Annotated in this window: 109 protein-coding genes, 1 tRNA gene and 1 pseudogene (2 of these 111 only partly in view); 47 read left to right on the forward strand and 64 right to left on the reverse strand. The window is 42.0% G+C overall.

Going from position 1 to position 115,343, the window contains the following annotated elements:
* From C8D97_RS10775 to C8D97_RS10785, 3 genes are all read right to left on the reverse strand, one after another.
* Positions 1 to 186 carry the 5' end (the start) of an IscS subfamily cysteine desulfurase gene (locus C8D97_RS10775; protein WP_109763781.1) on the reverse strand. The gene continues 966 nt to the left of window position 1, outside the view, so 186 of the gene's 1,152 nt are visible here — the first part of the coding sequence; it begins with the start codon at positions 184 to 186; its stop codon lies off the left edge, out of view.
* Between the two features lie 91 nt (positions 187 to 277).
* On the reverse strand, positions 278 to 1,108 hold the full coding sequence (cysE, locus tag C8D97_RS10780) for a serine O-acetyltransferase (RefSeq protein ID WP_109763782.1): 831 nt from the start codon (positions 1,106 to 1,108) through the stop codon (positions 278 to 280).
* A gap of 3 nt (positions 1,109 to 1,111) precedes the next feature.
* Entirely contained in the window at positions 1,112 to 1,855 is a 744-nt protein-coding gene (locus C8D97_RS10785) for an RNA methyltransferase (protein WP_109763783.1), read from the reverse strand.
* A 239-nt stretch (positions 1,856 to 2,094) separates the two neighbouring features.
* Here C8D97_RS10785 and suhB point away from each other — a divergent pair, with 239 nt between their 5' ends.
* From suhB to C8D97_RS10830, 9 genes are all read left to right on the forward strand, one after another.
* On the forward strand, positions 2,095 to 2,874 hold the full coding sequence (gene suhB, locus C8D97_RS10790; RefSeq protein ID WP_109763784.1) for an inositol-1-monophosphatase: 780 nt from the start codon (positions 2,095 to 2,097) through the stop codon (positions 2,872 to 2,874).
* Positions 2,875 to 3,166: 292 nt separating this feature from the next.
* On the forward strand, positions 3,167 to 3,640 hold the full coding sequence (gene iscR / locus C8D97_RS10795) for a Fe-S cluster assembly transcriptional regulator IscR (RefSeq protein ID WP_109763785.1): 474 nt from the start codon (positions 3,167 to 3,169) through the stop codon (positions 3,638 to 3,640).
* A 169-nt stretch (positions 3,641 to 3,809) separates the two neighbouring features.
* The gene (gene sufB, locus C8D97_RS10800) at positions 3,810 to 5,246 is read left to right on the forward strand and encodes a Fe-S cluster assembly protein SufB (RefSeq protein WP_109763786.1); all 1,437 of its coding nucleotides are present in this window, start codon (positions 3,810 to 3,812) and stop codon (positions 5,244 to 5,246) included.
* 79 nt (positions 5,247 to 5,325) lie between these two features.
* Positions 5,326 to 6,075, forward strand: a complete 750-nt coding sequence (sufC, locus tag C8D97_RS10805; protein ID WP_109763787.1) for a Fe-S cluster assembly ATPase SufC — start codon at positions 5,326 to 5,328, stop codon at positions 6,073 to 6,075.
* A complete protein-coding gene (gene sufD, locus C8D97_RS10810; RefSeq protein WP_109763788.1) occupies positions 6,075 to 7,376 on the forward strand; it encodes a Fe-S cluster assembly protein SufD in 1,302 nt (433 codons plus the stop codon). The genes sufC and sufD overlap by 1 nt, the downstream gene beginning before the upstream one ends.
* A 41-nt stretch (positions 7,377 to 7,417) precedes the next feature.
* On the forward strand, positions 7,418 to 8,665 hold the full coding sequence (locus tag C8D97_RS10815) for an aminotransferase class V-fold PLP-dependent enzyme (protein WP_109763789.1): 1,248 nt from the start codon (positions 7,418 to 7,420) through the stop codon (positions 8,663 to 8,665).
* 11 nt (positions 8,666 to 8,676) lie between these two features.
* Entirely contained in the window at positions 8,677 to 9,027 is a 351-nt protein-coding gene (locus tag C8D97_RS10820; RefSeq protein WP_109763790.1) for a HesB/IscA family protein, read from the forward strand.
* 26 nt (positions 9,028 to 9,053) lie between these two features.
* Positions 9,054 to 9,587, forward strand: a complete 534-nt coding sequence (gene sufT / locus C8D97_RS10825) for a putative Fe-S cluster assembly protein SufT (RefSeq protein ID WP_109763791.1) — start codon at positions 9,054 to 9,056, stop codon at positions 9,585 to 9,587.
* 25 nt (positions 9,588 to 9,612) lie between these two features.
* The gene (locus tag C8D97_RS10830) at positions 9,613 to 10,044 is read left to right on the forward strand and encodes a SufE family protein (protein ID WP_109763792.1); all 432 of its coding nucleotides are present in this window, start codon (positions 9,613 to 9,615) and stop codon (positions 10,042 to 10,044) included.
* An 83-nt stretch (positions 10,045 to 10,127) separates the two neighbouring features.
* On the opposite strand, the gene C8D97_RS10835 is transcribed toward C8D97_RS10830, so the two are convergent.
* From C8D97_RS10835 to C8D97_RS10890, 12 genes are all read right to left on the reverse strand, one after another.
* Positions 10,128 to 10,811 carry an alpha/beta hydrolase gene (locus C8D97_RS10835; RefSeq protein WP_109763793.1) on the reverse strand — a complete coding sequence of 228 codons (684 nt, stop codon included), beginning with the start codon at positions 10,809 to 10,811 and terminating at the stop codon, positions 10,128 to 10,130.
* Positions 10,812 to 11,020: 209 nt separating this feature from the next.
* Positions 11,021 to 11,587: a DUF3833 domain-containing protein gene (locus C8D97_RS10840; RefSeq protein WP_109763794.1), complete on the reverse strand. Its 567-nt coding sequence runs from the start codon at positions 11,585 to 11,587 to the stop codon at positions 11,021 to 11,023.
* Between the two features lie 5 nt (positions 11,588 to 11,592).
* A complete protein-coding gene (locus tag C8D97_RS10845; protein ID WP_170115215.1) occupies positions 11,593 to 12,126 on the reverse strand; it encodes a chalcone isomerase family protein in 534 nt (177 codons plus the stop codon).
* A gap of 53 nt (positions 12,127 to 12,179) precedes the next feature.
* A complete protein-coding gene (locus C8D97_RS10850) occupies positions 12,180 to 12,731 on the reverse strand; it encodes a DUF2878 domain-containing protein (RefSeq protein WP_109763796.1) in 552 nt (183 codons plus the stop codon).
* A gap of 8 nt (positions 12,732 to 12,739) precedes the next feature.
* Positions 12,740 to 14,002 carry an SAM-dependent methyltransferase gene (locus C8D97_RS10855; protein WP_146196134.1) on the reverse strand — a complete coding sequence of 421 codons (1,263 nt, stop codon included), beginning with the start codon at positions 14,000 to 14,002 and terminating at the stop codon, positions 12,740 to 12,742.
* 12 nt (positions 14,003 to 14,014) lie between these two features.
* Complete coding sequence (locus C8D97_RS10860; RefSeq protein ID WP_170115216.1) at positions 14,015 to 14,800, reverse strand: DUF1365 domain-containing protein; 786 nt, start codon at positions 14,798 to 14,800, stop codon at positions 14,015 to 14,017.
* Positions 14,769 to 16,028, reverse strand: a complete 1,260-nt coding sequence (locus tag C8D97_RS10865) for an NAD(P)/FAD-dependent oxidoreductase (RefSeq protein WP_109763799.1) — start codon at positions 16,026 to 16,028, stop codon at positions 14,769 to 14,771. Before C8D97_RS10865 ends, C8D97_RS10860 begins: the two co-directional genes overlap by 32 nt.
* Positions 16,025 to 16,795: an SDR family NAD(P)-dependent oxidoreductase gene (locus tag C8D97_RS10870; protein ID WP_109763800.1), complete on the reverse strand. Its 771-nt coding sequence runs from the start codon at positions 16,793 to 16,795 to the stop codon at positions 16,025 to 16,027. The genes C8D97_RS10865 and C8D97_RS10870 overlap by 4 nt, the downstream gene beginning before the upstream one ends.
* Positions 16,792 to 17,256, reverse strand: coding sequence for a nuclear transport factor 2 family protein (locus C8D97_RS10875; protein WP_109763801.1), 465 nt, complete (start codon positions 17,254 to 17,256; stop codon positions 16,792 to 16,794). The genes C8D97_RS10870 and C8D97_RS10875 overlap by 4 nt, the downstream gene beginning before the upstream one ends.
* 100 nt (positions 17,257 to 17,356) lie before the next feature.
* Complete coding sequence (locus C8D97_RS10880) at positions 17,357 to 18,757, reverse strand: cryptochrome/photolyase family protein (RefSeq protein ID WP_109763802.1); 1,401 nt, start codon at positions 18,755 to 18,757, stop codon at positions 17,357 to 17,359.
* A 12-nt stretch (positions 18,758 to 18,769) separates the two neighbouring features.
* The gene (locus C8D97_RS10885; RefSeq protein ID WP_109763803.1) at positions 18,770 to 19,711 is read right to left on the reverse strand and encodes a YbgA family protein; all 942 of its coding nucleotides are present in this window, start codon (positions 19,709 to 19,711) and stop codon (positions 18,770 to 18,772) included.
* 202 nt (positions 19,712 to 19,913) lie between these two features.
* Entirely contained in the window at positions 19,914 to 21,686 is a 1,773-nt protein-coding gene (locus C8D97_RS10890) for a DUF885 domain-containing protein (protein ID WP_109763804.1), read from the reverse strand.
* A gap of 66 nt (positions 21,687 to 21,752) precedes the next feature.
* Here C8D97_RS10890 and C8D97_RS10895 point away from each other — a divergent pair, with 66 nt between their 5' ends.
* Positions 21,753 to 22,631, forward strand: coding sequence for a phytanoyl-CoA dioxygenase family protein (locus tag C8D97_RS10895; protein ID WP_109763805.1), 879 nt, complete (start codon positions 21,753 to 21,755; stop codon positions 22,629 to 22,631).
* Positions 22,632 to 22,754: 123 nt separating this feature from the next.
* Here C8D97_RS10895 and cysK read toward each other — a convergent pair whose 3' ends face one another.
* Entirely contained in the window at positions 22,755 to 23,717 is a 963-nt protein-coding gene (gene cysK / locus C8D97_RS10900) for a cysteine synthase A (RefSeq protein WP_109763806.1), read from the reverse strand.
* Positions 23,718 to 24,543: 826 nt separating this feature from the next.
* On the opposite strand from cysK, the gene C8D97_RS10905 reads away from it, so the two are divergent.
* Positions 24,544 to 25,557, forward strand: a complete 1,014-nt coding sequence (locus C8D97_RS10905) for a LysR substrate-binding domain-containing protein (protein ID WP_109763807.1) — start codon at positions 24,544 to 24,546, stop codon at positions 25,555 to 25,557.
* Positions 25,558 to 25,709: 152 nt separating this feature from the next.
* Here the strand turns inward: C8D97_RS10905 and C8D97_RS10910 are convergent, their stop codons facing one another.
* Positions 25,710 to 26,141 carry an Hsp20 family protein gene (locus C8D97_RS10910; protein ID WP_109763808.1) on the reverse strand — a complete coding sequence of 144 codons (432 nt, stop codon included), beginning with the start codon at positions 26,139 to 26,141 and terminating at the stop codon, positions 25,710 to 25,712.
* Between the two features lie 204 nt (positions 26,142 to 26,345).
* Complete coding sequence (locus C8D97_RS10915) at positions 26,346 to 27,680, reverse strand: KamA family radical SAM protein (RefSeq protein ID WP_109763809.1); 1,335 nt, start codon at positions 27,678 to 27,680, stop codon at positions 26,346 to 26,348.
* 231 nt (positions 27,681 to 27,911) lie between these two features.
* Between C8D97_RS10915 and C8D97_RS10920 the strand changes: the two genes are divergently transcribed.
* Positions 27,912 to 29,441, forward strand: a complete 1,530-nt coding sequence (locus C8D97_RS10920; RefSeq protein WP_109763810.1) for a B12-binding domain-containing radical SAM protein — start codon at positions 27,912 to 27,914, stop codon at positions 29,439 to 29,441.
* Positions 29,442 to 29,444: 3 nt separating this feature from the next.
* Positions 29,445 to 30,920, forward strand: a complete 1,476-nt coding sequence (locus C8D97_RS10925) for an FMN-binding glutamate synthase family protein (protein ID WP_109763811.1) — start codon at positions 29,445 to 29,447, stop codon at positions 30,918 to 30,920.
* 110 nt (positions 30,921 to 31,030) lie between these two features.
* Here the strand turns inward: C8D97_RS10925 and C8D97_RS10930 are convergent, their stop codons facing one another.
* Entirely contained in the window at positions 31,031 to 31,273 is a 243-nt protein-coding gene (locus tag C8D97_RS10930; RefSeq protein WP_109763812.1) for a glutaredoxin family protein, read from the reverse strand.
* 187 nt (positions 31,274 to 31,460) lie between these two features.
* A complete protein-coding gene (locus tag C8D97_RS10935; protein ID WP_109763813.1) occupies positions 31,461 to 32,087 on the reverse strand; it encodes a SprT-like domain-containing protein in 627 nt (208 codons plus the stop codon).
* Between the two features lie 139 nt (positions 32,088 to 32,226).
* Between C8D97_RS10935 and C8D97_RS10940 the strand changes: the two genes are divergently transcribed.
* A complete protein-coding gene (locus tag C8D97_RS10940; RefSeq protein ID WP_170115217.1) occupies positions 32,227 to 32,595 on the forward strand; it encodes a group I truncated hemoglobin in 369 nt (122 codons plus the stop codon).
* 457 nt (positions 32,596 to 33,052) lie between these two features.
* Here C8D97_RS10940 and C8D97_RS10950 read toward each other — a convergent pair.
* Positions 33,053 to 33,143 (reverse strand) — tRNA-Ser (locus C8D97_RS10950).
* Positions 33,144 to 33,355: 212 nt separating this feature from the next.
* Between C8D97_RS10950 and C8D97_RS10955 the strand changes: the two genes are divergently transcribed.
* Positions 33,356 to 34,483: a PilT/PilU family type 4a pilus ATPase gene (locus C8D97_RS10955; RefSeq protein ID WP_109763816.1), complete on the forward strand. Its 1,128-nt coding sequence runs from the start codon at positions 33,356 to 33,358 to the stop codon at positions 34,481 to 34,483.
* 93 nt (positions 34,484 to 34,576) lie between these two features.
* On the opposite strand, the gene C8D97_RS10960 is transcribed toward C8D97_RS10955, so the two are convergent.
* From C8D97_RS10960 to rmf, 3 genes are all read right to left on the reverse strand, one after another.
* Positions 34,577 to 35,506, reverse strand: coding sequence for a class I SAM-dependent methyltransferase (locus C8D97_RS10960; RefSeq protein ID WP_245411436.1), 930 nt, complete (start codon positions 35,504 to 35,506; stop codon positions 34,577 to 34,579).
* Positions 35,507 to 35,531: 25 nt separating this feature from the next.
* On the reverse strand, positions 35,532 to 36,560 hold the full coding sequence (gene nadA / locus C8D97_RS10965; RefSeq protein ID WP_109763817.1) for a quinolinate synthase NadA: 1,029 nt from the start codon (positions 36,558 to 36,560) through the stop codon (positions 35,532 to 35,534).
* A 161-nt stretch (positions 36,561 to 36,721) separates the two neighbouring features.
* The gene (rmf, locus tag C8D97_RS10970; protein WP_109763818.1) at positions 36,722 to 36,895 is read right to left on the reverse strand and encodes a ribosome modulation factor; all 174 of its coding nucleotides are present in this window, start codon (positions 36,893 to 36,895) and stop codon (positions 36,722 to 36,724) included.
* A 591-nt stretch (positions 36,896 to 37,486) separates the two neighbouring features.
* Between rmf and C8D97_RS10975 the strand changes: the two genes are divergently transcribed.
* From C8D97_RS10975 to C8D97_RS11040, 14 genes are all read left to right on the forward strand, one after another.
* Positions 37,487 to 37,873 (forward strand): MerR family transcriptional regulator, encoded by a 387-nt coding sequence (locus tag C8D97_RS10975; RefSeq protein WP_109763819.1) that lies wholly within the window; start codon positions 37,487 to 37,489, stop codon positions 37,871 to 37,873.
* 74 nt (positions 37,874 to 37,947) lie between these two features.
* A complete protein-coding gene (locus tag C8D97_RS10980) occupies positions 37,948 to 39,108 on the forward strand; it encodes an isovaleryl-CoA dehydrogenase (protein ID WP_109763820.1) in 1,161 nt (386 codons plus the stop codon).
* A 236-nt stretch (positions 39,109 to 39,344) separates the two neighbouring features.
* Complete coding sequence (locus C8D97_RS10985) at positions 39,345 to 40,529, forward strand: acetyl-CoA C-acyltransferase (protein WP_109763821.1); 1,185 nt, start codon at positions 39,345 to 39,347, stop codon at positions 40,527 to 40,529.
* 97 nt (positions 40,530 to 40,626) lie between these two features.
* Positions 40,627 to 41,763, forward strand: a complete 1,137-nt coding sequence (locus tag C8D97_RS10990; protein ID WP_109763822.1) for an acyl-CoA dehydrogenase — start codon at positions 40,627 to 40,629, stop codon at positions 41,761 to 41,763.
* A 96-nt stretch (positions 41,764 to 41,859) separates the two neighbouring features.
* Positions 41,860 to 43,467, forward strand: a complete 1,608-nt coding sequence (locus tag C8D97_RS10995; protein WP_109763823.1) for a carboxyl transferase domain-containing protein — start codon at positions 41,860 to 41,862, stop codon at positions 43,465 to 43,467.
* Between the two features lie 85 nt (positions 43,468 to 43,552).
* Complete coding sequence (locus tag C8D97_RS11000; RefSeq protein ID WP_109763824.1) at positions 43,553 to 44,356, forward strand: enoyl-CoA hydratase/isomerase family protein; 804 nt, start codon at positions 43,553 to 43,555, stop codon at positions 44,354 to 44,356.
* 15 nt (positions 44,357 to 44,371) lie between these two features.
* Positions 44,372 to 46,369, forward strand: a complete 1,998-nt coding sequence (locus C8D97_RS11005; protein ID WP_109763825.1) for an acetyl-CoA carboxylase biotin carboxylase subunit — start codon at positions 44,372 to 44,374, stop codon at positions 46,367 to 46,369.
* A 39-nt stretch (positions 46,370 to 46,408) separates the two neighbouring features.
* Positions 46,409 to 47,350 carry a hydroxymethylglutaryl-CoA lyase gene (locus C8D97_RS11010; protein WP_109763826.1) on the forward strand — a complete coding sequence of 314 codons (942 nt, stop codon included), beginning with the start codon at positions 46,409 to 46,411 and terminating at the stop codon, positions 47,348 to 47,350.
* A gap of 66 nt (positions 47,351 to 47,416) precedes the next feature.
* Positions 47,417 to 48,118, forward strand: coding sequence for a CoA transferase subunit A (locus C8D97_RS11015; protein WP_109763827.1), 702 nt, complete (start codon positions 47,417 to 47,419; stop codon positions 48,116 to 48,118).
* 11 nt (positions 48,119 to 48,129) lie between these two features.
* Positions 48,130 to 48,786, forward strand: coding sequence for a 3-oxoacid CoA-transferase subunit B (locus C8D97_RS11020; protein WP_109763828.1), 657 nt, complete (start codon positions 48,130 to 48,132; stop codon positions 48,784 to 48,786).
* A 97-nt stretch (positions 48,787 to 48,883) separates the two neighbouring features.
* A complete protein-coding gene (locus C8D97_RS11025; RefSeq protein ID WP_109763829.1) occupies positions 48,884 to 51,046 on the forward strand; it encodes a S46 family peptidase in 2,163 nt (720 codons plus the stop codon).
* A gap of 349 nt (positions 51,047 to 51,395) precedes the next feature.
* Positions 51,396 to 53,267 (forward strand): DUF885 domain-containing protein, encoded by a 1,872-nt coding sequence (locus C8D97_RS11030; RefSeq protein ID WP_109763830.1) that lies wholly within the window; start codon positions 51,396 to 51,398, stop codon positions 53,265 to 53,267.
* 287 nt (positions 53,268 to 53,554) lie between these two features.
* A complete protein-coding gene (locus tag C8D97_RS11035; RefSeq protein ID WP_109763831.1) occupies positions 53,555 to 54,001 on the forward strand; it encodes a hypothetical protein in 447 nt (148 codons plus the stop codon).
* 39 nt (positions 54,002 to 54,040) lie between these two features.
* The gene (locus C8D97_RS11040; protein WP_109763832.1) at positions 54,041 to 54,358 is read left to right on the forward strand and encodes a helix-turn-helix domain-containing protein; all 318 of its coding nucleotides are present in this window, start codon (positions 54,041 to 54,043) and stop codon (positions 54,356 to 54,358) included.
* A 46-nt stretch (positions 54,359 to 54,404) separates the two neighbouring features.
* Here the strand turns inward: C8D97_RS11040 and C8D97_RS11045 are convergent, their stop codons facing one another.
* Together C8D97_RS11045 and rluC are read right to left on the reverse strand one after the other, a co-directional pair.
* A complete protein-coding gene (locus tag C8D97_RS11045; RefSeq protein ID WP_109763833.1) occupies positions 54,405 to 55,067 on the reverse strand; it encodes an HAD family hydrolase in 663 nt (220 codons plus the stop codon).
* Complete coding sequence (gene rluC, locus C8D97_RS11050; RefSeq protein WP_245411437.1) at positions 55,054 to 56,001, reverse strand: 23S rRNA pseudouridine(955/2504/2580) synthase RluC; 948 nt, start codon at positions 55,999 to 56,001, stop codon at positions 55,054 to 55,056. Before rluC ends, C8D97_RS11045 begins: the two co-directional genes overlap by 14 nt.
* 564 nt (positions 56,002 to 56,565) lie before the next feature.
* Here rluC and rne point away from each other — a divergent pair.
* Entirely contained in the window at positions 56,566 to 59,607 is a 3,042-nt protein-coding gene (gene rne / locus C8D97_RS11055; RefSeq protein WP_109763835.1) for a ribonuclease E, read from the forward strand.
* A gap of 126 nt (positions 59,608 to 59,733) precedes the next feature.
* Here rne and map read toward each other — a convergent pair whose 3' ends face one another.
* The 6 genes from map to C8D97_RS11085 form a co-directional block, all read right to left on the reverse strand.
* On the reverse strand, positions 59,734 to 60,480 hold the full coding sequence (gene map / locus C8D97_RS11060; protein ID WP_109763836.1) for a type I methionyl aminopeptidase: 747 nt from the start codon (positions 60,478 to 60,480) through the stop codon (positions 59,734 to 59,736).
* Between the two features lie 20 nt (positions 60,481 to 60,500).
* The gene (locus C8D97_RS11065) at positions 60,501 to 61,586 is read right to left on the reverse strand and encodes an isoaspartyl peptidase/L-asparaginase family protein (RefSeq protein WP_109763837.1); all 1,086 of its coding nucleotides are present in this window, start codon (positions 61,584 to 61,586) and stop codon (positions 60,501 to 60,503) included.
* Positions 61,587 to 61,678: 92 nt separating this feature from the next.
* Positions 61,679 to 62,068 carry an MAPEG family protein gene (locus tag C8D97_RS11070; protein ID WP_109763838.1) on the reverse strand — a complete coding sequence of 130 codons (390 nt, stop codon included), beginning with the start codon at positions 62,066 to 62,068 and terminating at the stop codon, positions 61,679 to 61,681.
* A 115-nt stretch (positions 62,069 to 62,183) separates the two neighbouring features.
* Positions 62,184 to 62,786, reverse strand: coding sequence for a peptidylprolyl isomerase (locus tag C8D97_RS11075; protein WP_109763839.1), 603 nt, complete (start codon positions 62,784 to 62,786; stop codon positions 62,184 to 62,186).
* Positions 62,787 to 62,887: 101 nt separating this feature from the next.
* On the reverse strand, positions 62,888 to 64,111 hold the full coding sequence (gene fabF / locus C8D97_RS11080) for a beta-ketoacyl-ACP synthase II (RefSeq protein WP_109763898.1): 1,224 nt from the start codon (positions 64,109 to 64,111) through the stop codon (positions 62,888 to 62,890).
* 164 nt (positions 64,112 to 64,275) lie between these two features.
* Positions 64,276 to 66,435, reverse strand: coding sequence for a carboxy terminal-processing peptidase (locus C8D97_RS11085; protein WP_170115218.1), 2,160 nt, complete (start codon positions 66,433 to 66,435; stop codon positions 64,276 to 64,278).
* 359 nt (positions 66,436 to 66,794) lie between these two features.
* Between C8D97_RS11085 and C8D97_RS11090 the strand changes: the two genes are divergently transcribed.
* The gene (locus C8D97_RS11090; RefSeq protein WP_146196135.1) at positions 66,795 to 67,598 is read left to right on the forward strand and encodes a YiiX/YebB-like N1pC/P60 family cysteine hydrolase; all 804 of its coding nucleotides are present in this window, start codon (positions 66,795 to 66,797) and stop codon (positions 67,596 to 67,598) included.
* A gap of 220 nt (positions 67,599 to 67,818) precedes the next feature.
* Here C8D97_RS11090 and C8D97_RS11095 read toward each other — a convergent pair whose 3' ends face one another.
* Complete coding sequence (locus tag C8D97_RS11095; RefSeq protein WP_170115219.1) at positions 67,819 to 70,575, reverse strand: choice-of-anchor B family protein; 2,757 nt, start codon at positions 70,573 to 70,575, stop codon at positions 67,819 to 67,821.
* A gap of 252 nt (positions 70,576 to 70,827) precedes the next feature.
* Between C8D97_RS11095 and C8D97_RS11100 the strand changes: the two genes are divergently transcribed.
* From C8D97_RS11100 to C8D97_RS11110, 3 genes are all read left to right on the forward strand, one after another.
* Positions 70,828 to 71,595, forward strand: a complete 768-nt coding sequence (locus C8D97_RS11100) for an MbnP family copper-binding protein (protein WP_170115220.1) — start codon at positions 70,828 to 70,830, stop codon at positions 71,593 to 71,595.
* Positions 71,596 to 71,616: 21 nt separating this feature from the next.
* Positions 71,617 to 72,732, forward strand: a complete 1,116-nt coding sequence (locus tag C8D97_RS11105; protein ID WP_109763844.1) for an MbnH family di-heme enzyme — start codon at positions 71,617 to 71,619, stop codon at positions 72,730 to 72,732.
* 124 nt (positions 72,733 to 72,856) lie between these two features.
* A complete protein-coding gene (locus tag C8D97_RS11110; protein ID WP_210204922.1) occupies positions 72,857 to 73,774 on the forward strand; it encodes an MBL fold metallo-hydrolase in 918 nt (305 codons plus the stop codon).
* 250 nt (positions 73,775 to 74,024) lie between these two features.
* Here the strand turns inward: C8D97_RS11110 and phhA are convergent, their stop codons facing one another.
* Both phhA and C8D97_RS11120 read right to left on the reverse strand, forming a co-directional pair.
* Positions 74,025 to 74,849: a phenylalanine 4-monooxygenase gene (gene phhA / locus C8D97_RS11115; protein WP_342587790.1), complete on the reverse strand. Its 825-nt coding sequence runs from the start codon at positions 74,847 to 74,849 to the stop codon at positions 74,025 to 74,027.
* 188 nt (positions 74,850 to 75,037) lie between these two features.
* Positions 75,038 to 77,056, reverse strand: a complete 2,019-nt coding sequence (locus C8D97_RS11120; RefSeq protein ID WP_109763846.1) for an ATP-binding cassette domain-containing protein — start codon at positions 77,054 to 77,056, stop codon at positions 75,038 to 75,040.
* A gap of 400 nt (positions 77,057 to 77,456) precedes the next feature.
* Between C8D97_RS11120 and C8D97_RS11125 the strand changes: the two genes are divergently transcribed.
* A complete protein-coding gene (locus C8D97_RS11125) occupies positions 77,457 to 79,541 on the forward strand; it encodes a transglycosylase SLT domain-containing protein (protein WP_170115221.1) in 2,085 nt (694 codons plus the stop codon).
* Positions 79,542 to 79,746: 205 nt separating this feature from the next.
* Here C8D97_RS11125 and C8D97_RS11130 read toward each other — a convergent pair whose 3' ends face one another.
* Positions 79,747 to 80,967, reverse strand: coding sequence for a hypothetical protein (locus tag C8D97_RS11130; RefSeq protein ID WP_109763848.1), 1,221 nt, complete (start codon positions 80,965 to 80,967; stop codon positions 79,747 to 79,749).
* 149 nt (positions 80,968 to 81,116) lie between these two features.
* Here C8D97_RS11130 and C8D97_RS11135 point away from each other — a divergent pair, with 149 nt between their 5' ends.
* The 4 genes from C8D97_RS11135 (at position 81,117) to C8D97_RS11150 (ending at position 85,354) form a co-directional block, all read left to right on the forward strand.
* Positions 81,117 to 81,398 (forward strand): DUF6763 family protein, encoded by a 282-nt coding sequence (locus tag C8D97_RS11135; RefSeq protein ID WP_109763849.1) that lies wholly within the window; start codon positions 81,117 to 81,119, stop codon positions 81,396 to 81,398.
* Between the two features lie 181 nt (positions 81,399 to 81,579).
* On the forward strand, positions 81,580 to 82,239 hold the full coding sequence (ung, locus tag C8D97_RS11140; RefSeq protein WP_109763850.1) for a uracil-DNA glycosylase: 660 nt from the start codon (positions 81,580 to 81,582) through the stop codon (positions 82,237 to 82,239).
* Between the two features lie 144 nt (positions 82,240 to 82,383).
* Complete coding sequence (locus tag C8D97_RS11145; RefSeq protein WP_109763851.1) at positions 82,384 to 83,457, forward strand: ABC transporter substrate-binding protein; 1,074 nt, start codon at positions 82,384 to 82,386, stop codon at positions 83,455 to 83,457.
* Positions 83,450 to 85,354 (forward strand): ATP-binding protein, encoded by a 1,905-nt coding sequence (locus tag C8D97_RS11150; protein ID WP_109763852.1) that lies wholly within the window; start codon positions 83,450 to 83,452, stop codon positions 85,352 to 85,354. Before C8D97_RS11145 ends, C8D97_RS11150 begins: the two co-directional genes overlap by 8 nt.
* Before the next feature lie 387 nt (positions 85,355 to 85,741).
* On the opposite strand, the gene C8D97_RS11155 is transcribed toward C8D97_RS11150, so the two are convergent.
* Positions 85,742 to 87,193, reverse strand: coding sequence for a formimidoylglutamate deiminase (locus C8D97_RS11155; RefSeq protein ID WP_109763853.1), 1,452 nt, complete (start codon positions 87,191 to 87,193; stop codon positions 85,742 to 85,744).
* Positions 87,194 to 87,301: 108 nt separating this feature from the next.
* Between C8D97_RS11155 and hutI the strand changes: the two genes are divergently transcribed.
* From hutI to C8D97_RS11170, 3 genes are all read left to right on the forward strand, one after another.
* Entirely contained in the window at positions 87,302 to 88,582 is a 1,281-nt protein-coding gene (hutI, locus tag C8D97_RS11160; protein ID WP_109763854.1) for an imidazolonepropionase, read from the forward strand.
* 161 nt (positions 88,583 to 88,743) lie between these two features.
* Positions 88,744 to 89,379 carry an endonuclease III gene (nth, locus tag C8D97_RS11165; RefSeq protein WP_109763855.1) on the forward strand — a complete coding sequence of 212 codons (636 nt, stop codon included), beginning with the start codon at positions 88,744 to 88,746 and terminating at the stop codon, positions 89,377 to 89,379.
* A gap of 4 nt (positions 89,380 to 89,383) precedes the next feature.
* Positions 89,384 to 89,812, forward strand: a complete 429-nt coding sequence (locus C8D97_RS11170; RefSeq protein WP_109763856.1) for a DUF1841 family protein — start codon at positions 89,384 to 89,386, stop codon at positions 89,810 to 89,812.
* A 106-nt stretch (positions 89,813 to 89,918) separates the two neighbouring features.
* On the opposite strand, the gene C8D97_RS11175 is transcribed toward C8D97_RS11170, so the two are convergent.
* The 7 genes from C8D97_RS11175 to C8D97_RS18160 form a co-directional block, all read right to left on the reverse strand.
* Positions 89,919 to 90,347 (reverse strand): hypothetical protein, encoded by a 429-nt coding sequence (locus C8D97_RS11175; RefSeq protein WP_109763857.1) that lies wholly within the window; start codon positions 90,345 to 90,347, stop codon positions 89,919 to 89,921.
* Between the two features lie 90 nt (positions 90,348 to 90,437).
* The gene (locus C8D97_RS11180) at positions 90,438 to 90,851 is read right to left on the reverse strand and encodes a hypothetical protein (RefSeq protein WP_109763858.1); all 414 of its coding nucleotides are present in this window, start codon (positions 90,849 to 90,851) and stop codon (positions 90,438 to 90,440) included.
* Between the two features lie 6 nt (positions 90,852 to 90,857).
* Complete coding sequence (locus C8D97_RS11185; protein WP_109763859.1) at positions 90,858 to 91,205, reverse strand: hypothetical protein; 348 nt, start codon at positions 91,203 to 91,205, stop codon at positions 90,858 to 90,860.
* Positions 91,206 to 91,310: 105 nt separating this feature from the next.
* Positions 91,311 to 91,826 (reverse strand): hypothetical protein, encoded by a 516-nt coding sequence (locus C8D97_RS11190; RefSeq protein WP_109763860.1) that lies wholly within the window; start codon positions 91,824 to 91,826, stop codon positions 91,311 to 91,313.
* 111 nt (positions 91,827 to 91,937) lie between these two features.
* A complete protein-coding gene (locus C8D97_RS11195; protein ID WP_109763861.1) occupies positions 91,938 to 92,417 on the reverse strand; it encodes a DMP19 family protein in 480 nt (159 codons plus the stop codon).
* Positions 92,418 to 92,534: 117 nt separating this feature from the next.
* Positions 92,535 to 92,816 carry a DUF7710 domain-containing protein gene (locus tag C8D97_RS11200; RefSeq protein ID WP_109763862.1) on the reverse strand — a complete coding sequence of 94 codons (282 nt, stop codon included), beginning with the start codon at positions 92,814 to 92,816 and terminating at the stop codon, positions 92,535 to 92,537.
* A 98-nt stretch (positions 92,817 to 92,914) separates the two neighbouring features.
* Positions 92,915 to 93,079, reverse strand: a complete 165-nt coding sequence (locus tag C8D97_RS18160; RefSeq protein WP_170115222.1) for a hypothetical protein — start codon at positions 93,077 to 93,079, stop codon at positions 92,915 to 92,917.
* Positions 93,080 to 93,565: 486 nt separating this feature from the next.
* Between C8D97_RS18160 and C8D97_RS11210 the strand changes: the two are divergent.
* Positions 93,566 to 94,482, forward strand: a pseudogene (locus C8D97_RS11210) (integron integrase).
* 42 nt (positions 94,483 to 94,524) lie between these two features.
* Here the strand turns inward: C8D97_RS11210 and C8D97_RS11215 are convergent.
* Positions 94,525 to 95,427: a flagellar protein MotY gene (locus tag C8D97_RS11215; RefSeq protein ID WP_109763864.1), complete on the reverse strand. Its 903-nt coding sequence runs from the start codon at positions 95,425 to 95,427 to the stop codon at positions 94,525 to 94,527.
* A 223-nt stretch (positions 95,428 to 95,650) separates the two neighbouring features.
* Between C8D97_RS11215 and rnt the strand changes: the two genes are divergently transcribed.
* On the forward strand, positions 95,651 to 96,265 hold the full coding sequence (rnt, locus tag C8D97_RS11220) for a ribonuclease T (RefSeq protein WP_109763865.1): 615 nt from the start codon (positions 95,651 to 95,653) through the stop codon (positions 96,263 to 96,265).
* A 63-nt stretch (positions 96,266 to 96,328) separates the two neighbouring features.
* Here the strand turns inward: rnt and C8D97_RS11225 are convergent, their stop codons facing one another.
* The 3 genes from C8D97_RS11225 to C8D97_RS11235 form a co-directional block, all read right to left on the reverse strand.
* Entirely contained in the window at positions 96,329 to 97,678 is a 1,350-nt protein-coding gene (locus tag C8D97_RS11225; RefSeq protein WP_109763866.1) for a winged helix-turn-helix domain-containing protein, read from the reverse strand.
* A gap of 275 nt (positions 97,679 to 97,953) precedes the next feature.
* Positions 97,954 to 98,604 (reverse strand): hypothetical protein, encoded by a 651-nt coding sequence (locus tag C8D97_RS11230; RefSeq protein WP_109763867.1) that lies wholly within the window; start codon positions 98,602 to 98,604, stop codon positions 97,954 to 97,956.
* A 273-nt stretch (positions 98,605 to 98,877) separates the two neighbouring features.
* Positions 98,878 to 99,483: a peroxiredoxin gene (locus C8D97_RS11235; RefSeq protein WP_109763868.1), complete on the reverse strand. Its 606-nt coding sequence runs from the start codon at positions 99,481 to 99,483 to the stop codon at positions 98,878 to 98,880.
* 314 nt (positions 99,484 to 99,797) lie between these two features.
* On the opposite strand from C8D97_RS11235, the gene C8D97_RS11240 reads away from it, so the two are divergent.
* The gene (locus C8D97_RS11240; RefSeq protein ID WP_109763869.1) at positions 99,798 to 99,992 is read left to right on the forward strand and encodes a (2Fe-2S)-binding protein; all 195 of its coding nucleotides are present in this window, start codon (positions 99,798 to 99,800) and stop codon (positions 99,990 to 99,992) included.
* A gap of 236 nt (positions 99,993 to 100,228) precedes the next feature.
* Here the strand turns inward: C8D97_RS11240 and C8D97_RS11245 are convergent, their stop codons facing one another.
* On the reverse strand, positions 100,229 to 100,840 hold the full coding sequence (locus tag C8D97_RS11245; protein ID WP_109763870.1) for a hypothetical protein: 612 nt from the start codon (positions 100,838 to 100,840) through the stop codon (positions 100,229 to 100,231).
* Positions 100,841 to 100,998: 158 nt separating this feature from the next.
* Positions 100,999 to 101,325 carry a Grx4 family monothiol glutaredoxin gene (gene grxD / locus C8D97_RS11250; protein WP_109763871.1) on the reverse strand — a complete coding sequence of 109 codons (327 nt, stop codon included), beginning with the start codon at positions 101,323 to 101,325 and terminating at the stop codon, positions 100,999 to 101,001.
* 252 nt (positions 101,326 to 101,577) lie between these two features.
* Between grxD and C8D97_RS11255 the strand changes: the two genes are divergently transcribed.
* The gene (locus C8D97_RS11255; protein ID WP_109763872.1) at positions 101,578 to 102,156 is read left to right on the forward strand and encodes a superoxide dismutase; all 579 of its coding nucleotides are present in this window, start codon (positions 101,578 to 101,580) and stop codon (positions 102,154 to 102,156) included.
* 159 nt (positions 102,157 to 102,315) lie between these two features.
* Here the strand turns inward: C8D97_RS11255 and C8D97_RS11260 are convergent, their stop codons facing one another.
* The 4 genes from C8D97_RS11260 to C8D97_RS11275 form a co-directional block, all read right to left on the reverse strand.
* Entirely contained in the window at positions 102,316 to 102,672 is a 357-nt protein-coding gene (locus C8D97_RS11260; protein WP_146196136.1) for a hypothetical protein, read from the reverse strand.
* Positions 102,673 to 102,695: 23 nt separating this feature from the next.
* Complete coding sequence (locus C8D97_RS11265; RefSeq protein WP_109763874.1) at positions 102,696 to 104,033, reverse strand: type II toxin-antitoxin system HipA family toxin; 1,338 nt, start codon at positions 104,031 to 104,033, stop codon at positions 102,696 to 102,698.
* Positions 104,027 to 104,368: a helix-turn-helix transcriptional regulator gene (locus C8D97_RS11270; RefSeq protein WP_109763875.1), complete on the reverse strand. Its 342-nt coding sequence runs from the start codon at positions 104,366 to 104,368 to the stop codon at positions 104,027 to 104,029. The genes C8D97_RS11265 and C8D97_RS11270 overlap by 7 nt, the downstream gene beginning before the upstream one ends.
* Positions 104,369 to 104,690: 322 nt before the next feature.
* Entirely contained in the window at positions 104,691 to 104,933 is a 243-nt protein-coding gene (locus tag C8D97_RS11275) for a hypothetical protein (RefSeq protein WP_109763876.1), read from the reverse strand.
* Positions 104,934 to 105,019: 86 nt separating this feature from the next.
* Between C8D97_RS11275 and C8D97_RS11280 the strand changes: the two genes are divergently transcribed.
* On the forward strand, positions 105,020 to 105,283 hold the full coding sequence (locus C8D97_RS11280) for a hypothetical protein (protein WP_109763877.1): 264 nt from the start codon (positions 105,020 to 105,022) through the stop codon (positions 105,281 to 105,283).
* 49 nt (positions 105,284 to 105,332) lie between these two features.
* Here C8D97_RS11280 and trpA read toward each other — a convergent pair whose 3' ends face one another.
* The 10 genes from trpA to C8D97_RS11330 form a co-directional block, all read right to left on the reverse strand.
* On the reverse strand, positions 105,333 to 106,133 hold the full coding sequence (trpA, locus tag C8D97_RS11285) for a tryptophan synthase subunit alpha (RefSeq protein ID WP_109763878.1): 801 nt from the start codon (positions 106,131 to 106,133) through the stop codon (positions 105,333 to 105,335).
* 5 nt (positions 106,134 to 106,138) lie between these two features.
* Positions 106,139 to 107,455, reverse strand: a complete 1,317-nt coding sequence (gene trpB, locus C8D97_RS11290) for a tryptophan synthase subunit beta (protein ID WP_109763879.1) — start codon at positions 107,453 to 107,455, stop codon at positions 106,139 to 106,141.
* Positions 107,456 to 107,491: 36 nt separating this feature from the next.
* The gene (gene trpCF / locus C8D97_RS11295) at positions 107,492 to 108,946 is read right to left on the reverse strand and encodes a bifunctional indole-3-glycerol-phosphate synthase TrpC/phosphoribosylanthranilate isomerase TrpF (RefSeq protein ID WP_109763880.1); all 1,455 of its coding nucleotides are present in this window, start codon (positions 108,944 to 108,946) and stop codon (positions 107,492 to 107,494) included.
* On the reverse strand, positions 108,936 to 109,946 hold the full coding sequence (trpD, locus tag C8D97_RS11300) for an anthranilate phosphoribosyltransferase (RefSeq protein WP_170115223.1): 1,011 nt from the start codon (positions 109,944 to 109,946) through the stop codon (positions 108,936 to 108,938). The genes trpCF and trpD overlap by 11 nt, the downstream gene beginning before the upstream one ends.
* A gap of 24 nt (positions 109,947 to 109,970) precedes the next feature.
* Positions 109,971 to 110,546: an aminodeoxychorismate/anthranilate synthase component II gene (locus tag C8D97_RS11305; protein ID WP_109763882.1), complete on the reverse strand. Its 576-nt coding sequence runs from the start codon at positions 110,544 to 110,546 to the stop codon at positions 109,971 to 109,973.
* Positions 110,539 to 112,230 carry an anthranilate synthase component 1 gene (locus C8D97_RS11310; RefSeq protein WP_109763883.1) on the reverse strand — a complete coding sequence of 564 codons (1,692 nt, stop codon included), beginning with the start codon at positions 112,228 to 112,230 and terminating at the stop codon, positions 110,539 to 110,541. The genes C8D97_RS11305 and C8D97_RS11310 overlap by 8 nt, the downstream gene beginning before the upstream one ends.
* The gene (aroF, locus tag C8D97_RS11315) at positions 112,230 to 113,261 is read right to left on the reverse strand and encodes a 3-deoxy-7-phosphoheptulonate synthase (RefSeq protein WP_109763884.1); all 1,032 of its coding nucleotides are present in this window, start codon (positions 113,259 to 113,261) and stop codon (positions 112,230 to 112,232) included. The genes C8D97_RS11310 and aroF overlap by 1 nt, the downstream gene beginning before the upstream one ends.
* A gap of 425 nt (positions 113,262 to 113,686) precedes the next feature.
* A complete protein-coding gene (locus C8D97_RS11320) occupies positions 113,687 to 114,124 on the reverse strand; it encodes a hypothetical protein (protein WP_146196137.1) in 438 nt (145 codons plus the stop codon).
* Between the two features lie 240 nt (positions 114,125 to 114,364).
* Entirely contained in the window at positions 114,365 to 114,757 is a 393-nt protein-coding gene (locus C8D97_RS11325) for a hypothetical protein (RefSeq protein ID WP_109763886.1), read from the reverse strand.
* A 324-nt stretch (positions 114,758 to 115,081) separates the two neighbouring features.
* Positions 115,082 to 115,343: the end of a YchJ family protein gene (locus C8D97_RS11330; RefSeq protein ID WP_109763887.1), read on the reverse strand. The gene runs 263 nt beyond the window's last position; 262 of the gene's 525 nt are visible here — the last part of the coding sequence; its start codon lies beyond the right edge, outside the window — the gene reads right to left on this strand; it ends in the stop codon at positions 115,082 to 115,084.

The following is a 115,343-nucleotide window of genomic DNA, read 5'->3' on the forward strand; positions in this document are numbered from 1 at the left end:
AATCAATTCAGCCACCTGATTCCGCGCAATATCGACCGCCTCTTCCGCTTGCCAGCCATATCGGTGTGAACGTGATGCAGGATTTCCAAACTCACCATCCAGAGTCAGAAATTGCATCATTTTTTCAGCCACCTCAGGATCAACTGGGGTAGTTGCGGCATAATCAAGGTAAATTGGTCGTTTCATAGATTTACAACGGTTTGTTTATAGACAGTCTGAATAACGTTTATCAACATAGTTAATCTGGGTGAACGTAATTCACCCAGATTAAAGTTCTCTAATCCTGTGCACTCTTTTCTACAGCTTGTGTCTGATGATGGGCATCACTTTTATTATTAACATACTCTTTAGCATCACCATTACCATCAAGAAAATCATCGGCATTTATTCCCGGAATAGGCACAGCCTCGACTTTAATATTGGCTTTTTCCAATGCCTCACGGCAAATTTTTAATTGCTGATCGACCGCTCGGGAATGTTGCAGCATATTCGAAATTACCTGCGCTACAGGATCATAGCTTAGAGAGCTTTCGCCGTAGGCTTCAAATCCAATCAATTGCTCTATACGTTTACGATGCTCAGGGTTTTCGCCGCTGCGATCTCGAACCACATGCCCCGGAATACCAATAACCGTCGCACACTCGGGGACATCTTTAATCACTACTGAATTAGAACCAACTCGGGCGCCTTTACCCACAGTAATCGGCCCGAGTATTTTAGCGCCGGCACCTATGACCACATCGTCTTCCAGAGTTGGGTGACGTTTACCCGGATTCCAGGTTGTTCCGCCCAGTGTTACCCCATGATACAAGGTACAGTCATCGCCAATTACAGCGGTTTCACCAATTACGATTCCAGTTGCGTGATCAATAAAAAAGCGTCTGCCAATGGTGGCTCCGGGATGAATTTCTACACCGGTAAACCAGCGTCCCAACATACCTAAAAAACGCGCCAGCCACTTAAAATTTCGCTGCCATAACCAATGCGTCATTCGATAATTCCAGATAGCCTGCATACCTGGATAACAGGTTAAAACCTCAAACCAGTTACGTGCAGCAGGATCACGCTCAAAAACACTGTTGATGTCTTCTTTGATTCGACTAAACACAAACTATCCTTCTTCTGAATTGAATTTTTTAATCGACGCCAGAAAGCCGCGCATTAATCGCACTTCACTGTCGGTGAGAGCGGCTTTATTAAACAGGCGCCTGAATCGCATTTGAATCATTTTTGGTTTAATGGGTTTAAAAAAGCCGGTAGAGGTCATTACTTGCTGCCAATGTTCAAACATCTGTTCCACCTGCTCACCACTGGCCGGAAGCTCCCCTTCATCATCAATAACAGGGTGATCGGTTTTTAACAGGTTTTCATCCAACGCTGCCAGCCGTAATTCATAGGCAATCAACTGGATAGCGGATGCCACATTAAGTGATGAGTAATCTGGGTTTGTCGGTATACACACATGGTAATGGCAAAGCGATAATTCTTCATTGGTTAACCCGGAGTTCTCAGTACCAAATAAAATAGCCACCGGTCTCTGGGTGGGATCTTTCGCTATTTTTTGCGCCAACTCGCGAGGCTCTAACATTGGCCATGGCAAGGTACGAGAACGCGCGCTGGTACCAACAATCAACTTATGCTCCGCAATTGCAGGCTGAATAGCATCGAACACCTCGGTTCGCTGCAAAATATCATCCGCTCGCGAAGCTCGTCGCGTAGCCTCGGCGCTCGGAAAATGCTTCGGATTAACCAGTCGCAAATGCTCAAGCCCCATCGTTTTTAGAGCACGAGCCGCCGCCCCAATATTACCGGGATGAGTGGTGTGAGATAACACAAAATGAACATCGTCTAACATCAATTTAAACCATTTTATCGATCAGCGAGCGCATTTTAGCAGAAGACATTGGCAATGCGGCAATTCTCTGACTCTATTACCCCATAAAAAACGGTTCTGAGATAACAAAAGATTTAAATTGGCCGTATCTTTTATTCAAATTAACAGTATCTTCTGCTAGACTCGCGCAAAATTTACAGATCAGTTATTTCTGGTCTGCGCTAAAATTAGCAAACGTTCTTATACAAGGTGGTCTCAACATGCATCCATTGCAAACAATTGCAGTCCGTGCTGCGCGCGCGGCTAGCGATACGATTATGCGCGCAACTGAAAACTTAGATAAAGTAAAAGCCGATGTGAAAGGACGTAACGATTTCGTTACCGATGTCGATCAAGCTGCAGAGCGTCGAATTATTGAGACCATTCAAAAAACCCACCCTGATCATGCCTTTCTGGCCGAAGAAAGCGGCGAATCATCCAATAACAGTGATGTTCAATGGATTATCGATCCTCTGGACGGCACCACTAACTTTTTACGTGGTATGCCACACTTTTCAGTATCCATCGCTGCGCAGGTAAAAGGAAAGTTGGAAGTTGCGGTTGTTTACGATCCGGTACGTGAAGAACTGTTTACAGCTTCTCGCGGCAGTGGCGCACAGCTTAACGGCAAGCGCATTCGTGTCAGCCAGGCCAGAAATCTCGAGCAAACGTTATTGGCAACCGGATTTCCTTTTCGCAGCGAAAAACAATTTGATGAATATATGACATTGTTCGGTCGCCTGTACCCGAAATGCGGTGATATGCGACGAGCCGGTTCTGCCGCGCTTGATCTAGCCTACGTAGCAGCCGGACGCTTTGATGGTTTCTGGGAGTTTGGTCTTAAATGGTGGGATATTGCAGCAGGAAGTCTGCTGGTATCAGAAGCAGGCGGTATGATCAGTGACTTTAAAGGCAACCCCAGCTTCCGAACGTCGGATTCACTACTAGCCGCCAACCCTAAAATATTTAAAGCCATGCTGAGTCATATGCGGTCCAAATAGACCTGCTTAGCTGGCAGTAAACGCAAAAGATGTAACATTTAACTGTTAACCTCGCTACATACCTACCAGAGAAAGCACCAATTGTTATAGATAAATAATTGGTGCTTTTTATAACTTTTAGTAATCAATCAACATAATCCCTCATTTTAGAGTGTGTTTAACCCCCTTCTACCGCTTATTTACCACAAATCTAATGACAATAGGTTTGTTATAACCAACTAATTTAGTCAGTTATTTACCCTAGTAATTTAGTCGGTTATAATAGGAGCCATTAAGTTGACGAGGTAACACTATGAAACTTACAACCAAAGGCCGCTATGCGGTAACCGCCATGTTGGATTTGGCCATACACGCCAAAGACAAGCCGGTTACATTACAGGACATTTCTGGCCGCCAGGGCATCTCGCTGTCTTATCTGGAGCAGCTGTTTGCGAAGTTACGTCGCAATGAGCTGGTAAAAAGCAGCCGTGGCCCGGGTGGTGGCTATCAATTACAAGAACCCGCCAGTGATATTGCAATATCGCGGGTCATTGATGCCGTCAATGAGTCCACCGATGTTACCGCCTGTGGCAGTAAAGGTAACTGCCATAACGGTCAGCAATGCATTACTCACGACTTGTGGTGCGAATTAAGCGAGCAGATTCACAGCTTTTTGTCGAGCATTACGCTGCAAACCGTTATCAACAAACAGCAAGCCAAAGAACAGGTCGAGCTGCTTGATAACCGCGAACAAAATAATACTTTTATCTTGTCGCAAGTAAGCTAAACGCTTTGCCATCTGATATAATTTGCGCCCCCAGAAATCAGGGCGCCCTAAATTAGCGTTAATAAATAACGTTGATAAAGAAATGTAACGGTAAAGTTAGAAAATTTGGCACTTTTAAAGAACGTTCTGACTAACCTGGGTTGGTTCAGAAATCAGGAGCAATGGTTAAATGTCTGAAGTCATTAACGAACGCATTGAAAAAGAATACAAAGCAGGCTTTGTAACCGAGGTAGACGCAGAAACAATGCCGCCCGGTCTCAATGAAGATGTTGTGCGTGCGATATCCGCCAAAAAAGGTGAGCCAGAGTGGATGCTGGAATGGCGCTTAAAAGCGTTTGAGATATGGAAAACCATGGAAGAGCCTGATTGGGCGCACGTTAACTTTCCAAAAATTGATTACGAAGAAATTTCATACTTTTCTTCGCCGAAAAGTATGGAAGATAAACCACAAAGCCTCGATGAAGTGGATCCTAAACTGCTCGAGACTTATGAAAAACTTGGGATCCCATTGCACGAGCAAGAAATACTTGCCGGTGTTGCCGTGGACGCCGTATTCGACTCGGTATCCGTTGCCACTACATTTCGTGCAAAACTGGAAGAAGCTGGCGTTATCTTCTGCCCTATTTCCGAAGCGGTTCATAAATACCCTGAACTGATTAAAAAACATTTAGGCACCGTTGTTCCCGTAAGAGATAACTTTTTCGCCGCATTAAACTGCGCCGTATTCAGCGATGGCTCTTTTGTGTATATCCCAAAAGGCGTGCGTTGCCCTATGGAGTTATCCACGTACTTCCGTATCAACGAAGCCAAAACCGGTCAGTTTGAACGTACCTTAATAGTTGCCGAAGAAGGCAGCCATGTTAGTTACCTTGAAGGTTGTACGGCACCCATGCGTGATGAAAATCAGTTGCATGCTGCAGTGGTAGAATTAGTGGCTATGGACAATGCCGAAATTAAATATTCAACGGTACAAAACTGGTACCCAGGTGATGAAAATGGCAAAGGCGGCATTTATAACTTTGTTACCAAGCGCGGTATTTGTCATACCAATGCCAAAATCAGTTGGACACAGGTAGAAACTGGTTCAGCAGTAACCTGGAAATACCCCAGCTGCATTTTAAAAGGCGACAACAGTATTGGTGAGTTTTACTCGGTTGCACTGACCAACAATTACCAACAAGCCGATACAGGTACCAAAATGATCCACCTTGGCAAAAACACCAAGTCGACCATTATTGCCAAAGGTATCTCTGCCGGTAAAAGCCAAAGTTCTTACCGTGGTTTAGTGCGCATGAGCCCAATGGCTGAAGGCGCCAGAAACTACACCCAGTGTGACTCGTTACTTATTGGCGATAAATGCGGCGCACACACCTTCCCTTATATTGAAAGTAAACACCCTTCTGCGGTTATTGAGCATGAAGCAACAACGTCAAAAGTCAGTGACGATCAAATGTTTTTATGCCAACAACGCGGAATCGATCCAGAAAAAGCCGTGTCTATGATTGTTAATGGTTTTTGTAAAGAGGTGTTTAAAGAATTACCTATGGAGTTTGCGGTAGAAGCCGGCAAACTGCTTGAAGTGAGCCTTGAAGGTTCCGTCGGTTAATTAACATTATTCAAATATCCACGATTCACACGCAAATATTACCAATTGCGTTGGGAAACTATCGGAGTAATAAAACGATATGCTGAGCATAAATAATTTAATTGCAGAAGTTGAAGGCAAAACCATTTTAAAAGGCTTAAACCTTGAAGTTAAGCCAGGTGAAGTTCACGCCATTATGGGACCTAACGGTGCCGGAAAAAGTACTTTAGGTAATGTACTTGCGGGACGTGAGCAATATAAGCACACCGATGGTACAGCAACACTGGATGGCAAAGATATTTTTGAACTTGAACCCGAAGAGCGTGCCGCAGAAGGTATGTTCCTGGCGTTTCAGTATCCGGTAGAAATACCCGGTGTCAGCAACCTGGAATTTTTAAAAGCATCAATGGACGCCATTGCCAAATACCACAAAGAGCCAGAAATGGATTCGGTTTCTTTTATGAAGCTAGCCCGTGAAGCCTGTAAAGCAGTAGATCTTGATCAAAACTTTTTAAAGCGTGGTGTCAACGAAGGCTTTTCCGGTGGTGAAAAAAAGCGTAATGAAATTATGCAAATGATGTTATTAAAACCTAAGCTTTGCATCCTTGATGAAACGGATTCCGGACTTGATATCGACGCCCTTCAAGTTGTCGCTAAAGGCGTTAATGAATTACGTTCGCGTGATAGAGCCTTTGTTGTCGTAACCCACTACCAGCGATTACTGGATTATATTATTCCTGATTACGTTCATGTATTGGCCGACGGTAAAATTGTTAAATCAGGTGGAAAAGAACTGGCCGTAGAACTTGAGAAAAAAGGTTACAGCTGGTTAGAACAAGAGGTTGCATAATGTCTGATAATTTAGATTTTATACAGGATGCAAAACAACTTGCTCAGTCGCTAGAAAAGCAGACAGCTACGAGCTGGTTATCGGATTTCAGAAAACAACAGTTAGCCCTGTTTTCTGAAAAACCATGGCCAAGCCGTAAAACAGAACACTTTAAATACAATAACCTGACAAGTCTGGTTAAAGAGTCGTTTAATCAATCCGTTGATAAAACAACCACTATTGATTCACTGGATCAAGCGGCAAAACTATCCGAGTTAAATGCTGATACTTTAGTATTCATTGATGGTCATTATTCGAAGCAACACTCTTCGATTCAAGAAAACAAGATTACTTTTTACAGTGAAGCGAATGATGAACAACAAGAGTTTATAATTAACCAGCTTGGCCAGGCAAATAGCGCAAAAAATTTATTCAGTCTGCTCAACGGTGGGTTAACTCAAGATGGTGTTTTATTAGAGTTTAATAAACAGTCATCGGACAAACCTGTGCATATCATTCATATTGGCAGTGCTGCAGCGGAAAACAAAACGGTTGCATCTAACTTGATAGTTAAACTGGATGAGTTAGCAGAAGCCACGGTTATAGAGCAATTTTTAAGCCATGATAATAATGCTACGACTGCATTATATAACCAGATGACGCAATGCGTTATTGGCAATGGCGCAAAATTAAACCATTATCGACTGCATCTTGAAGAAGAACATACCATTCATATGGGACAGCTTGATTTTTGGCTTAACCGCGATTCTCAATTGAACAGCTTCCACGTAGGCCTTGGCGGTAAAATAAAACGGCTGGATATTAATGTTTATCATCAACAGTCTGGTTCTCATGCTGATTTAAACGGTATATATCTGGCAAAAAACAATCAACAAGTTGATTACCACACCAATGTTGAACATCGAGTGGCTAATTGCACCTCACAAGAAGTATTTCGAGGTTTAATTGGTGGTTCCGCTAAAGCTGTATTTAATGGACGCATTCACATATATCAGGATGCTCAAAAAACTCTGGCTGAACTCAGTAATAAAAATTTATTGCTGTCGAATAAAGCCGAGATTAATACCAAGCCAGAACTTGAAATTTACGCTGATGACGTTCGTTGTGCCCACGGTGCAACCGTTGCTCAAATGGATGAAACAGCGTTATTTTATTTACTCTCTCGTGGCATTCCTAAACACAAAGCAGAACTTATGTTGAGCTTTGGTTTTATAAACGAACTGTTAGGTAACTTAAAACATGCCTCTGTCGCAGATTATCTGCGCCCTATTCTGGCCAAACTTTTTGAGCAGTCGGTTTAATGACTGCTCTATTTAATGACTGAAAGCTTCTGGACTTAACTATGAATGATGCACTTGCCAAAAATATCAACGCCATAGATTTCGCGTCAATAAGAAAAGACTTTCCTATTCTTGATCAGGACGTGAATGGCTACCCGCTGGTTTATCTTGATAATGCGGCAACCACACAAAAGCCTCAGTCAGTAATTCAGTCATTGAAAAATTATTACTCGCGTAATAACTCTAATGTTCATCGTGGTGCTCACACTTTGAGTGATCGGGCAACGGCAGACTTTGAAAACGCGCGTGTCGAGGTTCAACATTTTGTTAATGCGTCAAAGCGTGAAGAAATTATCTGGACTCGTGGTACCACCGAAAGTATCAATCTGGTTGCTCAAAGCTACGCACGGCCACGATTAACAAACAAAGATATAATTATAGTTTCCGCGATGGAACACCATTCCAATATTGTTCCCTGGCAAATGGTTTGTGAACAAACTGGTGCGACGCTTAAAGTCATTCCTGTTAATGATCAAGGCGAGTTAGACTTAAGTGCATTTCAGGATATGCTTAGCGAACAGGTAAAAATGGTTTCCGTTGGTCATGTATCCAATGCACTTGGCAGCATTAATCCTGTTAAAGAAATTATTGAAGCGGCTCACGCCGTTGGTGCTAAAGTAATGATCGACGGCGCACAGGCGGCTCCTCATTTTGCAATTGATGTTGTCGATCTGGACTGTGATTTTTATGCCTTTTCGGGTCATAAATTGTTTGGTCCAACCGGCATCGGTGTTCTTTATGGTAAAGAATCGCTACTTGAATCCATGCAACCATATCAGGGCGGTGGTGAAATGATCGAAGTGGTGAGTTTCGATAAAACCACATTTAATCAATTACCCTACAAGTTTGAAGCCGGAACACCCAATATTGCCGGAGCAATAGGACTGGGTGCCGCCATTCAATATCTGAATCAATTTGATCGCCTTGAGTTACAACGCTATGAAGACGGTTTACTTGAATTAGCCACAGAACAGGCGCTTGCCACTGACGATATAAAACTGGTTGGCACAGCAAAAAATAAAACTGGCGTTCTAAGCTTTCTAATTGAAGGTACACATCCGCACGATGTGGGCACACTACTCGATCAACAAGGTATCGCAGTTCGAACGGGTCATCATTGCGCTATGCCTATTATGAAACAATTTAATATACCAGGAACCATAAGAGCATCGTTTTCGTTTTATAACAATCAGCAAGATGTTGAACGATTATTTGCAGCCATTAACAAGGTTAAAACATTTCTGGTTTAGGAGAGGTTATTATGTCAGTAGAAACTTTTTCACTTCAAAATATCGACCTTTCGATGACGGAAAAAGCGATTCGACACTTCCATCGTCAGTTACAAAGTCGCGATGAATCGGCCGTTAGATTGACCGTAAAAGAAAGTGGTTGTTCCGGCTTCATGTATGAAATGGACTTTGTTAATCAGGCAGAGCCCGATGATCAAGTGTTCACATTTGACGATATTAATTTATTCGTATCAAAACAGGCACTACCGATTTTACAAGGTACAGAAATAGACTTTGTTACCGAAGGGGTTAACAGTAATATTCAGTTTAATAATCCCAACGCTAAAGCCATGTGTGGTTGCGGCGAAAGCTTTACTCTTTAAACCGATCCATTTTTGAGGCGTATTTAATGGAACGACAAATGGTAGTAACCCAGCAAGACTGTCCTGCAAGACTGGTTCCCGCTGGTACCAAAATATCCATACCGAAAGACACTTTTGTAACCATCACGCAGGCGCTTGGTGGAAATTATACAGTTTCTGTTAATGGTAATCTGGCAAGAATTGATGGCACAGATGCCGGTGCAATCGGAATGAAAGCGCAAGCCTTCGATTTTAAAGCACCAGAAGATGGCAGCATCGATGATGATCAAGTATGGCAAGCATTAAAAACAATTTTTGATCCTGAAATACCCGTTAACCTCGTTGATTTGGGACTGATTTATTCAGTCAAAATCGATCAATCAACCCATGTTGTGGATATCGATATGACATTAACAGCACCCGGCTGTGGCATGGGTCCTGTATTACTCAGTGATGTTAAATATCGAGTTGCCAAAGTACCTAATGTTAAACAGGTGAATGTTGAACTGGTGTTTGATCCGCCATGGGATCGCGATAAAATGTCCGATGAAGCCAAGCTTGAAACAGGCCTGTTCTTTTAATTATTGACTAAAGACTTTCTCCGTTATGACAAATCCTTTTGGCACAACCATTACAAGCTCCGATATTGTTGAGGACTTAAGCTTTTTTGATAGCTGGGAAGATCGCTATCGCTACATTATTGACCTTGGTAAACAGTTACCCGCTATTGATGAGTCACTAAAAACCGATGATCGATTAATTCAAGGCTGCCAAAGTCAGGTATGGCTGGAACCCTACTACCACAATGGCGTATTAAGCTTTGATGTGGACAGTGACGCGCACATCGTAAGGGGATTATTGGCCATGGTAATGAGTGCATATAATAATAAGCCTCCCGCCGAAATTCAGGCGTTTGATATTGACTCATTTTTTAATGATATAGATTTAGTGAAACATCTGAGTCCAACACGAGGCAATGGCTTAAGAGCCATGGTGCAAAAAATTAAAACCATCGCACAAAGTAACGGCCCTTCTTAATATTAATGCCCAGAATACTTATGCCCGGCTATAAACCGGGCATTTTTTATCTTATCATCCACTTCAAACTCACATTGCAAGTATCATTTAATCAAACTGTATTGCTTTGAATAAGTATATTCTTGCAAACCAAAATGGCCATAGTTATAACTGTAGGTTGCATTCTCACCATCAATGCGGCTGCTGTGGCGACCACCTACGGTGCAAGTTCCCGTTGAACAAATGATTTGATCCACCCAACTTTTAATTGAATAAACACGTCTCGCAATTTTTTTACCGGCTAACCAGTCTAAAAAAGGACTGCTAACCGATAAACCATGTTTACCACAGGTCGAATTCCAGACATTGTAAGGATAACGTCCACAACTCCATAAACCACGATAGGCTCCAGCAACACCTACAAAGGTGTCCACTTTATTACTAATGTTTAACTTAATAATTTGCTGAGCCGCCAAAGTTACGCCCATGGAATGACCAATTACATCTATTTTGCCGGTGCAGGATCGATTAATGGCATCTAATAATGCATTTTTAACCGGCGTTTCTTCCGAACCTGAATGATTGTTACAAGACGCGCACGACTTACTACCCCAGCTAGGCCTTAAGATATCGGACGATTTATAACCTTTATTGCGTAAATGATTATAGGTGTTAGCCCAGTCGGATGGATAACCAGTATTACCATGTACCAGTACTACCGAATCTCGACATGCCGAGTGAGCCAATGGAACAACTAAAAAAACTAACAATATCCCCAACAGACGCATAATTTTTCTCCTGTTTTATGGTTGCACCATCAGCATTAGAGAAAAAATTAAGTTGTGACTACTGTACTTTGGTATTAATTTATCAGACAGGTCATCTAGACTTTGGTATCAGCCAGAATGAAGCAAACCATGTTTGTATAATTCGTTACAGACAAGTTAATTATGTTGCATCTGCACGTCTTTAATTCGAACTCAGGGTTCAGTAAGAGTTATGATTGCTTGTTGATAACCAAGGTTACTTCGCCAACTGTAAAGCCAAACTTAGTTACCCTGGCTTTATTAATAACCGTGTTTTCATCAATCATGTACATCCAGTCATCAAATGCCACATCGTATGTATCACCATCCACTTCTAAGCGCATGGTGTACTGCCAGTTTAACGCATAACCTGAAACACGACCTATCGCCTTCCCCACTACATCATCGGCAGTACCTGTGTATCGATTATTACCAAGATTGATAATGGTCCAGATTCTTTTTTCTGTTTCCCCATCGGCATAATAGAAGGTTTCATCCAATATACCTTTATCATTTTCCCAGTGCCCTGTCATTTCCACGTTAAAACGACGAACAACTTTGTCGCTGTAATTTTGAAACATGCCCGTCGCTGTTAACTCACCTGTAAAAAATGTTTGTAGATCAAATTCTGGCTTTGTTGAAGAATAATCACTTAGAGATGTACTGCAACCAGCTAGTAAGCTTATGCTGAAAGCTACTAAAATTAAACGTAATTGTATGAAGTTGCTGAGGGTTGTATTCGTCAAACTTATATTCATAAGTATCACCTTTTAATGTTCAATAACTTCTTACGTAAGCTTTTGGCAGATGTATCTTCGGCCAGCCAGATTGATAAAAAGCAGTTAGCAAACCTGGGGTCTTCAATATTGCCAATTGCCTTTCCATTATATGAAAAAGCGGAACGATTAGTTTCTGCTACATGAACCGTTAAGCTATCGCCCTGTTTTAAGTTCGGCCAGATAGACAGCAGCTGTCTCGACCAATCCTTTTTATTAGAACAATATTCTGACTGCCCTATTTTTAATGATGCCCATTCATCCATGGTGGTTTCCATTAAATCATCTTTATCAATATCAATATCGTAGGTTATGGTTAGCTCAATTGGCCTGTGGGATTTATAATCACCGTTAAATGAATCCGTTGATCTGAGCTTGGCATCATAAATTTTAATTCCCCACCATGTATAGATACCCTGACCAATGGTGTTTAATCCTGAATCAGAGGCTACCGCATTACTCGATAGAAAACTGACTACAAATAAAGTTACAACAAATAAACTTGCCGTTAGTATTTTCAAGAAGCCTCTATCAGTTGTATAGTCCTGTTTAGAGTTAAGAGAACATATTATATTCATTTGGATTTCTCTCTGTGCAAAGTAACCAGATTATTTGGCTGCTTTTTATAAAGACTGCTAAATGACCACATCATAAACAACCAGCTTAACGATAAAATAATGTAGGCGTATGTATCCACAAACATAATCGCCTCAAATTGCTGTCCTGACCAATAAGCAACTGGGCCGAATATAGCCCCTCCAATCATGGCATAGTACTTATTTTCCATTAACCAGCTTAAACTTACCGTCAATGATGCAGAAAAAATCACCCACAAACTGATAAGCCACAAGGGTATTGATATCGAAGCGCCACTAAAATATAAAATTCCCAGATAATAAAGAATACTATCGACAATCAGTCCTATAGCAACAAATTGGAGTGTTAACTTAATACGCCGTTTACTCCAGGGCTCAACCAGATACAACCAAAAAATAATACCAATATTAATTAAAAGAGCCCTATAGTCATGAAAGTAGGCGCTGCATAGCCATCCCAACTGAAATACCACAAAGTTATTAATAACCTTTGAGGTTGGTAGTTTATAAGGAACACCATGACTAATCATACAATCCACTATGCGTTGGTGGTTTTTTTAAATACAAAATGAGCAACGTCAATTTTATTTTGTAAAAAACCACCTTCACAGTAATGAAAATAAAAATTCCAAAGCCGCTTAAACTTATCATCGTAGCCAAACGGCTTTATTTTTTGCCAATTATTATTAAAAGACACTCGCCATGCGTTTAATGTTTTTGCGTAATCATGACCAAAAGCTTGAAAATCAATTGGCAACAAGGTCGTATTGTTTTTTACCGATTCATAAACAACTTGCTTACTGGGTAAAGCCCCACCCGGAAAAATGTATTTCTGGATGAAGTCGGTGCTATTTTTGTAACTATCATAACGTTCATCTTCAATTAAAATAGATTGAATCAACATACGACCACCGGGATTCAGACGTTCAGCGCAAATTGAAAAATATTCGTCAAAATACCGATGACCAACGGCTTCAATCATTTCAACAGATACTAATTTATCAAATTTTCCTGTTAAATCACGGTAATCACTTTTTAATAAGGTGATTTTACTGGTTAATCCAGAAGCTTCTACCAAGTCACTGACATATCTGTATTGTTCCTCGGAAATGGTAGTTGTTGTGACATAACAGTCATAATGTTTTGCAGCGTAAATAGCCAGTGCGCCCCATCCGGTGCCAATCTCAAGCAAATGCTCTCCAGGTTTTAACTGTAGATTGTCGCAAATCACCTTCAGCTTATTTAATGAAGCCTCATGCAATGTTGACTGCTCACTAGGATAAATAGCTGATGAATACAGCATGGTAGGATCTAAAAATCGGGAGTAAAGCTCATTACCCAAGTCATAATGCGCAACAATATTCTTTTTTGCCTTTTTTCGGGTATTAGTGTTTAAGAGATTAATAATTGGCTGCAACGGCTTTTTCAACCAGTTAAGCTTATCTTCTATATCATTAATAAGATCAAGATTTATTGAAAAAAACTCGATGACTTTTGTCACATCAGGGGAATCCCACCAGCCTTCAATATAAGATTCACCAGCACCAATACTACCGCCAAGAATAAGGCGCGAGTAAAACCGTGTATCATGAATAAATATCGTTGCTTCAAATTCATTATTGTTACCAAACAGGAATTCTTTATGCTCGGAATTCCTGACAGTTTCAACAACTTTAACTTGGCCATGGCGAATGCGGTTAAAGAAAGCAAACACCAGTTGACGAGACAGCCGAGTTAAGGTCATGTCTATGAAAGAGCTTTTCTTGTTAATTTTATCTGTAATCAACCGAGATTCTGCCACGGTTACTCTCCACTACTTGTTATATTTAGGATGACTGTAAAAAGGTATACGTTTAAAAATCAATTTTAGAGCTTGCCAGTAGATACCGATTAACCCATGTAAAGATAAAAAGGGCTGACGCCTAATCCCTCGATTAAACTGCTTTGAGGTAAATGGAAGGCAAGAATAATTATAGGACGCTGTAAAGACGGTTTTAGTATCACGCAATAGCGTTAACCCAAAGGTCAAATTAGAGCGGCTGACCTGTGAATGCCATTGATAAGCCATATCCAAGTTATTAAATGGTGACACATGGAAGGACTTATCACTGCTCCATTTTTCCAGTGCACCATTCTCAGTGAGCTTTCGAGTATAAATATGCCGCTCATTCCAGGGAGTATTACTGACTTCTGAAACCAGATAGCTGAGTTTCCCATCGATATAAACATAATATTGCGACAAAGGATTAAATAGCATGCCAAGACATCGCCAGTGAGCCAGCAAACACACATTAACCGATTGTTCACTTGTCACGTCAAAATTTTCTTTCGATTTAAGGACTTCTATTACCTTTTGTTTCAAGGTTAAACTTTTCGGCTTAACTTCTTTTAAATAATCGGCAGGATAAAAAGAGTAGAGCCAGAACTTATTTACTTTTAACAATTTAGAAAAAGAATGAAGTTGCTCAATATCATCCAGATCAAGCAATGGCATGAACATCTTGTACTTAAAGCCATGTGGCTTAGGTACAAAACGCTGATGGAAGACATTGCCATTGCAAAATGAACTAAAGGATTTCAATATTAACCCCCAGTCCATTAACAACATCCAGCGCACTTCGTATACCATCTTCATGAAAGCCGGCATACCAATAGGCGCCACAAAACCACATATTGTTGACGCCATTAATCGTGCTTCGTAGTTGTTGTGCTTCAATGGTTCCACGAGTGTATACAGGGTGAGAATATTGATAACGACCTAAAATTTTATCCGGGTTTATACGATCAGTATCATTCAAAGTGACGACAAATTCAGTATCTGTTGTCAACTGCTGCAAAATATTCATACTATAGGATAATGTGGGAGACTGAGATGCATCATTCCTGATTTTATAATTCCAGCTTGACCAGGTACTTTTAAGCTTTGGTAATAAAGTGGTGTCGGTATGCAAAACAACTTCATTATCACTGTAATTTAATCTACCCAAAACATTTTTTTGATGTTCACTGGCTTGGTTTAATAGCGCTAGAGCTTCATCACTGTGACAAGCAAAGATCACTTCATCAAATATTTGTGATGACCCATTTTGTTGAACAGCAATACCATCAGATTGAGATACTACTGATTCAATATTTGAATTAAGCTGCAAATGGAAATTTTTGCGATTAAGAATCTCATCAACATATTGTTTAGAGCCACCTTTTACCACAGACCATTGTGGTCGATCATTAATATTTAACAGCCCATGATTTTTAAAGAAACGAAGAAAATAAAGCGCTGGAAAATCTTCCATTTGTGCCAGACCACTTGACCAGATAGCTGCACCCATTGGTATTAAATATTTTTCTGAAAAGTGCTTTGATAATCCAATCTGCTTTAAATACTGCCCCAGGGTAACCGACTCATCAAGACTTTGCTCCAGCAACACCTGCTTGGATCGTTTATTAAACGTTAGTATGTCTCGAATAAGTCGCCAGTGCTTTATACTCAACAAATTCTTCTTCTGGGCAAATAATGTCATCAGCGAGCCACCGCTGTACTCTAAGCCAGACTCATCACAACTTACTGAAAACCCCATTTCCGTATCAATTGAGTCAACAGACAATTGTTTTAGCAACCGATTAAAATTTGGGTAAGTCCAGTCATTAAATACAATAAATCCTGTATCTATATCAAACTCACCTTCATCAACGACCACTCTTTTTGTTGCTGTGTGCCCGCCAACATAATTATTCTTTTCAAATAAAGTTATATCGTAATCGTGTTGCAAATAATGCGCACAGGCCAACCCGGAAATACCACTGCCAATTATCGCTAGACGTTTCATTTTTCAACCATTCCTTTACCTAACTTATAACGCAGACTTGATGGCAACTTACCTAGTGTTTTTAATATAAACATAAATAGCCAAGGAAAATTGATTTGCTTTTTCTTTTTCATTAAGCCTTTTACAATGATGTCAGCAGCCTTATCACTGGTTATTTTAAATGGCATATCAAAATCATTTTTATCGGTTAGTGGTGTTTCCACAAAACCGGGATGGACAATTGAAAACGCAATATCTGGATGGCTGAGCTGTAAAGATTCATAAAAATAACTTAATGCCGCTTTACTGGCGCCATAAGCTTCTCCTCTGGGCATGGCAAAAAAGTGGGCAGAGCTACTGACCACGCAGTATTGCTTAACTGACCACTTATTCTCATTCAAAAATAACTTCGCAGCACTAATGTTTGCGAAAAAATTAATATCGAATACACGCTTGATTAAATCAACATCTACCAATCCGTTTTCCATGTACTCACAGGTTCCAGCATTAAGTATCACAGTATCAATGGAGTCAGATAACTTATTAGCAACGTCATCCCAGCCTGAATCGTCACTTAAGTCCGCTTCTACAGGTATAAAGTTGTCTGGGTATTTCGTTTTAATGTCATTCAGCTTATCTTGATTACGAGCAATCCCATATACTATTGCTCCCTGCTTTAATAATAAGTGGGTTATCGACAAACCAATACCCGATGTTACTCCGGTTATCACTATGTTTTTATTAGCAAAGTAGCATGCTTTTACATCATTTTTATTTAAGTCACTCATTGGCCTGCCTTTGCTTTAGTAAACTTAATCACCTTGCCAATAAGTGGAAGATGTTCGTATAACATAGCACCCAGATCGTAATAATCTTGATGATGGGTAATTTTTTGATCAAATATTAAACGAGACACGCCATCAAAGGATATCAATTTCCCCTTGTTTAGACGGCTATGTGAGAACTGCATACTCCATTGTAAATACGCTTGATCATTCGCTACCATGGCATCATTAATGGTTATTGAGTAATTGTTTATATTTTGATACATATGAGCCATATAAGACTTTACCCTCTCTAGCGACTCTAACTTATGCAGCGGATCAGAAAACACGATAGAGTCACTGTAAACATCATCAAGCAGATGCAAGTTACCACTGTTTAATTGGCTATAAATATCAATAAATCGATTAATTAATATTGATGAATCATCATTTTGCAGCGAGTTGTCTATACTTGAAATATTCATAATTCAAATCTATCGTTAATTGTCATTGTAAGTTCAATCCAATAATTCATTACTCTATTCCCATATTCTTTCTAATCAATATGTTTACATCACCAATGACTTATTGTGGTTCGTTAGCAGCTGATTTAGCGGACTTAAAACTGTCTATGGCCAGTTTACGAGTAAATTTCAGATCCACCATTGGCTTTTCATAATTTTGTAAAGCTTTCTTTTCAAATTTATGAATATCCGAAGTTTCAAAGCCTTGAAGTTCTGTAACCCACTTACGTATAAACTCAGCTTTTGGATCAAATTTTTGTTGTTGACTGGCAGGGTTAAACACTCGAAAATATGGCGCAGCATCGGTTCCTACAGAAGCACTCCACTGCCAACCACCATTATTACTGGCAAAGTCATAATCAAACAGCATTTGCGTAAAATAAGCTTCACCTTCGCGCCAGTCGATCCACAGGTTTTTAGTCAGAAAACTAGCAACAACCATTCTTAACCTGTTGTGCATCCACCCAGTTTCATTCAACTGCCGCATTGCCGCGTCTACAATTGGAATGCCTGTATTACCTTGTTGCCAGCGTTTTAATTGAGCATCATCTTTGTTCCAGTTGATATACTTATCAACTGAGTTAAATGCTTTTCCCTGACAAACATGAGGAAAATGCCACATAACTGAACGATAAAAATCGCGCCATAAAAGTTCATTAAGCCATGGTTTTGAATACTCTTTATCGCTGTTTGAAGCAACTTCAAAACATCGCCTAACCGAGAGCGCTCCCACCGCCAATGCAGCTGACAACTTAGAGGTTCCGGGTACATAAGGATAATCCCTATCATCCTTATAATCTTCAAGTTTTGACTCTAAAAAACCATCCAGCTGATTCGCTAAAAAATTTTCATCAATATTGGGTATATTCAAAGACGTTTTAATGTCTGGTATTGGATCTGAGCCAGTATTTATAACGTTAAAATTTTGAGCATCACGTTTATCAGGGATCGAGTAGCAATGAACGGGGTTACTATCAAGGTATGTATAGCAAGCTTTAGAAAACGGCGTAAAAACTTTAAAAGCTGAATTAGACTGGGTTGTTATTTGCCAGGGTGCAGTAACTGAATCCCCCACATATCGATGACATTTAACTTGACTTAAATGCTCGACAACCAGCTTATCACGTCGGCGTTCATTAATTGGGTACTCAATATTAAAATGAATCTCATCCACACCTTGGGACTTACAAACTTCAGAAAGAGCGTTTGCTGAATTATCAAACTGACCTATCGACTTAACGATCAATGGAATATTTAACTGCTTAAGGCTTTTTTTAAGTTGCAGTAAAGCTTTTATGATTAATGACCGCTGGTTGTTTCCTACTCCATGATTATCCCATTGCTGTTCACTAAGCAAATAAAGAGCAATAACCTGATCATCCTTGCGGTTGCATGCATGGTGTAATGCTGGATTATCATCCAGTCTTAAATCATTACGAAACCAAACCAACTGAACGCTCATTACAAATCACCTTTAGTGGGTATCAACACGGATGGCCAATTCTTTAGGATAAGGGCTCAAAAATGATTGGTTTGAAATATAATCATCGGGGAACTTCTTAAAATGATGATTGAGTAAGGTTAGAGGCGCCATAATAGGTTCAATAGACTTTCTATAATCTATGATGCATTTAGCCAACTCCTGACGATCGCTTTTATCAAGCTTGTTCTTTAAATAACCCTGCAAATGCATCAATACATTTGTATTATTTTTGCGAGATGCGACTTTCTTAAAACCCATCATCAAGTGCGAAAAATAACGACTCGCTTCCTTTTCTATATTCGTCTTATTGATTGAAGCGACAATTGGACCAAGATGCCGATACGTTGGCTGACAGTGCGCCAGTAAGTTGAGTTTATGACGAGCATGAAACGCTTGAAGTTTAGATACAGTTAAACCATTAGCCAGCAACTGCTGCCATTCATGGTAAATAAATACTCGTTTAATAAAGCTGTCTCTTAATAATGGATCGTTTAAACGGCCATCTTCCTCCATGGGTAAATCAGGTTTTAATTGCTTAACTCTTGCCGCAAATATCCCCATTCCTTTGCGTTCTGCCTGATCTTTATCGTTATAAACTCTGACCCGTTCCATACCGCAACTGGGTGATGCCTTACACAATATATAACCTGACATCTGATTCAACTGATCTAGGTGCTGATCGGCGTAATCCGCTAGTGGTTGGGTAAAATCACCTTCTTCGCCATTACTGAATACAGCTCTAGGACTTGCGATATCGCCGACTAATCTTAACGTTTTACGAGGGGTACCCATGCCAATCCCAACTTCAGGGCAAAGCGGTGTAAACTCGACAAACTGTGACAATAGCTCGCTGCAAAACCGGCTGTTTTTGTGACCGCCATCAAAGCGTACCTTTGCACCGAGCAAACAGTGACTAATACCAATGCGTACCATTTATTACCTGCCTTCACCCAACAATAAACTTGCAGTCTATAGACTTCATCTTCTCAATAATCCGATGAAGCCTTACTATCTAATCTTTAATGTAAGGTGATACGGTAACTTTTGCAAAATGGATACAAAAAGCTATAAGCAATATCAATTATTTTTTCAGGTAAGCAATTAATCCTATTATTGTTAACAACAAACAATGGTTCTACTTAGTCAACTGTCGCTCTATCCAACGATTAATTTGTCTTTCCAATATGCCAAGTGTGACGGGACCATTAGCTAAAATTTCATCGTGAAAGGCTCTTATATCAAATGACTGACCTAACGCTTTTTCAGCCTTTTTGCGCAGCTCAACAATTTTAATTTCACCCATTTTGTAAGATAGCGCCTGGCCTGGCCAGGCAATATAGCGATCAATTTCTGTTCTGACATTATGCTTAGATAACGCCGTATTTTGCTCCATAAACTTAATGGCTTTTTCACGACTCCAGCCTTTAGAGTGCATACCGGTATCCACAACCAGGCGAATTGCACGCCACATTTCATAAGTTAAGCGACCAAACTGACTGTATGGATCTTGATAAAAGCCTGCTTCAATCCCGAGCTTTTCACAATAGAGTGCCCATCCTTCGCCGTAAGCAGACAAATAGGAATCGCGACGAAACTTGGGTAAGTTGCTTAGCTCTTTGGTTAAGGCATTTTGTAAATGATGACCTGGTACGGCTTCGTGCAAGGTCAATGCTTCAAGTACATATAGTGGGCGTTTGTTCAGTGCGTAGGTGTTAACCCAATAGGTGCCTGATCGATGACTGTCCAGTGGCGCACCTACATATCTTCCTGTTGTATAACGAGGAGCTATCGCATCGGGAACCGGCTCGACACCGTATGGTTGACGCGGAAGTTTTGAGAAGAATTTTGGTAATTTTCCATCCATTTTTTTAGATATATACGCGGCTTCTTTCAATAACTCTTCTGCACTGGAGGCATAAAATTGAGGATCCGTTCTCAAGTAATGAATAAACTGCTCAAAATTACCCTCAAAACCCGAAGCCTCAATCACTTTGTCCATTTCAGCCCGAATTCTGCGCACTTCTGACAGACCAATATTATGAATCTCGTTCGCTGACAAATTTAATGTTGTGTAATACTTAATCTGTGACTGATAAAACTGACGGCCGTCTTTAATTTGCTCAATAGCAATAGAGTCACGACCATGAGGCAAGTAATCCTGCACTAAAAACTGAATAAAAGACTTTACCGCTGGTTGAACGTTATTGTTAATCGCCTGCAAAGCTCGCTTGGTCAAGTGCTCGGCTTGCTTTTCAGGCAAAACCTTTGACAATTGTTGCAACGGTTTCGCCAGTGGGTTTTCCGAGGCTTTGTCGGTAATCAGTTTTTCTAGCGGCTTTTCAAAGTCCACTAACACTATTGCAGGCATTACTTTATTTATGGCCACAGCGCGTTTTAGATTCAGCTGCCACTGATGCAAGAAATCTGGAATGCTTTCCAACTTTTCAATGTAAAATAGAGCGTCCTGTTCATTCTTTATCAGCGTTATATCGCCTAACCTGAGTAAGTCAAAATAAAACCCGGTATCCCCTTCCATTGGAAACAAATGTTTATCATAAATTATATCGTTTATTTCCGAAGTGACGTTAAATCGGAACATGTCGGCATTTATTTTTTCGTCCTCAGACAATTCGCTATAATCTATTTCGGTCAATCGTTGCAAAAAGCCGTCTAGTTTCGCTTGATGTTGTTGAAAACCAGCTTCAGAGAGATCTCTAAAGCCACCTTTTCTCATGTCTTTATCAGGATGCTCAACACTTGGATAGCGTTGCTTCTGGTAACGGGAATAGTCACTAAAAATACTGTGAAGTTGCTCGACAGTCTTATTCGATTCTGTTGTTGTAGGTGCTGCAGCCCCTAAAATGCCAATATTTGCAAATAAAATAAATAACCACAGGTACTTTCTCATTGTTATCACCAAATTTATAATAGTCGTTCAGACCATTGTAAATTTCATAGTGAAGCCGTCAAGCTAATGTTAAATCAACGTCAAATCGAATCGTTTTGCGAACAAGGCTTCCTTGTATTGCGGCAGTTTTGCCCAGCAGCCACCAGGCAGCACATTTTAGAGCTTAGTAAGAAGCACTTAGACGACCGAGTGGTTCCTTATGAGCTGGAGTCTGAATTGCAGTACCCAGGGGCACCAAACGCTGCATCCAATGGTGGGCAAACTATACGACGACTGAAACAGGCCTACGACAGAGCGCCTACATTTGCGAGTTGGGCTACCAATAACGAGTTATCAAGCATTCTTGAACAATTATTAAAAGAGCCGGTCTATCTGGTGCGAAGCCACCACAACTGTGTGATGACCAAGCAACCCAGATTCAGCAGCGACAGTCTATGGCATCAGGACATTCGGTACTGGCGATACAGCCAGCGCGAGCTGATATCTGCCTGGCTAGCATTGGGTGACGAAACAATAAATAATGGTTGCTTACAGGTAGTTCCCGGTTCGCACCGATTAAGCTTTTCAGCCGAACAATTCGATGACGATTCATTCTTCATTAAGCAGCTTGATGAAAATCAACGATTATTACAGCAAAAACAATACATTGAACTTGATGCCGGTGACCTAGTGTTGTTTCATTGCCGTTTATTGCATTCTGCGACCCGAAACTATACCGACCAAACTAAATTTACAGCGGTGTTTACTTATCGTGCGGAATCAGACTGTCCATTAGCAGATTCACGATCCGCTTCACTGACCGATGTTCCACTATCTTTAGAGGGTACTTCTTTAGAGGGTACTTCTTTAGAGGGTACTTCTTTAGAAGATACTTCTTTTGAAGGTAATTCTTTAGAAGGTATTTCCGAAGAATCAAATAATAACTCAGCAGATTCAATGGCCTGATTACCAAACAATCCCCCCCACCATTCAAACCTTTTCGTCTGATTTTTGGTTTTCTTGCTCGATTTAAATGACATTACCGATCCCTCAAAGGAGCGATCGGTAACTCTAAAACAGACATAGTAATTACGCAGCACCCAAAGAGTCTAACCATTCGTCGTCGGAGGCTTCAGTAATGTCCTCAAACAAAAAGGTGCTCAGGTAACGTTCGCCAGTATCGGGCAGCATGGCAAGAATACTGGATCCCTGTGGTGCCTGCTCAGCCACTTTAAGCGCAGTCGCCAAAGTTCCACCAGCCGATATACCAACAAAAATACCCTCTTCACGGGCAAGCGCCAGAGAAGTATCACGAGCAACAACATCATCCACGGGAATCACCTGATCAATAATGTCACGATTCATTACTTTTGGAATAAAGTCCGGAGTCCAGCCCTGAATTTTATGAGGTTGCCAAGGCTGTCCGCCTAATAACGCGGCACCCGATGGTTCAGTTCCTATGATCTTAATATTAGGACGAGCAACTTTTAGTACCTCACCAACACCGGTTATTGTGCCACCAGTGCCATAACCGCTGACAAAGTAGTCGAGACCATGTCCGGCAAAATCTCGCAGTATTTCCGCTGCAGTGGTATTGCGATGGTACTCGGGATTGGCTTCATTTTCGAACTGTCTGGCTAAAAACCAGCCATTTTTTTCGGCCAGTTGCTCGGCTTTTTGAACCATGCCAGTCGCCTTGTCGGCGGCAGGTGTTAAAATCACTTTGGCACCGAGAGCTTTCATCAGCTTTCGACGTTCAACCGAGAATGTCTCCACCATGGTTGCCACAAACGGATACCCTTTTGCAGCACACACCATAGCTAATGCGATACCGGTATTTCCTGAGGTGGCTTCAACAACGGTTTGTCCTGGCTTTAGATGACCTTTGCGTTCAGCGTCTTCAATAATGGCTAACGCCAGACGATCTTTAACAGAGGCCATAGGGTTAAAAGACTCTACTTTTACATAAAGATCAACATGCTTAGGCCCCAGCCGATTAATTTTGACTACCGGTGTCTGCCCTACAGTCTGCAGTATATTTTGATAAATCATGTCGTTCTCCAAACACAAAATCTGACCAGTACCTATAGCACCGTCAGCGTTAAATTCAATTAGCACATAACCAAGCGTTATAGCCGTATCTCAGATAGCTCCGGCTTAATGTCTGGTCACTGTAATGAGTTCCGCACAATCCCTGAAATAAAGTGATCGTCTTTCATCATAACCTTAAGTTATGAAATAAAACACAAGTGTTGACTTAGACAATTTAGTCATGTAGAAATAGCACTTATGCAAAATCAGACATAAAGACGTTTAGACATCCAAAGATGAGTTAGAGATAAGATTTACTGATAATTAACTTTATCGATGAACTATTTACCGATGTGTAGATGGTTTATATCAATAGCAATTTGGTTAAGTCGACTTTATGGCCTAACAAATGCCAAACAGAAAAAGCTGAACAATTAAAAATAAAGTGAACAGAATAGAGTGATATTCTGCAGCCAAACAACACAAAAGTATAAGAATTACAGGTTATAAAAATATATGAGTTTTTTAATGACTGCCCTCTTTAAGAAAAAGATGACACCCGTGTGTACCTGTATTGGAACATACCGTTGGCGGCTGCCGAGATGAAAAACTAAGGTCCACAGTGAACATCAAAAAGCCGCCAAGCACTAAGCAAAGCGGCTTTTTTATTGTCCGGTGCTTTTAAGCACCATTAATAAAAACACAACAAACGTTAACAACCATAACTGGAGAAACATCATGACTAACATTACTGCAATTAAACCACTCGCCCCTGTCTGTAAATTTACCTATATGGTTTTTGGCCATTCGATACCACCTTTAGGCGAACAAATAGGGAGATAAAGCCATGAAATTACAACAGCTTCGTTACTTACTGGCCATCGCAGACAACGATTTAAATATTACTGCGGCATCAGAAAAGCTGTACACATCGCAACCCGGTGTAAGCAAACAATTAAAATTATTAGAAGAAGAGCTTGGTTTACGCCTGTTTTCCAGAAATGGAAAAAGCCTTGATGGCATTACCTACGCTGGCAATCTGGTTCTTGAAAAAGCCGCCAGCATCATGCATGAAGTGGACAACATAAAACAATTAGCTCATGAACTGCAAAATGAACAAGAAGGTTCTTTATCCATTGGAACCACACATACGCAAGCGCGATATGTATTACCCGATATTTTACAGGCATTTCGGAAACGATACCCCGATGTAAAACTAAATCTGCATCAGGGAACCAGTGAACAGATTTCTGAAATGATGAAAAATGGTTTAATCGATTTTGCGATAGCAAGCAGTACCGGTGCAAAAAGCAATGACACCGTATCTTTACCTTGCTATCACTGGGATCGAGCAATCCTGATGCCGCAAGATCATCCACTGGCAAAACTGGATGACATAGAGCTTAGTGATCTCGCCCAATACCCAATTATTACTTATGTGTTTAGCCAGAATGGGAAGTCATCATTCCGTGATGCTTTTGCCAAAGAAGGACTAACACCTAACATTGCCATCACGGCGCGTGATGCGGATGTAATTAAAACTTATGTACGTAAAGGCCTTGGAATCGGGATTGCTGCAAGCATGGCATATGACCCTGATCTTGATGACGATTTAGTCGCGATCAGCACCCATGATATTTTACCCTCTTGCACTACATGGCTTGGCTTTCGTGAAGAGCAGTACGTTCGGAGCTACATGTACGACTTTATAGAAATGGTCGCACCGCATCTTGATCGCTCGACGGTGAATACGGCGATCCATGAGTACCGACGTACAGGGCAAATCAATTCAATTAAAGAGCATTCGTTGCCATATAAATTAATTGAGCGACCTACGGGAAAAAACAAAGTAGCGGCATAACTGACGGAAACACTTTTGTGCCGCAAAAACTGTTAGAGACGTAAACTATCGAGTTCTCTGACACACATAAAAAGGGCTGCATTAGCAGCCCTTTTTGTTACTTTACGTTAACGAGATTAACGTTTGTTTTGATTAAATGTTTAAAGATGGCTTTAGTTGTTTATGGATATTTTCTTAACCAGCTCTTCTTTTGGGATATTGCGCACCAGTTGAATTCGAAGTAAACCATGTTCCAATTTGGCGCTTTTCACTTCTACGTGATCGGCCAGTCGAAAATGACGCTCAAAACCTCGAGTTGCAATACCACGGTACAGGTACTGGGTGTTCTCTTCACCTTTCTCAGCAATTTTACCAGTAACCGTGAGCGTGTCTTTTTTCACGCTGATATCCAGGTCTTCATCTTTAAAGCCTGCGACCGCCATAGTGATCACATAGTCATATTCATTCGACTTTTCGATATTGTAGGGAGGGTAACCCGTATTGCTTGACTCATCCCGTTGAAAAACATTTTCAAACAGGTCATTAAAACGATCAAAGCCAACGGATTGACGGAATAAGGGTGTTAAATTGAATCGTGTAGACATAATAAGTCTCCTAATATATAGCAAGATTAATTTGAAATTAGTAACACTAACTTTCGTTTACAGAACCCTGTTCAGGCGTCCTGTAGTTCTTATATAGGGACGTATTATTTTGTTTTCAACGGCTATCTATAAAAAAATTTCAAAAAAACGCTGAGCAAAAATTTACTCAGCGTTTTAATGACTGCACCTTAGCAAAGTTAAGAACTACTTTTCAAAGAAAAACTTCTCTTCTCCAAAAGCAGGTTTCAGGTGGTCAAGCCAACCGGCTTTTTCATCATATTCGGCGAAAAATGGACGTTGGATCCAGTCTGGATCGCGGCCTTGAATAAAGCGCATGGCAAACACTTTCTCGCCATTAATTTCGGTAACACCTTGCACTTCGACTTTTCCTGGTGAGGCACTCATGGAAGGTCCACGTGCAGTACGGCATACGCCGGACACCTGCTTTTGCGCTTCGCGATATATATTCCAGGCTTTAACCAATGGCACTTCAAAATAGTGATGGGCACCCGTATCACGCTCAACGAACATGTAATAAGGAATAATGCCAAGCGCGACCTGAGCTTTCCACATTTTAGCCCAGACATCTGCATCGTCATTAATACCTTTAAGTAAAGGACCCTGACTGCGAATCTCGGCACCTGTCGCACGCACCTGACGAATTGCTTCTTTCGCCACATCGGTTGTCAGCTCTTTCCAATGATTGTAGTGCGCCATAATAGCGATATGCTTTCCAGCTTTAACCACATCTTCCAGTAATTGCAGTAATTCGGCAGAATCATCATCGGTTAAGAAGCGGTAAGGCCAAAAAGTTAATGCTTTTGTACCAATTCGAATGGTTTTAATGTGATCAAGCTCAGGATCCAGCATCGCTTCAAGGTATGATTTTAACGCCTTGGTTTTCATGATCATTGGATCACCGCCAGTAAAGAGAACATCCGTCACTTCTTTATGAGACTTCAAATACTCCACTAACTGGTTGATTTCTTTGGAGGCAAACTTTAAGTCTTTGTCGCCAACAAACTGAGCCCAACGGAAACAGAAAGTGCAGTAAGAATGGCAGGTTTGACCTTGTGTTGGAAAGAACAGTACTGTCTGTTCGTATTTATGCTGAATGCCTTCTACGGGCTCTCCATCGTGAAACGGAACATTCAGTTCCATTTGACCAGCCGGGTGCGGATTTAAACCTTCCCGGATACGCTCAATATGAGCCTTCATGGACTCTTTATCGCCTTCATCGTAAGCTTTTTCCAGAGCAATAAAATCATCGTCCAGAAGCATGGCTTTTTGGGGAAAGGTTAAGCGAAAAATAGCGCAGTTTTCCCAGTCATTCCAGTCAATTAACTGGTTTACCACGTATTCATTTACTCGAAATGGGAAAACCAAAGCCGCAACTTCAACCCCTTTTCTCGCCTCTTCTGGCAAACGCATAAACTGCGGTATTTTATCCAGTTGACGTTGTGTAAATACTTTGAGCTTAGGAGCCTCGTTTAAATCAACCTTGTAACAGTTTTCTTCAAGCTGTACCGCTTTATTCATATAAACTCTAACCCTATGTAATTTATGGCAATTCTGTTGCTGATAAGATGAACTGGCGTTTTTAATTACGCTACACAGCCAGAATTGTGTGAAACTTAGCCGGACGATCGTAACGAATAATGTGACGAGTTTCAAATTTAGCCGTAAAAACTTCTCTGCAGTATGCTAAAATTCAGCCTTTCAAAGGCTCAGTAACTGCCTGAAACAACAACTCTATCATCATGATTTTTAATGAAAAAAATATTATTAGCTACACTTAATGCAAAATACATTCATGCCAACTTGGGCTTGCGCTATTTATACGCAAATCTAGAAGATTTGCAACCGCATACTCAGCTGAAAGAATTCACCATCAAAACGCGAGCAATCGATATTGTTGAGAACATATTAGAGACTAAACCTGCCATTGTTGGTTTTGGTGTTTATATATGGAATATTGAAGAAACCTTTGCCGTGGTTGCACAATTAAAAACCGTCGCACCGGAAATAAAAATAATTCTTGGCGGGCCTGAAGTCAGCTATGAATCACAAGCTCATCCCATAGCAAATCACGTTGACTACATAGTTATCGGTGCAGCGGATAAAAGTTTTTACCAACTGTGTAAAGACATTTTAAATTCTCGTGCACCGGTCAATCAAATTATCAATTCGAAGCCACTTAAACTTAATGAGTTAAAATACCCTTACGAATACTATACTAACGAAGATCTGGCTAATCGCTTAATTTATGTTGAGGCATCACGGGGCTGCCCTTTTAAATGCGAGTTTTGTTTATCAGCATTAGATAAAACCAGTTATCCCTTTGACCTTGATGAGTTTTTGCAACAAATGGATAACTTGTATCAACGTGGCGCACGACATTTTAAGTTTGTTGATAGAACCTTCAATTTAAAAATCAATACGACACTGCAAATTCTCGACTTTTTCCTTGAAAGGCTCGATGACAAACTGTTTTTACACTTTGAAGTAATCCCCGATCATTTACCGGAAAAACTCAAAGACAAGCTAAAAGCCTTTCCATTAGGTAGCCTTCAATTTGAGATAGGCATTCAAACGTTTAATCAGCAGGTGCAAACACTCATTAGTCGTAAACAAAACAATGATAAATCAAAAGCTAACTTAGTATGGTTGCGTGAAAATACCAATGCCCATATACACGCCGACTTGATTTTTGGATTGCCGGGTGAAAAACTGGAAACATTCGCGAATAGCTTTGATGAACTCTACGCCTGTCATCCCCATGAAATTCAACTGGGTATTTTAAAGCGACTCAAAGGCAGTCCTATTATTCGTCATACCGATGATTACAATCTGAAGTTCAACCCTTTACCCCCCTATAATATATTGAGTAATAGCTCGGTTGACTTTATAACCATGCAACGGGTAAACCGCTTTGCGCGTTATTGGGACATGCTGGCTAATTCTGGACGTTTTAAACTAAGCTTGCCCTTGCTGATTGAGGACAATCCGTTCGACCGCTTTATGATGTTAACAGAATGGTTATTTCAACAAACACAGCAAACCCATCAGATTAATTTAAAAAGGTTATTTGAGTTACTGTTGAATGTTAGCGATTTATTTCCAGAAATCGACAGCCTTAAATTTATCGAGCTTTTACAACAAGATTATGAAAAAACCAAATTAAAAGGCAGATTACAGATTTCAACAGTAGCTAATAAACTCGATTCATCCAACTCCGATCAAGCAAGCAATAAATCGCACGCCAATCGTGCCACTCGACAAATGCGTCATATAGGATAATTTATGTCTCTCGAAAGTCTGGCATTTAATTCACTGATATATCTTGCACTAGCTTTTGTGATTGTTATTGCATTGTTACTTATTGTAGCGGCTATTTTTTATGTCATTGATGTCACCCAAACACAACATACCATTCGTCGTAACTATCCGGTCATAGGCCGTTTTCGATACTGGTTTGAACATCTGGGTGAGTTTTTCCGCCAATATTTTTTTGCAATGGATCGCGAAGAACTGCCTTTTAACAGGGCGGAACGAAGCTGGGTGTATCGTGCTGCTAAAAATGTTAATCGCACCATCGCGTTTGGTTCAACCAGAGACTTAACAACACCGGGAACTGTTTTATTCTTAAACTCTGCATTTCCAACTCTGGAAGAGGATGCCACTGAAGCAGCACCAATGGTCATTGGTGAAAACTGCAAAACGCCCTATCACGCTAAGTCATTTTTTAATATTTCTGGTATGAGTTATGGCGCCCTTTCCAAACCAGCAGTCATTGCACTCTCCAAGGGCGCTGCAAAAGCAGGTTGCTGGTTAAATACCGGTGAAGGTGGTCTATCTTCTCATCATTTGGCGGGCAACTGTGATTTGGTTATGCAAATTGGTACAGCAAATTACGGCGTACGTGACAGCGCCGGCAATTTAAGCGACGAAAAATTAAAACAGGTTGCCGCAAACGAACAAATAAAAATGTTTGAACTAAAACTAAGTCAGGGCGCCAAGCCTGGTAAAGGTGGAATACTACCGGCAATCAAAGTAACCGAAGAAATTGCAACCATCCGGGGAATTACTCAGGGTGAAGCCTCTATTTCACCCAATGGTCACCCCAACATAAAAAGTCCTGAAGACCTGCTCAATGTCATTAATAGAATTCGAGATGTAACGGGTAAGCCGGTTGGTTTTAAAGCCGTAATCGGTGACGCCAGATGGCTAATTCAGTTATTCGAGTTGATCCATCAACGCGGTGAAGCGTCAGCGCCAGATTTTATTACAATAGACAGTGCTGACGGTGGCACTGGCGCCGCACCTCAACCGTTAATGGACTACATGGGGTTAACCATCAAGGAAAGCCTGCCATGGCTTGTAAATGCTTTAAAACAACATAAATTAAAAAGCCGTATAAAAGTTATTGTTTCTGGTAAGTTAATCACGCCATCGCGAGTTGCCTGGGCCATCTGTGAAGGCGCTGATTTTGTGGTTTCAGCGCGCGGCTTTATGTTTGCCCTTGGCTGCATTCAGGCTTTGCAATGCAATAAAAATACTTGTCCGACCGGTGTGACAACACACAATAAAAAACTGCAAAAAGGATTGGTGCCAATGCAAAAAGCCGAACGTGTCGCCAATTATCATCGCTATATAGAATATGAAGTGGGCATGATAGCCCATTCATGTGGTGTAACTGATCCAAGAAAACTAACCCGCCATCATATTCGAATTGTTCAGGACACTGGAGAGTCTATTCCGGTGAATGAAATGAATTGATGATTGCCAATTAAAGGTTACCTTTTCGATCTGATTAATTTTTCGGAAATAATGAAAGCGACTAATAGCTCGAGACAAAGACAACATTCATCATCTCGACATTGTCAGTATTATTCAGCTTTTAAAAAGTCAACAATATCCTGACTTTCGTATAACCATTGTGTTTTATCATCGTTTATTATCTTCAGGCATGGCACTTGAGTTTTACCTCCACCGGCCATCAGTTCATTACGATAATCAAAATTATCCATTATATTTTTTAAAGAAACCTGCTTGTCTATTGCAGGCAGCTCATTAAGAACAAACTGACAAAATGGACAAGATGGAAAGTAAAAAAGCTCATACTGCTTCATAGTTTTCTCTCAGTGTATAAATTTCAAGGGTCACAAACATATATGACCCGAAACAAATTCTGCCGTTACAGATAAATTCGCACAATCTAAAACGATATCCTAAATCGATACCGTCAGGTGCCTCTAATATGGTGCTTATTAATGAATATTCAAGTGCTTGGCTTCTTACACCTGAGTGTTGATCAGGTTAACGAACAAAATTAAGTGCAGAATAGTCTAAGGATTGCTCACACCAGTCAATGTAATCTTTTCGCGACAAGTAAAATAAGTTACCCCGTGTTTCAGGCTGAGACTTCAACATATATAGATGTATTTTTGAATTCTTACGATAACGCTCAGCAACTTTTGTGACTGTTTCCAGTTTATCTTGGCGCAATACCAGTACCCAGGGTGCAACAGGAACACGAAACGCCCCCCTTGCACTTGCAATGCCGCCCAATTGACTGACAATGCTTTTCCATGGCTCACCATGACCAGCATACTGATGTCTCTCCCAGGCCAAAGCGTGGGCAATCTCGTGATTAAAAGTATCCACTATTGTGTCTTCAGCATTCAAGCGAATATGATGACGACTGATGGTGATTTTTTTGTCTCGAGGAAAACAGGCTCCTGCCCGTCGCTTGCCGTAATCCCAGGCTAATCGCCAGCCATTAAGCTCAGCGTAACTTTGTTGATAAAGAGAAAATTTTTGCTGTAAGCTTTTATACACAGGTTGAGTAATGCCTTTAAATTGTAAAGTGAAATCATAACAGCGGTGGTGACACTTTTCAGCCAAAAATCCAGTTAGAAGGCCAATACCAACCCGCTTACTCATCTCAAAAACAAATGCCTTTATCGCATTTCTCTATACTCTATCAACTAAATAGGTATCTTTTATAAAAAACAGTGTCTTACTATTGAAGCTTCTAATGATTGTACTAAATTGTAATTAAGGCCATTAAAAGATGTCATCTATGAATCAAACTCTCTTTTATCGAGTAGGCGGTGAAGCAGCCGTAGAAGCTGCGGTAAATCGTTTTTATGATAAATTTTTACAACAAGAAAGTATTATTGATTTCTTTGAGAACGTATCCATACCTGAGCAAAAAAATAAATTTCGATTGTTTTTTACACAAATATTAGGCGGTCCCTACACAACCAGTAATATCGAAATACGTCGCGTTCACGCACCACTGGTGGAGCGTGGTTTAAATGATCAACACTATGATTTATTCCTTAAGTTAATGGAACAAACATTACGCGAACTTGAGATCCCTGAAGAGCTTATTGAAGAGTTTATAGACCTGACAGAATCATTTAGAAAAGATGTGCTGAATAAATAATAAAATGGGGCTTCAGTTCTAGGAGCTCGTCATACAGTCGCTGTCGTCCCAAATTGCTCCCGGCAATTTGGTCGAACCACAAGAGAACCAAACACCTATTCTGCAAACATAAACAAAAGTTCCCAGTTAATACTTGAGTACAATTATACCGAGAAGGATTGTTTATCTCTTCGAGACCGACATGCTATCGTCCCAAATTACTCCCGGCAATTTGGTCGAACCGCAAGAGAACCAAGCGCCTACTCTTCAATCACAAACAAAAAAGCCCGGTAAATACCGCTATTCTAATCTATCGAGAGGGATTGCTCGCCACTTCCTTGTGGCTCGTCTCTTCGAGACCGACATGCTGTCGTCCCAAATTGCTCCCGGCAATTTGGTCGAACCGCAAGAGAACCAAACGCCTACTCTGCAAACACAAACAAAAAAGCCCGGTAAATACCGGGCTTTTTTGTTTGTTTGGCGGTGAGAGAGGGATTCGAACCCTCGATAAGCTATTAACCTATACACGCTTTCCAGGCGTGCGCCTTCAACCACTCGGCCATCTCACCAGTTAGCACTAGCTATTTTGCTATACAACAAATATAGGCGCTAATTTGAGGGCGCTAACTATATTCAATTCGAGCGCTTTTGACAATGACAAATCAGCTAATTACGCTAATTTATCAAGATTTTTTATTTGGATATTGCGCCAGTTTAGCTAAACTGTTAATGATTAAGTCCTTTCCAAATATTATTAATAAGACGAACACGGGAATTTTTTGTGGATATAAAGCTATTGCTCCGTTTAATGGCCGAACGCTCAGCCTCTGACCTGTTTTTTAGTACAGGCGCACCACCCCATATGAAAATTGAAGGTGTATCAACCCCCATGGGACAAGGCGCCCTGCCGCCCGGAGCTATTAAAGAAATCGCCTACAAATTGATGGATGAACAACAAATCCGAGAGTTTGAAGAAGAATGGGAGCTCAACTTTGCAATCTCTGTTGATGACATTGGCCGATTTCGAGTGAATGTGTTTATGCAACGGGGCGAAGTGGGCATGGTAATGCGCCACATTAAGTCGGACATACCCACCATTGAGGATCTAAAACTACCCAAGCCGCTAAAAGATCTGGTGATGGATCGCAGTGGACTGGTGCTGGTTTGTGGACCAACAGGCTCCGGTAAATCGACCACACTGGCTGCCATGATTGATTATCGAAACAGACGAGACACCAGCCATATTTTAACCATAGAAGATCCCATTGAATTTTTACACCAACATCAGATGTCAATTATCGATCAACGCGAAATTGGTGTTGATACCAAGAATTACCACAATGCTCTTAAAAACGCGATGCGTGAAGCCCCCGATGTGATCTTGATAGGTGAAATACGGGATCAGGAAGCGATGGAGTACGCACTCTCTTACGCCCAAACGGGTCACCTTTGTCTTGCAACCATTCACGGAAATAACTCCAAACAAGTTCTGGAGCGTATTCGAAACTTATTCCCATCCGATATGCGAGGCACGGTGATGAAAGAACTCTCCAGTGTACTCAATGGAATAGTTTCGCAACGACTCGTTATGAGTAATACAGGTGCCCGTGTAGCCGCCCACGAAGTATTAATGAATGCCCCAGACATCGTCGAAATCATTCAAAAAGGAACGCTCGAAGACTTAAGAAAAGCGATTGAAAATCACTACGCCGATGGCATGATGTCGTTTGATCAATGTTTATTCAAACTGTATCAAAACAAAGTTATTACTCGAGACGATGCACTCCACTTTGCTGAGTCAAAAACCGATTTGAACTTAAAAATGCGTCTGGCCGAAAGTGGCAAAAAAAGCTCATCACTGCCTAATAAAAAACAGGGTGATGGCCCCAGCTTTAAAACCAAACTTTAAAAGAGTTAATCATTTAAAGTTTATGGAATAAAAAAGCCGAGCTATGCTCGGCTTTTGTTTATCATTTAGTAGAAAATTTAATTAAATTTAAACTTACTTTTCAGCTGGCTTGGCAAACTTAAGTGTCATACGATCACTTTCACCGATGGCCATGTACTTATCTTTATTCTCATCACCTAAACGTAAACTTGGCGGTAACGTCCATACGCCCTTGGGGTGATCCGCCGTATCTTTCTCATTGGCATTAATCGACGATTCTGCCACCAATACAAAGCCAGCTTGTTTGGCCCACTCGATAACCAGGTCTTCACGCATATAACCGGAACGCTTATTTTCTTCTTGTGACATACCTTTTGGTAGCCGGTGCTCAACAACACCTAAAATACCACCTGGCTTTAACGCTTTATAAAACCCTTTAAAAGATTCAACAACACTTTCTTTGTCACCACGAATATACCAGTTATGAACATTTCGAAAAGTTAATACAAGATCTGCGGTCCCAGCTTTAGCTACCTCAGTTTTTGCAGGCGGATTAAAGACTGTCGTAACTATATCGCCATAAATATCTTCATTGGCAACAAACGTATCTTCAAACTCTTTTAACCGTCGATTGTAGTATTTAACGCCTGCGTCAGGATCAAAGTTTGCAGCAATATACTTGCCCTTATCTTTTAAATAAGGCGCCAGTATTTCAGTGTACCAGCCACCACCTGGCCATATTTCTACCACCGTCATCTCCGGGCGAATACCAAAAAACTGCAGTGTTTCAGCAGGATTCCGAAAATCATCGCGAGCAGCATTTTTTTCACTGCGATGCTCGGAGTTGATAACACTTTTCAGTTTCGTATCAACATCATTATTATCACCTGCAATTGTTGTAATAGAAAAACTTGCAAACGCTAATGCACCCGCAAGAGTTTTTAAGCGGCTTATGATCGGATTATTTATTGTTCTAATGTTCAATACACTATTGTTCAATGTACTTTTGTTTAATGTACTATCGTTCATTACTTTATTATTCATTTTATTCTCCTGTTATTTATAAATCCTAACTGTTTACAAATTCCACCATTCGTTTTAACGGCTTCATCGCTTTGACGGCAACATCTTTATCTACTTCAATGTCGACGCCTTCACGTTCAAACACCGTCGATAAATTCTCAAGTATATTCATCTTCATCCAGGGACAATGGGCGCAACTTTTACAGGTTGCCCCTTCCCCTGCTGTCGGCGCAATAATTAATTCTTTATCTGGCGCTGCCTGCTGCATTTTATAGAAAATACCTTTATCAGTGGCAACAATTATTTTTGTTTCTGGCAGAGTTTGAGCCGCTTTAATCAACTGCGAAGTAGAGCCAACCACATCGGCCAGTTCAATAACACTTTCTGGTGATTCAGGATGAACCAGCACTGCCGCATCAGGATGCATTGCTTTTAGTTGATCGAGCGCTTTAAATTTAAACTCATCATGCACGATACAGTGCCCTTGCCACAAAATCATATCCGCACCAGTTTTGTTTTGGATATATCGACCTAAATGACGATCCGGTCCCCAGATAATCTTTTCGCCTTTGGCATCCAGATGATCAATTACATCAAGCGCAATCGAGCTGGTTATCACCCAGTCAGCGCGAGCTTTAACCGCAGCCGAGGTATTGGCGTAAACAACGACCGTTCTATCCGGGTGTTGATCACAAAACTCGGAGAAGGCATCTGCCGGACACCCCAGATCCAGCGAACAGGTTGCTTCCAATGTCGGCATGACGACACGCTTTTCAGGGCTAAGTATTTTTGCGGTTTCCCCCATAAACTTAACACCGGCGATAATTAGAGTTTGTGCCTCGTGCCGGGCACCAAACTTGGCCATTTCTAACGAGTCGCCGACAAAACCACCGGTTGCTTCAGCCATCGCCTGAATTTCAGGATCAGTATAATAATGGGCAATCAACACAGCATTATGCTGTTCCAGCTGATGCTTTATCTTATCCTGATAACGCTGCTTTTCAGGCTCGCTCAAAACTTTCGGTGGTTTTGGGAGAGGTATATCGATTTCAATTTGAGGTGCAGTAACGCTCATACAACAGGGTCCGAGTTTCATTGAATCCCTATATTATACCGACCTATTCACCGATTTTTGAACCAAAATAAAAAACCCCGCGTTATAGCGGGGTTTGAACGGCCGGTTGAGCCGTTATAAGCACACAGAGGTGTGTAATATTTCAGTTCTATTGAATAAAGTTAACCGTAGAGGCCACTCCCAACTTCTGACCTTGCTTCACGCCAACCGCCTAACCACTGTTCCCGGTGTTCTAGTACACTGTACGGGCAAATTTCTTTCGACTTGCCTCCAAGCCCGGCTTGATAGCCACGAGAATGAGCTCTTTCCAGACGATCGCGCTTTTGTCTTTTCATAGATAGGCTTCCCCTCTTCTATTGTTGGTCATATTTTGGAAAACAGACTGTACATGTTCAGACTGGCATCTCCGGCAGAAGAATATTCTCTACAGAAAATATCCTCTACCAGAAAATGGTGCGGATGTAAGGGCTATGACAAATGTTCTTAAAAGACAGGCTCGTTCTTCCCATTAATTAAGAGGCACTGACTAAACCTTACATCCACATATAGTATGAACTTAGAAGGTATTGACCGGTCCTTCCAATAAAAATTCGCTATAAATGATTCACAAGAGGATTTTGCAGTGCCTGAAACACAGAGGATAACTCAGCATTTACTCACTAACTAGTAACCAATAATCAGGGACTTACGTACCAAAAACATTGATTTTTAGTCCCGTTTAAATCAATCCACTCTAAACCTATAAAAATCACAACTAAAATGGCTAATATTCAGATAATTTATGTTAATTCAATTACCTACATCCTATTAAGTTGCTTATAACAACAAAATTCTCTGCGGTATAAATTTTTTTGCCATCATCTATTACTCATTGCATCGCAGCATAACCTTTACGTTAACGTAAAGGTTATAGTATTATAAATACCATGAACGATGAATCGCACGACAAAACATACAGCATTAGCGACCTTGCCAATGAATTTAACACGACGACTCGTGCCATTCGTCATTATGAAGAGTACGGATTGATTCTGCCGCAACGCAAAGGCACCTACCGTGTTTACTCCCATAAGAACAGAACCCGCTTACAACTAATTTTACGCGGTAAGCGGATCGGCTTTTCACTGGCAGAAATAAAGGAAATCATTGATTTGTATCAATTTCCTCATGGTGAAGATAAGCAAACAGAGTTTCTACTTTCAAAAATTGAGCTAAGAAAACAGCAACTGAAGCAACAGGCGGAAGATATCAACTCTATGTTGAGAGAAATTGATGATCTTGAACAAAAAATCAGCCAGCAAAAGAACAAATGACTCTATCTTCTATGCCCTTTTACAACGTACGACGCTTTAGTTATGCACAAATTTAATCGACAGAGGTAAGCAGCATGTTCCCCAGTTTGAATTTTGACCTCGGTGACACCGCCGATATGATTCGTGAAACCGTTAAAGGCTTCACCGACAAAGAAATAGCGCCAATAGCCACTCAGATAGACGAAGTTAATGAATTTCCAAATGAGTTATGGCCAAAGTTTGGCGAGCTGGGCTTATTAGGAATGACTGTTGAAGAAGAATTCGGTGGTTCTGGCCTTGGCTACCTTGAGCACGTTGTCGCCATGGAAGAAATATCCAGAGGCTCTGCCTCCATTGGCCTGTCTTATGGTGCTCACTCCAATCTGTGTTTGAATCAGCTGCGCAAAAATGGCAGTGCCGAACAAAAGGCCAAATACTTGCCCAAACTTTGCAGCGGCGAGCACATAGGCGCCCTGGCCATGAGTGAAGCTGGCTCAGGTTCCGATGTTGTCAGCATGCGATTAAAAGCAGAAAAACAGGGTGATCACTTTGTTCTAAATGGCAACAAAATGTGGATCACCAATGGTCCAGATGCCGATGTACTCATTGTTTACGCTAAAACAGATGCCAATGCCGGCTCAAAGGGCATTACGGCTTTTATTATTGAAAAAGACTTTGCCGGATTTTCAACCGCTCAAAAGCTCGACAAGCTAGGAATGCGCGGCTCCAATACCTGCGAACTGGTGTTTGAAGACTGTAAAGTGCCTGCAGAAAATATTTTAGGTGAATTAAATCAGGGCGTTAAAGTTCTGATGAGTGGTCTTGATTTTGAACGACTGGTACTGGCTGCCGGTCCTTTAGGGATTATGCAGGCCTGTATGGATAATGTGGTGCCCTACATTCATGAACGAAAACAGTTTGGCCAATCCATAGGTGAATTCCAATTGGTACAAGGTAAAATTGCCGATATGTACACAACATTGAACGCTTGTCGTGCCTACGTTTATACCGTAGCCAAAGCCTGTGATCGCGGTGAAACCACTCGTAAAGACGCAGCTGGTGTTATTTTGTACGCTGCAGAAAAAGCCACTCAAATGGCTCTCGATGCCATCCAGTTGCTGGGTGGTAACGGCTATATCAACGAATACCCTACAGGCCGATTACTAAGAGATGCTAAGCTGTATGAAATTGGTGCCGGCACCTCTGAAATCAGACGCATGTTGATTGGCCGCGAATTGTTTAAAGAAACGTCATAAATCAACTTAATGTTAAAATTCAATCATCGTCAGCCGACAACAGTTCAAGTCGGCTGCAGCTTGAAGCAAACACAATTTACTTAACCCACTAAAGTCCGATTTGCTGCAGTGCATGACACTGTTATCTTAGCGGTTATACAAATTAGTGGCGATACAAACTTTATTATTTTAAACACATGACCCAGAAGCTGGTTTACATCAACAGCTTTCTGGAAACTGAAAAAAGGATAGACACGATGACTGCTACCGACCCGATTGTTTTAGTTGGAATTGCTCGCACCCCTATGGGTGGTTTTATGGGCGCCTTATCCGATGTTAAATCTCCTGAATTGGGCGCCAATGCCATTGCTGCAGCGGTAAGCCGTGCAGGACTGAAACCCGATGATGTTCAAGAAGTCATTATGGGTTGTGTACTGCCCGCCGGTGTTGGTCAGGCACCTGCGCGTCAAGCTTCTATTGGCGCAGGCTTACCAAAATCTGTAGGCTGCACCACGGTGAATAAAGTCTGCGGTTCCGGTATGAAAACCATTATGCTGGCACATGATCTATTGTCAGCGGGTACCAATGAAATTATGGTTGCTGGTGGTATGGAAAGTATGACCAATGCGCCTTATATGTTAGACAGAGCTCGCACCGGTTATCGTTTTGGTCATGGCAAAGTGCTCGACCATATGGCATTTGACGGCCTCGAAGACGCTTATGAAGGTCAGGCCATGGGTGTATACGCAGAAGACACGGTTGAAAAATACGGCTTCACTCGTGAACAGCAAGATGAGTTTGCCATCACGTCATTAAAACGAGCCCAAAAAGCCATCGAAGATGGTGCTTTTAAAAATGAAATCTCCGCTGTCACCATTAAAACACGTAAAGGTGACGTCACCGTTGATACTGATGAGCAACCGCAAAAAGCACGCCTGGATAAAATTCCTCAGCTTCGCCCTGCTTTCCGTAAAGACGGCACGGTAACCGCGGCAAACGCCAGCTCTATTTCAGATGGCGCCGCTGCGGTCGTTATGATGCGTCAATCTGAGGCTGAAAAACGCGGCCTTACGCCACTAGCAAAAATTGTTGGCCACGCCACACATGCACGCACTCCGGCAGAATTTACCACGGCGCCTGTTGGTGCCATGCAGTCTTTATTTGAAAAAACAGGTTGGTCAACCAGTGACGTTGATTTATTTGAAATCAACGAAGCTTTTGCGGTTGTCACCATGGCTGCAATGAAAGAGTTAGAGCTGGATCACGATAAAGTTAATGTCCATGGCGGTGCTTGCGCACTCGGTCATCCAATTGGCTGCTCAGGTACCCGCATTGTTGTTACTTTGATCGAAGCACTGAAGTATCACAATAAAAAGCGCGGTGTTGCCTCACTGTGTATTGGTGGTGGTGAAGCCACTGCAATGGCGATAGAGCTGCTTTAATCGTTACTATTTACTTTAAGATTCGATCAACCACTGGCATGGATTTGCATATAACAAGCCATGCCAGTGATCCAACTAGATAGACAGGTTAATACTTATGATTCTTTCTGAAGAACAAAACATGATCCGTGATGCTGCTCGTCAGTATGTTCAGGAATGCATCAAACCCGAAGCCATGAAATGGGATCAGGAAAAAATATTTCCCGAAGAAGCATTAAAAGGTTTAGCGGAGCTTGGCTTTTACGGCATGTTAGTACCCGAGCAGTACGGCGGTTGCGATATTGGTTACACCTCGGCCGCATTAGTTCTTGAAGAAATCGCTGCCGGTGACGCCGCTTGCTCAACAGTCGTCAGTGTCACCAACTCGGTTGCCTGTATGCCTATTTATCAGTTTGGTAACGATCAACAAAAACAACAGTTTTTAACGCCACTGGCATCGGGCGAGCATTTGGGCGCTTTCTGTTTAACCGAACCTCACGCAGGCAGTGATGCTTCCGATCTAAAAACCAAAGCGGTGAAAGATGGCGACGAGTATGTATTAAATGGTGTTAAGCAATACATTACCTCTGGTAAAAATGCCAACACGGCCATTGTGTTTGCGGTGACCGATCCTTCCGCTGGTAAAAAAGGCATTAGCGCGTTTATTGTACCTACCGATACAAAAGGCTATATCGTTGCAAAAGTTGAAGATAAAATGGGTCAGCATGCTTCGGATACTTGCCAGATTATTTTTGAAGATTGTCGTATTCCTGCCAGCAATTTATTAGGTGAAGAAGGACAAGGTTATAAAATTGCACTTTCAAATCTTGAAGGTGGCCGTATTGGAATTGGCGCGCAATGTGTCGGTATTGCCAGATCTGCATTAGAAGCCGCCAGTGAGTTTGCCAAAGATCGTACTTCCTTTGGTAAACCAATCAACAAACATCAGGCGGTCGCATTTAAACTTGCAGAAATGGCAACACAAATAGAAGCAGCACGGCAATTAACCCTTCACGCAGCGCAATTAAAAGATCAAGGGTTACCCTGCTTAAAAGAAGCCTCCATGGCAAAGTTATTTGCATCAGAAATGGCGGAAAAAGTATGTTCCGATGCCATTCAAATTCACGGAGGCTATGGCTACCTGGCAGACTTCCCGGTTGAAAAATATTACCGCGATGTTCGTGTTTGCCAAATTTACGAAGGCACCAGTGAAGTACAGAAAATGGTGATTAGTCGTTCTATTGAAAACGAATAAACATTAAATATTAGTTAGACCCTAAAATAATCGGGCAGCGCATAAGTTTACTCACCTGCCCGCTTGACTGTTGAATAAAATTAAATTGGAATCGTCATGTCGGTTATAAAATCCAGCATTAATGCACGCAGTGAAGAGTTTAAATCCAATCACGATCATATGACCAAGTTAGTGGATGACTTGCGCGATAAAATGGCGGTCATTTCACAGGGTGGTGGAAAAGAAAGAAACGAAAAGCACATCAGTCGAGGCAAGTTACTACCACGTGATCGCGTTAGAAAATTACTCGACGTTGGCTCTCCTTTTTTAGAGCTTTCACAATTTGCCGCTTATGATATGTACGACAATCAGGTACCTTCAGCAGGTATCATTACCGGTATCGGTCGTGTTAACGGTGTTGAGTGTATGATTGTTGCGAACGATGCAACGGTTAAAGGTGGCACTTATTTTCCTGAAACCATAAAAAAGCATTTACGGGCGCAAGAAGTCGCCGAGCAAAATCATCTGCCCTGTATTTATCTGGTGGATTCAGGCGGCGCCAATTTACCGCAACAAGACTTAGTCTTTCCTGATAAAGAACACTTTGGTCGAATCTTTTTTAATCAAGCAAATATGTCTGCCAAAGGCATACCTCAAATTGCTGTAGTTATGGGCAGTTGTACTGCAGGTGGTGCTTATGTCCCCGCTATGGCTGACGAAAGTATTATTGTTAAAGAACAAGGCACTATTTTCCTCGGCGGCCCACCACTGGTTAAAGCGGCAACGGGTGAAGTGGTTTCAGCAGAAGATTTGGGTGGTGCCGATGTTCATTGTCGAAATTCAGGTGTTACCGATCACTACGCCAATGATGACGAACACGCCTTGAGTATTTGTCGTCGTGTGGTAGCCAACTTAAACCATAAGAAGCAATCACAGTGGCCAGTGACAAAACCTAAAGCTCCACAGTACCCAACTGAAGAACTTTATGGTGTGGTTCCAAAAGATACCCGAAAACCTTATGACATTCGCGAAATTATTGCACGGGTTGTCGATAATTCAGAACTCGATGAATTTAAACCCTTATACGGCAATACACTGATTTGTGGCTTTGCAAAAATATGGGGATACCCGGTGGGCATTATTGCCAACAATGGCATTTTATTCAGTGAGTCTGCATTAAAAGGCGCGCACTTTATTGAGCTTTGTACCCAGCGCAATATTCCTTTGGTATTTTTGCAAAACATTACCGGTTTTATGGTTGGGCAAAAATACGAAAACTCGGGTATCGCCAAAAACGGCGCCAAAATGGTAACCGCCGTTGCATGTGCAAAGGTACCTAAGTTTACCGTGATTGTTGGCGGCAGTTTTGGTGCTGGAAATTATGGCATGTGTGGTCGCGCCTACAGCCCCCGCTTTTTATGGATGTGGCCAAACGCCCGTATTTCTGTCATGGGTGGCGAACAAGCGGCCAATGTTTTAGCCCAAGTAAAACGTGATAATTTTGAACGAAAAAACATTGAGTGGTCGGCGGAAGAAGAAGCTAAATTTAAACAACCCATTGAACAACAATATGAAACACAGGGGCACCCCTACTACGCGTCGGCACGATTATGGGATGACGGTATTATTGATCCAGCCGACACCCGTATGGTGTTGGGCCTTGGTTTATCCATGTCGCTAAACGCGCCAAAAGAAGAAACCAAGTACGGTGTCTTCCGAATGTAGCGATATCTGAATAATCAACACTAAATGTTAGCCGCTAAATTTACGTTACTCATTTTAAAAGTAATGAATTTCAAAGAGAATCCGTATGAGCGAACAAAAAACATTATTACTGGAAGTTACCAAACAAGGTGCTGGTATCATCACCTTAAACCGACCCGATGTACACAATGCTTTTGACGATCAATTGATCAGCGACTTAACCAAAGCATTAAAAAAGCTGGAGTCACATAAATCAGTTCGGGTTGTGGTGTTAAAAGCCAATGGCAAAAGTTTTTCGGCTGGCGCTGATTTAAACTGGATGCGTCGAATGGCCGACTACAGCTGGTCAGAAAACTATCAGGATTCCCTTGCATTAGCGACGTTAATGCAAACCCTTTATCAACTTAAAAAACCAACCATTGGATTAGTACAAGGAGCTGCATTTGGCGGCGGTGTTGGTCTGGTAGCTTGTTGTGATATTGTCATTGCCAGCAGTAAAGCCAAGTTCTGTCTTTCGGAAGTTAAACTGGGTTTGATCCCGGCGGTAATCAGCCCTTACGTGATCAAAGCCATTGGGAAGCGCCAGGCTAATCGCTATTTTGTTACCGCTGAAATATTTAATGCAACCACTGCAAGCACGATTGGACTGGTACACGAAACCGTATCGCCCGATGAATTTGATGAATACAGTGAATCCATCATTAATACTACTTTGCAAAATGGTCCAAAAGCTATTCAAGCCGCCAAAGATCTTATTAACTTTATTGATAATCATCCCTTCGATGAAGAAGCTATTCGTGAAACAGCGCAAAAAATTTCCGATATTCGCGCATCAAGCGAAGGCAAAGAAGGTGTCTCTGCCTTTTTAGAAAAACGTCAACCAGACTGGTTAACCTCTCAGGAATCATAAGGCCCGGAATTTATTATGTTTGATAAAATACTGATTGCAAACCGAGGCGAAATCGCCTGTCGAGTGATAAAAACAGCGCAAAAAATGGGCATTAAAACCGTTGCGGTTTATTCTGATGCCGATAAAAATGCACGGCATACACAAATGGCCGACGAAGCCTGGCATATTGGTGCAGCCCCCGCCAAAGACAGCTATTTGAAAGGCGACAAAATATTAGAGGTTGCCAAACGATCCGGCGCCAAAGCGATTCATCCTGGTTATGGTTTTTTATCTGAAAATACTGGTTTTGCGACGGCTTGCGAAAAAAATAATATTGTTTTTATTGGCCCCCCTGCTTCGGCAATTGATGCGATGGGATCAAAAAGTGCCGCAAAAGACATTATGCAAAAAGCCAATGTTCCGTTAGTTCCAGGTTACCATGGCAACAACCAGGATCCTGAGTTTTTAAAGTCACAAGCCGATGACATGGGTTATCCAGTTTTGATTAAAGCCACCGCAGGTGGTGGTGGTAAGGGCATGCGTATTGTAGAAGCGTCAAATGACTTTATTGAGTCGCTGACTTCTTGCAAACGCGAAGCCATATCTTCTTTCGGTGACGATGAGGTTTTGGTTGAGAAATACTTAACCAAACCACGGCATGTTGAAATCCAGGTGTTTGCAGACAGCCATGGCAATGCCGTTCATTTATTTGAGCGCGACTGTTCTGTGCAACGTCGTCATCAAAAAGTAATCGAAGAAGCGCCTGCTCCGGGAATGACTGAGTCATTAAGAGATCAAATGGGCACCGTCGCCATTAATGCGGCAAAAGCCATTGGTTATGAAGGCGCAGGTACGGTTGAGTTTTTATTGGACGAAGACGGTTCATTTTACTTTATGGAAATGAACACCCGCTTACAGGTCGAACATCCGGTTACCGAAAAAATTACGGGGCAGGATCTTGTAGAATGGCAGTTACGGGTCGCCCATGGTGAAGCGTTGCCCTTGCAACAAGAGCAATTAACCATTCATGGTCATGCATTTGAAGCTCGTGTTTATGCAGAAGATCCCGATCAGGATTTTTTGCCATCCACCGGAACATTAAGTCATTTGCAAACACCAAAAACCAATACCCATGTGCGAATTGATACCGGCATTCGACAAGGCGATGAAGTTTCTGTTCACTACGATCCTATGATTGCCAAACTTATCGTCTGGGATAAAGACCGCGCCTCCGCTTTAGCAAGATTACGAGGTGCCCTCTCCGACTATCAAATTGTCGGCTTAAAAACCAACCTGGACTTTATGAGCCAACTAGCGTCGCACGATGGTTTTAATCAAGCCGATCTTGATACCAACTTTATTAACCGATATCAGGATGAATTATTTACCGCGAAACCTGCCATCAGTGACGATGTTTTATGCGTAGCAGCGCTTTACGTCATGCTGAAGCAAAAAGATTATGGCGAACGACATATAGCCGATGACTCGGATCCTTTTTCTCCCTGGGATAATGTGGACGGTTGGCGTTTAAACGAAGATAACTTCCACAAACTTACACTGATTGATACAGATTCCCAACTGGAAAACTCTGTCACGGTTCATTTTAGAAATGATTCTTTCTTAGTTGAGCTGGCCAACAGTGAACATTTTATTTCTGGTCAACTGGATAACACTTCAATGCAAGTGAATCTGGAAGGAATACAATTTAAAGTCACATTGGTTGATAACAATAATAGCATCACATTATTTATGCGCGGTGCAGAGTATCAACTGGAGCTAAAACAGGAAGGCTTGGCCACCAGTGATGCGGATGCTAATGCAAATCTTACGGCGCCTATGCCGGGAACCATCATTTCTGTACTTGTTGAAGCGGGTGAAAAAGTTGAGGCTGGCCAACCTATACTGGTGATGGAAGCCATGAAAATGGAACACACCATTAAAGCGCCTTCAGATGGCGTAATAACCGAATTACTGTACCAAACTGGTGATTTAGTTGAAGACGGCGCTGAACTGATTTTATTTGAAGCCGAGTAAGTATTATTTAAACTATTTAATAGTTTACTGACATTTATAATGACAGGAATAACCAATAAAGGTGAAAACTCAGTGACATCTACCGACAAGTATCCGACGTCAGTCAAAATAGTTGAAGTCGGCCCCAGAGATGGTTTGCAAAACGAAAAGCAAGTGGTGTTAACCGAAGACAAAATCGAGTTGATCAATCGATTAAGCAACACTGGCCTGTCGGTGGTTGAAGCCACCAGTTTTGTGTCACCCAAATGGGTTCCGCAAATGGCCGATAACAAAAATGTTTTAACCGGTATTGAGCGGAAAGATAATGTCAGCTATCCAGTATTGACACCCAATATGAAAGGCTTTGAAGCTGCTATCGACGCAGGTGCAAAAGAAGTCGCCATTTTTGGTGCCGCTTCAGAAAGCTTTTCCCAAAAAAATATCAATTGTTCCATCGACGAAAGTCTTGAGCGATTTCGCCCCATTATGCAAGCTGCAAAACAGAGCAATATTCGAGTTAGAGGTTATGTGTCATGTGTTTTGGGCTGCCCTTACGAAGGTGAAATTGCTGTCGAAAAAGTAGCCGAAGTCGCTAAGACCTTATTTGAGATGGGTTGTTACGAAATCTCATTAGGTGACACCATTGGCGTTGGTACACCATTAAAAGCTCAGGCCATGATCAAGGCTGTTGCAAAAGAAGTTCCTTTATCGGCATTAGCCGTTCATTTTCATGATACTTATGGTCAGGCGTTAAGCAATATACTGGCCTGCATACAATTAGGTGTAGCTACCGTCGATAGTTCTATTGCCGGACTCGGTGGTTGCCCTTATGCTAAAGGCGCATCAGGTAACGTAGCCACCGAAGATGTGGTATATATGCTTGATGGCATGGGCATAGAAACGGGTATCGACTTGCAACAACTGCTTAAAGCCGGGCGATTTATCTCAGAAAAACTGGGACGTTCACCCATGTCGAAAGTTGCTAATGCATTAAGCGAATAAATTATTATTTACAGTCTTAACAAAAAGACTCAACCAATTTAAATCTAACAAGTACAAGGAGCTAATATGGCCGGTTTTGACAAAGTGGTTGAAACCTATGAAGAAGCAATGGCTGGCCTTGAAAACGGCATGACCGTTATCGCCGGTGGCTTTGGATTATGTGGGATCCCTGAAGGGTTAATCGCCCAAATACAAAAAATGGGCACAAGTGATCTTACGTTTGTTTCCAATAACTGCGGTGTGGATGACTTTGGTCTGGGTTTACTGTTAAAAGGTAAGCAGATTAAAAAAATGGTGTCGTCTTACGTCGGTGAAAACGCTGAGTTTGAACGTCAATACCTGGCCGGAGAGCTTGAAGTTGAATTAACGCCTCAGGGTACACTGGCTGAAAAAATGCGAGCTGGCGGTGCTGGTATTCCAGCATTTTTCACAGCAACAGGCTACGGTACTCCTGTAGCCGAAGGCAAAGAAACCCGAGAGTTTGATGGCCGAGGCTATGTTTTAGAGCCATCCATTACCGGTGAGTTTGCCATTGTTCGGGCATGGAAAGCTGACAGATACGGCAACTGTATCTATCGCGATACAGCCATGAACTTTAATCCTATGGCGGCCACTGCCGGAAAAATTACCGTGGTGGAAGCCGAAGAAATCGTCGAGCCAGGTGAATTAAAACCCACAGAAATTCATACACCGGGCATTTATGTCAACCGAGTCATTCAGGGTTCGTTCGAAAAGCGAATTGAACGCCTGACACTGCGCAACCAATAAGGAGACGAATAATGGCTTTAACACGAGACCAAATCGCCATGCGTGTTGCGCGTGAAATGGAAGATGGCTTTTACGTAAATTTAGGCATTGGTATACCAACTCTGGTAGCGAATTATATTCCTGCCGAAAAACAGGTGATGTTGCAATCTGAAAACGGACTGCTGGGCATGGGGCCTTACCCCACCGAAAATCAAGTCGACGCAGACATGATCAATGCCGGCAAAGAAACCGTTACGGCGGTAACCGGCGCAGCCATTTTCAGTTCAGCGGAAAGTTTTGCCATGATCCGTGGCGGCCATGTTGACTTAACCGTACTGGGTGCTTTTGAAGTGGATCAGGAAGGCAATATTGCCAGTTACATGATCCCGGGCAAGCTGGTCAAAGGTATGGGCGGTGCCATGGACTTAGTGGCCGGAGCGCAAAACATAGTGGTTACCATGACCCATGCGGATAAACGCGGCAATTCCAAATTGCTTGAAAAATGTACCCTGCCATTAACGGGTGTCAATTGCATTAATAAGATTGTTACTGATCTGGCGGTCATTGAGATCAAAGATGGCGCATTTCATTTAATCGAACGAGCACCCGGTGTGTCGGTTGAAGAAATTGAGCAAAAAACAGCCGGAAAATTAGTTATAAATGGTGATATTCCCGAAATGACATTTTGAAACAATTTAACCATGTAAACCGAAGGGCAATCTGCTAGATTGCCCTTTTTTGTATGTTTTTAACAATAAAATCTTCCCATAATAAAAGTAGGACGTTATGAAAAAGCTAATCACACTGGCGGCAGCATTCGGCTTAACCGCAGCGGTGGCCGATGAAGGTATGTGGCAACCGCATCAACTTCCCGATATTGCAAAACAACTTAAACAAGCAGGACTTAAGCTTGATCCTGATAACCTGACCGATCTAACCGGTTTCCCAATGGGTGCTATCGTTAGTCTTGGTGGCTGTACCGCTTCTTTTGTATCTGACAAAGGACTGGTGGTTACCAACCATCACTGCGCCTACGGCTCTATTCAATACAATTCGACGGAAGACAATAATCTGCTTGAAAAAGGTTTTCTGGCTAAATCACTAAACAAAGAATTACCCGCCGCACCGGGCAGTCGCGTTTATGTGACTGAAAATATAACCAATGTGACTCCGCAGATCACAAATGGCATCGATGAAAAAATGTCTGGCAACGAACGCTATGCCCACATCGACAGTCAGTCGAAAAAACTGGTAGCAGAATGCGAAAGCGACAAAGCTTATCGCTGTTCCGTGGTTAATTTTCACGGTGGTCTGGAGTACTATCTGTTCAAACAATTAACCATTCGCGACGTAAGACTGGTTCACGCACCCGCTAAAAGCATTGGTAAATATGGTGGCGATATCGATAACTGGATGTGGCCTCGACATACCGGCGACTATGCATTTTACCGCGCTTATGTCGGCAAAGATGGAAAACCCGCAGACTTCAGTGAAGAGAATGTTCCGTTTGAGCCCGAGCATCATTTAAAAGTTAATGCCAGCGGCGTTGATAAAGGCGATTATATTATGGTGCTGGGTTACCCTGGAAGCACTAATCGTTACCGAACGTCATCAGAAGTCATCCACACATTTACCAAAAGCTATCCGCTTTCCAAAGAGTTGATGGGATCACTGATTAACGACATCAAATCAAATTCTAAAGAAGGCAGCGACGCTCGTATTAAATATGAAAGTATGCTTGCCGGACTTGCTAACTACGAGAAGAATCGTGGCAGTATGATGGAAAGCTACCATAAGGGAACCACGGAACAACGCAAAATTAAATTAAATCAGGAATTGCGTCAGTGGGTTAACGCCAAGTCATCGCGACAAGCTAAATACGGTGAAGCCATTGATCAACTAGATGCTCTCATTAAGCAAAACCAACAAACCGCTAAACGGGATACACTGTTGGGTTATATGGGCTATGCATCACAAATGATGAGCACCGCAAGCCGGTTACATAGACTGGCCGTTGAAAAACAAAAAGATGACATGGATCGTGAACGGGGTTATCAGGAACGAGACATGAATCGCTTTACACAAGGTATGAAGCGAATTAATCGTCGTTTCGATGCTAAAGTTGAACAGGCCATGTTATTCAATATGCTCGATCGCTACGCAAAATTACCTGAAAGCCAACGCATAAAAGATATCGATCGCTTTTTTGGTATTGATGATGGTTATAAACCGGCTGAGTTAAAAAGCAAAATAGCCGATCTTTATCAGAATACAAAACTGAATGAAGAAGACGTCCGATTGGCCTGGATGGAAAAACCGCTTGAAGCCTTTGAAAACAGTGATGATCCTTTCATTCAATACGCGGTTAAAACATTTGATGCGCGCCAAAAACTTGAGAAGCAGAGTAAAAATGAAGCCGGTGAATTTAATGCCGTTCGCCCCAAATATATGGAAGCGATCATTGCATTTAATAAATCGAAAAACTTGCCTGTTTACGCCGACGCCAACAGTACTTTGCGTATTACCTACGGTAATGTAAAAGGCTATTCTCCGAAAGATGGCATTCGTGCCGTTCCCTTTACAACACTGCAAGGTATTACCGAAAAAGACACGGGTGTCTGGCCATTTAACTCGCCACAAAAACAGTTGGATTTAATCAACAAAAAAGTTTATGGCGATTATGCGAAAGAGTCTTTAAATTCGGTTCCGGTAAACTTTTTAGGTACGTTGGATATTACAGGTGGAAACTCCGGCTCACCGACATTAAATGATAAAGCCGAACTAGTCGGCCTTGTGTTTGATGGTGTTTACGAAAGTATTATTGGTGATTGGGATTACGACCCTTCACTGAACCGCTCAATACACGTTGACTCACGCTATATGCTTTGGGTTATGGAGCATGTGGATGGAGCAGATAACTTGATTAAAGAAATGGATATCGTTCGATAACAAATTTCTTTAAGTAGCACTAAAAAACGGGCCATAGGGCCCGTTTTTTACTTGGCTTATAAGAGCCCACCTCATTATTCCGGTTTAAATCGTTATGGACTTTATAGGTTAGCCTGACATTTTCATTGAGAATTCTTTTCAAACTTTATCATTACGTTTTTTAAATATTTTCATACACAGCCATTGCAACAAATAGAACATACAATTTCTTACATATTATAAACCAGTGCATGGTTTACATTTCACTTTAAACCGATATGGTATGCTTTGGTAGTTATACTATCGTGTCTCGCTACACATGTTTTACTAAAACAGAATAATAATTCTACATCACTTATGGGAGAGTTGAATGAATACCAAACAATTAGTCCTCACCAGCGCTATAACACTAGCATTGGTGACTGGCTGCAGTGAAGACACTGCGTCAACACAAAGTAAACAAACTGAAACCAGTAAAAATCAGATCGCTACTAACCAATCAGAAAAGCCTGTCAGTCAAACCGAGTCTGAAAAAGCCAACGCTCTGTTTGATAAAATGTTTATGGATGCCGTCATGCGCAGCCCCATGTATCAAAGTTATCTTGGTATTAAAAAAGACCAAGATAAATGGGATGAAATGACCGAAGCCAAAGCAAAAGAAGAGTTAGAAATATCAAAAAAGAATCTGGAAAAGATCAATCAGTTCGATGAATCAAAACTGGATGATCAAACTAAGGTAAGTTTAATCTTAGCCAGACAGCAACTTGAAGACGATATTAAAGATTACAAATGGCGTCATTACAACTACCCATTAAACCAGATGTTTGGAATACACTCTTCTGTGCCGTCATTACTGATTAATCAACACAGTATCAGTAACCTGGATGATGCCGAAGACTACATTGCCCGACTGAATGGCATACCAACTCTGTTTGACCAAGTCATTGATGGCCTTAATATCCGTGCCGAAAAAGGCATAATAGCGCCAAAGTTTGTTTATCCCCATGTCATCAGAGACAGCAAAAACATCATTACCGGCGCACCCTTTAATGATGGTGAAGACAGTACATTATTTGCCGATTTCAAAAATAAAGTTAGTCAGTTAGAAATCGATCAACAAATCAAAGACAAACTAATCAGTGATGCTAAAGTTGCACTGGTAAACTCTGTGATGCCCGCTTATAACACTTTAATCGATCGTGTTAAGACACTGGCCGATCGCGCTACCACTAAAGATGGTGCATGGAAATTCCCAGAAGGTGAAGCTTATTATAACCGAGCACTGCAAAACACTACGACAACCGACTTAACGGCAGAAGAAATTCATCAGATAGGTTTAGATGAAGTCGCCCGAATTCATGATGAAATGAGAAAGATCATGAAGCAGGTTAAGTTTGATGGTGATTTACAAGCTTTCTTTGAATACATGCGAACGAATGAGCGTTTTTATTACAACAATGATAAAGCTGGACGCGAGCGCTATTTGTCGGAAGCAACACAATTAATCGACAACATGAAAACTCGTTTAGATGAGTTATTTATTGTTAAGCCAAAAGCGGGATTAACCGTTAAAGCCGTTGAAGCATTTCGCGAAAAATCCGCTGGCAAAGCCTTTTACCAGCAACCTTCAATGGACGGAACTCGTCCAGGCACCTATTACGCCAACCTATATGACATGGGCGATATGCCAACCTATCAAATGGAAGCATTGGCGTATCATGAAGGTGTACCTGGCCATCATATGCAAATTGCCATCGCACAGGAACTTGAAGGCATTCCAAAGTTTCGAAAATTTGGCCGTTACACGGCCTATACCGAAGGCTGGGGCTTATACAGTGAACTTGTCCCAAAAGAAATAGGTTTATACCAAGACCCCTATTCCGACTTTGGCCGACTGGCTATGGAACTTTGGCGTGCTTGCCGACTGGTTGTTGATACCGGTATCCACGCGATGAAATGGGATCGTCAACAAGGCATCGATTATTATGTTGCCAATACACCGAACCCTAAACCAGACGCGGTTAAAATGGTCGAGCGACATATAGTTATGCCTTCTCAGGCAACCGCTTATAAAATAGGAATGTTAAAAATTCTGGAGCTTCGAGAAAAGGCTAAAACACAAATGGGCGACCAGTTTGATATTCGACAGTTTCATGATGTGGTATTAAAGAATGGCCCTGTCCCACTGAATGTACTTGAGCAGTTTGTTAATGACTATATAAACACTGCTGCACCTCAATAAACCTGTCGTTTACTGAAGATTATAGTCACAAACTAGCGGGCATTCATTTGCCCGCTTTTTATTTAGAATCCACTTTTTATTTAAAAAAATATACATCAAACCTAACAGCCCTCTCTTCATTATTGACTCGTCAGTAAAACCCACAAAAATCAACCGATAATCAGGCAGTTATAGCAACTGTCGTAAAAACTGACATATGACAAATAGACCGACTGTCACCTGCTTGTCGTCGAGATAGATCATTTGCTATGGTTTATTGGCTCCTCAGCAAACAGAGGAGACATCCAATGACTATTAACCCACTGAAAAACTCTAACCATACGGATTCAACAATGAGCATGGCATCACCCACCAAAGGTTACTGGTATTATTTTCACCACGATAATAATCAAATTGCCGTTTACGGCTCAGGCTTTACCGGTAAAGAAATTGTCTACTTAAACGACGATCCTGTATCGGAATCCAGAAGTTTTGGTTTAAAAAGCCGACATGAATTCACTTCTAATGGGAAAGATTACAAGGTTGAATTAAAAGTAAACAGCATGATACGCGGTGACGTTGAATGCAGTCTTTATATCAACAATGAACCGGTTGGTACTGAAAGCAAAGCTCTGATTAGCAACAGTAATGGTCGTTCGACTTTAAAAACACTGGCGATTATTTTAGCCGTCAGTTTTGCTGCCGGAATTTTAGTAGGCCTTATTGCAGCAACCTTTAGTAACTGGTTTGCGTAATTTTCAAACACAACAATGACTAACATTTAAGGAATTGGTTTGGAAGTTAAACAAGAGATAATCAAAGAGTATCGTAAACGGCACGGTTGGACACAACAAAATCTGGCCGACGCTTGCGATTTAAGTTTGCGAACCGTACAACGAGTCGAAAAATCCGGTAATGCATCAAACGAAACCGTAATGAGCTTATGTGCCGTGCTAGAAATAAGCCAACAATATCTTAAACGCGTACCGGAATATCGCGAATCAGAGTTACAACAAGTTAAAATTAGACCGCAATACTTACCCATTGCATGCGCTGTGTTGATAGGGTTAATTGCTGGTGCCAGCCTTATGTATTGGTGGTTATCCGTTTAATGGAACGTCCATACATATTTAGCTAAAAATCATTTTTTATATTAAATCAGGCAGGCACTCTAAGAGATAATACATCAGTCAGATGATTGATATCATCAAGAATATGCAGTGGCTTTAATGGTGATAACTTATCGATTGGATGGGCGCCATAGCTGACGCCAATACTGGCAATTCCGGCATTGGCTGCCATTTGTAAATCGTGTGAAGTATCACCAATCATTAAACACTGTTGTTTCTGCCAGCCGTTACGCTCAGTAATGATATTCAACATCTGTGGACTTGGTTTTGACTCCGCTTCATCGGCACAAATTGAATCGACAAAATAACGTTCGAGCTTTGTCTCCCCCATTACCCGCAATAAACCTTTGCGCGCCTTGCCCGTTGCAACGGCAAGGTTAAAACTTTGCTCCTGCAAACTTTGCAGCAGCAACTCCACACCTTCAAATAATGGCGTTGGCGTTGTATCACCCTCTATGTATTGAAAACGATATTCTTCAAATAGTTTAGTACGTGATGCTTCATCCGCTCCAGGAAACAACTGGTTAAACACTTCATCCATGCTTAATCCGATAATATGGCGTATGGCTTCGTCTTCCGGCACCGGCAAACCAACATTTAGCGCTGAGGTTTTCATTGCAGACACTATACGGCCAGCAGAGTCCATTAATGTACCGTCCCAATCAAAAATAATCGTATTAAACTGATTCATTGCTTAATGTCTCTAATAAATCGTTTAAAGCCTTATCGTAATCGGCGGTAATTTCAATCACCTTTTCATCACGCTTTTCTTTAAACTTGAGCTTTCTGGCGTGCAGGAACAATCGGTTGAAACCGTAAGTCCTTTTAAGCTCTTCATCGAACGCCTGATCACCGTATTTTGGATCACCCGCCAATGGACATCCTGCAAATTGAGCATGCACTCGTATTTGATGGGTACGACCGGTCACAGGCATGGCGCGAACTAGTGTTGCCTTGTCGAAATACCGCTCAATGGAAAAGTCCGTACAACTATCTTTTCCACTCAAGTCCACTTTTACCAAACGCTCACCCGATTGTACGGTATTTTTTAACAGCGGAGCATCCACCCGTTTGGTAGAGCGCGGCCAGCGCCCAGCAGCCAATGCTGCGTATTCTTTATACAGTTTTTTATTTCTTAATTGCTCGTGCAAATAACGCAATACACTGCGCTTTTTGGCAATTAACAGACAGCCACTGGTATCCCGATCGAGTCGATGCACTAATTCCAGAAATCGGCAGTCGGGACGCAACTGACGTAGCGCCTCAATCACACCAAAGGAAAGACCACTGCCACCATGCACCGCAATGCCTGATGGTTTATTGATAACGATAACGTTGTCAGACTCGTAAACAATTTGTGATTCGAGCTGTTTAACTTTATTCAGCTGGACATTCACAGGTTTATCGGTTGTTTCAGCGATACGCACGGGAGGTACCCGTATTTCATCACCTGGTTGTATTTTATAAACCGGCTTAACCCGCTTTTTATTCACTCGTACCTCGCCCTTTCGCAAAATACGATAAATTTTAGACTTGGGCACACCCTTCAAAAAAGTGATCAAAAAGTTGTCAATTCTTTGACCGGCCTGGTCAGCATCAATGGTTACAAACTGTACTTTAGACAAAATGGCTATTCTTTAAACAAATCAGTCGGTTAATGTGACGCTATTGTAGCATTAAAACAGAAATAAATTGATGCTATGCGGCATCCCTGCTATATTTCAGTTGTTATAGACAAGGGTAAATATGCCCTTTGGACATCGAATTTCGTTTGTAGCCTTAAAGACATCAAAGTTTCATCACTAAAAAACTTCCGATAAACCTTGAAGAAGGTCTTTAAGTAAAACATTAAGAGCTACAAACTTTAGGTAAGCAACAACCATTTTGCAGGTCGATACACGAAGGTGATCGGTGCAGCGAGCGTAAGACTTAACCTATTTAAAATAAGCAGCACGCAGGAATTTCAGGTCACATGCTGATCAGCAACGATAACACAGCTGAGCATCTGACCATCGATAGGACACTCTATCAAGGAAAGTAAAACATTGTTTGAAAATTCAACATGTTATGTACCTACCAATATTTGCTGGCATTAAAGGCAAAGGTAAGTACGTATTTCTGATCCTGTAACTCGCACCATCACTCTCGGATTCGCTCTGCGTTAATCAGAAACGAGAGAACTACAAATAATGAAACGCATGTTAATTAACGCAACTCAGCAGGAAGAGCTGCGTGTCGCACTAGTCGATGGACAACGACTTTACGATCTGGATATTGAACTCCCTGGCCGAGAGCAAAAAAAGGCCAATATATACAAAGGCAAGATCACACGAATTGAACCAAGTCTTGAAGCCGCCTTTGTTGACTATGGTGCCGAACGCCACGGCTTCCTCCCTCTTAAAGAAATCGCCCGAAGTTACTTCAAAGATCCGTCTGTTCGTGGTCGCCTGAATATCAAAGATGTTTTATCTGAAGGTCAGGAACTGATTGTACAAATTGATAAAGAAGAACGTGGTCAAAAAGGCGCCGCACTTACTACGTTTATCAGCCTTGCTGGTTGTTACGTTGTTCTTATGCCAAACAATCCTCGAGCTGGAGGTATATCACGCCGTATCGAAGGTGAAGAGCGGGATGACTTAAAAGCAGCCCTTAGAACCCTCGATATTCCAAAAGGTATGGGATGCATTGTTCGTACTGCTGGTGTTGGCCGCGAAGCCGAAGAGCTGCAGTGGGACATGGGCGTTCTGTTAAACATTTGGGACGCCATACAGAAAGAAGCTGAAGCACGCCCTGCTCCATTTCTTATTCATCAGGAAAGCGATGTATTAATTCGGGCGGTTCGTGACTCTCTGCGCCCAGACGTCGGTGAAATTATCATCGATAAACAGGAAGCATTTGATAAAGTCAGAAATTACCTGCAACTGATTCGCCCCGACTTTGTTAATCGCGTCAAGATGTACAGTGATCGTGAGTTCCCACTGTTTAATCGCTATCAAATTGAGTCTCAAATTGAATCAGCCTTTAAACGCGAAGTTCAGTTACCTTCCGGTGGTTCTATCGTTATCGATCCTACCGAAGCACTCATCTCTATAGATATCAACTCGGCACGAGCAACCAAAGGCTCGGATATCGAAGAAACCGCATTAAATACCAACGTTGAAGCGGCGCAAGAAGTTGCTCGCCAACTTCGACTTCGAGATATTGGCGGATTAATCGTTATAGACTTCATTGATATGTCACCTGTGAAAAATCAACGTGAAGTTGAGCGAGTCTTATCAAAAGCGCTACAGCAAGATCGCGCTCGAGTACAAATTGGCCGTATTTCACGCTTTGGTTTACTTGAAATGTCACGTCAACGACTGAAGCCGTCATTAGGTGAGTCCAGTCAGGAAACCTGCCCTCGTTGTAGTGGTGTTGGCAGAATTCGAGGTATTGAATCACTTGCCTTGTCTATATTCCGTCTGATTGAAGAAGAAGCAACCAAAGAATCAACATCACAGGTACAGGCCTTCTTACCTGTGGATGTAGCGACTTTCCTGCTGAACGAAAAACGCAAAATTATTGCCGCAATCGAAAAGCGCCGTCGAGTGAAAGTGGTTCTGGTACCGCATCCCGATTTAGAAACACCACATTTCGAAATTTTAAGACTGCGTGAAGAAGACGTCACTCACGAACGTAGTTTTGAGTTAAAAATTGAAACGGGCGAAGACGAAGATACTTCCAGCTCACAAGCATACGCGCCTCCGGCAACTAAAGCCGTGTCTGAAGTACCTGCTGTCCAAACCATACAAGCGCCTACAACAGCGCCGGTTGTCAAACCCAAAAAAGACAGCAAGCCAGGATTATTGAAGCGTTTATTTGGTTCGTTGTTTGGTTCTGACGACAAGCAATCAGACAAAAAGAAAACAGATTCAAAGTCCGACAAAGGTCGAAATCAACGTGGTGGTCAAAACCAGCGCCGTCGACGTAATCAGAGCAACCGTAAACCTCACTCTAAGCGACAAGACAGTCAAGGTGAACGTTCTTCGTCCAATAGAGACAACCGCTCTGGCGGAGGCCGCCGTAATCAGCAGCACGATCGTCAGGATTCCAGTCATCGTCAAGATTCAAGCCAGCGTCAGGATTCAAGCCAACGTCAAGAATCGAGTCGCTCAGACAGTCAGCAAGATAGCGGTCGACAAGATTCAGGACGCCAACAAAATCGTAAGCCACGTCAAGAAGCGCCTAAAGTACAACGTGAAGAACGTGTACCCCGTGGCCAACGTCAGGAACAGCAAAAAGAAGCGCGTGCCCAAAACCGTAAAATAGCGGAACAAGCACAAGCATCCGATGGCAATAAACAAGTTTCTGAAAAGCCATCAACGAGTAATCGTGATCGAATGGCCTCGCAAGCTTCAATTCAAGTGTCTGAAAAACAGGTGTCGTCGCTTAAAGACTCTACCCGTAAAACAGCACCTGCTGAAGATCAACAGGCTGATGAGAACAAAGCTGTAGATGTGGTTAAGACAAACGAAACAGCAGTGACAACACCAAAGCCTACAGAACAAAAATCATCTGCAGAAGCAAAACCTTCGGGTCAGGCTGAGCAAGCCTCTGAAGCCAATGTTGAAGATAAAACAAGTGTATCAGCAGCGGATGTAAAAACGCCTGAAACAAACACTGCTACAAGTAAATCTGAAGCTGATGTTAAACCAACTGATAAAACGGAAACAAAACAAGAAGCACCTGCCCCTGATCAAAGCAATAAAAGTTCAGAGGCAAAGTCAGACGATCTTGGTTCTTCCAGTGCAACGACTGAATCCGCTAAACAGGATGCAATAGCAACTAAAGCGCCTGTGAACAAGCCTGAATCAACAGAAACAGAAACCAAGGCAACTGCCAAAACGCCTGATGCAGACGAAAAAACGCCCAGTAAGCCAGCGGAAAAAGTAGCTTCAACAGCAACAGCAGGAAAAGCTGAAAGTCCTATGGCAAAGCCAGCGTCGATTGAAGCCTTTACTCCAATGTCTTTTTCTCACAAAGCTGACGTTGACTTATCAGCGCCTGTCAGTAAAAAAGTTGACGTTGAACAAAAGTCTGCAAGCAACAGTCCAATGGCGAAAGCGTCCATAGCGTCTGTTGAAAATTCTGAGTCACCAAGTGAAAGCAAGAAAACGTCTACTGCTGACGACTCTTCTTCTAAAGACTCTGAATCGAACGATGACAAAGATAAGCAGGACTCTTTATTTTAAGAGCTCCATTGAGCTTTATACAGTGACTAATAAAAAGCCCGGATAGTATCCGGGCTTTTTTTATATCGATGTTAATTTCTAATACTTTTTTTGATTCAAATTTTAACTTAAATTATTTAACGCCTATCAGGCAATGGTTAATATTTTAGGTGCTTGGCGGGTTATTATCATTGTGTGCTCGAACTGGGCTGAAAGATTATTTTCACCAGAGATCAGCGTCCAACCATCCTTTGCGGTTTCTGTATATTGTGACTTTGTTGATAAGAAAGGTTCGATGGTAATAACCATTCCTTCTTCTAAAATACGCTTGTCCTGCTTATCAAAGTAATTAGGAATACATTCAGGATACTCATGCAGGCGCTTGCCTATGCCATGACTGGCTAAATCACGTAAAGTTTTATAACCTGATTTTTTGGCACTTTGTTCAATCGCTTTACCAATCAAGTTAATCTTATTTCCGGCTTTTGCTACTTTAATCGCTTCATTCAAGGCTTTAGTTGTTGCATCAATTAAATGTTGTTTTTTGGGGTGCACAGGATCGACAAGAAACGTAAAACCTGTGTCACCGTAGTAACCATCTTTTTCAGCAGAAGCATCAATATTCACAATATCACCAGGCTGAATCACACGGCTACCGGGTATACCATGAGCCGCTTCTTCATTGACACTGATGCAGGTACAGCCAGGAAAATTATACATAACACGTGGCGCAGAATTTGCGCCATGCTGTTTTAAAAACTGTTCACCAACTTGATCAAGCTGCTTTGTGGTTATTCCTGGCTTAAGCTGTTTTCCCATAGCTTTTACACACGCTGCCACAATTTGACTGATATGCTCCAGTTTTTCTTCGTCATGTTTTGATTGAATGATCAAAGCTGTTCCCTATTAATTTACTACTGATTATAGATTGCTGTATGAATATTCCCTTCTGCGTCGATATAACCTCGGTACATGCCTGCTGAATTAAATGAAAACACGGGCTCACCCTTTGGTGACATTCCCACAATTCCACCCTCTGCTTTCATGTTGACAAGTTTTTCCATAATGACTTCATCGGCAGCTTGCTGTAAGGGAATTTTTTTATAGAGTACGCGTGCGCATATATCATGAGCAACTGCGGCTCGAATAAAAAACTCACCATGTCCTGTAGCCGAAATTGCACAAGACTGATTATCGGCGTAAGTACCTGCGCCAATGATGGGCGAATCACCAATGCGCCCGAATTTTTTGTTTGTCATACCACCGGTGGATGTTCCTGCTGCTAGATCACCATTAACATCCAGGGCTACCGCACCCACTGTTCCAAATTTCTTATCATCTGGCCAACGCTGAACACTCATGAAAGGAGAAGCTTGTGAAACCGACTGCTGTTCATCTTCAGACAGCTGTGTTGAGTCAGAATCATCTTTTAACACATTCAACAATTGCTGCCATCGACGTTCCGTATAAAAGTAATCGGGAGAAACCATTTCAATGGATTGTTTCTTGGCAAAGGTTTCAGCTTTTTCACCACTTAACATCACATGGTTTGATTTCACCATAACAGCGTGGGCCAGAGTAATGGGGTTTTTAACTTTTGTAACACCAGCTATAGCACCAGCATTTAAATGCCTGCCTTCCATAATGGATGCGTCAAGTTCATTTGTCTTATGATGTGTAAATACAGCGCCTTTACCTGCGTTAAAAAGCTCTGAGTCTTCCATAATCATAATGGTTGCTTGAATCGCTTTTATACTGCTCTCACCCTGCTTTAACAACTTATAACCAGCACTAAGGGCTTGTTTCATTTTTTTATGATAAGCCGCCTCTAATTCTGGCGTCATATTACTTTTTAAAATGGTGCCTGCACCACCGTGAATTGCAATGGCAACTTTATTATTTTGTTTTTCTGCAAAGCCTGGCGCAGCACTCACTAATAAGAATGAAATTATGGCTGTTTTTAATAACAGCAAAATAGGTTTAACCTTTGAGTAATGCATTTTATATCCCTCACTAAAATTGAAAGCATAGAGTTATTGAAACTCACGTTCTTTATTTTTCTGTTTTTTTATTGTTGGGTATTAGGTACCGATTAATTTGCAAAAAACTGTACTAAATTAGCGACAACACTAATGATAATAACGATCCAGGTAACTAAAGTACCCCAAAAGCGACCAAAGGACACTCCAGGACTGCCACTTAACCCCTGAGCATGGAGTAGGCGAGATAAGACGAGCAAACTACCTAAAACATGCATTAACCAGCCATTGACACCGTTTAGCTCCAAAGCTGCCATTAGTATCAAAACGATGGGAATGTACTCGATAGCATTGGCATGAACCCTGACGGCACGCCTTAAATCATCGACACCGCCATTGCCAATACCAACCTTATTTTTTCGTCTTAAATAAACCACACGGATCGCTAACGCTAATATTAGTATGCCGCACAGGGATGCGTATAAAGATGTAATGGATATCATGGCAGACCTTATATTCGAATTATTTGATTTCGAGTATAGACACTTCTAAAAAAGAATGGAACTAAGCCATTTAAGAGCCCTTTAAAGTTGGACGTGGCAAGAGTTTTGAGACGGGTTATTGCTGCTCCATTACTTCATCAGAAGTCACCAAACTGACGTCTTGCAAAATAACAGGATAAGCTGGTACAGAATCTCCTATGTCATCAATAGAACCCGTTGGTATTTTAGATATGGCCTCAACCACATCCATCCCCTGTACGACCTGGCCAAAAACCGTGTAACCATAGCCCACATTGGTATCGTTGCGATGATCAAGATTTTTATTATGGCGAAGATTAATAAAAAACTGACTGTCAGCACTGTCCTTATCGGTAAAACGAGCCATGGATATAGTGCCTCTGGTATTTTTTAGGCCGTTTTTGGCTTCATTTTTAACGGCATCAAACACTTCAATAGGTTGATAAGTTTTATCATAACCGCCGCCCTGAATAACAAAGTCTTCCTTTACGCGATGAAACACAGTACCGGTATAACGCCCTGCTTCAACGTAACGCAAAAAGTTCTCAACCGTACTCGGTGCTTTTTCTTTGTTCAGGGTTAAAAAAATATCACCATAGTTGGTTTGCAGCTTCACCAAACTGTTTTCTGCCGCTTTAGTTCCAAAAGAAAAAGCAATAAACAAAGCGGCAATAAAGCAACCACTAAAAACTCTAAACATGCTGACTACCCTATTGATAATAAACAGGAGGCAAACTCGTTGAGCATCCACCGATTAAATACTGCCCGATTGTATGACAGTTGAACCGGTAAATTAAAGCTTCAGGCAACTTTTTTAATTAAAAGCGATGCATTAGTACCGCCAAAACCAAAGGAGTTGGACAATGCTGCATCAAAACGCCTGGTTACCGATTGGTTAGCCGTGTAGTCTAAATCACAGTCAGGATCCGGTGTTATAAGATTGATGGTTGGCGCTATCCGCTCATGTTGCATACTTTTTATGGTGTATATAAGCTCTGCGGCCCCCGCAGCGCCTAACATATGCCCTGTCATGGATTTGGTTGAGCTTATGGTTAATGATTTACTATGAGCCGAAAACAACCGTTTTATGGCTAATGTTTCAATCTTGTCGTTCAGCGGTGTCGAGGTACCATGGGCATTAATATAACCCACTTGTTCAAGTTCCAGACCCGACATTTCAATGGCTTTTTGCATGGCAGCAACCTGTCCTTTTCCCTCGGGACAAGGCGCTGTTAAATGGTGTGCGTCAGAGGTTGCACCAAAACCGGCAATCTCGGCGTAAATTGTTGCATTACGTCGTATGGCTGATTCCATACTTTCAAGTACCAAAATACCAGCCCCTTCCCCCGACACAAAACCGCTGCGGTTTTTATCAAATGGTCTTGACGCACAGGATGGGTTATCCACTTGAGTATTAAGTGCATTCAACCGGGAAAAACCCGCCAGACTCAATGGTGTAATGGTTGCTTCCGAGCCTCCAGTAATCACTTTATCCACTTCACCCACAGCAATCATTTTACAGGCATCCATTATGGCATGGGCTGACGTTGCACAAGCCGAACTGACACCGTAACTGGGACCTTCAAAACCATAACGGGCGGATATAACGCCTGACGCCATACCAATGACCGATGATGGAATAAAAAAGGGAGTGACACGTCTGATTTTTCCATTAATCACTTTAGGATGTTCCCGTTCGATATTACTTATTCCACCCTGCCCGGATCCAATCACAACGCCCACATGTTTTTGGTGAAATAACTCTGAGTCTTCTAAAGCTTGTTGTGTCGCAATTAATGCATATTGAATGAAGGGATCCAGATGGCGAGAGTCTTTCCCTTCTAAATAGTCTTGATAATGAGAAGGTACTTCACCTGCAATTTTTATTGGAAATGTGTCTGTTTCAAACTTTTTTATATAATCGATGCCCGACTGACCAGCAATAAGACGACTCCAGTTTTCATCAACGCCAATGCCAAGGGGACTAATGATACCCATACCCGTCACTACCACACGATTCAGCATATTGTTACAACCCATTCAATAATTTTCATAATTATTAGTGAATGGTATGTACAAAGGATGGCAAATTTATGGCGTTCTTATGACAGAGAGAACAGATATAAAAAAGGGAAGCCTTTTGCTTCCCTTTTTTATAGTTGGCTTGATGAACTTTAGATTATTAAAACCTATTTATTTTCAGCCAGTTTCTTACTGCGCTTGAGTGCAATGTAATCCACCAAAATATTCCCGGTTTCTTCTAACTTGTAATCATCGTCTTCAAAAACAGACTCATCAAAATCTTTTAAAGTATCAACCGGTTTTAACCCTTTGTCTTTTAGGCGCTGATTAATACGTGCCAGTTTTTTGGCTTTTCGCTCATCAATTTCAGCCTTTCTCTTTTTCATATTAAGCGAAATGGTGTCATCATTTTTGCGCGCCTGATATTCGGCAATATCTTCTTCAAGATAAGCGAACTCCTTGCTGCTTTCTCGACGCATTTTATGACGCTGATCAAGGGCAGATACAAATTCATTCACTTCATTAACAGGCTTATAGTTCGCCTGCTTAATGGTATCCCACGCCAAAGCATTGTCGTAGCTGCTCTCACCAAAATCCTCTCTGGAAAATCTGGATGGGTAGCTGATATCCGGTACCACACCACGATGCTGTGTTGTTTCACCCGACACACGGTAAAATTTGGAAGTGGTTAATTTGATTTGACCAAGCTGAGTGTCCAAAAGACCTCTAAAATGGTTCAAGTCGCGCAGCGTTTGAACTGTGCCTTTGCCAAAGGTTTGCTCACCAACAATCACACCACGACCATAATCCTGAATTGCACCGGCAAATATTTCCGACGCTGATGCGCTAGCCCCATTAACTAATACGGCTAACGGACCATCATAAACAACACCCGGATCAGAGTCTGGGAACACATGAACCCGATTCCGAGAATCTTTCTGCTGCACAACAGGGCCTCGATCAATAAACAATCCGGTTAAATCAACCGCTTCATCTAAAGCGCCGCCACCATTGTTTCTTAAATCGATCACTAGGCCATCGACGCCCTCTTTCTTAAAAGACTCAATAAACTTGGCAACGTCTTTTGATGTGCTTTTATAGTCAGGCAGACGTTTGTTGTATTTAGCATCCCAGTCAACATAAAATTTGGGGATTTCTATCACACCAAACTTATACTGTTGATTATTATTGTCTATTTCAATAACTTTTGATTTAGCTGAGAGTTCTTCTAATTTCACCTGCTCTCGAATAAGGCTTACGGTTTTGGTTTCGCCGGCAATCACTTCTTCTTTTGGCAGTATTTGCAACTTAACTTCTGTGCCCGCTTCACCACGAATAAGATCAACCACATCATCAAGGCGCCAGCCAATCACATCTTCAACAGCATTATCACCCTGCCCAACACCAATGATTCTATCACCTACTTTAATCTGCTTTGATTTGTCTGCCGGTGCACCGGTTACCAGTTTATTAACTTTGGTATAAACATCATCTACTTGCAAAACAGCACCAATACCTTCCAGAGACAACTTCATTTCGATGTCAAAATTTTCAGCTTCCCGTGGCGAAAAGTAGGTCGCATGAGGCTCGATGGTCAAGGCAAAAGCATTCATAAAGTATTCAAAAATGTCTTCACTTTTATTCTGGCTCATGCGTCGTTTTGCCATGTTATAACGCTTGGTTAAAACCTCTTTGGTTTCTTCCCAACTTTTTTCCGCCAGAACCAAGCTCAAGGCATCGGCTTTAACCCGTTTGCGCCATAACTCATTTAACTTTTTTTCATCGGATATCCACTCAACATCTTCCCGGTCATAACGATAGGTTTCATCTTTTTCAAAATCGAATGGAGTTTCAAGCAAACTTAAAGCATAGTCGTAACGATCGATCCAACGGTTTTGAAAAACCTGATAGATATCGTAAGCGGGTTTAAGATGACCGCTGATGATGTTGTCATCAATCATATTTTGAAATCGTTGAAAATCTTTAACATCTTGAGCTAAAAAGTAGCTTTTATTACCGTCTAAAATATCAATGTATTTGTTTAAAATCTGCCCGGATAACTCATCATTTCGACGGATACTGGGTTTTAAATAATGAAGCTCAGAAAATATTCTGGCGATGTAACGACTGGCACGACCATGACTTGGCTTAGGTAACAAAGACTCCTGCGTCGGTCCTTCAATAAGCGACTTATCTGTATTCGCATGCTTTTCTGGTGGCTGCTGTGCCACAATGGCAAGCGGTACAACCAACAATAAGGCGAATGAAAAGCCTTTAAACTTTTTCAGTGATTGAAACAGATTTTGTTTAAGCCATACAAACGTCATATACATCCCAACTTTTCAATAATGGATTACTGGGTTAAGAACATAAGAAAGTAACCTTTCTTTTTCTCCAAATAAATATTGAGCTATGTTCATCAAAACCCTAAAATTCAGGCCAACATTATTTCAATAATGCTATTCTCCATAAGAGCCATCTTAACGTGCTTTTACAGGGAACAGAAGTTTTGACCCTTGTTTAATTCGATGGTTTCATCTCTATTAAGCAAATAAATTGTTACCGTCACAAGTAAAATATTGCAAGAATTCGTTACAGGTCACAATATTCCTACCTGTATTTCACTTTGATTCCACTATAGTATAGTTAACATACTGTTTTTGTGGGCAAATTTTACGGTTTTAAAATGGTTAAGTTTTTAAGAATATGGGTCGAAAAATGGTTAAATCAAGAGACCCCACCACCATCATTCCCTCAAATTGACTTTGAGAAACTGCGCTATGGCCTGCGACCCGGTGATGTAGTTCTGGTTGAAGGCCGAACCCGTGTAGCCGAGGTCATAAAGCTTATAACTCAGAGTCGCTGGTCACACGCGGCTCTCTACATTGGGCGCATTCACGACATCGAAAATCCTGAACTGAGAGAACAAATTCAGAAGTTTTCAACATTTGATCCCTCCGATCAACTGATCATAGAAGGTCTACTGGGCCAGGGAACCATTTTAAACGTGCTTTCAGAGTACCAGCGGGATAACCTTCGGATATGTCGGCCATCCGCTCTTTCACACGCAGATGCCGCGTCGGTTATCGCCTTTGCAGTGGCTCACCTGGGTACTCCATACAACTTCAGACAAATGATAGATTTAGCCCGATTACTGTTCCCCTGGTCGATTATTCCAAGACGCTGGCGCTCCTCATTGTTTCGCAGTAATGCCGGTGAGCCGACACGTACCGTTTGCTCATCCATGCTCGCAGAAGCCTTTAATGCTGTCGATTATCCGGTACTGCCTGCTTTTAAGCGGCTAGAGAATGAACAAGTGGAGCTTATTAAACGTAACGCCAAACTTTTCACACCCGCCGACTTTGATTATTCCCCTTATTTCAAAATATTAAAATTTCCATTTTGGGGCGAGGTCGATAAAGCGCACTATCGCGAGCTGCCCTGGAATCAGGATGGCTTACAGTCAAACGATGACGATACCTTTACTTAATTCGTTAAAAGCCATTGAATCGTTAACGAACAAATCTCGTATAAAAATATATGATTAAATTTCGAACAAATGGCTTGATGTTTACGGTAATTGTTCTAATTTTTACTATAAGGAATGCAAAAACTCCCTTTTGTTGTTCCTGACAGCTAAAACATTCCCCTAACCCAGGCAACCACCTATGGACCTGGGTATTTTTTTGCTCAAAATAATCGAATGGTAACTAACCTCTCTTCCGTAAACGAGAGAAGAAAACCAACATCAAGGATGTCCAGAATAATAGACCGCCACTGCTACCACCGTCCTCATTGCCACCATTATCACTGTTGTCGCCATTATCTGAAGGCGCCACTACCGTCACAGTTACTGAAGCGGTAGCCTGAGCACCTAAAACATCAGAAGCGGTTACCTGAAAACTCAATTCGCCGGCGTAGTCTGGTGCAATAAAAGAGGTTGTCGCAGAAGTCGCGTTTGACAGTTCAACCGATTCACCCGCTGTCTGTTCCCAGGCAAAAGTAACCGTATGATTTTCAGCATCGGTTGCACTGGCCGTTAACTCAACGGTTTGCCCGGTATTCACTTCAAAATCTTCTTGTATTGAAACAGATGGCGCTGTGTTGGTATCGTCATCCAGAATCGTTACTTGCATTTCACTCGTGTTGCCAAGGGATGCGCCAGTGGCCGATTGTAAAATGACATTAAATGACTCGTCGCCCTCTTCGGTTGTGTCAGCGTTAATGGTTATTTCAAATGATTTATCGTCTCTGTCACCATCTTGCCACTGTAATGTTCCCGATGTATCGACATAATCTTCAGCAGCTGTAGCGGTCACACCGCTTAAAACATAATCGACCGTCGCAACACCTTTTGAACCACCTAATCTTTCCACTGTAATGGTTATCGAATTGTTCTCTTCTGCAATATCCGCATTAGCAGTAGTAAACTGCACAGCGCCAGGTTCTGGCTCACCGTTTAAAGTAATTGTCAGGTAACCATTATCGCCAATGGTAGCGCCATTTTTTGGATCGGTCAGTCGAAGAAAAAATGACTCCGTCGGCTGGCTGTTTGGAGGAAAATCACTGATATTAATTGAGATTTGTTTATCACTTGTATCACCAGCGGCCCACTCTAAAATGCCCTTGTTTAATGAAAAGTCGGAACTAGAGCTTGCACTGCCACTTAAAAAGTCGAACTTGACACTGGTTGCACCAGGATTGCTACCTGTATCGGTACGTTGAACATTTATGTCGACCGTTTGTCCTCTATCAAGCGTGAGCTGTGCTTTCTTAAACTGCAGCTGTCCTTCGTTATGTTGCTTAGTATTATCCTTTAAAATATACAGTCCACTATTAATGTCACTGACCAAAATATTACCAGAAGGAAGAAACGGATAAGCGCCCCAGGCACCGTTATAAGAGGGATTATTGTTGCTTGGAAAAGTATCAAAATAACCGACTTCAATCGGCGAAGTGGGATCGGTAATATCGAGAACGGTCAATCCCCGCTCATAAGTGGACATATAATAACGATTACCACGAACAAAACCGTTATGATCAATAGCGCCTGTTGGACCTGTCCACTGACCTACCTGAACTGGATTACGTAAATCATCAATTTGAAAAATTCTTACGGTGGTATTGATATTCGCCCGACTTTCATCAAACTCATCGTGCAACAAAATATAGCGCTTATCTTCGGTTACCCATCCTGAGTGCACATACTTTGCTGATGAAGGCACATCATTATATTCTGCCATTCCTAACTGCTGAGTATCTGCTGGGTTAGTAATATCCCATAAATACATTTGCTTTTCGTTAAAGTCGACAAATACAGTACAGTTCACACCGTTTGAATTAACACATCCGGAATCTTTACGACTGTCATCAATAGTGACCGAAGCACCATCATGGGTATAACCTTGAAATGAAGACTGACCATTTTCGACATTAATGGTTGCCGGATTATCCAGAGAATAACTGTGAAACGATCCTTGAAAATTACTGCTGCCCACAAGTTGAAGTTTCGCTTGAGTATTTTCTTCTACAATATTCAATGAATAATCAACATTACTGATGTAAACATTATGGGCATTACCGACACTGTTATTGCGCTCCACCAGTGAAATACTGTTTGGTAGGTCGTTCAAGTCGATAATCGAGACACCATCACTTCTACCATCGACGGTGGCGTAAGCAAAAGCCCGCCAACTGTTTAAACTATCATCAAAATACTGATAAACCTTGATATCACGCCAGGATGCAGAGCTGCCTGAAACAGTGCCCACTTCAACGGGGTTTTCTGGATCAGTCACATCAAATACAGCCACGCCATTTTGAACGCCCATAATGGCGTACTCATTATTGTTGTTTAGATCAACATGCCCCCAAATATCATTCCCTGAACTGGGAAATGAAGAAAATGCATTAAGTGGCACATGAGCCAGCAAATCAATATTATTACATCTAAAGTTGCCAGCTCTTCCGTTGACACAATCAACAGCGGTTTGTTTTTGTTTTAGAGATTCAACTTCTTTCATTTTTGCCGCAACAGAGGCAGAAAGCTGACTGGCCTTACCATCGGCAATAACATGGAACCCATTTCGACGTAAATCGGGCACCATTTCTGGTGGTACACCGGTTAAAAAAGATTTGTTCACATTAGGGCTTTGTGACTGAAAGTGATCAAAACGATTATACCCAGCTAACACAGGAACCAGCTCACTCTTTAAATAAAACAGTTCTTCTGCGGATGATATTGAGTACTGACCACTGGCCACCAAAACTTTGTCACCCTTATTCGCTTTTGATACCGCGTAACTGATCGTTTTACAGGGACGAATTGGATTATCACAAAATCCTTTGTCTTCACCATGCTCAGAAACGTATCGTGATTTTGATGGTTCCGAATGGGTCCAGGCCTGAGTCGCCAAAAGTAGCAAAGATGCCAATAAAAAATATTTTATGCTGAGATATTTAATCACCCTAGTTTTCCTTTTAAAAAGCCCGATTAAACCGATATATACCATTTAAACACTTGTATACATTAGATGATAGTTGAATATTTACAGTTAAAAGACCACACAGCGCACAATATGTTGTTAAAATATCTGTCTAACTGAACTGGCTGAAATGTTTTATTACAATCAATGCTATATATTAAAAATCGTTCTAAAAAATACTCATTCAAGATACTCACAGCACTAATTGCGAGCTTGTTATTTAATGCCTGTGATGTGACCGATAGAAATAACCACCTCAATTTTGATGTGTATTACGGATCCAAAAAACTAAATTGCGAAGCATCTTTTACGCAAAATGGCCAACAGTGGCGTGTAACCCAACTTCAGTTTTATGTACACAACATTGAACTGCAAAATAATAAAGGACAATGGCACGCGGTTTCTCCCAGCATTGCTGCCAAAGATCATCAAAAAATCGCATTAGTGGGTGGTGTTTGTGGCGCACAGCAGCAGTGGCAAGTTAATCTGAAAGAAATGATTGCGCTAAGTGATCAACAAGCCATTCGCTTTACCCTTGGTGTGCCGTTCCATTTAAATCATAAAAATCCTCTCACACAACCGAGTCCACTTAATCAACCCGATATGTTCTGGACCTGGCAAACCGGTCATAAATTTTTGCGCCTTGAACTTGAATCAGATAACGACAGCTGGCTATTCCACCTTGGCTCAACCGGCTGCCAATCACCCGCACCGGTTCGACCGCCCGAGTCAGCTTGTAAAAATCCTAATCGAAGTCAGATTACGCTTGCTTTACCACCGCAAACATCCAAAAAAGCAGATAGTGAGGCCAGTAATAGCGTCCCTATCAAACTGGATCTAAAGTCACTTTTGAGTGAATTAGATTTAACAGATAGTACAAGTTGTCAGTCGAGTCCTGATACCAAAAGCTGCCCAGTATTGCTATCAAAGCTCGGCATAGAAAAGGCAGCAAACGGTATCGATAGCAGCAGAGTTCAAACGGTATTTACCGTTATTCAATAACAAGTGGAAACCGTTACCCTTATGCCTCGATTAATCTGTCTGTTACTTTTAACCACGCTGTTAGCTTGTGACAACAAACCTTCAGACACAAGGTATAACTGGCCATTAAGAGAAGGATTTCCGAGACCACAAGTACCAAAAGACAATCCCATGACAGCGGAAAAAGTAACTTTGGGCCGTCATCTATTTTACGATAAAAACTTATCGTTTAATAAAACGCAATCTTGTGCCAGTTGCCATACTCAAAAATACGCCTTTGCAGAAACCAAAAAGCAATCAACCGGTTCAACCGGAGAAAAACACCGTCGAAATGCACCCGCATTAGTTAATATTGCTTATAATAAAACCTTAACCTGGGCACACGATGGATTAAAGGATATTGAAACACAATTATTATTACCCATGTTCGGTGAGTCGCCAGTGGAACTGGGTATTACCGGGCACGAAGCTGAAGTATTGGCTCGTTTTAAAACCTCTTTATATACTGAATTATTTGAGCAAGCATTTCCCGATAAAGGATTAAGCTTTAATACCATGAATCAGGCTTTGGCAAGTTTTGTACGAAGTTTAATATCACTAAACTCCCCCTTTGATCGCTACGCCTATGACGGTGACGATAGTGCTTTATCAGAGTCCGCATTGAAGGGTATGACCTTATTTTTTTCCGAAAAATTTGAGTGCCATCATTGCCACGGAGGCTTTAATTTTACTCAATCGACATTTCATGAAAAACAGCTGCTTGATCGACGCCCTTTCCATAATACAGGCCTGTATAATTCAAATGAAAAAGGACAGTACCCAATAGACGATGGTTTGTATGAAGTGACTCTTGATCATAATGATCACGGTCGATTTCGAGCGCCAACACTGCGAAACATTGAAGTAACAGCGCCCTATATGCACGATGGCAGTATCGATACTCTGGAGCAAGTAATTGAGTTCTACGCCGCAGGCGGACGACTGATTGAAGAAGACGAATTTCAAGGGGATGGTCGCAAAAACCCTCTCAAAAGCCCTTTTGTAAAAGGTTTTGAAATCACCGAAGAAGAAAAAAACGATCTAATTGCTTTTATGCAGTCATTAACCGATCAAGAATTTTTAATTTCAGAAAAACATTCAAAGCCAACAACTAATTAACTGATGAGAATTTATCTCACAAGGTAACACTGTATAGTTTCTCATCATTTTGATATTGTAATATTCGTTTTCAATAACTCAATAAATGATAACAAATGGAGAAAGAAGCATGTGGATAAAGAGTATGACCGTTAAACAATTGATGGCCTCAATGACGCTAGCATTAGGTGCAACCCTGTTGGCTCAACCGGGTTATACCGCTTCAAATGAAGATAAAAAACTTTCTTTTAATGCAAAAGAAGTGGCCAGCGGCATTTACATGTTGCAAGGTGTTGGTGGCTTTACCGGAGGGAATATTGGGCTGTCCATAGGTGAAGATGGCGTTGTGATGATCGATGACTCAATGCCACCTATGCTGGATATTATGAAGACCGCCATTAAATCAGTAACCGATAAGCCAGTGGACTTTTTAATCAACACACACGTTCATGGTGATCACATTGGTAATAACGCCGCAATGGCAAATGACGGCGCTCATATTGTTGCTCACGAAAATCTACGTCATCACTTGTTAACCAAAGGAATTTCAAGTGGCGGTAAAACGAAAGACGCCCCAAAAGCAATGCTTCCGGTAATTACCTTTAGCCACTCCATGAGCTTTCATTTAAATGGTGAAGACGCAGAACTGATTCATTTGCCTAAAGCCCATACCGATGGTGACGCTGCGATTCATTTTAAGCAAGCCAATGTCATTCATACCGGTGATGTTTTTTTCAATGGCATGTTCCCTTATATTGATATCAACAGTGGCGGCAGTGTTGATGGCTATATTTCAGCGCAAGAAACACTTATCAAACTCGCCAATGATAAAACCAAAATCATTCCTGGCCATGGCCCGCTAGCCAGCAAATCCGATCTGGAAAAAGCCGTTGCCATGTTAAAGGAAGCAAAATCACGAATTGCCAAAGCTATTGATAAAGGGTTGTCGGAAGATGACGTCGTTAACAACAATCCGCTTTCGGACTATCACGAAGCCTGGAACTGGGGATTTATTACAACGGAAAAAATGACTCGTCAGGTGTATAAAAGTTTAAAGCAGTAAGTTTACCAATTACTGTGGAACGATAAATAAGTTCGACATTCAATGCCGAATTAATATTTCAAAGCCGCTTATATGAGCGGCTTTTTTTATGGCGAGAATTTGAGTTGGAGTGAATTAGAGCGGAGAAAATTTTACCTTAATAACCAACACCTAATTTTTCAGCAATTACAGATAACAATAAAAAAGGCCGGACAAACAATGTCTGACCGGCCTCAACTTATAATTTAAATTATCAATAAACTTTTAATGACTAACTGACTTTTTGCTCTTCTTTTGGCGGATAAGTGGGCGCAAATAAACCGAGTTGCTTAGCTTCTTTCACATAAGACATGATATCTGTGTGAGCAATATCAAACAGCTGCTTCATATCATCAATAACATAATAGATGGGCTGCATAATATCGATACGATACGGCGTTCTTAACACCGTCATAATATCAAAGGGTCTGTGCTCAGGTTCATCAGTAAGAGCGTATTGCGACTCACCAATAGAAGATAAAATTCCGCCACCGTAAATACGCTTACCTTTATCGGTGTTCATAATGCCAAACTCTACCGTAAACCAATAAAGCCGAGCCAACCAGGCATGATGTTCTTTATCGGCCGCATCACCCAGTTTTCCGTAAGTGTGAGTAAACTCGGCAAAATAGGGATCCGTTAACATGGCGCAATGACCGAATATTTCATGAAAAACATCCGGCTCCTGCAAATAGTCCATTTCTTCACGGGTTCGAATAAAAGTTGCGCAGGGAAACTTTTTATTCGCCAACAAATTAAAAAACTTGGTGAAAGGAATTAATGCCGGAACCCAGGCAATTTCCCAACCGGTTTCTTTTTTCAATACTTTATTAACATCACCTAGCTGAGGAATTCGATCGGCGGTAATGCCCAATTTTTTAATACCTTCCATGTATTGATCACAGGCTCTGCCCTGAATAATGGTCATTTGACGATTGTATAATTCCTTCCAGACACTGTGCTCTTCTTCAGTGTAATGAATAAAACCAGACTCATCAGGTTCACGGGCTTTGTATTTAGTACCCTTGGCCATATAGTAAACTACCTCTTGTGACAATTTATCTGTCCTGTGCCGCAGCTTAAAGACTGGCAATGTCATTACCATTGCAGCAGCTATCAGGTTGTTTTCTGTTATGGGTGAAAGCATTATTCACCGCTAATTATTACCCTATTATCTCGCGGATCAACCGTTGGACGCAAGTGAAGTAGATTTCAATCCCACTCCACTCATCAGACCAGATTCGGTTATTTCATGGCCTCCAGCTCTTCCCAGCGTTCCATTTTCTGCTCCATTTTTTGCTGCAAATCAGCCAGTTGCTGAAACACCTGCTGCATTTCATCAGGCGTCTTGGCTTGAAACTCGCTTGTCTGAGTTTGCTGCTCAATGGCATCAATATCATTTTCGATTTGTTCAAGCTGTTCCGGAATTGCATCCAGTTCCCGTTGAAACTTATACGATAATTTTGCCGGTTTCGGTTTATTAGCAACTGATTTATCTGACGACAACGCATTGCCTTGCTGTTGCCCTTGTTGCTTATGACTCGAATGCTTCTCTGATGAATGATTATCTGAAGAATCGCTGCCTGCAGAGGGCTTCTTATTACGTAACTGAGATTGTTCTTTTTGAGCCCTGTAGCGTCGATAGTCGTTATAACCGCCTTCTATTTCAACAATGTGGCCAGCCTTTTTGCTCTGATCCTGTATAGCACCCAGATTAGCACCCGATCGTGCACTATCGATATCATCTGTTTCAAACACCAGCAGTGAAGCAACCACATTATCAAGAAAGCGTCGATCATGGCTGATCACAACAACAGTGCCTTTAAACGCCACCAGCTGACTTTCCAGTAACTCCAGTGTTTCTATATCCAGATCATTGGTAGGCTCATCCAGAATCAGCAGATTGGCCGAACGGGTAAATAGCTTGGCCAACACCAGACGACTCACTTCGCCACCGGATAAGGCGCTTGCTGGTGTTCGCATTCGCTCTGGACCAAAGCCGTAATCCGCCAGATAACTGATCACGTGCTTTTTCTCGCCATTGACTTCAAGAAAGTCACGACCTTCACCGACATTATCGAAAATGGATAAATCAGGATTAACCGTCGAACGCATCTGATCGAAATATGCAATATCAAGTTGTGTACCCAGTTCAACGGTTCCGCTGTCTGGCTCCAGTTCACCCAGAATCATTTTGATGAGAGAGCTTTTACCGCAGCCATTTGGCCCCAGAACCCCTATTTTGTCGCCTTTAATTACCGAAGTGCTGTAATTTTGAAACAGTATTTTATCGCCGCGGGTTAAAGTGGCATTTTCCAGCACGGCCACCAGCTTGCCGGATTGACCACCACTTTTTACATTCAATTGCGCCGTTGACTGTCTTGTTCGCCGCTCGGCATGCTGTTGACGCATTTTCTTTAACGCCCTGACCCGTCCTTCATTGCGGGTTCTTCTGGCTTTTATCCCCTGACGAATCCACTTCTCTTCGTTGGCCAGCTTTTTATCAAATTCTGAATTCGTTTTCGTTTCGTCACTTAACTGTTTTTCTTTACTTTCAACATAAGCATCATAAGGCGCAGGGAACACTGAAATAATACCGCGATCAATTTCCCAAACTTTGCTCACCACAGCATCAATAAACTGACGATCATGGGAAATCAACAAGAGTGCGCCTTTATACTGTTTCAAGGACTCTTCCAGCCACTCTATGGTGTCGAGATCAAGATGGTTGGTCGGTTCGTCGAGCAGTAACAAATCAGGCTCTGCAGCCAGACATTCGGCTAAGGATACGCGTCTGCGCCAGCCGCCTGATAATGTCGATAGCAACACGTCGCCATCGAGATTAAGTCGGGTAAGCACTTTGTCGACTTTCTGCTGCCACTGCCAGCCATTGGTGCGATCCAGTAGATCGTGCAGCTGATTGATTTCGCTTTCGGAACCACCTGTTTCAAGCAAATGTTGGTACTTATCCAATGCAAGCTTGATGTCTTCAACGCCTTTAGACACATAATCAAAGACACTGATATCCAGAGATTCCGGTAATGACTGTGCCAGGTAGCGCACACGAAGCGCTTTTTGTTGCTGCAATTCACCTGAGTCGGGCTTATTGATTTGCGCAACCAGTTTTAACAGAGAAGACTTGCCCGCTCCATTTCGACCGACAATAGCCACTTTTTCACCCGCCGACAGTGAAAAACTCGCCTGATCGAGTAAAACATGTGTGCCGAAACTTAAACTCAGCTTATCGCCGCGTACAATTGCCATTCAATATTCCCAAACTATCCAGAGCGTGTTTATCAAAAAAGTGCGCTATATTATATAGGGGAACTAATTGGAATGTCGGCTATCGAATAAAAAAGCTTAACTTTCTCCAATTTGGCCGATAACTATAGGTAGCAATGACTTTAACCCTATACAGAAATCATAACGCTTGTGAACGCCATAAAAGTCTTATTGTCTTAATGACCCAGGCAATGTTGTTAGCTCAAGAAGTGTTAATGACTCAAATGGCGTTGAAGATTCTTATGACGTTGAAGACTCTTATGATGGCGTTGAAGACTCCATTAGTTTTAGTGACAAACACTATTATTAAAAATATCGCAAAAAATAGTACTCCAACAGAATGACTCTCTTTTCGAGTAAACCGTTTTGCAGTAGGCGCAGTATGAACATAAAATGGTTATTTCTTAGCCTGTTAGTTCCAATAACTTCTGTCGCGGAGAATTTAGAGCCGTCAGCAGTTTCCTCGACGCTTGATACTAAAACGCCGGTTTCCGAACAAATCAGCATTGATACCCTATCCGAAAGTAAAAACGAGACGCACCCCGATAACAGTAAAAATAACGCGCTGACGAATGTAAGTCCTACACCGTTCAATCTGAATAACGACGACAACCTTCGTTTCCGTGAAATGTTTAAACAGGCTAAACAAGCACTGAGACATGGGCGTACCGACGAATTTAAAAGCATCCATCAGCAACTTGAAGGTTATGTATTAGCGCCCTATTTGCAGCAAATGTATCTGCTCGACAGAATAACCCTCAAAAATCGTAGCAATATTCAGGCGTTTCTTGATCGTTACGACGGTGAGCCTGTTACTTATCGTATTCGTTCTCGTTTTTTATGGTTACTGGCGCGTAATAATCAGACCAACCTGTTTTTAACCTATTATCGGCCAACCTCGAGTATTTCTCTGCAATGCCACTGGCTAAAGTTTCGCCTCAAAACCGATGAAAATAGACGTGATATTTTTGATCATGCTCAACGTATCTGGTTGCACGGTAAGTCACGTCCGGATGCCTGTGACCCGGTATTTGCCGCCATGAAAAAATCCGGAGAATTAACCCCCGGATTAATCTGGCAACGATTGTCACTGGCCGTTAAGCAGCGTCAATCTGGGCTTGTCAGCTATTTAACCCGTTTACTGCCCAAGGATCAGCAGGATGATGGCCGCTGGGCCAAGCGAGTAATGGCTCGACCTGCACGCCTTGCAACAGCACCCTTAAAACAGCTGGAGCCGATCCGAACGGCAGAAATTGCTGCGTTAATTATGGCCAGAGAAATTTGGCGCGATTCGGACAAAGCTTTAACACTGATTGAAAAAGCATCTCCCCATTACCGGTTTAGTCACGCACAAAAAACGGAACTGGCTCGAAACATTGCCTTATCGCTGGCGTCCGAAGGACATCCAAGAGCTTCAGAGTGGTTGGATAATATTGCTGCCAATGAAAGCAGTGAATTATTGTTGCGCTGGAAGCTGGCGCACGAACTAAGAGAAGGCAACTGGCAAACCGTTAAAACCTGGCTGGCCAATACCCCACCACCATCCAACTCCGAAAATGACTGGAACTACTGGCAGGCGCGAGCAGATATGGAACTGGGTAATATGGATGAAGCCCGACAACGATTGCTGAAACTGTCCGACAAGCGCAGCTATTACGGATTTTTAGCCAGTGCCATGTTAAATAAATCGCCCAATCTGGAACACAAACCTTACCCGTTTAGCTACATAATGGTGGATCAACTGTCGCAAATGCCGGGCGCGCAAAAAGCCTATGAATTATGGCAACTTGATCAACACCTGTCGGCAAGGCGCGAGTGGAATCACTTTAAAGCTAAACTACCGACCACAGAACGAAAACATATGGCCGCTCTGGCTCATCAGTGGGGATGGCACGATCAGGTCATTTACTCCCTGTCGGAATCGGGTTTGATGGACTCGGTGAATATGCGTTTTCCTCTGGCATTTTCACCACTGATGGAAAAAGCATCCAAAGACGCCCGGCTCGATTTGACGTTAAGTTTGGCCATTGCGCGCAAAGAAAGTGCGTTTATGCCCGATGCTCGCTCATCGGTTGGTGCTATAGGTTTAATGCAGTTAATGCCCTACACCGCCAAATACATAGCTCGCAAAGAAAAGCTGCCATTTGCAGGCACTCATAGCCTGAAAGATCCGCTAACCAATCTGCAGTTAGGCACCCGTTACATGAAGTATTTGATGGATGAGCATCAAGGAAACGCGGTATTGGCCACAGCCTCCTACAATGCGGGTCGTCATAAAGTGGCCAACTGGTTACCGGATAACAAACAGGTCCCAGCCGATATCTGGATTGAAACCGTGCCCTACAAAGAAACCCGCTCCTACATTAAAAACGTACTGGCGTACCAGCAAATTTACCGCAGTCTGTTAGGACAACAAGAAAACTACTTTGAAACCCTGGTGGAGCTGAATATTACTGCCACACCCTAGTCGGTATCATGCACAGGAAACATTCACAGATGAAATAGACAGTTACCATCGACCATGACTATCAACAGAAACCTTCAACCAATACGAAAGACTCTTTCTGAAGACAAATCCTTTAGACTAAATCCTTAGCCAATAATGTCCTTAACCGATAGCACTGAACAGGAGCTATTGCGGTGCTCAGTGCTCTTTAAATATTACGGCTCGATTAGAAATATTTATCCAGAGTGATCTGGATAAAATCGTCATTGCGGTAAGAGTAGAAAAAGGTTGCGGAAGGTTGCGTATCATCGATACCGGCAAACACCCGCCCTTCAACACTCAATCGCATATCATTGCCAATACGACGAGAACCTTCAATGGAAATAAACTGCGCATCATTATCGGTTTCTGCACCAAGGCCTAGTAAAAGATCGCTTGATTCGGGATCATTAAAGGTAAAGCGAGCCCCCAAAACCACCACGTCACTCAACTCAATATTAAAAAACTGATTGCCAAATTGATCGCGTTCATCGTACTGATACTCCAGAATCCAGCCTAAATCAATCACACTGTCAAACACACCGTAGGTACTGTATTCAAAGCCCATAACCGCTGCCAGGTAATCTTTTTCATTGCCTTCAAAGCCAAAGCCTGTCCGGTATATCATTTCAAGCTTCAATAACCAGTCTTCAAGGGTCGCCTGGGCATCGATGCTCGACTGGTTAATTTGTGGGTAATAGGGTTCAAGATAGCCACTTACCGGATTTACATTGAACACGGGTTCACGGCTGGTACCAATAAAATGAGCAATGCCAATATCCCACAGCCCTATCACTTTACTGAACCGCAGTGCCACATCGGTATGGTATTGCTCCGCGGATGATTCATAAGTTGCGGCATCGGCATCCACCGGTATCTCAAATCGAAGTCGGCCATCTTCGCCAGCAAAGGTTCGTTCCCGAAAGCCAGGCAATACAAACAGACTCAATGTGCCCCAGTCTTTTTCCCAGTTGTAATTGATCATCGGCTGGCCAAGTTTATCTTCGCCGTCAATATTCTCGACCTGATCGGTCTGGTTGATAATATCCACCAGATGCTGGGTTTCGGCCACGCCCCAAAACACTTTATTGATACCAATATTCAACGACCACTCATCACCAACCATCAGCCAGTAAGCTTCTCGTATATCGGCATGGGTTCGTTCGCTGTCCATAGAATCCAGCCTTAAAAAAGGTTTAAACGTAAACCTTGCCGATTCGCCATCGTAATACCACTCGGGCTCCACATAAAAAGAACCACTAAAATCATCCTGATTTTGGGTTGCCTCCTCGGTAAAGATACGAGCCTCAATACCAGTGGCTGCCGAGAAGTCTACATCTTCAGCTTGCAGTTGCGAGTGCATTAACGCAGTACCAAGCCCCAACGCTAAAATTTGCCTAAAAATCATAAATCTTCCTTAGTTACAGACCAGATGGTCTGTATTATAGTGATTCCTACATCGTATAAAAAGAGGGTTATTTAAAAAACAATAATCTGATGCCAATGAGTTTATCTCCTTATAATTAAAACAGAGCCGATCAATAAGGAAGGTATGCTATGAATAACGCAGAAATTGGTCACTGGTACCGTATCAATTTTGCAGCCGATCCGGTGGAAGTGATTGCACTGGATGACAACGAGCAGGTTGTTGAGTTTCAGCATTTTGAGGGTGAAATAGAATCTCTCGACCTCACCGACTGGCAATCATTAACGCCCCGCGAAGTAGAAGCACCAGAGGACTGGAGTGGCCCCTATGAAATGGAGTGGCAAGATATTAATCCGGAGAGCGTGTTTATGGATTACACACTCGAAGAAGCGGTTATGAAGATACAGAAGTAACTTACCAAGTGTCTGTTCTACTTCGTTGCATTGTATAACGGTATAACTCTACAAAGACTTCTTATCATTTTCGTAACTGAGACTATTATCGTAACTGAGACTAATATCGTCACTGACTATTGCCATTCGGGGAGCCAGTCATTAGTATCCGTGGCATCGTAATCAATATCAGAAAACACTCATGCCGCAAACCTGGTCCGAAGTCCTCAGTGAAGAAAAATCAAAACCTTACTTTAAACAACTGCTGGAGTTTGTTGACGCACAACGTGCTGAAGGCAACATCATCTACCCGCCTAAATCACAGGTGTTTAATGCCATCTCGTTAACGCCATTTAACGAGATTAAAGTGGTTATCCTGGGACAGGACCCCTATCACGGCCCCAATCAAGCCAATGGTCTGGCGTTTAGCGTCAATGAAGGAATTGCGCTTCCGCCAAGTCTCAAAAACATCTACAAAGAAATAGAAAGTGATATAGGTCAACCTTGCGGCAACAATGGCGACTTGTCCCATTGGGCAAAACAGGGCGTTTTGCTGCTCAATACAGTACTGACGGTTCAGCATGGACTGGCTCACTCCCATAAAAACAAAGGATGGGAAACCTTTACTGATCGGGTTATCTCAAGTTTGAACAGTGCCCCCCAGCATATAGTATTCTTGCTATGGGGTGCCCATGCACAAAAGAAAGCCGCGCTGATTGATCAACAAAAACACACCATTTTAAAAGCACCTCACCCTTCTCCTCTGTCCGCTCACCGAGGTTTTTTAGGCTGTAAACATTTTTCTTTGGCAAACAAAGCCCTAATCAAGAATAATCAGTCTACAATTGAGTGGTGTAAGTAACTTAAAGACGTTTAATAGACGTTATATATAAGGATTGGATAATAAAGGATAAGCACCCTGATGGTGTGTTACACTTTCATTCGAACAGATTATGAACACTGGTATAAAAACAAGGCTTGGACAGCCAACTGCGGTTAAGCATTAATGAGTAAGACTTATGTACGCCTGATAGCCCTTTTTGCTGAACTGATAATTATCGCAATGACGAATAAGGCATTCGCCAATGCGACGTTATCTCACCCAATAAACTCGATTGTAATTCTTGAGCAACAATCCGATCGGCTCAGTCATGCTTTTTCGTCCCATCTTAAAGACAGTCTGGTTTCCACTAATTTGAATGTCAATGTACGTCTGGTCAACGCCGAGCAGTCCAGCTTGATACAAAAAATAATGGGTAGCTCTGAACCGCAAATAACAACGACGACAGACAAACAGAACTCGGCTAATCAATTCAACAACCAAAACGGCAATAAAACCACCAAGCAGCCGGAGTTATTAATTACCAGTGGCAAATACGCCCTGACACGTGCTCTGGTAGCGGGTTATAACAAGCCTATATTGGCCGTTTTAATCAACAGCACAGACTTTAGAGCCATACAAAAAAAACACCCAAAGCTGTCGAAGAATGTTTCAGCCATTTTTCATCAGGCACCTTTGATTCGACAGCTGCTCTTATTTAAAGAAATATATCCCAATGGAAAGCGCGTGGGATTGTTGCTATCACCCCATGAAGTTCATTTGATCGATGCGTTAAAATCCATTGCATTAAAACTTGATCTGGTGGTTGAGTATGAAGTCATTAATGATAATGAAGAACTTTCAAAAAAATTATTAAAGTTAATTAGCCGATCAGACGCCATAATTGCGACCAAAAACAACACGATTTATAATCGCTCGACCATAAAGTCCATTTTACTTACCTTATACCGTCACAATAAATTTTTAATAGGCGCTGACCAAAACTTTATTCGTCCGGGAAGCATTGCAACCACCTATACATCATTACAACAGTTGATCAGTGAAGTCATTGATACCACACAATACTTTTACAACAATAATAAAAAATTACCGGCCACTCATTTTAGCCAACGATTCGATGTCGTATTTAATCAAGAAGTTGCTCGTTCATTGAATATCAATATTAAAGGCAATAGTCACTATACCGACTTAATTCAAGCCATCGAGTTAAACATGGGCGAGGTGGAAATATATGAATAAGTTATCCATAAAGACACGTTCCCTGTTGCTGGCACTACTGCCTGCTGTATTTATGTTTTTATCACTCACGATTTATTTTATCAGTGATAAATTTAATGTTCTGGAACAACAACTGGATCATAAAGGTGAGTTATTAGCTCAACAGCTGGCACCAGCCAGTGAGTATGCCGTATTTATCAAAAATCCGGGCTTACTTGAAGAAGTTGTGTCACCTATATTAAATGAAAGTGATGTGGTCTATGTTGAAATATACGATGCCGATGACCAACTACTGCTTTCAAGAAAAAACTTGTCTCTGATCGATACGGCTAATAAAGACAATTTAAAAGTTTATCAGTCTAAAGTTATGCAACAAGATATTCCCTTAGGCGGTAATACTCTTGATTTATCGATGGATTCTGAGCTTGAAGACAATCAATCTAAAAGTATTGGCCGAATATCACTTGCACTCACAAAGCAAAATATTATCGATCAACAGCAACAAACCTTATTAAACGGAATTTTAATCGCTTTAGGCTGCATCCTTCTTACATTGATTCTTTCAATGTATGTGTCAACGAGTATTACCCGCCCTATTCGCTCACTTTCAGAAACCATTAAACTTTATAAATCAGGTATATTTTCAGCTCGGGTTGAGCAATTATCGGGAGGTGAACTGGGCGCTGTCGAATTTAATTTAAATACCATGGCCTCTACTCTTGAGTCCGCAAAACGTAAAGAACTGGAACATGCCATGGCATTAGAACAGTCACGACGTGAAGCCGATGATGCCAATAAAGCAAAAAGTGAATTTTTAACTAACATGAGTTTCGAGTTTCGTGAACCTATTAATGCAATTCTCGGTCGTCTGCATTTGCTCGAAAACAACAATATAGACTCAGAATCTCGTCAGTTTATTGAGCAAAGCATTCTCTCCGCCAATATGTTGATAGAGTTGTCCGATAATGTACTGGATTACTCAAAACTGGAAACGGACAGTTTGATTTTAAATCTAGACTACTTTGATCCGGTAAGACTGATTAAACGCAGTTTTTCGCCATTTCTGAGAGAGTTTTGTATTAAAAACATCGATACCCATGTTTCTCATAAACTACATAAAAGTATTTTGATACAAGCGGATCAACGCCAACTGCAAAAAGTCATTTATCATCTGATCCAAAACGCCATACAGCATACTGAAAATGGTTCCATCGACTTAAAATTAAATGGCTACCCAACCACCGATAATAGTAAATACATTTTAAACATCGAGCTAATTGATACCGGTATTGGGTTTGATCCCAATCAGCTAGCCCGGTTGTATCAATCTTTCAGCCAAAGTCATCATCTGGATAAACCTTTTCAATCTAATTCAGGACTCGGACTGGCTATTGCAAAAAAACTAACGGAAATAATGGGCGGTACACTCAACATCAACAGCGCACCTGATAAGGGAAATGAATATAAACTCGAGTTTGTATTTCCCTATAAGCCGATCATTGAAGAGCCTGTTGAAACCAACGCCGACACGGATAATCAAACACCTGTTACGGGTCGTGTTTTAGTGATAGAAAGCAGCTCCATTGATCAAATGGTGGCCAAAGACATTCTTAATAAAATGGGAACCACGGTCGATTTAGCCATTAACGGCAAGGTTGCTCTGGAAAAATTAAGACAGGTGGATTATCAGTTGATTGTGTCTGATACCAACATAACCGACATCGCCATTCTTGATCTGGTACAACGCATTAAAGCTTTTGAACGCGCCGCCAACAAACATTTACCCATTCTATTGCTTACTGCCGATGTTATTGGCGAGCACTGGCAAGAATTGCTTGAAGCTGGGGTTAACGACTTGTTACTGAAACCGGTCGACTATGAAGCATTAAGAGAAAAAGTAACCGAGCTTTTAGCATAAATAGCGTCCAGTAACTTTTCAGCATTCAGTGACGTATTATCCGTCACTGTAGAACGACGCTTTGATTTTAATAGAGCCTTTACTTGTAGAACTAGCCCTTACTCTTAGACGATTTATTAGAGCGTGTTTATCTTTCATTCTTTGAGATGCAGGAGGTTATTTTATGACACAGCAAGGCAGAGGGAGTGATGAATAGTTATTCTATTTGAATGACCGATAACGCAGTTGTGTTATAAAATCACCCCTGCCCGAAGGGTTGAGGCTAAAATTAAGCCACTCTTTGTTGAGAATTTCTTTTTTAGAATAACTAAACCTCAAAATTCACGCCGCGACTGGCTTAATTTTGGCACTCAACATCTCAAAGAATGAAAGATAAACACGCTCTAGTTATAGGCGATTAACTTTCTGCTTTAAAAATGCCAGATAATTTTGTTTGTTATTATCCGGAGAAATCAACTGACGGTTTTGTACACGCCATTGGCCGTTAACCATCACATCTTTCACCGGATTTTCATTGGCGGCAAAAATGGCGGCATCGAGCAAAAAGTCACCGGAGACACTGTTCAACTCGGCAATCGATTGATCAAGTACCACCCAGTCCGCTTTTTTACCAACCGCCAGTTCGCCAGTATTTCGATTGATCACATTTGCGCCTTGTTTTGCCGCTGACTGCCATAAGAATCGTCCAACATGAGGCAAGTCATCATTGCATAAAAAGTTTCGCCGATGGTGTTTTAAGCGTTGCGAATACTCGAACATACGCAGCTCCTGCCAGGGAGATATTGCAATATGGCTGTCTGAGCCAATGCCAAATTGACCTTTGTGCTGAAAATATTCATCCGCATTAAATATACCGTCACCCAAATTGGCTTCCGTTTGAGGGCAAATACCGGCTATCGCTCTGGAACGAGCCATAGCCCTGGTTTCATCAGAGGTTAAATGGGTCGCATGCACCAGACACCAATGATGATCCACTGGTTGATTATTTAACAACCACTCAACCGGGCGCTGGCCGTAAAATTCCAGGCTGTCACTCACCTCTTTTAACTGCTCGGCAATATGAATGTGGACAGGTCCTTTGCCCTGCCACCAGGTAACCAACTCGTCCATTTGTGCTTTAGAGACTGCGCGTAACGAATGCGGTGCAATCCCCAGCGTGATAAGAGAGCTATTTTTTTGTAAATCAGTGTTACTAGAGTTTTTGTTACTAGAGCTTTTGTTACTAGAGTCTGGGCTCACATACTGCTGCAACTGTTCCAATAACTGTTGAAATTGGCTGACACTGTGTAAAAAAGGACGCTGACCATCAGTTGCCGGCTGCTCACCAAAACCGCTGTAATGATAAAACACCGGACAGTGGCATAACGCAATACCAACGCTTTGAGCGGCATCAATCACCATCTTTGAATTGATGGCCGGATCATCATAGGCCTTTCCATTTGGCTGATGGTGCAGGTAGTGAAATTCGGCGCAAGAGGTATAACCTTGCAGTAGCATTTCCTGATAGACGTATTTGGCGATGGTGTTCATATCTTCTGGGGTTAAACATTGCAGCAATCGGTACATGGAGTCACGCCAGCTCCAGAAAGAATCGTCTTTGTTGGCCTGAAACTCGGTTAATCCGACAAATGCTTTCTGAAAAGCATGCGAATGCAAATTCACCATACCCGGGATCACCGGCCCCCGGATCCGCTCCGCGTCAGGCTCTTTACCATCACTAATTTGCGTGATTTCGCCATTTTTAACCGTGAGTGTTTTATCCTGCTGCCAACCATCGTGCAGCAAAATTTCTGAGGCATAATATTTGTTTGAAGAATTATATTTGATTGGATCACTCATTGATTCTTTCCCATTGCAGCCAGTCGCGATAACATAATGCCCCAATCAATAATTAGCAACCGTAAACGTATTTCGAGTAAGCGTTTATTGACCATAAGTGGAAGAGTTATGTCGACAACTGATGCGCAAAAACAACTGTCCGAGGCTGATCATCTTTGGATCAATGCAAACTTAATGACCTTTGAAGGCACAGAGTCCTATGGCACGCTCAATAACGCCATTATAGCCAGTAAAAATGGTCGCATCAGTTATATCGGCTCAATGACTGAGGACTTACTCGACACACTATCAGAGCTGAGCAACTCACAAGCCAACAAGATAACTGATCTACAGGGCAAGTGGTTAAGTCCGGGGCTAATCGATTGTCACACGCATCTGGTTTATGGCGGTAATCGCAGTCAGGAATTTGAACAACGTTTGACCGGTGTCAGCTACGAAGAAATTGCCCGTCAAGGCGGCGGTATTTTGTCCACCGTCAAAGCGACGCGCAAAGCCACTCATGAACAACTCGAAGCCAGTGCGTTAAAACGTATTGAACACCTGTTAAACGAAGGGGTAACCACACTGGAAATAAAATCCGGTTACGGCCTGGATACCGAAACCGAAATTAAAATGTTGCAAGTGGCACGAAGCATTGCAGAAAAAATCCCCGCCAATGTCACCACAACGTTTTTAGGCGCACATGCCCTGCCTCCAGAATACAAAGATCGCGCCGATGATTACATCACTCTGATATGTGAAGAAATGCTGCCCAAAGTTAAAGCGGAAAACTTAGCCGATGCCGTAGATGCCTTTTGCGAAAACATTGGCTTTTCTCCTGTACAGGTTAAGCGGCTTTTTGAACACGCCTCATCGATGGGCTTAGCGTTAAAACTTCACGCCGAGCAATTAACCGATCAACAAGGTACACAACTTGCGGCGAGCTTTAGCGCACTGTCAGTGGATCATCTGGAATACGTCAGTGAACAAGGCGTTAAAACCATTGCCGATAGTGGAACCGTTGCAGTATTGCTACCCGCTGCATTTTATTACTTACGGGAAAAACAATTGCCGCCAATACAATGGTTACGAGAGTATAAGGTTCCCATTGCTTTAGCGACCGACGCTAACCCCGGCAGTGCGCCCTGTACTTCGTTATTGTTAGTCACCAATATGGCATGCACGCTGTTTCAAATGACGCCAGAAGAAGCACTTAAGGGCGTTACCATCAATGCTGCTAAAGCACTTGGTATGGATCAAAAAGTTGGAAGCCTGGCGGTTGGCAAACAGGCGGACTTTGCCATTTGGGACATTGATGCCCCTTGCGATATTCCCTATGCGTTTGGCCATAATCCATGCGTAGCGGTTGTTAAAGATGGCGAACTGGTGCTGGATAAGCTTTCATCTTGAGAAGGTGCTGGATAAATTTTCATCCTGAGAATCCGTCATCCTGAAACTTTTTTACATTAGCAGGCGTCATTCTAAAACTTTTTTTAATTTTAAAAACCGATTACTTAAATACTCGTTTACAGCCAATTAATTATTCAGGGTTAACAGCTTACATAACAATTATGAACAAACAAAAACGCGAACAAATTTTTAAACGCTTCAAGGAGAATAATCCCGAGCCAACCACGGAGCTTGAGTATTCTTCGCCTTTTGAATTATTAATTGCCGTGATCTTGTCCGCACAGGCGACCGATGTTGGTGTGAATAAAGCAACCCGTAAGTTGTACCCTGTAGCCAACACGCCCGAGTCGATTTATGCCCTCGGTGTTGATGGGCTTAAGGAGTACATAAAAACCATCGGTCTGTATAACGCTAAAGCAGAAAACGTAATAAAAACCTGCAAAGCGCTTATTGAACAGCATCAGTCGCAAGTTCCGGATACTCGCGAAGCACTGGAAGCCCTGCCAGGCGTGGGCCGTAAAACGGCTAATGTGGTGTTAAATACGGCATTTGGTCAACCCACCATGGCGGTTGATACTCATATCTATCGCGTGTCGAACCGCACAAAAATTGCGCCGGGTAAAAATGTATTGGAAGTGGAAAAAAAGTTACTTAAGTTTGTTCCTAAAGACTATTTAATCGATGCGCATCACTGGTTGATATTGCACGGCCGATACACCTGTATCGCACGTAAACCACGCTGCGGTTCTTGCATTATCGAAGACCTGTGCGAATTTAAACAAAAGACCGAAATATAACGCCATGTTTGGAAATGATAGAACGCAGTTAAGACAACAGTTTTTTGATGTGTGGCAAAAAATGCAACAAAACGCCATTTTGACGCCACTGGAATCGCAAATTGCCAATGTCATTAACCAGCACAAAGAATACACGGCTATTTTTAGCAATGCCGAAGCGAATTTAAATAAAGATTATTTTCCGGAGCTGGGCGATACCAATCCATTTTTGCATATGTCGCTGCACATTGCTTTGCAAGAACAACTGAGCACCAACCGCCCTTTTGGCATCGTCAATTTATATCAGCAAGCGGTAAAGCAGAAAAAATCGGAACACGATGCACAGCACTGCCTGATGAATGCTCTGGCGGAAAGTATGTGGCAAGCTCAACAACAGCAGCGACAACCCACCGATCAAGAATATTTAGATTTAGTGAAGCGTCAGTTATTGTAAGTTTTATTTCATTGCTAGCGTGCAATTAACTTGAGAGTAAAACTCATGCCAAATTTAGACGCGTGTTGTTTTCGCGTCGTTCTCCAATGCCTGCTTAGGTAGAAATTTAAACAATATAAATATGTGGCCCTTCAACGCCGGTCTCCCACCATTCTTCTAATTCAGAAAATGCTGATGTTAACTCAAGAACAACTTCTTCTGGAGAGTAATACCAGCTGAAAGTTAATATTCTCTTCAGTAGAGGTTTATGTAAACTAAACCAACAAGACATAGGGCCACCTTTCTTTCTCTGAAGTCTCCCCATATTTTTGTTAAAAGTTATCTCAGTCCCTTCTAATTTGAAATTTAATACGAAGTACGGGCGCCAATACTTATCCCACTGAATATCGAAAAACTCAACTCGTTCGCCGTTCGTTCTTCTAAATTCCGCAAAGTGAGGATCACTAGTCTTTAATCTTTCAAATCCCTTTTCAAAGACAAAAGGATAAAAGCTCTTCTTTATTTCATCATTTAAAGGTTTAGCTTTTGAGGCCATATTTCTACCTAACGCCGCAGCGCGCGGCTTTGTAGTGGAGGCGAAGCCGAAACGAAAAAGCCGTCGCTGTGCCTGCGATTGTTAGGCATGCTACTCGCGCCCCCTGCTGGATTTATAATAGAACTCTTTAATGCGTGATATTGGCATGCCATGAAATATCATGAGCAACGGTGTTGCATAAACCATGAGCGGAAAGATTATCACTAGCAACTGATGCAAATTCGCTTTTTCATGCCCAGTATTTACAGCCATAATACCAAGGCCATAGCCTATTACCGCGCTAAATATCGCACAAATATGCAACAACAACTGTGATGGGCCGAGCCACTTTGGAGCCACAACGACCAGTAGGTCCTTCAGTACTAATAAGCTAAGAGGCATGCCTATAAAGAAAAGCAAAAGAAACCAGGTCGTAAGCCACGTCTCATTGTCCGTGCTGGATATTGCGAAACATAACGCTGCAACGAATAAGATGGTTGATATTGTTTTTGCTACGATGCTCATGTGTGCTTAACGTCCGGCTAATGTGCCATATTCCGGTTGCCACCCACAATGCCTACATGGTTTGCCTGAAGCAAAACCATTGTGAAGTTGTTTGCTCGGTATATTTTTACCATTGTTAAACTTAGATAGATTTTTACCGCATTGTGGACATTTTAAGGTGTAGTACACGCAAATGTGATAAGCCATGGCAGACATTAAGCTAATCGCAAATGTTAAGCCAGCACCCACGGGTAAGCTAATAACATCCATAGAGGCCAACAAATACGACCCAACTAAACCAATTGGCAAGATATAAAATTCAATGCCTCCTAGTTTAGTGATCCATGTCTTTTTGAGAGCTTCCAGTGTATTCATACGAGCACATAACGCCCGCATAAAATGCGGGTAATGCTTGGCTAAAATTCGCGAAGAATGAGCGCCAGCCAAGCGTTTGACGTCATTTTTGATGCGCTTGTTAAGTTACCTATTTAGACAGTATAAGCCACATTCATTAGCCCATTTTTCAATTTTTTCTGCGTGTTTAGGATTACGTAAGTAGAGAACATTAGTGTCGTCCCAGCTTTCAAAATATACAGCCTCCAACTCAGGCAGCACCACTTTATAAAAATGACTACTATCTACATTATGTGGAGCGCACATTAGGTAAGCTTCTTTAGCAGCATCCGAGGTAAATTTGCGAAATTGTGGTTTAGCCGAACTCCAACGACCTTTAAATGTAAAGTTTAGAACCTCAGTGTTATCGATTAATTTTTTCGCAAATTTAACGAATGTTGCATCTCTACTTTGTTGCTCTTCATCAGAAACATCAGATAAGTATTTAATTGAGTCTTCTGCTCCCAACCAACGGTCGAAAACCGAAACTGCCATGTAAGTATATGCATCTGTATCTTCTACAACATACAACTCATCAAGATCTGGATACTTTTCTCGCAAGTCTATTTGAGATTTTTTATCCAATGCCAGAAATTTACGCATATCTTCCTTGGTAACTTAACGCCTACCTCACCGGAGAAGTAATGTTGGCGGTTTTGCTGCGTATTTTTGCAGCAAAGGTGCCAATATTACGGAATCCGGTGGAGGTACTTGTTATGCATTAATGCTTGCCTCAGCGTGCCGCCTTACATATTGATTTAATAACTCAGCTAGATTGTCTTCGTATTTGTAGAACTCGTCGTCTAGCTGGTTTAAAGCTTCTTCATATTTTTCATCGTCTTCGTACGGCTCCAGTTGCTGCCACCGTTCCTCTCTATCTGATGACGGTAGGGAGTTTGGAAACCATGCTATTGCTTTTTTTAATAGCTCTGCAGACCTAACTGCACCAACTAATTGTAAGCTTTCTAGAATTTCTAAACAGTGGTCACCGAGTGAATTGAAGAAAAGTTGATCAAAGCCACCATTATGAATTTCTCCGTCGAAGCACCACAGAAGGTATACTAGCCTTGCTTCTTTTGAGATACGCTCAAGATATTCTGTATTTCCATCATCTTTATCAAAGACTATTTTAATACTCTGATCAAAGACTTCGTAAGCAGGCTCTTTTCGTTCAATGAATTCGGAAAATCTCATAATCTATCCCTGGTGCATAACGCCCCATTAAGGGGAAATTTATAGTTGGCTAAAATGACGAGCGAAGCGAGAAAAGCCAACTGTAAATTTTCCCGCTTGAATGGCTTGTTATATACCCTATACACGAATGCCATTTTCATAGTGATGGTGCTCCTGACTAGCAGACGTAAAACCACCAATAAAATTAGGTTGCTTACTTTTCTCCGCTACTTTTTCAGCCTTTATATTGTGCATATTATTTTCGATTGCCCAGTCAAAGACACCTTGATCAATTGGGTATTTGGTAAGAATACCTGTTAATGAATTATTTCTAATCCAACTTTCAGCCAAATCAAGCTCGCTAAAAACACCACCGGAGAATGCGGCATTACTTTTGTTGAATATCCAGACTGATTCCATTCACAAAACTCCAGAGGGTATATAACGCCAGCAATAAACGGCGCCCTGACAAGGGCGTCCGGTGGAGGCCGTAGGCCGGAACGAATTTAATTGCCTTGTTATGTATTTTCCCACTGAATTCGCCCTATGACTTTTGACTCGGCTTCTTCGATGGCGCCGCTTATGTCTTGGTAACCTCCAGAATCGACCCAAGTTGGCTCGGTAGCCGCCCCCGCGTACCTAAAGCGGACGTAGTATAGAAGGCCTTCTTCATTAAGAGGCATGGGCTCCTCGCCTGGCTCTAGCATGTCATCGGCTTCAGCCAGACTAAACCACCAATCGTAAGGCAGGCCGACGATATCGACCGGCCTCTCGGTAGTTCCATCGTATAGCCAGGTACCTATTTTTAAAAATTTGATACTCATCCTGACCTACAACCTACACATAACAGCTGATTGTATTCAGTAAATCACAATTAAATTCAAACATTTGTATATATTTTACTGAGTTATTTCTTAATTTCAGATACTTACGCAACTTCATTGAGAAGTCAATGCCGTAATTACGTAGCTTTTCTGCATACAATTCCAGACTCACTTTTTAACACCTATTTAAATCAATAACTTACAATTTTTTTGGCGTCGTAGTTACAAAAACAAATTGACAACAACTACTTATATAAGTAGCTTGTAATTTATAGCCATCATGGAGGATACAGCATGACAAAAAAGCCTAAGTTTATGCGTTTGGTCAGAGAGCAAATTAGAGCAATGCAGTACTCATATTTTACTGAGAAGAGCTATGTTTACTGGATTAAAAGCTATATTCATTTTAACAACCTCTTCACCCAAAAGACATGTCATCTCATGAAGTCAACGATTTCTTAACCCACTTAGCTGTTAACCGAAAGGTCTCACCCGCTACTCAAAACCAGGCTTTATGCGCTCTTGTGTTTCTGTATAAAGTAATTTTAAAACAACCGCTGGGGGAAAATTCAATTAATGCTGTTCGTTCTAAAATGCATCGTAACCTACCAGTAGTACTTTCTGTTATTGAGGTAAAGTCGTTACTTAGTACGATGTCTGGCTTGCCAAAACTCATGGCGCAACTAATCTATGGTACGGGTCTAAGAAAATCAGAAATTCATCGGCTGCGGGTGAAAGATATCGACTTTGATAGGAATCAAATTTCGGTAAAGCGTGGCAAAGGCAATAAAGATCGACCATTACCTTTGCCACAAGCGTGTCGAGCCCCACTAATAGAACAAATAGAATTTGTTAAGCAACTGCATTTAAAAGATCAAAGTGATCATTTAAATGGTGTTGAACTGCCTTATGCCCTTGAACGTAAAGAGCCAAACGCAGGTAAGTTACTCGCTTGGCAATGGATTTTTCCAAGCCTTCGCGTAAGTACCGATCCACGAACTCAAATCCTTCGTCGACACCATGTTCATCCCTCTGTTTTTGCCAAACATGTTAAAAAGGCTGTCGATAAAGCCCAAATCAATAAAAAAGTGACCGCACATGTGTTTAGGCACACTTTCGCAACGCACTTGCTTGAATCGGGTGCAGATATTAGAACCGTACAAGAGTTATTAGGGCATAATGACGTTAGAACCACTCAAATTTATACTCATGTGCTTAGTCGAAACTGTTCAGGAGCGCTTAGCCCATTAGATAAACTTTAAATCAGTTTTAAAAGATTTTATCGACAGAACAAACAACCCAGCTTAGGTTTTACTTAGAGTTATAAACACCCGCCGGTTCATCGCTCGGCCTTCTGCGGTGTGATTGCTTTCTATGGGCCTTCGTTCACCGTGATAACGCGTCACAATTTTTTGATTGCTCACGCCTTTCGCGAATAAATACTGCTTAACTTCATCAGCGCGGCGTTTGCTTAGGGCTCTGTTGTATCGACGTAATGCGATGCTATCCGTATGGCCTTCTACTAACACAACTTTAATGTCGTCATCGTATTTAATAAACTCAGCCAGTACATCGAGCTTTTGTTTATCATCAATACTCAGTTGGGACTTGTCGAAGGCAAAGTTCACCATGGTGTGTTTGATTTCTCTAAAATCGTACGGCAACAACGATTCGACACACGATAAAAAGTCGTCGTAAACAGACTGAAAGTTGACTGCCGACAATGCAATGGCGACACGATCACTGTTGTCCTGAAAATCTCGATAGAAAAACGCCGGATTCATTCCTCGCTCTAATGACACAAGCAATTTCCACGCAGACTCATCAACCAAATTGAGTGTTTTTTCACCCGGTACGGCCCCAACAGACTCTAACTGCCGAGCCATTTTACCCGGTTGCCACTGTGGCGCTAAGGCGCGTATATCAATGCGTTTATTGGTTGAAACCCGGTTGCGCATGCTGTCTAAAATAAACGCCATGTTAGGCGACCGACTAGCGCGTGCAAAAAAGGTGGCTTCACCGTAACGTGGGATCGAATGTTTTAACTCGCAGCGTACCGGATTGCCGACAAAATCCCATTTCGATTGTTCAATTTCGGCTTGATAGGTTCGAAACTCGGCGGAAATGGCCAAGGGTAATAGGCAAACGCTTTTTATAATCCACTGCAATGGGGTCCGTTTCATAGCACGTTTCATAGTACGCTTCATAATTACTCTCAGGTAAATGACTGTTTTTCGGTTATAAATTAGACGGCACAACTAATCGCGTCATTAAAATTAATGCATTCTTATCAATCTATCGGCCTCAAAATGGCCGACTTAAGGACTGAGGGGCAATTGATCACCGCTGTTTGGGGAAAGTTCGGGATTTGGCTGGAGCTCACCAACAAAATATACGACAATGCGCGTCTCACTTTTTAAGAGTATTGGTATGCTGGATAAACGATTTAGAGGCTTTTTCCCGGTTGTGGTGGATGTTGAAACGGGTGGATTTAATCATCAGACCGATGCCCTGCTGGAAATCGCTGCTGTTAGTCTTAAGTTCGATGACGATATGAATTTGGTGAAAGATGAGACATTTCACGAACATGTCGAACCCTTTGAAGGTGCCAATATCGAGCAAGCGGCTCTGGATGTAACCGGGATCGATCCAGAAAACCCGTTACGGGGCGCCATAGATGAAGCCACCGTCATCAAAGAACTGTTTAAATTTGTTCGCAAGGGTCAAAAAGCCGCCGGTTGCCAACGCTCCATATTGATTGGCCATAACCCGACCTTTGATTTGAGCTTCGTTAAAATGGCGGCGGAGCGCAATAACATTAAGCGCAATCCATTCCACCCTTTTTCGACCTTCGATACCGCCGCATTGGCGGCGTTGTGCTATGGCCAGACAGTATTGGCAAAAGCCTGCGAAGTCTCTGGTGTTGGCTTTGATAACACCGAGGCGCATTCGGCATTGTATGATACGGAAAAAACCGCTGATCTGTTTTGCACCATGATCAATCGTTATAAAACCCTGGGCGGATGGCCGCTGCAAGACAGCTGAAACTTTTAAAAGTTAGCTTTTTAAAAATTAAGCTTGATAAGAACTGATAACCTTAAAGTCACTTTATGGCAAAGTTGATCGCCGCCAATTCAAGGCCGCCACTATGGATGCGCAATAAACAGCCCCTTCTATAACGCTGCACATAAAAAGACTGACAGGCCCGAACACTTCCTCTCCAAACAGCGGCGCAATATTGTTGAGTGTAAACCGTGAGTTAGGAAACTGCTCCGCCAGAATGTTCAAACTACCCGCCAATAACTGCCCATCCAATACATAGATCAAAGCACCAGCGATGGCACCGCTTATAACAGCCATGGCCGTTATCCTTTGAGCGTTAATTGTTGGGTGGTCATTATTTAGTAGATTATTATTTTGTAGGTTAATTTTTTGCGGGTTGTCTGTTTGAGAGCTTTTAATTTGATCGCTTTTAATTTGAAAATCATCGTTTTGAATATTGTTTTTTTGAGAGTCGTTTTGTTGATAGTTCTCATTTTGAGAGTCATCATTTTGAAAGTTCTCTTTTTGAGAGTCCTCTTTTTGAAAGTCTCCGTTTTGAGCATTAAACGCCATAAATTGACCACTAAGCCAGCGCATAATGCCAACCGAGGCCCCTAAAACAGCCCCTTCCATAGGCCCTGTTATATCTCCGAGTGATTGCCCCAAAAGAAGATGAAAAGCGTCAACCCCCAGCAACTTAACAACAGCACCAACGGTCATTCCACCAATAGCCGCACCAACAATCGACCAGACAGTAATTTTTTGCGTTATCCGCTCTGCAGCGGCAAGACCGATTGAGATTCCGGCACCACCAACGATTGCCAGAATCATGGTGACGCTCACTAAAACCAGAAATGACGATACAGCACCTACTAAAACCGATGCAGAGAGTGAGGTGATTAAACCAAATATCAATCCTCCGATTATACCGGCAATGGCACTGCCACAAACGCCTCGCGCAACTGTCTGATAACTATCACCCGATAAAATGGTATGGCTTTTGGTGTCGGGGGAATCTATCCCACGGCTTATATCCGAGTCATTTGCCGTAAAAGCTTTATTGTTTTGCTCAGCTAGCGTTTTGGCAACACCCGACTCATGCCATATGACAGGCGCAATAAACCGGTAGCCGTGTTTGGGCACGGTTTCTATAAAGCTTGGTTTTGAAGCGCTATCACCCAGCTGTTTACGCAACACTCTTATGCATTGGGTCAAAGCTTCATCGGTCACGGCAGTGCCTTGCCAAACCGAATCGAAGAATTGTTGTTTGGAAATTAGCCTGCCCGGTTGCTGAACCAATAACGCCAGCGCATCCAGATAACGGGCATTCAACTCAACAGAATGACCGTCACGATACAGTTGACGATTCACCGGATTAAATTTAAAACCTTCGAAACAATAGCAACCAGACGACATTAACCCGACATACTCTTAATTTAGACACACCGCTAACGCGGCAAAAATTTATTATAGCGATACCAAGGTTTATCACAACCGGGAATGATCTTTAGAAACCGAGAGTCATCTCTAGCAACCGAGAATAATTCTTGGCAACCGAGAATAATCCTTGGTAACCGAGAATAATCCCTGTCAATTGAGAGCCACCCTTATCGACCTTACCGACATACTTGACCGAAATACTTGAAAGCTCAAAGCATTATCGCTTGTGCTCTTAATCATGATGATTGTATTTATTGCTCGGCTGCACGATTAAACAATCTGGCCGAGGTCATGTGTAACAGAACAAAAAATAAATTAAGCAGTAAAGTCGCCACTAATGAAGTATATGAATCTTTTGGCGACTCTAAAACACCCGAGTCTGGCCGAAGCAATAATCCAACCAACGTAGCCAGTACTTGAGTTACAGCCATAAGCTTCAACACAACCGACATGCCTTTTGCTTGAAAACGAACACTCATTGCACCTATGGCGGCCACCACAACCACTGCCAAATACAATTGATTGGCGCTATTATTTTCACTGCCAATAATGCCAACAGCGCCGTTTATCCAGAGCAATAAAAACAAAGACGCCAGTAATACAGCCACAGCCATCCGGTAACTATTGTTTAATGTGAGCGATAGCGCTAAATCCATTAATCCAGCGACAGAAAACAATAAAACACCGGCCACAACAAAGTCTCCAATTGTCCAGTTAACCTCGGTGGTAAACAACATGGCGAATAACGGCAGGGATAAAATAAGCAACGCACCTCCCCATAACAACAAGCGGAAACCGTTGAAATGGCTTAGAGGGTTTAATCGATTTCCGGGCTTACTTTTATTTGGTAAGTCATTTTGAGGGACTGATTGAGAATGATTTTGCTTTAGATTTTTTGACATGGCCTATACCTGATTAAAGTGGATAGGTCATTTTCTGTATAACGGTCTAAAAAAGCATGAGCAAATTATGAGGACTTGCTGATCACGGTAAAATTAAACGGATTACACAGCATTCTTGTGAGCCTTGGGAATAATTCGCTATGGGTTCAATCCACTATTGTTCGACAAATAATTATGGCAGGCATAAAAAAACGCCAGCATGCTGGCGTTTTTTTATAAACATTTTTTTATAAAACAAGGCAACAGAATTTAATCACCCTGCTTTAACATCGATTAAAGCTTGTCAGCTTCTGTCGACAAGTACTCAGCAACACCTTCTGGTGTAGCTTTCATACCTTTATCACCTTCTTTCCAACCGGCAGGGCAAACTTCGCCGTGCTCTTCATGGAAGTGCAACGCATCTACCATACGCAACATTTCGTCAACGTTACGGCCTAATGGTAAATCGTTAACGATTTGGTGACGTACATTACCTTCTTTGTCGATAAGGAAAGACGCACGGAAAGCAACGCCTGCTTCAGGGTGCTCAACATCATACGCCTGGCAAATGCTGTGCTTAGTATCGGCAACTAGTGTGTAACCCACTTCGCCAATACCGCCTTTATCAACAGGTGTGTTACGCCATGCGTTGTGGCTGAACTGAGAATCGATAGAAACACCGATCACTTCTACGCCACGCTTTTTGAATTCTTCCAAACGGCGATCAAAGGCGATCAACTCAGAAGGACACACAAAGGTGAAATCCAATGGATAGAAAAAGATAACTGCGTCTTTCCCTTTGATTGTCTGCTTAAGATTGAAATCACCAACGATTTCTCCGTTACCTAATACAGCTGCTGCAGTGAAGTCTGGTGCTTCACGTCCAACTAATACACCCATTTCATTTCTCCAATTGTTAAGAACATAAGTAATAACGAGGCGTCATTATAATCAAACCCGTGGCACTCTGTAATGGTTGCGTTATGACTATTAAAAGTAATCGTTTTTGTCGATTGTGCACAAATCCAACAAATTTACATTTTACTGATTGACAATCATTCTCATTCGCATATAATTACAATTATTGTTTGAGAGAGATTGTTATCAAGTGGTTCACCCTTTACTTTTTAACATTAAAATCAAGCAGTTAAAACACACTTAGTATTAGCTCAAGCTGAAACACCCCATCAGCTTTACATCAGGTAGCACGAATCATGTACGTTTGTTTATGTCGCGGAATCACCGACTCACAGATCAAACAGGCCATCAGTGAAGGCAAAGTCAACTGTATGCGCAGCTTAAGCAGCGAGTTTGGTATTGCTGGTGAGTGTGGAAAATGCGGCAAGCACGCAAAAGAACTGTTAAAACAAAGCGTTACACCACCTATCGCGTTTCATAACGTAGCCTAGGCAACACTGCTTCTTATCTTACTCGATACACTCTTAACCGATATACTCTTACACGATAAGCTCTGCTCAATATAGTTTTATTCAACTTACTTTCTGCTCAATCCACTCTGTTTGTAGGCTCAACGCCTCGCTTTGAGCCTATATCTTTGAATAAAAGCATCATCTGTTCCAATCAATTCTTTTAAACAAATCCAAAGCCATCAACCACTGACCGCCCTATTTACCGTATTAAAGATTTACTCGGTGTAATGTCTGGCGGATTCAAGTGCGGTAGCTAAGTCAGCTTCAGAAGCCCATTGTCTATAACGCTCAAGCATGGATTGATAATGCTCAGGGATATCAGACTCGGGTGCACCACTGAATTGATAAGCCATGCCTTCGATTAACCAGTCTGGCATGGTTAAGGTATTGATTGCCCCAAGATGTTTAAATTGTGCCCAATGCACCATTTCGTGAGTTGAAATATAGGGCTGCCAGGACTCAGGCGCAATAATGGTTCCTAAATAAGGGTATGACATGGCGCGTTCATTACCCCCACCAAATGAGGCGTAACAGGCTTTTGACCGACAATAAACGAACTTAGCGGATGTATCATGGTGAATGCCGTGGGCCGTCATCTGTTTAACTGAAGCTAAATACAGCTCTTCGGCCATTGGCAAAGCCGCTTCATCATCAACACAAACATTAGCCTGACAAATCACATTATTGGCAGAAGGTATGAGTAATCGAACCGGCTTAACCAGCCACCAGAGCATAACAGGCAGCGAAAGGATAAAAAGAATAGAAAGCCGAATGATCAATAGAAGGATATCACCAGTGGTTTTAACAATTAAGCTTGGGCGAATCATCCAACTTGAGGGACAAATTATCTAAATTGGGAAACGAATCATCCAAGTTGGGGAATGAATTATCTAAGCTGGAGCATATATCTGCCCCAGCTTAGAGGCAATCAAGATTAATACCTTGATAATCTATAGCTTAAATACCTATAGATTGCTGCAGCGAATTAAGCTTCCAGCGGCTTTCTGGTTTCTTTAATGAGCTCTTGCAACTCACCTTTTTGAAACATTTCGAGCAAAATATCGCAGCCGCCAATTAACTCACCTTTTACCCACAACTGTGGGAAAGTTGGCCAGTTAGCGTAATTCGGCAATTCGGCACGAATATCTGGATTCTCAAGAACATCCACATACGCAAATTCTTCACCGCACTGCATTAATGCTTGTACAGTTTGAGCCGAAAAACCGCACATTGGCAGTTTAGGCGATCCTTTCATGTATAAAAGAATGTCGTTTTCAGCAATTTGCTGTTTAATGCGATCGACCGTTTCCATTAATACCTCAATTCATCAGTTGTAAGAACACCCCCGATCTTAATCAACCCTATGCCGATAAGCCACCCCATAAGCCCTAAAAAGGCAAATAAATCATTCTATGGTCAGAATTTCTGGTCATGGATATTTTCGATTACTCCCATTAGTTATAAAAAAAGGCCTGACAAGCCTTACCAAGAGTGACTACAATAGTGGGCTGTACCATACATTGTTCGATTAAACTCAAAATTAAACTTCGAAGGAGTTTTGAATATGGCATTTGAACTACCGGCTCTTCCTTACGCTAAGGACGCATTGGCGCCCACAATTTCTGAAGAAACACTGGAGTTCCATTACGGTAAGCACCACAACACATACGTTGATAAATTAAACGGTCTGGTAAAAGGCACCGAATTTGAAAATGCCTCGTTAGAAGACGTGATTAAAAAATCATCGGGTGGTGTATTCAATAATGCAGCACAAGTTTGGAACCACACCTTCTACTGGAACAGCATGAGCCCAAATGGCGGCGGCGAACCAGAAGGTGCATTGGCTGACGCGATTAATGAAACCTTCGGTAGCTTTGAAGATTTCAAAAAGAAATTTTCTGAGTCCGCAGCTAATAACTTTGGTTCTGGCTGGACCTGGTTAGTGAAAAATGGCGAAGGTAAACTGGAAATTGTGAACACCTCTAACGCAGGTTGCCCAATTACTGACGGTTTAACCCCGCTGATCACCGTTGACGTTTGGGAACACGCTTACTACATCGATTATCGTAATGCGCGCCCTAAATACCTGGAAGGCTTCTTTAAATTAGCCAACTGGGATTTTGCCGCTAAAAACTTTGCATAAGCAATAACTTTAGAATTAAAAAAGGCTCCGCTTGGAGCCTTTTTTAATCTTACATTTTTTATTCAGCCACAAATATATTTTGTGGCGTCATTTTAGAAAAACTCACCATCCAATACTTTTGATGGGCTAATAATGTCTTGCTAAGTATTAAAACTTAGTTCAATCAACTGGCTCGCAGTGTTCGATAGAAAAATGGTACACTCGCTCTTCTTCAGAGTTTTTAACAGTAAAGCTTTTTGAATCGTGTGTTACAACTTTAAAATCATTACTCAATAGTTTATACAAAGTTGCACACTTCGAACGTGCATCCGTTTCAACTAGACCTTTTCTTTGTACATACTCATAGAACGTTTCGTCTTCTAAAAGATCTGGAATATCAATATCATCAATATTGAAAACCAAAACATCTTTCTCTTCTTTGCTTGTTGCATCTACTTTTTTAGCTTGATCTTTAGAAGCGCAACCTGACAGAATTATTAATAGAGTAAAGCTATAGAGTACATGATTTAATTTCATATTTTTATTCATCTCCTTTAATTTCATTCAAACCAGCGTAACCTGAACGTACTCAATATATAATTCGCAAATTTATTATCAACGTCAGCTTTGTTCGCGTAGTTTAACCAACTCGTTGTAATGGATAATATTTGTTCCAGTATATCTTCGGCATCTTGTTTTTTGATATTGGCAATTTTAGCCACGGCTAACAAATCTTCACGTTGAAAATTATCACGCTTGCCATTAATACTCATTTGGTGTTGCGCCGTCCAAAGCCCATCGGGATTATACGAAAAACACACATCAAATGCCGGCGATAGCCGCCACTTTCCGGCTTTATTCATAACGTAGGCAATGTTTTTAGTGTGGTCATCCTGATTCCGAGTAACTGCATTAAACACCATACGCTTAAACTGTTGCAGCTTGTCATCTTTGGACAATTCCAGTTTGTCCATAACAGAAAACGCTTGTTCGTAACTGTGCGCGCCAGCCATATTAAAATCCAGATGATTGATGGCGCATAAACTTTGCACATGCAACTTGTCACCATTATCAAAACGATCGAAGCGCTTGGTAATAAAATGCGCCCGACCGTTTTCTTGCAATAAATGACTGTCCATCATGGTGATCCCACAGTCTTTTGCCATTAAATAATAAGCGTATTCAACACGGCCAAATCCTTGAGGATCATTCAGCTCTTTATCTCGATTATGTTGAATGCCATCAAATTTTAAAATCCAGTAACTGAAGGAGTCCGGAGCGGTTATTTGTCCGGAACGAATTTCATTACTTTGTTGATCCCAGGCGACGATGGCTTTGGCGCGAGCACCACCGGCTGACGTGCCTATTCTGATGATATCTTCAAAGGCTTTTTCTTTTTGCCGGTCATACTCAATATTGGCCATTAACGATTGCCGCTGCGACAATACATCGTTTGCCAAAGAGACCATGGTATCGATTTCGATCCTATGAGACTGGCCTGTTCGACCACGTGTTGACGGCTGAAACTCAAGCGCACCCATGCCACGATTGCCCATATAACAGAGTCGCTCTATCGGCGAAAAGCTTGCCTGGCTTCGTCCCTGTTTTGCAAGCCAGGCATCTATCAGTGCATTACCGAATTTATCGGGCAGACTGTCGGCCAGTAATCCTGGCAAACCAAAATAGGTGTCTTTGTTTAAACCGGCAAACTGATAAACCCGATCACTTAGCGGCATGGTCAGTGGCGCAGGCTGGGTATTTTGTTTTAAAAACTCCGGACGGTATTGAAAATCGGCAATGCCTTTTTCACGGTTCCAGGCAACTGCGGCAATTTTTTCACCCCATAACACCACATCGGCCACTTCCACCCGTGCTTCAGATTGTTGTTGCGTTACCATGTCCAGTCGCCCTGCTCATCATCTGGCTGAGCTTTTGACGAACTCTGACGCTCGCCCGTTGCCCGCTGCCGTTTACGACCTTTTAACTTAGCCAGCTCAACCGGACTGATGCTTGCCGTTTCCATTAATGGCTGCAACAGATCCTCGGCCTTCAATGCCAACAGTATTTTGACAATCGTAGACAGCGAGGTGCTATGTCCTGTTTCTGCCTGCACCAGTGTTCTACGCGAGATGTCGGCGCTCTTTGCCACTTGCTCCTGACTTAAATTTGCGTCAAGTCGTGTTTGCTGAAGCTTCTGACCAATCTTTTCGATAATTTGCTGCTCTTGCTCCATGCTATACGCTCCTCTAAAAGGGATCTGTCACTCCGCTTTCACATACCGTCTTATATGCGTTGTTTTTTATAGGTTGTTTGTTATACGTTTTCTTCTATGAACTCTATACAAGCACACCACCAAAAGCAATATTTCGAGTAAAAATATGCTCACAATCTATACAAATAACGATTATGCGTAAATTATAGCTCAAACAACACAATAATCAATATTGAGTATTATATTACTCAAATTAGCCAATATATTTAGCTATGAGCGTTTATTTACTCATTAATTAAAATAAGTGACTCCAAAAAGAGTAGTAAGCGTAAACCGGATAAAGTTATTGTAAGGCGGCGTCGAGCACTTGTTGAATCAGGCGCTGATCGGCCTGCTCGATGTTATCCTGAGTCATGCAGTGGGCCACATAATCGCGAACGGTTTGTGCGGGATCTGCGACATCATCAAACTGCTGATGCGCCAAGGCAACCTGTGGGATCACATAGCCAATGGCAAACAGGTCGTATTCTTCGTCGGCTTCCATTTCGCGTAAAAGAGTTTCCGTTTTAGTCCAAAAATCAGTCATTTAAAACCTCTCGATTGATTCCGCCATAATAATAGAAAGCAAAGCTATAATAAATAGAACAAACAGACGCATCATACAGGTTTATTATGGGTGTACCTACCGAGAAAGAGTTACAACAAGCATTAACGACCGCAGCGACCATGCGGGAACAAAATAACGATCATGACTTTATTGCCAAGTCGTTGTTGAACCTTAACCACCGTGTAGAGCTACTGGAAAAAGTAAAACATTACGCCAAATTATATTTGCGTTCCGGTCAGGGATCTCAAGAACACACGCTGCTATTAAGAGCCATCGACAAAGCCGAGCGAGCTGCGCTTAACTCCACCGACGGACTCGACAAGTTCTAGAGCGTGTTTGTCTAAAAGTAATTCAAAATAAATTGTAAACAGATAACGTTTACGTTGCGGCTTTCATCCGCTCAACAAACAGTGCCAGCTCAGACAACATTTTTGTTTTGTTCGATAAATTATTTTCAATAATGTTAACCACAGCAGAACCAGAAATGGCTCCTTTAAAGCCATGGGCTTTTGCTTCAGTTACCTGCTCCGGCTTTGAAATTCCAAATCCCATAACAGGTGGCGCGGCGTTGTATTGAGTCAGTTTTTGCATAATATCTTGAGACGGCATTTTTGCTGCAATGCCTGCACCAGTAACACCGGCCCGACCTAAAACATAAGTGTAACCTTTACTCAGTTTCGCCACTTGTTGCAAAGTTTTTTCACCAGGATTAGGTGGTAAAATATGCACCGACTCGACACCGTGTTTATTAGCAATACCATCAAACAGCGTTGATTCCCGTAGTGGTACATCGGCAATCAATACCGAATCAATTTGATCGGTTGCGCATTGTTTATAAAATGCTTCAATACCTTTGCGATAAACAAGATTGGAGTAGAGTAATAAACCAATCGGGATATCCGGAAAAAGCTCTCGCACCCGCGCCAGTATTTCAAATGAGCGAGTGGTCGTCATATTTGATGACAGCGCACGAATGGCCGCCGTTTGAATAACCGGGCCATCCGCAACCGGATCAGAAAACGGAATACCAAGCTCTAAAGCATCGGCGCCCGCTTCAACCAATGTTTTAATAATGTCTATTGATGTATCAAAATCAGGATCACCCAGCATCACAAAAGGAATAAACGCAATACGCTTTTGTTGATCACATTGACGGAATAAAGATTCGTAACGACTCATAATAATCACTGGCCTTTTTCTGAATGACTATTGGATGAACTGGAGGATGAATTTGCTGACTGTTCAGCGGCCTGCTCTAAATCACGCACGTAAGCCAAATCTTTATCACCACGACCGGAAAGATTGACCAATATGTGTGTGTTATTGTCGGAAGCCTTGGCTAGTTTAAGGGCATACGCCAGCGCATGGGACGATTCGAGAGCTGGAATAATCCCCTCCCTTTTCGACAGTAACTTAAACGCATCCAATGCTTCCTTATCGTCAGCCACTTCGTATTGAGCGCGACCAATTTCTTGCAGATAAACATGTTGAGGACCAATGCCAGGATAATCCAAACCGGCAGAAACCGAGTAAGACTCTTCGATTTGCCCAACATCATCCTGCATAATTTTTGTGTGAGAACCGTGTAATATACCAAGGCTGCCTTTAGTAAGTGTTGCACCATGGTGCTCAGTATCAACACCTTTACCGGCCGGTTCAACCCCCACCAGCTTAACGCTTTTATCCTCGATAAAATCAGCAAACAGCCCAATTGCATTTGAACCACCACCGACACAGGCAATGGCATAATCCGGTAGTCGTCCGGTTTGCTCAATCATTTGTTGTTTCGCTTCTTCGCCAATCATTTTGTGAAATTCACGAACAATGGTGGGAAATGGGTGAGCACCCGCAGCGGTGCCTAATAAATAGTGAGTATCGTCATAAGAAGCAGCCCAGTCTCGTAATGCTTCATTGATCGCGTCTTTTAAAGTGCCGCTACCATTATCAACGGGAATTACTTTTGCGCCCATTAACTCCATACGGTAAACATTCGGTTGCTGACGAGCGCAATCAACCGCTCCCATATAAACAACGCATGGTAAATCCATTAACGCGCAAGCAATTGCCGTAGCAACGCCGTGCTGGCCTGCTCCTGTTTCGGCAATGATACGCTTTTTCCCCATTCGCTTTGCTAATAAAACCTGACCCAGCACCTGATTGGTTTTATGGGCACCGCCATGCAACAAGTCTTCGCGTTTCAAAAATATTCGACCTTGTTTATCGTTAGTCAGATTTCGACACTCGTAGAGTGGTGTTGGACGACCGGCAAAATTTTTCAACAGCGCATTAAACTCACTGACAAATGACTCATCTTCAATGGCATCGTTAAACGCTTGCTCCAGTTGCTCAAGAGCGGGGATTAAAATTTCCGGTACAAACATTCCGCCGTACTGTCCAAAATACCCCGGACTGCCCAAGTTTTCATTCGCTTCAAATTCGCTGGGCGACTGATCACTTATAGGCTGTTTATCTGTGGACGCTTTATGTTGGTTATTACTCATACAAAACCTTCTTAACATTCAAAATTCATTCATGCATCAGGCTGCGTAGTTCATGCGACACTGATTAAAAAACTGTGAAATTAGCTGGCTGGATTTTTCACCTTTGTTTTCTTCAACACCACTGCTTAAATCTAGCATTACGTTGGAAAACTTGAACAGTTTGGAAACATTGTCGGCGTTTATACCACCAGCAATAATAATATTTTTCTCATCAAGATGTTTAAGCAGCTCAGGCAATAAAGACCAGTCAAACGATTGTCCCGTGCCCCCTTGCTCCGAATCCGATTGATAATCCACTAATACTTTATCCGCGTAACGGCTTGCATGAACGATTAGCTCAATATTATTGTGATTTACAAGCGGTAGCGCCTTCCAGATTTCAACCTGTGACTGCCCGGAATCATTGAGTGCCGTGCGAACCGCGGATACCTGTTGCTCGGTTTCATAACCATGAAGCTGTACCGCACTAAGCGAACACTGCTTTGAAATATCGGCAATGGTATTTGCGTCTTCATTAACAAACACGCCAACGTAGCGTCCGGGAACTTGAGTACAAATTTGTTCTGCCTGTTCAGGAGTAACGACACGGACAGACTTACTATAAAACATTAAACCGACATAACTTGCCCCGGATGTAAATGCCTGCTCGGCAATATCAACCGTGGTGACACCACAAATTTTAATATTGCCATAAACCAATTGTTTTGCAGCCTCAGCAACTTCATCAGCAGCCATCAGAGAGGAACCCACTAAAAAACCGTTCACACAGGGTGCCAAACGGTTAATGTCAGCTCGGGTATTAATGCCCGACTCAGAAATAACAATACGATCCTTAGGAATTAACTGACTTAACCGTTCCGTGTTTGATAAGTCGGTGGTTAAATTGGTTAAGTCACGGTTGTTGATACCTATAATATTGGCATTTAGATCAATCGCCCGTTGACACTCTTGTTCACTGTGCACTTCGGTTAACACATCGAGGTTTAAATCCGACGCAGCTTTGGCCAATAGTTTGTATTGCTCATCACTTAATACCGACAGCATTAATAAAATAGCATCAGCGCCATAAAATCGGGCTTCGTATACTTGATACTCATCAATAAAAAAGTCTTTGCATAAAACCGGCTTGTTGGTTCGCTTGGCCACGCTGTTTAATAAAATATGATTGCCATTAAAGTACTGCTTATCGGTCAGAACAGAAAAAGCATCGGCACAAGACGAATAAGCGTTTAAACAATCCTCAACCTTAAAGTCTGGACGAATATCTCCCTTTGAAGGAGATGCACGTTTATATTCTAAAATAAATCGGTTGCCGGGTTCCGACAGTGCCGCTTTCAATGATCGATGCGAGGGTTGGCAGTTATCAATCAGATCAGCAATCGGCACCGCCTGTTTTCGTTGTGCCACCTCATCGCGTTTATTATCAACAATTGTCTGTAAAACATTATTTTGTAATGCGTTAGTCTGTAAAGAATAAGGCTTATCCGCCATTTGAAAACTCCGCTACTTTTTCCAGCCGCTCTGCTACACGGCCTGACTGTATCACTTCTTTTGCAAAGCTCGCACCCTGCTTTAAACTTTCCGCCTGCCCGGTTAAATAAAGTACCGCTGCGGTATTTAAGGCTATTGCATTTTCATGAGCCTGTTTTCCACTGCCACGAATCACACACAAGAGAGCAGCCGCAATATCCACCGGATCATCAATTTGCAATTCACTTAACGATGCACGCTTCAGTCCTGCATCTTCCGGAGAAATGGTCAATGACTCGATCACACCATTATTTAAATAGGCAACTTGTGTTTCTGTATGCAGTGCAATTTCATCCAGACCACCACCATTCACCACAAATGCTTTTTGACAACCCAGATCATTCAGCGCCTGTGCCATGGTGGTTAAAAGGTTTGCATCATACACCCCCATAAGCTGAACATCAGGTGCCGCCGGGTTTGCCAGAGGGCCAATAAGATTAAATAAAGTTCGTGTTTTTAACGCTGTTCTAACCGGCATTACGTGCCGAACACCTGGGTGATACTGTGGCGCAAATAAAAAGCTGAAGTTTAATTGCTCGAGACTTTCTGCGGCTCGCTCGGGGCTCATATCCAGCTTTACACCAAACTTTTGCAGTACATCGGATGAACCACTTTTTGAAGAAACGGAGCGATTGCCGTGCTTAGCTACTTTAACACCGCATTCAGCAGCAACCAAACCAACAATCGTGGAAATATTGATGGTGCCCATGCCATCACCACCGGTACCGCAGGTATCAACCACAACTCCTTGCGGGCGTTTAAATGGTGTCGCCGAAGCTCGCAATGCACTGGCGGCGCCAGCTATTTCATCGCTCGACTCACCTTTTATTTTTAAAGCCACCAGAAACGCTGAAATTTCAGCTTCTGATAATTGTCCGGTAACAATATTCTCAATGATACTGTGCGTATCCTGGTTACTTAAATGCTCGCCCTGATAGAGCTTTTCCATTAATTGATTCATGATAATTTCCCCAAAATAAATACACTAATCATTCATTAAAAGTTGAATACTCTGCTCAAGCAATTGATTGCCTTGCGTCGTCAAAATAGATTCTGGGTGAAACTGAAAACCCAGCAATCGTTGTTTCGGCTGATAAATCGCCATGACCAAATCGTCAACGGTTGCCAGCACCTCAAAGTCATCAGGTACCGACAGAGCCACCAAACTGTGATAACGCCCCACCGTTAGTGGATTGGGTAAGTCAGCAAAACAATGGGATTGTTTATGCCGCAACGCTGCTGTTTTTCCATGCACCGGAAGTGGTGCAAGCCCAATACGCCCGCCTGCCTGTTCAATTAATAATTGATGGCCAAGACAAATTCCTAGCACAGGAACACGTCCTTTCACCTGTGTTAAAAATGACAAGCAGTTTCCGGCTTGCTGAGGATCACCGGGCCCCGGAGAAATCACCACCAGATCATGTTGCTGACTCAACTCAACCAGCACATCGGTGGCTACGGTATTTCGAACAACGGTGACCTGATGACCCAATGATTTAAACTCATCCACCAAGTTGTAGGTAAACGAATCAAAATTATCGATAAATAAAACATTAGCCATGATCGTTCACCTGCTTACCTATCTTTTGCTCTGCGTTTTGTTCTGTCTGTTGTTTAACGAGTTGATTAGCTCTATGAATAGCCTGTAATGCAGCGGCGGCTTTATTTTCCGTTTCTTTTATTTCAAGCTTTGGTTGTGAGTCGTAAACAATACCGGCACCAGCTGAAACGGTTGCTGTATTATTGGCAACCAATGCGCTTCGAATAACAATCGCCGTGTCCATATCACCGGCAGCATTGATGTAGCCCATGGCACCGCCATAAACCCCTCGGTGCTTGCCTTCAAACTGACGAATAAGTTGCGTTGCTTTTACTTTTGGGGCGCCAGATAAAGTCCCCATGTTCATACAGGCCTGATAGGCACTTAAGGCATCCAGATTTTCACTCAGTTGCCCGGTCACTTTTGATACCAGATGCATCACATGAGAGTAACGATCTATCTCCAAAAGTCGCTCAATTTTTCGAGTACCACTGTCGCACACTCGTGCGACATCGTTTCGAGCCAAGTCGACCAGCATTAAATGCTCAGCTTTTTCTTTCTCGTCATTTTTTAGTTCCAGCTCGATACGGGCGTCTCTGTCATCATTAACACTACCATCTTTATTGAGGCCCCGACGTCGGGTACCCGCGATAGGATAAATACTTAAAGAGCGGTTCGAAGCATCGTATTTAACGGCGCTTTCCGGCGAAGCACCAAACAATTGATACTCCGGTGTATTAACAAAAAACATATACGGACTGGGATTCGAAAGTCGCAATTGCTGATAGGCTAAAAACGCATTGCTACAGGGCAAAGTAAAGTCGCGGGCTAGCACCATTTGAAACACATCGCCGGCAATAATGCGCTGTTTTGCTTGTTCAACAAGTTCGCTATAAACCAAATCTGAAAGATTGACATTCACCGACTTAACATCAACATCTTTAATGTTAAAAGCATGATTGCCATTCGAAGACAGACTTGCCGATTGTTCTGCTTTGTCATCCAGAGCAGCGGCTAAAAGCTTTTCATCTTCGGACAGTTTGTTTTGATAATCAAAATAAACCTGCTCGGTTTGATCACCACGAAAGATTTTTGAAATCAAGCGAGTTGAATGATTGATATGATCCACCACCAATAACCGATCCGCCAGATAAAAATCGTAATCTGGAAACGACTGTTCTGTTGCAACCGAAGGTAACGACTCAAATAACTGATAACAATCAAAACTGAATGTACCCACCAGCATGGTCGTTTTATCGTTGTGAGCATCAACGCTCAATAACGACATAATCTTTCTTAGCACATCCAGTACAGAATCAGCGCTTAACTTTTTCTGCTCATCAATGGTGTCTTGTAAAGATTGGTGGGATATAGAAAGGGTTAATTCGGAATCTGTTTCTGTACGACATTGCCGCCCCTCTTCACCAAACATTTCCGCAAGCTGTCCAATAAGCTGTTTGCCATTGGCGTTTAACGCCAAAACAGTCACCGATTCACCAAAGCAGCGGATCCGCAGCGCCGAAGATAAAACCAGTAAACTGCGGGTGTGCTCTTTGGTGCTGATTGAAGCGGTTTCGAGCAGTGCAGTCATGTTTGTTGAATGACCACACAACTGGCCATAGGCCTGGGTAACATCAATGCGGTTACTCAACTGCTTGGTCAAGGTGGTAACGGCTTTGTTTTTATCAAACTGCATCGGATTCATCAGGCAACCTTGCGCTTGGTCGTTTGCCGCCCGGCTGCAGTGATAAATGCATCCAGCTCTTTCATCAATTGCGCAAACTGCTCCGGGTATAGCGACTGCTGACCATCGGATAATGCATTTTTAGGCTCGTGATGTACTTCGATAATAACGCCGTCGGCGCCGACTGCCACCGCAGCTTTTGCCATTGGCCCGACTAATTCGCGAATTCCGGTACCGTGTGATGGATCAACAATTACTGGCAAATGAGACTTTCGCTTCATAAACGCCACTGCGTTTAAATCGAGTGTATTTCGAGTGGCAGTTTCAAAGGTTCGGATCCCTCTTTCACACAGGATCACATTAGGATTTCCGGCATCCACAATGTATTCAGCCGCTAATAAGGTTTCTTCGATGGTGGCTGATATGCCTCGTTTTAAAATAACCGGTGTTTCAGTACGACCAACCGCTTTCAACAGATTAAAGTTTTGCATATTTCTTGCGCCAATTTGTAGGGCGTCAACATGCTGACAAATCATATCGATATCTGCGGCATCCATTACCTCGGTAACAGCCGGCACACCTAACTCCTGTTTTATTTCTTTCATCACTCTTAATGCGTCAAGACCACCGCCCTGAAAACTATAAGGACTGGTTCTGGGTTTAAAAGCTCCGCCTCGAAGTGCCACGGCACCAGCTTTTACGGCGGCACTGGCCGACTGACGAAACTCATCCAACCCTTCAACGGCACAAGGTCCGCCGATAATGGAAAAGTGCTCACCACCAAATGGAACATTACCGATATGGACCACAGAATCAGACGGATAAAGCTCACGGCTTACACGCTTGTATGATGCTAATATTGGTTTAACATCATCCACCATTGGATGGGCGGTAATATTAAGTCCCTGTAAAATACGCTCGTCCCCTAAAGCGCCCAGAACCGTTCGCTCAGTCCCTGGCATGTAAAGTGGCTTTAATCCGGCGTTTTCAATTTTTGCTAAAATCTCATCCGCGTCTTGTTTGGTTGCTTCTGCTTTTAATACGATAATCATAATATTTTCTCCAAAAGTTTAAACGTTAAATTCTTTTTTTCAGGCATAAAAAAACCCGCACAATGCGGGTTTTTTTAAACAATAAGACATCAAACACCCGCAGCTAGCCTGTTAAGTGCCACCACCAGTGTTTTGCAAAAGTATCAAATTGTTGTGTATGTTGTTTCATAATAATTGCTTCATGCTTTGTCATTTCAGTTTCAATTAGGCAAAAAAAAAGCCCGTTATTAAAACGGGCTTTTGAAAACTATTGGCGCATAACTCGCGCACAGCTAAAACCCGTTAAGTAGTTTGCCACCACCAACGAGCATGCCAGAAATTTGTATTTTGTGCGTTATTCATTTTCATGGCTTGTAAATTATGGCAAAGCCGAACATAAGTCAATAACTATTTTCGTTAATATAACAAAAAGTTGTATAGGCCATTTACAGGACCTTACGGATCGGCTGACTATCGCTGTAACTTCGAGACTCTTCAAGGTGAATATGCAACAACTCGGTCTCCACGTCGATGTCTTTTGGCACGCCGGTTAACTTCAGGCAAATGTCCGATAATTCTCCTCGAACCGGTATTTCAACCAGATTAGAAAATAACAGCGCATTTTCAAAAGATAATTCCAGAATATCCACTGGTAACCGATGTTTACCGCGCAGATCTTGATACTCCAGCAACAAAGCAAACTTCCCATCCAGATAATCGCTCATGCGAAAACTGCACAATATATTCAGTGATATGGACCAGGGGCGGTCGGTTAGTTGAAAATTTACAGGTAAATACTTCTCAGCATCCAGATAAATACTGTGGGTTTGCGTCACCTGAGTCGACTCCAGGGGAGCTATAGTAACGGAAGAATTAGAGTTCATATTGTTTATCATCTAAGTGATTGAAGCTTAAGCTTTTATTTTTATAAATGTGTTTTTAGTATATTTCTTACTGCAATATCTCAAAATAGCGAACAATAATTAACCAGTCTATTTTAAATGTCAACCTTGTATAGCCCAAAGTTATAACACAATCACAAATTTTGAATTTAAAGGATTAGTATAAACCGCTGATTGCACGCACGGTTTAATCAGAAGCAATGATAAAATATAGCTCTCTGTTTAAGCTGACTTGTAAAGGCCTGGATTAGGCGGCAACTCAACCACCCGTACAAATAACTCGTTGATACTGCATTCAACCCAGGTACTGTCATGTCTTAGAATAAGAGCAACACTTTGAAGCACCCCTTTAACGGGTAGTTTGATCAAGTTAGAAAATACGGTTTCCTGCTCGCTGTTAAATTTGAGTGTATCGACCAACAATGACTGATCGCCACGGCTGTCCTGATAATCTATATACAGAGCAACCGAACACCCCTGCTGAAGATCCAGACTGAGCCACAACCCAAGATTTAACGAAATAGACCAGGACAAACCGGGATCAGAAGGATTCCCAGCACGGGGTAAATATTGCTCAGGCGTGAGCTGCCGAATTTTTGTTGCAATAGACGCCACAACTGCGACCCTCTAGATTCTGCTCAGTTCACCAAAAGGCTTTTTACCAAAGCGCATGTCACACTAACGAGCGCAAGGAAAGCAAGACTATTTAGGTTTAGCAGTAAAGTAACAAAACGGGTGTGATCCAGTTCACCAATTATCAGATATTCGCTGACAAATAATTTCTAACCGCTTCTATTAAGTATAGTTAAAGAATTTTTAACAAGCTTATCAATGGCTTGTGATTAATACACAATTTTTGAGTTTTTAGAGTAATTAACAATGAGAGCAATATTTTTTAGAACGAATGGTCTCAGAATATTAAAAAGTGCTCTACTTATACTAGATACAACAGCGTTTGTATTTTTGACCACTGTCACAAGGACAAGGTGCGTTACGTGAAATTTTCTTATTTTCCTCCAGCTGATGATCACTGGTTGTTAATTGCAACAGATTTGGTTTTGATGTGTTATTAACTAACGCTATGGGTTCGCAATAAAACCATTGCCCATCGATGCTGATGAACTTTGAATTTTCTTCCATGCACCTTAAAATTCCACCTTCGATAAACCATGCTTTAAAGTGAACACTCGACTCTTGCTCG

Origin of the sequence: Pleionea mediterranea, assembly GCF_003148745.1 — a bacterium.
GTDB classification, from domain to species: Bacteria; Pseudomonadota; Gammaproteobacteria; order Enterobacterales; family Kangiellaceae; genus Pleionea; species Pleionea mediterranea.

Bases quoted from the DNA above. Each gene is read 5' to 3' on its own strand.
- C8D97_RS10785 (WP_109763783.1), bottom strand. From the start codon at position 1,855: ATGTTAGACGATGTTCATTTTGTGTTATCTCACACCACTCATCCCGGT.
- suhB (WP_109763784.1), top strand. From the start codon at position 2,095: ATGCATCCATTGCAAACAATTGCAGTCCGTGCTGCGCGCGCGGCTAGC.
- iscR (WP_109763785.1), top strand. From the start codon at position 3,167: ATGAAACTTACAACCAAAGGCCGCTATGCGGTAACCGCCATGTTGGAT.
- sufB (WP_109763786.1), top strand. From the start codon at position 3,810: ATGTCTGAAGTCATTAACGAACGCATTGAAAAAGAATACAAAGCAGGC.
- sufC (WP_109763787.1), top strand. From the start codon at position 5,326: ATGCTGAGCATAAATAATTTAATTGCAGAAGTTGAAGGCAAAACCATT.
- sufD (WP_109763788.1), top strand. From the start codon at position 6,075: ATGTCTGATAATTTAGATTTTATACAGGATGCAAAACAACTTGCTCAG.
- C8D97_RS10815 (WP_109763789.1), top strand. From the start codon at position 7,418: ATGAATGATGCACTTGCCAAAAATATCAACGCCATAGATTTCGCGTCA.
- C8D97_RS10820 (WP_109763790.1), top strand. From the start codon at position 8,677: ATGTCAGTAGAAACTTTTTCACTTCAAAATATCGACCTTTCGATGACG.
- sufT (WP_109763791.1), top strand. From the start codon at position 9,054: ATGGAACGACAAATGGTAGTAACCCAGCAAGACTGTCCTGCAAGACTG.
- C8D97_RS10830 (WP_109763792.1), top strand. From the start codon at position 9,613: ATGACAAATCCTTTTGGCACAACCATTACAAGCTCCGATATTGTTGAG.
- C8D97_RS10835 (WP_109763793.1), bottom strand. From the start codon at position 10,811: ATGCGTCTGTTGGGGATATTGTTAGTTTTTTTAGTTGTTCCATTGGCT.
- C8D97_RS10840 (WP_109763794.1), bottom strand. From the start codon at position 11,587: ATGAATATAAGTTTGACGAATACAACCCTCAGCAACTTCATACAATTA.
- C8D97_RS10850 (WP_109763796.1), bottom strand. From the start codon at position 12,731: ATGATTAGTCATGGTGTTCCTTATAAACTACCAACCTCAAAGGTTATT.
- C8D97_RS10860 (WP_170115216.1), bottom strand. From the start codon at position 14,800: ATGGACTGGGGGTTAATATTGAAATCCTTTAGTTCATTTTGCAATGGC.
- C8D97_RS10865 (WP_109763799.1), bottom strand. From the start codon at position 16,028: ATGAAACGTCTAGCGATAATTGGCAGTGGTATTTCCGGGTTGGCCTGT.
- C8D97_RS10870 (WP_109763800.1), bottom strand. From the start codon at position 16,795: ATGAGTGACTTAAATAAAAATGATGTAAAAGCATGCTACTTTGCTAAT.
- C8D97_RS10875 (WP_109763801.1), bottom strand. From the start codon at position 17,256: ATGAATATTTCAAGTATAGACAACTCGCTGCAAAATGATGATTCATCA.
- C8D97_RS10880 (WP_109763802.1), bottom strand. From the start codon at position 18,757: ATGAGCGTTCAGTTGGTTTGGTTTCGTAATGATTTAAGACTGGATGAT.
- C8D97_RS10885 (WP_109763803.1), bottom strand. From the start codon at position 19,711: ATGGTACGCATTGGTATTAGTCACTGTTTGCTCGGTGCAAAGGTACGC.
- C8D97_RS10890 (WP_109763804.1), bottom strand. From the start codon at position 21,686: ATGAGAAAGTACCTGTGGTTATTTATTTTATTTGCAAATATTGGCATT.
- C8D97_RS10895 (WP_109763805.1), top strand. From the start codon at position 21,753: ATGTTAAATCAACGTCAAATCGAATCGTTTTGCGAACAAGGCTTCCTT.
- cysK (WP_109763806.1), bottom strand. From the start codon at position 23,717: ATGATTTATCAAAATATACTGCAGACTGTAGGGCAGACACCGGTAGTC.
- C8D97_RS10905 (WP_109763807.1), top strand. From the start codon at position 24,544: ATGAAATTACAACAGCTTCGTTACTTACTGGCCATCGCAGACAACGAT.
- C8D97_RS10910 (WP_109763808.1), bottom strand. From the start codon at position 26,141: ATGTCTACACGATTCAATTTAACACCCTTATTCCGTCAATCCGTTGGC.
- C8D97_RS10915 (WP_109763809.1), bottom strand. From the start codon at position 27,680: ATGAATAAAGCGGTACAGCTTGAAGAAAACTGTTACAAGGTTGATTTA.
- C8D97_RS10920 (WP_109763810.1), top strand. From the start codon at position 27,912: ATGAAAAAAATATTATTAGCTACACTTAATGCAAAATACATTCATGCC.
- C8D97_RS10925 (WP_109763811.1), top strand. From the start codon at position 29,445: ATGTCTCTCGAAAGTCTGGCATTTAATTCACTGATATATCTTGCACTA.
- C8D97_RS10930 (WP_109763812.1), bottom strand. From the start codon at position 31,273: ATGAAGCAGTATGAGCTTTTTTACTTTCCATCTTGTCCATTTTGTCAG.
- C8D97_RS10935 (WP_109763813.1), bottom strand. From the start codon at position 32,087: ATGAGTAAGCGGGTTGGTATTGGCCTTCTAACTGGATTTTTGGCTGAA.
- C8D97_RS10940 (WP_170115217.1), top strand. From the start codon at position 32,227: ATGAATCAAACTCTCTTTTATCGAGTAGGCGGTGAAGCAGCCGTAGAA.
- C8D97_RS10960 (WP_245411436.1), bottom strand. From the start codon at position 35,506: ATGAATAATAAAGTAATGAACGATAGTACATTAAACAAAAGTACATTG.
- nadA (WP_109763817.1), bottom strand. From the start codon at position 36,560: ATGAGCGTTACTGCACCTCAAATTGAAATCGATATACCTCTCCCAAAA.
- rmf (WP_109763818.1), bottom strand. From the start codon at position 36,895: ATGAAAAGACAAAAGCGCGATCGTCTGGAAAGAGCTCATTCTCGTGGC.
- C8D97_RS10975 (WP_109763819.1), top strand. From the start codon at position 37,487: ATGAACGATGAATCGCACGACAAAACATACAGCATTAGCGACCTTGCC.
- C8D97_RS10980 (WP_109763820.1), top strand. From the start codon at position 37,948: ATGTTCCCCAGTTTGAATTTTGACCTCGGTGACACCGCCGATATGATT.
- C8D97_RS10985 (WP_109763821.1), top strand. From the start codon at position 39,345: ATGACTGCTACCGACCCGATTGTTTTAGTTGGAATTGCTCGCACCCCT.
- C8D97_RS10990 (WP_109763822.1), top strand. From the start codon at position 40,627: ATGATTCTTTCTGAAGAACAAAACATGATCCGTGATGCTGCTCGTCAG.
- C8D97_RS10995 (WP_109763823.1), top strand. From the start codon at position 41,860: ATGTCGGTTATAAAATCCAGCATTAATGCACGCAGTGAAGAGTTTAAA.
- C8D97_RS11000 (WP_109763824.1), top strand. From the start codon at position 43,553: ATGAGCGAACAAAAAACATTATTACTGGAAGTTACCAAACAAGGTGCT.
- C8D97_RS11005 (WP_109763825.1), top strand. From the start codon at position 44,372: ATGTTTGATAAAATACTGATTGCAAACCGAGGCGAAATCGCCTGTCGA.
- C8D97_RS11010 (WP_109763826.1), top strand. From the start codon at position 46,409: ATGACAGGAATAACCAATAAAGGTGAAAACTCAGTGACATCTACCGAC.
- C8D97_RS11015 (WP_109763827.1), top strand. From the start codon at position 47,417: ATGGCCGGTTTTGACAAAGTGGTTGAAACCTATGAAGAAGCAATGGCT.
- C8D97_RS11020 (WP_109763828.1), top strand. From the start codon at position 48,130: ATGGCTTTAACACGAGACCAAATCGCCATGCGTGTTGCGCGTGAAATG.
- C8D97_RS11025 (WP_109763829.1), top strand. From the start codon at position 48,884: ATGAAAAAGCTAATCACACTGGCGGCAGCATTCGGCTTAACCGCAGCG.
- C8D97_RS11030 (WP_109763830.1), top strand. From the start codon at position 51,396: ATGAATACCAAACAATTAGTCCTCACCAGCGCTATAACACTAGCATTG.
- C8D97_RS11035 (WP_109763831.1), top strand. From the start codon at position 53,555: ATGACTATTAACCCACTGAAAAACTCTAACCATACGGATTCAACAATG.
- C8D97_RS11045 (WP_109763833.1), bottom strand. From the start codon at position 55,067: ATGAATCAGTTTAATACGATTATTTTTGATTGGGACGGTACATTAATG.
- rne (WP_109763835.1), top strand. From the start codon at position 56,566: ATGAAACGCATGTTAATTAACGCAACTCAGCAGGAAGAGCTGCGTGTC.
- C8D97_RS11065 (WP_109763837.1), bottom strand. From the start codon at position 61,586: ATGCATTACTCAAAGGTTAAACCTATTTTGCTGTTATTAAAAACAGCC.
- C8D97_RS11070 (WP_109763838.1), bottom strand. From the start codon at position 62,068: ATGATATCCATTACATCTTTATACGCATCCCTGTGCGGCATACTAATA.
- C8D97_RS11075 (WP_109763839.1), bottom strand. From the start codon at position 62,786: ATGTTTAGAGTTTTTAGTGGTTGCTTTATTGCCGCTTTGTTTATTGCT.
- fabF (WP_109763898.1), bottom strand. From the start codon at position 64,111: ATGCTGAATCGTGTGGTAGTGACGGGTATGGGTATCATTAGTCCCCTT.
- C8D97_RS11085 (WP_170115218.1), bottom strand. From the start codon at position 66,435: ATGACGTTTGTATGGCTTAAACAAAATCTGTTTCAATCACTGAAAAAG.
- C8D97_RS11090 (WP_146196135.1), top strand. From the start codon at position 66,795: ATGGTTAAGTTTTTAAGAATATGGGTCGAAAAATGGTTAAATCAAGAG.
- C8D97_RS11105 (WP_109763844.1), top strand. From the start codon at position 71,617: ATGCCTCGATTAATCTGTCTGTTACTTTTAACCACGCTGTTAGCTTGT.
- C8D97_RS11110 (WP_210204922.1), top strand. From the start codon at position 72,857: ATGACCGTTAAACAATTGATGGCCTCAATGACGCTAGCATTAGGTGCA.
- C8D97_RS11120 (WP_109763846.1), bottom strand. From the start codon at position 77,056: ATGGCAATTGTACGCGGCGATAAGCTGAGTTTAAGTTTCGGCACACAT.
- C8D97_RS11125 (WP_170115221.1), top strand. From the start codon at position 77,457: ATGAACATAAAATGGTTATTTCTTAGCCTGTTAGTTCCAATAACTTCT.
- C8D97_RS11130 (WP_109763848.1), bottom strand. From the start codon at position 80,967: ATGATTTTTAGGCAAATTTTAGCGTTGGGGCTTGGTACTGCGTTAATG.
- C8D97_RS11135 (WP_109763849.1), top strand. From the start codon at position 81,117: ATGAATAACGCAGAAATTGGTCACTGGTACCGTATCAATTTTGCAGCC.
- ung (WP_109763850.1), top strand. From the start codon at position 81,580: ATGCCGCAAACCTGGTCCGAAGTCCTCAGTGAAGAAAAATCAAAACCT.
- C8D97_RS11145 (WP_109763851.1), top strand. From the start codon at position 82,384: ATGAGTAAGACTTATGTACGCCTGATAGCCCTTTTTGCTGAACTGATA.
- C8D97_RS11150 (WP_109763852.1), top strand. From the start codon at position 83,450: ATGAATAAGTTATCCATAAAGACACGTTCCCTGTTGCTGGCACTACTG.
- C8D97_RS11155 (WP_109763853.1), bottom strand. From the start codon at position 87,193: ATGAGTGATCCAATCAAATATAATTCTTCAAACAAATATTATGCCTCA.
- hutI (WP_109763854.1), top strand. From the start codon at position 87,302: ATGTCGACAACTGATGCGCAAAAACAACTGTCCGAGGCTGATCATCTT.
- nth (WP_109763855.1), top strand. From the start codon at position 88,744: ATGAACAAACAAAAACGCGAACAAATTTTTAAACGCTTCAAGGAGAAT.
- C8D97_RS11170 (WP_109763856.1), top strand. From the start codon at position 89,384: ATGTTTGGAAATGATAGAACGCAGTTAAGACAACAGTTTTTTGATGTG.
- C8D97_RS11175 (WP_109763857.1), bottom strand. From the start codon at position 90,347: ATGGCCTCAAAAGCTAAACCTTTAAATGATGAAATAAAGAAGAGCTTT.
- C8D97_RS11180 (WP_109763858.1), bottom strand. From the start codon at position 90,851: ATGAGCATCGTAGCAAAAACAATATCAACCATCTTATTCGTTGCAGCG.
- C8D97_RS11185 (WP_109763859.1), bottom strand. From the start codon at position 91,205: ATGAATACACTGGAAGCTCTCAAAAAGACATGGATCACTAAACTAGGA.
- C8D97_RS11190 (WP_109763860.1), bottom strand. From the start codon at position 91,826: ATGCGTAAATTTCTGGCATTGGATAAAAAATCTCAAATAGACTTGCGA.
- C8D97_RS11195 (WP_109763861.1), bottom strand. From the start codon at position 92,417: ATGAGATTTTCCGAATTCATTGAACGAAAAGAGCCTGCTTACGAAGTC.
- C8D97_RS11200 (WP_109763862.1), bottom strand. From the start codon at position 92,816: ATGGAATCAGTCTGGATATTCAACAAAAGTAATGCCGCATTCTCCGGT.
- C8D97_RS18160 (WP_170115222.1), bottom strand. From the start codon at position 93,079: ATGCCTCTTAATGAAGAAGGCCTTCTATACTACGTCCGCTTTAGGTAC.
- C8D97_RS11215 (WP_109763864.1), bottom strand. From the start codon at position 95,427: ATGAAGCGTACTATGAAACGTGCTATGAAACGGACCCCATTGCAGTGG.
- rnt (WP_109763865.1), top strand. From the start codon at position 95,651: ATGCTGGATAAACGATTTAGAGGCTTTTTCCCGGTTGTGGTGGATGTT.
- C8D97_RS11225 (WP_109763866.1), bottom strand. From the start codon at position 97,678: ATGTCGTCTGGTTGCTATTGTTTCGAAGGTTTTAAATTTAATCCGGTG.
- C8D97_RS11230 (WP_109763867.1), bottom strand. From the start codon at position 98,604: ATGTCAAAAAATCTAAAGCAAAATCATTCTCAATCAGTCCCTCAAAAT.
- C8D97_RS11235 (WP_109763868.1), bottom strand. From the start codon at position 99,483: ATGGGTGTATTAGTTGGACGTGAAGCACCAGACTTCACTGCAGCAGCT.
- C8D97_RS11240 (WP_109763869.1), top strand. From the start codon at position 99,798: ATGTACGTTTGTTTATGTCGCGGAATCACCGACTCACAGATCAAACAG.
- C8D97_RS11245 (WP_109763870.1), bottom strand. From the start codon at position 100,840: ATGATTCGCCCAAGCTTAATTGTTAAAACCACTGGTGATATCCTTCTA.
- grxD (WP_109763871.1), bottom strand. From the start codon at position 101,325: ATGGAAACGGTCGATCGCATTAAACAGCAAATTGCTGAAAACGACATT.
- C8D97_RS11255 (WP_109763872.1), top strand. From the start codon at position 101,578: ATGGCATTTGAACTACCGGCTCTTCCTTACGCTAAGGACGCATTGGCG.
- C8D97_RS11260 (WP_146196136.1), bottom strand. From the start codon at position 102,672: ATGAAATTAAATCATGTACTCTATAGCTTTACTCTATTAATAATTCTG.
- C8D97_RS11265 (WP_109763874.1), bottom strand. From the start codon at position 104,033: ATGGTAACGCAACAACAATCTGAAGCACGGGTGGAAGTGGCCGATGTG.
- C8D97_RS11270 (WP_109763875.1), bottom strand. From the start codon at position 104,368: ATGGAGCAAGAGCAGCAAATTATCGAAAAGATTGGTCAGAAGCTTCAG.
- C8D97_RS11275 (WP_109763876.1), bottom strand. From the start codon at position 104,933: ATGACTGATTTTTGGACTAAAACGGAAACTCTTTTACGCGAAATGGAA.
- C8D97_RS11280 (WP_109763877.1), top strand. From the start codon at position 105,020: ATGGGTGTACCTACCGAGAAAGAGTTACAACAAGCATTAACGACCGCA.
- trpA (WP_109763878.1), bottom strand. From the start codon at position 106,133: ATGAGTCGTTACGAATCTTTATTCCGTCAATGTGATCAACAAAAGCGT.
- trpB (WP_109763879.1), bottom strand. From the start codon at position 107,455: ATGAGTAATAACCAACATAAAGCGTCCACAGATAAACAGCCTATAAGT.
- trpCF (WP_109763880.1), bottom strand. From the start codon at position 108,946: ATGGCGGATAAGCCTTATTCTTTACAGACTAACGCATTACAAAATAAT.
- trpD (WP_170115223.1), bottom strand. From the start codon at position 109,946: ATGAATCAATTAATGGAAAAGCTCTATCAGGGCGAGCATTTAAGTAAC.
- C8D97_RS11305 (WP_109763882.1), bottom strand. From the start codon at position 110,546: ATGGCTAATGTTTTATTTATCGATAATTTTGATTCGTTTACCTACAAC.
- C8D97_RS11310 (WP_109763883.1), bottom strand. From the start codon at position 112,230: ATGAATCCGATGCAGTTTGATAAAAACAAAGCCGTTACCACCTTGACC.
- aroF (WP_109763884.1), bottom strand. From the start codon at position 113,261: ATGATTATCGTATTAAAAGCAGAAGCAACCAAACAAGACGCGGATGAG.
- C8D97_RS11320 (WP_146196137.1), bottom strand. From the start codon at position 114,124: ATGAACTCTAATTCTTCCGTTACTATAGCTCCCCTGGAGTCGACTCAG.